At 55.9% G+C, this 84217-nt stretch carries 72 protein-coding genes and 1 tRNA gene; 57 read left to right on the top strand and 16 right to left on the bottom strand.

The genetic code is table 11. The features are described 5' to 3' along the window. Positions 1 to 340: 340 nt before the first annotated feature. On the bottom strand, positions 341 to 3457 hold the full coding sequence (locus RRB22_09795; protein MDT8384697.1) for a PKD domain-containing protein: 3117 nt from the start codon (positions 3455 to 3457) through the stop codon (positions 341 to 343). Positions 3458 to 4089: 632 nt separating this feature from the next. Between RRB22_09795 and RRB22_09790 the strand changes: the two genes are divergently transcribed. Further along, on the top strand, positions 4090 to 4932 hold the full coding sequence (locus tag RRB22_09790; GenBank protein ID MDT8384696.1) for a phosphatase PAP2 family protein: 843 nt from the start codon (positions 4090 to 4092) through the stop codon (positions 4930 to 4932). A 79-nt stretch (positions 4933 to 5011) separates the two neighbouring features. Here RRB22_09790 and RRB22_09785 read toward each other — a convergent pair whose 3' ends face one another. From RRB22_09785 to RRB22_09775, 3 genes are all read right to left on the bottom strand, one after another. Then, entirely contained in the window at positions 5012 to 6637 is a 1626-nt protein-coding gene (locus RRB22_09785; protein MDT8384695.1) for an ATP-binding protein, read from the bottom strand. Between the two features lie 99 nt (positions 6638 to 6736). Further along, positions 6737 to 7570, bottom strand: a complete 834-nt coding sequence (locus RRB22_09780) for an HDOD domain-containing protein (GenBank protein ID MDT8384694.1) — start codon at positions 7568 to 7570, stop codon at positions 6737 to 6739. Between the two features lie 55 nt (positions 7571 to 7625). Continuing rightward, on the bottom strand, positions 7626 to 8705 hold the full coding sequence (locus RRB22_09775) for a folate-binding protein (GenBank protein MDT8384693.1): 1080 nt from the start codon (positions 8703 to 8705) through the stop codon (positions 7626 to 7628). Between the two features lie 177 nt (positions 8706 to 8882). On the opposite strand from RRB22_09775, the gene sdhC reads away from it, so the two are divergent. From sdhC to RRB22_09730, 9 genes are all read left to right on the top strand, one after another. Next, the gene (sdhC, locus tag RRB22_09770) at positions 8883 to 9263 is read left to right on the top strand and encodes a succinate dehydrogenase, cytochrome b556 subunit (protein MDT8384692.1); all 381 of its coding nucleotides are present in this window, start codon (positions 8883 to 8885) and stop codon (positions 9261 to 9263) included. Beyond that, complete coding sequence (sdhD, locus tag RRB22_09765; protein ID MDT8384691.1) at positions 9260 to 9601, top strand: succinate dehydrogenase, hydrophobic membrane anchor protein; 342 nt, start codon at positions 9260 to 9262, stop codon at positions 9599 to 9601. The genes sdhC and sdhD overlap by 4 nt, the downstream gene beginning before the upstream one ends. A gap of 28 nt (positions 9602 to 9629) precedes the next feature. Beyond that, positions 9630 to 11390: a succinate dehydrogenase flavoprotein subunit gene (sdhA, locus tag RRB22_09760; protein ID MDT8384690.1), complete on the top strand. Its 1761-nt coding sequence runs from the start codon at positions 9630 to 9632 to the stop codon at positions 11388 to 11390. Positions 11391 to 11495: 105 nt separating this feature from the next. Further along, on the top strand, positions 11496 to 12191 hold the full coding sequence (locus tag RRB22_09755; GenBank protein ID MDT8384689.1) for a succinate dehydrogenase iron-sulfur subunit: 696 nt from the start codon (positions 11496 to 11498) through the stop codon (positions 12189 to 12191). Between the two features lie 14 nt (positions 12192 to 12205). Continuing rightward, on the top strand, positions 12206 to 12493 hold the full coding sequence (locus RRB22_09750; protein ID MDT8384688.1) for a succinate dehydrogenase assembly factor 2: 288 nt from the start codon (positions 12206 to 12208) through the stop codon (positions 12491 to 12493). Further along, positions 12450 to 12902: a protein YgfX gene (locus RRB22_09745; GenBank protein MDT8384687.1), complete on the top strand. Its 453-nt coding sequence runs from the start codon at positions 12450 to 12452 to the stop codon at positions 12900 to 12902. The genes RRB22_09750 and RRB22_09745 overlap by 44 nt, the downstream gene beginning before the upstream one ends. Positions 12903 to 13063: 161 nt before the next feature. Beyond that, positions 13064 to 13426: a hypothetical protein gene (locus RRB22_09740; protein MDT8384686.1), complete on the top strand. Its 363-nt coding sequence runs from the start codon at positions 13064 to 13066 to the stop codon at positions 13424 to 13426. Positions 13427 to 13516: 90 nt separating this feature from the next. Beyond that, positions 13517 to 14182 carry a DUF1614 domain-containing protein gene (locus tag RRB22_09735; GenBank protein MDT8384685.1) on the top strand — a complete coding sequence of 222 codons (666 nt, stop codon included), beginning with the start codon at positions 13517 to 13519 and terminating at the stop codon, positions 14180 to 14182. A gap of 85 nt (positions 14183 to 14267) precedes the next feature. After that, a complete protein-coding gene (locus RRB22_09730) occupies positions 14268 to 16667 on the top strand; it encodes an ATP-binding protein (protein ID MDT8384684.1) in 2400 nt (799 codons plus the stop codon). A gap of 310 nt (positions 16668 to 16977) precedes the next feature. Here the strand turns inward: RRB22_09730 and RRB22_09725 are convergent, their stop codons facing one another. Continuing rightward, a complete protein-coding gene (locus RRB22_09725; GenBank protein ID MDT8384683.1) occupies positions 16978 to 17214 on the bottom strand; it encodes a hypothetical protein in 237 nt (78 codons plus the stop codon). A 259-nt stretch (positions 17215 to 17473) separates the two neighbouring features. On the opposite strand from RRB22_09725, the gene RRB22_09720 reads away from it, so the two are divergent. After that, on the top strand, positions 17474 to 18124 hold the full coding sequence (locus tag RRB22_09720; protein MDT8384682.1) for a protein-L-isoaspartate(D-aspartate) O-methyltransferase: 651 nt from the start codon (positions 17474 to 17476) through the stop codon (positions 18122 to 18124). Between the two features lie 102 nt (positions 18125 to 18226). Here RRB22_09720 and RRB22_09715 read toward each other — a convergent pair whose 3' ends face one another. Continuing rightward, positions 18227 to 18727 carry a Mut7-C RNAse domain-containing protein gene (locus RRB22_09715; protein ID MDT8384681.1) on the bottom strand — a complete coding sequence of 167 codons (501 nt, stop codon included), beginning with the start codon at positions 18725 to 18727 and terminating at the stop codon, positions 18227 to 18229. Between the two features lie 317 nt (positions 18728 to 19044). Between RRB22_09715 and RRB22_09710 the strand changes: the two genes are divergently transcribed. Genes RRB22_09710 through RRB22_09700 form a run of 3 tightly spaced genes read left to right on the top strand, consistent with a single transcriptional unit; the run spans position 19045 to position 20983 of the window. Further along, entirely contained in the window at positions 19045 to 19467 is a 423-nt protein-coding gene (locus RRB22_09710) for a cytochrome c3 family protein (protein MDT8384680.1), read from the top strand. A gap of 7 nt (positions 19468 to 19474) precedes the next feature. Next, positions 19475 to 20068 (top strand): cytochrome c3 family protein, encoded by a 594-nt coding sequence (locus tag RRB22_09705; protein ID MDT8384679.1) that lies wholly within the window; start codon positions 19475 to 19477, stop codon positions 20066 to 20068. A 6-nt stretch (positions 20069 to 20074) separates the two neighbouring features. Then, positions 20075 to 20983, top strand: a complete 909-nt coding sequence (locus RRB22_09700; protein MDT8384678.1) for a hypothetical protein — start codon at positions 20075 to 20077, stop codon at positions 20981 to 20983. On the opposite strand, the gene nadB is transcribed toward RRB22_09700, so the two are convergent. Then, positions 20984 to 22654, bottom strand: a complete 1671-nt coding sequence (nadB, locus tag RRB22_09695; GenBank protein ID MDT8384677.1) for an L-aspartate oxidase — start codon at positions 22652 to 22654, stop codon at positions 20984 to 20986. 326 nt (positions 22655 to 22980) lie between these two features. Between nadB and rpoE the strand changes: the two genes are divergently transcribed. The 22 genes from rpoE to galU all read left to right on the top strand — a co-directional run bounded on the left by rpoE (position 22981) and on the right by galU (position 45076). After that, positions 22981 to 23562 carry an RNA polymerase sigma factor RpoE gene (gene rpoE / locus RRB22_09690; GenBank protein MDT8384676.1) on the top strand — a complete coding sequence of 194 codons (582 nt, stop codon included), beginning with the start codon at positions 22981 to 22983 and terminating at the stop codon, positions 23560 to 23562. A 113-nt stretch (positions 23563 to 23675) separates the two neighbouring features. Continuing rightward, positions 23676 to 24335: a sigma-E factor negative regulatory protein gene (locus RRB22_09685; GenBank protein ID MDT8384675.1), complete on the top strand. Its 660-nt coding sequence runs from the start codon at positions 23676 to 23678 to the stop codon at positions 24333 to 24335. Positions 24336 to 24401: 66 nt separating this feature from the next. Beyond that, the gene (locus tag RRB22_09680; GenBank protein MDT8384674.1) at positions 24402 to 25352 is read left to right on the top strand and encodes a MucB/RseB C-terminal domain-containing protein; all 951 of its coding nucleotides are present in this window, start codon (positions 24402 to 24404) and stop codon (positions 25350 to 25352) included. Positions 25353 to 25361: 9 nt separating this feature from the next. Then, on the top strand, positions 25362 to 25832 hold the full coding sequence (locus RRB22_09675; GenBank protein MDT8384673.1) for a SoxR reducing system RseC family protein: 471 nt from the start codon (positions 25362 to 25364) through the stop codon (positions 25830 to 25832). A gap of 124 nt (positions 25833 to 25956) precedes the next feature. Then, entirely contained in the window at positions 25957 to 27405 is a 1449-nt protein-coding gene (locus tag RRB22_09670) for a DegQ family serine endoprotease (protein MDT8384672.1), read from the top strand. A 178-nt stretch (positions 27406 to 27583) separates the two neighbouring features. Continuing rightward, entirely contained in the window at positions 27584 to 29380 is a 1797-nt protein-coding gene (lepA, locus tag RRB22_09665) for a translation elongation factor 4 (GenBank protein ID MDT8384671.1), read from the top strand. A 32-nt stretch (positions 29381 to 29412) separates the two neighbouring features. Then, the gene (gene lepB / locus RRB22_09660) at positions 29413 to 30249 is read left to right on the top strand and encodes a signal peptidase I (protein ID MDT8384670.1); all 837 of its coding nucleotides are present in this window, start codon (positions 29413 to 29415) and stop codon (positions 30247 to 30249) included. 42 nt (positions 30250 to 30291) lie between these two features. Next, positions 30292 to 30795: a DUF4845 domain-containing protein gene (locus RRB22_09655; GenBank protein ID MDT8384669.1), complete on the top strand. Its 504-nt coding sequence runs from the start codon at positions 30292 to 30294 to the stop codon at positions 30793 to 30795. A gap of 5 nt (positions 30796 to 30800) precedes the next feature. Next, positions 30801 to 31520: a ribonuclease III gene (gene rnc / locus RRB22_09650; GenBank protein ID MDT8384668.1), complete on the top strand. Its 720-nt coding sequence runs from the start codon at positions 30801 to 30803 to the stop codon at positions 31518 to 31520. A 61-nt stretch (positions 31521 to 31581) separates the two neighbouring features. Next, positions 31582 to 32484, top strand: coding sequence for a GTPase Era (gene era / locus RRB22_09645; GenBank protein MDT8384667.1), 903 nt, complete (start codon positions 31582 to 31584; stop codon positions 32482 to 32484). A gap of 3 nt (positions 32485 to 32487) precedes the next feature. Next, entirely contained in the window at positions 32488 to 33267 is a 780-nt protein-coding gene (recO, locus tag RRB22_09640) for a DNA repair protein RecO (GenBank protein MDT8384666.1), read from the top strand. 99 nt (positions 33268 to 33366) lie between these two features. Continuing rightward, positions 33367 to 34122, top strand: coding sequence for a pyridoxine 5'-phosphate synthase (pdxJ, locus tag RRB22_09635; GenBank protein ID MDT8384665.1), 756 nt, complete (start codon positions 33367 to 33369; stop codon positions 34120 to 34122). Continuing rightward, entirely contained in the window at positions 34119 to 34520 is a 402-nt protein-coding gene (gene acpS / locus RRB22_09630; GenBank protein MDT8384664.1) for a holo-ACP synthase, read from the top strand. Before pdxJ ends, acpS begins: the two co-directional genes overlap by 4 nt. 57 nt (positions 34521 to 34577) lie before the next feature. Further along, positions 34578 to 34654 (top strand) — tRNA-Met (locus RRB22_09625). Positions 34655 to 35087: 433 nt separating this feature from the next. Continuing rightward, entirely contained in the window at positions 35088 to 35543 is a 456-nt protein-coding gene (rimP, locus tag RRB22_09620) for a ribosome maturation factor RimP (protein MDT8384663.1), read from the top strand. Between the two features lie 145 nt (positions 35544 to 35688). After that, on the top strand, positions 35689 to 37200 hold the full coding sequence (gene nusA / locus RRB22_09615; GenBank protein ID MDT8384662.1) for a transcription termination factor NusA: 1512 nt from the start codon (positions 35689 to 35691) through the stop codon (positions 37198 to 37200). A 26-nt stretch (positions 37201 to 37226) separates the two neighbouring features. Continuing rightward, positions 37227 to 39728 carry a translation initiation factor IF-2 gene (infB, locus tag RRB22_09610; GenBank protein MDT8384661.1) on the top strand — a complete coding sequence of 834 codons (2502 nt, stop codon included), beginning with the start codon at positions 37227 to 37229 and terminating at the stop codon, positions 39726 to 39728. 165 nt (positions 39729 to 39893) lie between these two features. Then, entirely contained in the window at positions 39894 to 40322 is a 429-nt protein-coding gene (gene rbfA, locus RRB22_09605; protein MDT8384660.1) for a 30S ribosome-binding factor RbfA, read from the top strand. A 116-nt stretch (positions 40323 to 40438) separates the two neighbouring features. Beyond that, positions 40439 to 41359, top strand: a complete 921-nt coding sequence (gene truB, locus RRB22_09600) for a tRNA pseudouridine(55) synthase TruB (GenBank protein MDT8384659.1) — start codon at positions 40439 to 40441, stop codon at positions 41357 to 41359. A gap of 158 nt (positions 41360 to 41517) precedes the next feature. Next, positions 41518 to 41787 carry a 30S ribosomal protein S15 gene (gene rpsO, locus RRB22_09595; protein ID MDT8384658.1) on the top strand — a complete coding sequence of 90 codons (270 nt, stop codon included), beginning with the start codon at positions 41518 to 41520 and terminating at the stop codon, positions 41785 to 41787. A gap of 143 nt (positions 41788 to 41930) precedes the next feature. Further along, the gene (gene pnp, locus RRB22_09590; protein MDT8384657.1) at positions 41931 to 44018 is read left to right on the top strand and encodes a polyribonucleotide nucleotidyltransferase; all 2088 of its coding nucleotides are present in this window, start codon (positions 41931 to 41933) and stop codon (positions 44016 to 44018) included. Positions 44019 to 44191: 173 nt separating this feature from the next. After that, complete coding sequence (galU, locus tag RRB22_09585) at positions 44192 to 45076, top strand: UTP--glucose-1-phosphate uridylyltransferase GalU (GenBank protein MDT8384656.1); 885 nt, start codon at positions 44192 to 44194, stop codon at positions 45074 to 45076. A 14-nt stretch (positions 45077 to 45090) separates the two neighbouring features. Here galU and RRB22_09580 read toward each other — a convergent pair whose 3' ends face one another. Genes RRB22_09580 through RRB22_09570 form a run of 3 tightly spaced genes read right to left on the bottom strand, consistent with a single transcriptional unit; the run spans position 45091 to position 50920 of the window. Beyond that, a complete protein-coding gene (locus RRB22_09580; GenBank protein MDT8384655.1) occupies positions 45091 to 47823 on the bottom strand; it encodes an ATP-binding protein in 2733 nt (910 codons plus the stop codon). Next, on the bottom strand, positions 47820 to 48821 hold the full coding sequence (locus tag RRB22_09575; protein ID MDT8384654.1) for an ABC transporter substrate binding protein: 1002 nt from the start codon (positions 48819 to 48821) through the stop codon (positions 47820 to 47822). The genes RRB22_09580 and RRB22_09575 overlap by 4 nt, the downstream gene beginning before the upstream one ends. Positions 48822 to 48877: 56 nt before the next feature. Continuing rightward, complete coding sequence (locus RRB22_09570) at positions 48878 to 50920, bottom strand: TonB-dependent receptor (protein ID MDT8384653.1); 2043 nt, start codon at positions 50918 to 50920, stop codon at positions 48878 to 48880. A 249-nt stretch (positions 50921 to 51169) separates the two neighbouring features. Between RRB22_09570 and cysM the strand changes: the two genes are divergently transcribed. Both cysM and rlmD read left to right on the top strand, forming a co-directional pair. Continuing rightward, positions 51170 to 52060, top strand: coding sequence for a cysteine synthase CysM (gene cysM, locus RRB22_09565; GenBank protein ID MDT8384652.1), 891 nt, complete (start codon positions 51170 to 51172; stop codon positions 52058 to 52060). A 99-nt stretch (positions 52061 to 52159) separates the two neighbouring features. Further along, complete coding sequence (gene rlmD / locus RRB22_09560) at positions 52160 to 53509, top strand: 23S rRNA (uracil(1939)-C(5))-methyltransferase RlmD (GenBank protein ID MDT8384651.1); 1350 nt, start codon at positions 52160 to 52162, stop codon at positions 53507 to 53509. 224 nt (positions 53510 to 53733) lie between these two features. Here rlmD and RRB22_09555 read toward each other — a convergent pair whose 3' ends face one another. The 3 genes from RRB22_09555 to ettA form a co-directional block, all read right to left on the bottom strand. Further along, entirely contained in the window at positions 53734 to 54096 is a 363-nt protein-coding gene (locus RRB22_09555; protein MDT8384650.1) for a HopJ type III effector protein, read from the bottom strand. A gap of 111 nt (positions 54097 to 54207) precedes the next feature. Continuing rightward, positions 54208 to 54945 carry a hypothetical protein gene (locus tag RRB22_09550; protein ID MDT8384649.1) on the bottom strand — a complete coding sequence of 246 codons (738 nt, stop codon included), beginning with the start codon at positions 54943 to 54945 and terminating at the stop codon, positions 54208 to 54210. Between the two features lie 51 nt (positions 54946 to 54996). Beyond that, the gene (gene ettA / locus RRB22_09545; protein MDT8384648.1) at positions 54997 to 56664 is read right to left on the bottom strand and encodes an energy-dependent translational throttle protein EttA; all 1668 of its coding nucleotides are present in this window, start codon (positions 56662 to 56664) and stop codon (positions 54997 to 54999) included. 198 nt (positions 56665 to 56862) lie between these two features. Here ettA and prmB point away from each other — a divergent pair, with 198 nt between their 5' ends. Next, the gene (prmB, locus tag RRB22_09540) at positions 56863 to 57792 is read left to right on the top strand and encodes a 50S ribosomal protein L3 N(5)-glutamine methyltransferase (protein ID MDT8384647.1); all 930 of its coding nucleotides are present in this window, start codon (positions 56863 to 56865) and stop codon (positions 57790 to 57792) included. Between the two features lie 98 nt (positions 57793 to 57890). After that, positions 57891 to 59336 (top strand): oxygen-independent coproporphyrinogen III oxidase, encoded by a 1446-nt coding sequence (gene hemN / locus RRB22_09535; GenBank protein ID MDT8384646.1) that lies wholly within the window; start codon positions 57891 to 57893, stop codon positions 59334 to 59336. A gap of 24 nt (positions 59337 to 59360) precedes the next feature. On the opposite strand, the gene RRB22_09530 is transcribed toward hemN, so the two are convergent. Further along, a complete protein-coding gene (locus tag RRB22_09530) occupies positions 59361 to 59801 on the bottom strand; it encodes a CBS domain-containing protein (GenBank protein MDT8384645.1) in 441 nt (146 codons plus the stop codon). A 257-nt stretch (positions 59802 to 60058) separates the two neighbouring features. Here RRB22_09530 and RRB22_09525 point away from each other — a divergent pair, with 257 nt between their 5' ends. Continuing rightward, a complete protein-coding gene (locus tag RRB22_09525; protein ID MDT8384644.1) occupies positions 60059 to 60733 on the top strand; it encodes a TIGR00730 family Rossman fold protein in 675 nt (224 codons plus the stop codon). A 44-nt stretch (positions 60734 to 60777) separates the two neighbouring features. Here the strand turns inward: RRB22_09525 and RRB22_09520 are convergent, their stop codons facing one another. Continuing rightward, positions 60778 to 61620, bottom strand: a complete 843-nt coding sequence (locus tag RRB22_09520) for an HDOD domain-containing protein (GenBank protein MDT8384643.1) — start codon at positions 61618 to 61620, stop codon at positions 60778 to 60780. 425 nt (positions 61621 to 62045) lie between these two features. Here RRB22_09520 and nirB point away from each other — a divergent pair, with 425 nt between their 5' ends. The 10 genes from nirB to RRB22_09470 all read left to right on the top strand — a co-directional run bounded on the left by nirB (position 62046) and on the right by RRB22_09470 (position 76684). After that, entirely contained in the window at positions 62046 to 64484 is a 2439-nt protein-coding gene (gene nirB / locus RRB22_09515; protein MDT8384642.1) for a nitrite reductase large subunit NirB, read from the top strand. Positions 64485 to 64491: 7 nt separating this feature from the next. Then, the gene (nirD, locus tag RRB22_09510) at positions 64492 to 64821 is read left to right on the top strand and encodes a nitrite reductase small subunit NirD (GenBank protein ID MDT8384641.1); all 330 of its coding nucleotides are present in this window, start codon (positions 64492 to 64494) and stop codon (positions 64819 to 64821) included. Between the two features lie 45 nt (positions 64822 to 64866). Further along, positions 64867 to 67530 carry a molybdopterin-dependent oxidoreductase gene (locus RRB22_09505; GenBank protein ID MDT8384640.1) on the top strand — a complete coding sequence of 888 codons (2664 nt, stop codon included), beginning with the start codon at positions 64867 to 64869 and terminating at the stop codon, positions 67528 to 67530. Positions 67531 to 67886: 356 nt separating this feature from the next. Next, a complete protein-coding gene (locus RRB22_09500; protein ID MDT8384639.1) occupies positions 67887 to 69884 on the top strand; it encodes a methyl-accepting chemotaxis protein in 1998 nt (665 codons plus the stop codon). A 17-nt stretch (positions 69885 to 69901) separates the two neighbouring features. Next, the gene (locus RRB22_09495; GenBank protein MDT8384638.1) at positions 69902 to 70372 is read left to right on the top strand and encodes a chemotaxis protein CheW; all 471 of its coding nucleotides are present in this window, start codon (positions 69902 to 69904) and stop codon (positions 70370 to 70372) included. Beyond that, positions 70347 to 71654, top strand: a complete 1308-nt coding sequence (locus tag RRB22_09490; protein MDT8384637.1) for a CheR family methyltransferase — start codon at positions 70347 to 70349, stop codon at positions 71652 to 71654. Before RRB22_09495 ends, RRB22_09490 begins: the two co-directional genes overlap by 26 nt. Continuing rightward, positions 71651 to 72355 (top strand): chemotaxis protein CheW, encoded by a 705-nt coding sequence (locus tag RRB22_09485; protein ID MDT8384636.1) that lies wholly within the window; start codon positions 71651 to 71653, stop codon positions 72353 to 72355. The genes RRB22_09490 and RRB22_09485 overlap by 4 nt, the downstream gene beginning before the upstream one ends. Further along, a complete protein-coding gene (locus RRB22_09480) occupies positions 72352 to 74616 on the top strand; it encodes a hybrid sensor histidine kinase/response regulator (protein ID MDT8384635.1) in 2265 nt (754 codons plus the stop codon). Before RRB22_09485 ends, RRB22_09480 begins: the two co-directional genes overlap by 4 nt. Continuing rightward, entirely contained in the window at positions 74613 to 75671 is a 1059-nt protein-coding gene (locus RRB22_09475; protein MDT8384634.1) for a chemotaxis response regulator protein-glutamate methylesterase, read from the top strand. The genes RRB22_09480 and RRB22_09475 overlap by 4 nt, the downstream gene beginning before the upstream one ends. Continuing rightward, a complete protein-coding gene (locus RRB22_09470; protein ID MDT8384633.1) occupies positions 75668 to 76684 on the top strand; it encodes a diguanylate cyclase in 1017 nt (338 codons plus the stop codon). The genes RRB22_09475 and RRB22_09470 overlap by 4 nt, the downstream gene beginning before the upstream one ends. A gap of 138 nt (positions 76685 to 76822) precedes the next feature. On the opposite strand, the gene RRB22_09465 is transcribed toward RRB22_09470, so the two are convergent. Beyond that, positions 76823 to 77449 carry a hypothetical protein gene (locus RRB22_09465; protein MDT8384632.1) on the bottom strand — a complete coding sequence of 209 codons (627 nt, stop codon included), beginning with the start codon at positions 77447 to 77449 and terminating at the stop codon, positions 76823 to 76825. Between the two features lie 322 nt (positions 77450 to 77771). Between RRB22_09465 and RRB22_09460 the strand changes: the two genes are divergently transcribed. The 6 genes from RRB22_09460 (at position 77772) to RRB22_09435 (ending at position 83939) form a co-directional block, all read left to right on the top strand. After that, positions 77772 to 78518: a Crp/Fnr family transcriptional regulator gene (locus RRB22_09460; protein ID MDT8384631.1), complete on the top strand. Its 747-nt coding sequence runs from the start codon at positions 77772 to 77774 to the stop codon at positions 78516 to 78518. A gap of 72 nt (positions 78519 to 78590) precedes the next feature. Further along, positions 78591 to 80753 carry a GTP diphosphokinase gene (gene relA / locus RRB22_09455; GenBank protein ID MDT8384630.1) on the top strand — a complete coding sequence of 721 codons (2163 nt, stop codon included), beginning with the start codon at positions 78591 to 78593 and terminating at the stop codon, positions 80751 to 80753. Positions 80754 to 80783: 30 nt separating this feature from the next. Next, on the top strand, positions 80784 to 81362 hold the full coding sequence (locus tag RRB22_09450; GenBank protein MDT8384629.1) for a hypothetical protein: 579 nt from the start codon (positions 80784 to 80786) through the stop codon (positions 81360 to 81362). 283 nt (positions 81363 to 81645) lie between these two features. Further along, on the top strand, positions 81646 to 82161 hold the full coding sequence (gene fabA, locus RRB22_09445; GenBank protein ID MDT8384628.1) for a 3-hydroxyacyl-[acyl-carrier-protein] dehydratase FabA: 516 nt from the start codon (positions 81646 to 81648) through the stop codon (positions 82159 to 82161). Positions 82162 to 82194: 33 nt separating this feature from the next. Then, positions 82195 to 83412, top strand: a complete 1218-nt coding sequence (gene fabB / locus RRB22_09440) for a beta-ketoacyl-ACP synthase I (GenBank protein ID MDT8384627.1) — start codon at positions 82195 to 82197, stop codon at positions 83410 to 83412. Between the two features lie 113 nt (positions 83413 to 83525). Continuing rightward, a complete protein-coding gene (locus tag RRB22_09435) occupies positions 83526 to 83939 on the top strand; it encodes a polymer-forming cytoskeletal protein (GenBank protein MDT8384626.1) in 414 nt (137 codons plus the stop codon). Positions 83940 to 84217 lie beyond the last annotated feature (278 nt).

Raw genomic sequence — 84217 nt, 5'->3', positions numbered from 1 at the left:
CTTGCTGTCTTGCTGTCTTGCTGTCTTGCTGTCTTGCTGTCTTGCTGTCTTGCTGTCTTGCTGAGAGTTCCTACTAATAGTTCTTGCCGATCGGTTTATTAACGCGCCTGCAAGCATCGTTAGTGGATGGATGGAGCGCATTCACAGGGGTGAATGCGGTCTGGTAGCTCCCGATTTAATGTCGCCGACAATCGCCGTGTCGATGGCTTATCGAAACCATGAGAGAGGGCTAACAATAGCGAGGGATTGTTAGGCTGAAGCCGCTATGTATCGCGGCTCTGCCCTCACTATTGTGTCCTGCATTTCGATGTTCTCCATCCACCCCGCTGAATGCGCCCGATCAATCCCATTGCCGATCACTGACTCTATGGCAGCCTGATTCGGCGCAGTTCTTGTTTTGCGCCACGGTGCCGGCCCTTCCACCGTTGTGATCCGATTTGGGTTCGAAATCCCTCTCATGGCAGGCGGCGCAGAAGGGCGCGTAGGTTTGTGAGGGGTAGCGAATGTTCTCATCATTGTCGGTATGACAGGAGCGACAGGTCAGCCCCAGGCGTGAGTTGTGGTCGCCCGGGTAGTCACCGTTGCGCAGATGCGTGTAGTTATTCGCCGGCGCCCAGCCGTTGGTGGAGTGACAGACGTTACAGTCCTCGGCGGTGACGAAGTGGTTGCCTGGCTGTCCGTTGGCGGTATTGCCGTCGTGACAGGAGGCGCAGTTGCCGGTGATGCCCTGGTGGTCGAACACGCCGCCCACGAAGGTCGCGGTGGTATGGCAGTTGGAGCAGTCCAGGCTGGTGTCGACGTGGTCCACCGTCTTGCCGGTGGCGATGGTGCCGTCGTGACAGTCGGCGCAATTGTCGACGATGCCGGTGTGATCGAAGGTGGCGGGAATGAAGCCGGTGGTGTTGTGGCACACCCCGCAGTCCTGGTTGGTGACGACGTGGGTAGTCGTTTTGCCGGTGGCCAGGTTGCCGTCATGACACTCGCCACAGTTATCCACGATGCCGGTGTGATCGAAGGTAGCCGGGATAAAACCGGTGGTCTGGTGACACTGGTTGCACTCACTGTTGGTGGGCACATGGTTGGCGATCTTGCCGGTGGCCGTGGTGCCGTTGTGACAGTCGCTACAGGCGCCCACGACGCCGCTGTGGTCATAGGTGGCGCCGGCAAAGGCCGTGGTGTTGTGGCACACGGAGCAGTCCTGGGTGCGACCCTGGCCATCGAGAATCGAGATGTGATCCACCGTCAGACCCGTGGCACTGGTGCCGTCGTGGCAGGAGGCGCAGTTATCGACGATGCCGTCGTGATTGAACACCGCCGTGGTAAAGGTGCCGGGGACGTGACAGACGTTGCAGTCCTCGGTGGTGGGAAGGTGGCCGGCGTTCTTGCCCGTCGCCGAGACACCATGGCAGTTGTCGCATCGTTGGTTCAATACTTCAGGGCTGGTGTGATCGACATACGCATCGTGGAAATCGGTGGTGTTATGACACGCGCCACAATCCTCGGTCGTTAGTGGGTGGGGGGCTGGCGCATCGGCCTTGCCACGGGCCCCCATCGTTACAAAGCTACCATCGTGACAGGAGCTGCAGTTCGCCGTGATGCCGGTGTGGGCAAAAGTCGTGGCACCGGTGAACACATCGGTGGTATGGCACAGATAGCAGTCCTGCCCGGTCGGCACATGGGGGTCGGCCTTGGCGGGTGCGGAGGGGAAGTTGCCGTTGTGGCAACCTTCGCAGCCGCGGGTGATGCCGTCGTGAGTAAACGTGGAGGTGATAAATCCACCCGTGGTGGTGTCGGCGTGACACACACTGCAATCCTCCACGGTGGGGATGTGGTCGACTGTCTTGCCGGTGCTGATCACGCCGTCATGACAGGACACGCAATTCCCGGTTACTCCCGCGTGGTCATAGCTTGCGCCTACGAAGCTGTCCGTGCTGAGGTGACAGACCGAGCAATCGTCGGTGGTCGGCAGGTGATTCGCATCCTTGCCGGTGCTGATCACGCCGTCATGGCAGCTGGCGCAGCCGTTGACGATGCCGGTGTGATCAAAGATGGCGTCGGCAAAGGCCGTGGTGTTGTGGCAGAGGATGCAATCCTGATCGGTGGGCAGGTGATCGATGAGCTTGCCGATGCTGTTCACATTATTGTGGCAGGAGTCACAGCGAGTCACGACAGCGGCATGATCAAAGGTGCCGCTGGTGAAGGTGCCCGGGGTATGGCACGCCGCGCAATCATCTCCGTTGGTGGGGATGTGATTGAGGGACAGGCCGACGGCGGTGATGCCGTGACAGGAGTCGCAGCGGTTGCCCACCACATCCGGCCCGGAATGATCAACGAACGCGCCGGTGAAGCTGACGGTGTTATGACACATCGCGCAATCGGTAGTGGTAGCAAGATGTCCCGGTGCCGGTGCCGCGTCTTTACCCGTTGCATTGGTGCCGTTATGGCAGGACTCACAGGCCTGCGTCACCGAGTCGATGACGGCGTGATTGAATGTACCGCCGAGATCGAAGCTGAGCGTGTTATGGCAGATGACACAATCGACGGTGGTCACGGCATGGGTCGGCACGGCATCGTCTTTACCGGTGTTCATGCTGCTGCCATCAATGTGGCAACTGTCACAGCGCACATCCGGCGCGAGAGTGCTGTGGTCGAAGATGGCCGGTAAAAAGCCGTTCACGGTGTGACAGTAGGAACACTCCTTGTCGGTCGCGATGTGGTCGGCATCCTTGCCCGTGGCGATAGTGCCGTAGTGACAGGTGCTACAGACCCTGGTAATACCGGTATGGTCAAAGCTGCCGTCCGGCTCCAGTTCCAGGAAGGCGGTGGTGGTATGGCAGTCATCGCACTCGGCGTCCGTTGGGGTGTGCCAGATCGACTTGCCGGTGGCAATAGTGCCGTTATGGCATTCGCTACAGCTGCCGAACACCTCCTGATGGTCGACAAAGGGCACGATGGCAAAACCGTTACGCAGCGTGGAGTGACAGGCCTGGCACACATTGCCGGTGGCGATGTGGTCCGCCGCTTTGTCGGCAATCGGGCTGGTCTGGCTATTTACGTCGTTATGGCAGCCCACACAGTTGAGTGACAGGCCGCCGTGGTAAGGCCCGCTCACGCGACCGGCCTCGACAATCGCGATGACCCGCTGACTGGAAATGCCGCTGGCAGTGACCACCAGTTGCACCCGGTAGGTGCCGGTGACGTCGGGTGTAAAGCTGGGGTTGGCGGTGGTGGCGCCCTGCAGCTGCGCCGTGCTGCCGGCGGGGCTGGCGGTGAAGGACCAGGCGAAGCTCAGCGGATCGGCGGATGAGGTGCTGGAGCGGCTGCCATCCAGGGTGACCGGTTGGCCCGCGCCGATCTCAATAACTTTACCTGCATCCGCGATCACCACGGCAGTGGCATTGACAGGGGTTCTGGGTACGGAGGGGATGACCGGTGTGGGAGTGGGTGCGGGTGTCACCTCGGGCAAGGGTGTTGTGGTGCCGTCATCCGTGCCGGATGAACAGCTCGTGGTTGTAGCGAAAACAACCAGCAGTAATATCAATAAGCAGTTATACAACCGCTGGCTGTTTGGCGCTCTGCACCTTCCGTGAATAATCATTGCGTACACCCCCTAACTTTAACCTGGATCCGCGGTTAAGCCACGGATTCAGGTTTAATAGCCTCAAGACTAGGCCTGCAATTTTTGGATGTCTAGAACTAAATCATCAATAGTAAGAACTAAATCACAAATATATAAATACCACTACAATTAAGGGGTAAATGCATATCCGTTGCGCCTATATCAGTGTGATTTGTATAACGAAAAGTATGACGAAAAGTATCCCGAAAACGGAAAATATTGTGAGGGCTGTTGACACGCAAAACCTTGCGGCAGCACACAGTTCGGTACATTTTCTTGCCGACGCGTTTGCACTTTTGTCTCGTCGCAACACTGTCGTCGCAACATAATGGATGACCGGGCAGATACCTGCTGACAGGGACGTTGTCATGGATTGGCCTGGCAGGTGCTGCCGATATTCGTCACATTTTTCAGTGATAGCCGAAGGTAATCATGGCATTGCACACAGGATGCGGGTCTGGGTGGAAAATATGAAAGTATATTCAGAATCCATTTTTCGATGGCCGCCCAGACTGCTGTGGGCGGTGATGGCCTGTGCCGCACTCGGCGGTTGTGCCGGCTCGCCCAGTCAGCCCGTGCAGGGCCAGCCGGCCTGGGGGTCGCAGGCGACCCTGTTCCCGTCCTGGCAACGCATCGGCCGCGCCGCGGCAACGGCCGCGCGTGATCCGCAGACCTGGGCCCCGGCCGCCGGTGCGATTGTGTTCAGTGCCACCGACTGGGACAAAACGGTCAGTGACTGGGCTCAGGATCATCACCCTGTCTTCGGTAGTCAGGACGCCGCGTTGGAGGCCAGTGACGATCTGCGTGACGGCGCCAAATACGGGGCCATCGCCACCGCGTTGTTGACGCCCAATGGCCCTGATGCCACCACGGCCGTGACCGGCAAGCTCAAGGGTATGGGATTGCAGTTGGGTGCCTACTTTGCCACCGAGAGTGTGACCACGGTGTTCAAGCGCAGCGTGGAACGTCGTCGCCCTAATGGGGCCAATAACCGCAGTTTCCCTTCGGGCCACACCTCGGCGGCATTTGCGGCAGGCACGCTGGCGCGCCGCAATGTGGCGGTGTCCGGATTCGGCCCCATGACGACGCGCGTACTGGATGTGGGCTTTGTGTCACTGGGCGTGGGTACCAGCTGGGCGCGCGTGGAGGCGGGGATGCACTATCCCTCCGATGTGTTGGCCGGCGCCGCCCTGGGGCATTTTATTGCGGCCGTCGTCAATGACGCCTTTGTGGAGGGTCAGGGCCCGTTGCCACAGATGTCGTTGCAGGCATGGCGGGGCGGGATGGAGGTGGGGCTGGAGTGGGCCTTTTAGTGGAATAAGGTGTGCGGTTGCGGATCGGCCGGTTTGTTGGTGGGTCACCATCCGCGGTGGCAGGCGCGTCCTTCTTAATCTACGCGCCCCTCCTGTCCAACAGTTGGCGTATGCGTACCAGCAGTGTCCGCCCGGCATAGGGTTTGTAGAGCATGTTACGCAGTAGTGATTCGTCTTTGACGCTGTCCTGGCGATCGCCTGAGAAGCCGCTGACCATCTGTATCTTCAGCTCGGGAAACTCTTGCTGGGCCCGGGCGGCTAGCTGATAGCCGTCCATGTTGGGCATGATGACATCGCTGATCAATAGATCGATGTGTGTCTGTTTCAGCACCGCTAACGCCTGGATGCCATCGCAGGCCGTCAATACACGGTAACCCTGTTCGCTGAGGATCTGTGCGGTAATCCGCTGCAATTCGGGTTCGTCATCCACCACCAGAATGGTTTCGGTGCCGCGCAGGTCCAGATCTCTGCTGCTCGCCGCTGCCTGGGACGGGCTGGCCTGTTGTTGGCTTTGCGGAAAGTAAAAGGTAAAGCGTGTGCCGTGCCCCGGTTCCGATGAGACCTTGATCGTGCCGAGGCTGCGTTCGACAAATCCGTACACCTGGCTCAGCCCCAGACCGGTGCCTTTGGTCCCCTTGGTGGTGTAGAAGGGGTCGAATATTTTTGCCTGCGTGGCCTTATCCATGCCGCAACCGGTATCGGTGAGGCTGAGCGATACATATCGTCCCGGGAAAATCCCCAGCGACTCGGCCTCTTCCGAATCACATTGCAGGTTTCGGGTCTGGATGGTCAGTTTTCCACCCTTACCCATGGCGTGCATGGCGTTGATGCTGAGATTGATGATGGCGTCTTCGAGCTCGCCGCTGTCCAGCGCCACCGGCCATAAACCCTGCTCCAGGTCGTATTTAAGCTGGATGCGAATAGTGAGGATTTTCTCCAGCATCAGTTGATGGTTGCGCAACAGGGTGTTGATATCCAGCACCGTGGTGTCGGCGTTTTTCTGCCGTGAAAAGTCCAGTAATTTGTTGGTGAGGGATGCACCACGCTGGGCGGCGTGGCGTATATGTTTGATGTACTCTTCCACCGTTGGCTTCTTGTCGGCAACGGTCTCCAGCAGATCCGTGTAGCCCAGAATAATGCCCAGCATGTTGTTGTAGTCGTGCGCAATGCCGCCGGTGAGTGTGCCCAGGGCGTCCATTTTTTGATGGCGCTGGAGTTGTTCGTCATGCTGTTTCATGCGACTCAAATCGGCGCAGGTGGCAATGAGGCGCTGTTTACAGTTAGTGTCTGCGTTGAATCCCGGTAACTCCGCTACCGAGAGATTGAGGGGAAAGCGGTTTTCATTCTTACGTTTGCCTTCTACCTCCCGGCCTATGCCCAGCACGTGTTGTATGCCGGATTGCAGATAGCATTGCAGAAAATCATCGTGCCGGCTTGTGCAGATGGTGGGAATCAACTGGCGGATATCCCAGCCAGTCACCTCTTCCGCGGTGTAGCCAAACATGGTTTCGGCGGCGTGATTAAAACTGAGTATCGTTCCGTTCGCCTCAATGATGACAACGCCGTAGGCGATAGTGTTCAGCGCGCTGGCGAGATAGGCCTCGTGCTCATCAACTGACTGCGCGATCGTCGCATCAGTATCGGTGGAGACAGGCGCAAGCGCCTTGCTATCATCCCTGGCAGGTGTGTGGATTTTTTTCGACACTATCTTATGACCGGAGGATGTACGGTATGCGGTTTATTCGATCCCTGCCCTGACTCACATGCGGTGATACGGTTGGTTGATCCATCGTCTGTTCTGCCGTCAGCCGGTCAGCAGTTTGATGATCTCGGCAATCTCGTCGCGCGCCTCTTCGAGGGTGGCGATACTGTCCTCCGGGCTGATGCCGAGCTTTTTGAAGGCGGGCACGGTGGTCCAGTCGACGCGGGTTACGTGGTGGCTTTTTCCGGCGTAACTCAATAGATTGGCGATGGTGACCACGTCGGCGATATCCACTTGCGCACTGTCCCGGGTGAGGTTTTCGTGTTCGGCGACGGCGGTGATCAGCTCAGGGGCAAAGTGCCAGGTTTGCACGATCACCTTGCCGAGCACGGTGTGCAGTTTGCTATCGAGGATATCCAGTGCCGCGGCGTCGTTGGCCAGCTCGGGGTCGTTTTCCGCCTTGGTGATCAGCGGGAGTTTGCCGATGTCGTGAATCAGGCCGGCGAGCATGGCGTCGTCGGGCTTGAGCTGGGTGAAGCGGTTGGCGAGGACGTGGCTGATGGCGGCCACATGAGCGCTGTGATTCCATAATGTGGCGATGCGTTTCTTGAGTGCATCGTGTTTGCTGTGGAACAGCTGGTTCACCATGAAGGAGGTGACGATATTTCGCACCACGCTGATGCCCATGCGGGTGATGGCGGCCTGGACGTTTTCGACCGGCGAGGCCGCCCGCACCAGGGGGCTGTTGGCCACCTGTATCATGCGCGCCGAGAGCGCGGCATCGGTGCTGATGACCTTGGCGATGGTTTTGGCGGTGGCATTGGGGCTGTCGATGACATCATTAATTTTCAACGCGACCTGGGGCAGGGTGGGCAGCCTCAGTCGATTGGCCCGCAGATCGGCCAGTATATCTGCAATCAATTGCTCCGCGCTCATCTTTTAGCCTTTCCTGTGACGATGCCCCCTGCGTCTCAGGATGGGGAGATCGTGGTTATTGTTTTTCCTCCAACATATACGGCAGCTCGAGCAATTTCAGTAGGGGGCCGTCGACATTTTTTAGCCGCAATTGTCGCTGCTCGGCGCTGCTGATTTCGATGACCGCCAGCAAATCCGTGCCGCCATCGGGGTTGCTCTGGGCGCGAACCACCTTGCCCACCCCCTGGCCGGAGTCCGAGCCTTCGGCAAACAGGGTCTCGCCGGGGGCGATCGTGGCCTCATCATCCGTGTGGGCGAGGTACATGCGGCGTTTCAGTTTGCCTAGATAGTGCATGCGGGCGACGATCTCCTGCCCGGGATAACAGCCCTTCTTGAAACTCAGCGCGTTGATGCCTTGCAGGTTGATCATCTGCGGCACGAAGGCCTCCTGGGTCTCGCTGACGATCTCGGGTATGGCGGCGTGAATGTCCTGTAGCGTCCAGCTCCTCTCGCCGACGGGCATTGCCCCGGCGGACAGTTGCGTCCACAGCGCGCTGAGCGCCGGAAACTCGCCGACGATCTCATAGCGGGTGCCGGCCTGAACACAGATGATCGTGAGCCCATCGCTCTGGGTCACCGCATCGGTGGCGGCGGGCACGGTCGCGACACGGCTGGCCAGCCGCCGGGCCGCCTGCGGGCCGGCAAAACCGATGCGCAGCAATGTGTCGCTGGCATCCTCCAGGGTGACCTTGCTCATCATCACAAACATGCGCAGCCGCTTGAGGGTGGGTTCAAGAATTTCCCGGGGTAACCGCAAGTAATAACAATCATCACGCTGGAACAGACGGAAAAAGGCCAGGATGCGCCCCTTGGGCGTGCAATAGGCGTTGAGTTGGCTTTGTAACGGTGAGACTTTCCGGACATCATTGCAGAACTGGTTTTGCAGAAAACCGCTGGCATCGGCGCCATGGGCGCTGAGCAGGGCATAGTGGGAAAGGTCGCACAGGATGTGCGTGTCGCCCTCACCCAGGGCGGCCAGGGCTGCACGTTTTTCAGCGCACGCATTGTCCGGGGTATCGCCAAAATGTGTTACGTGTGCGTCATCCCAATGGGCGCCCTGGGCAGTGAGAAAGGCTTTCCAGTCTGCGTGAGTCATAATTTTTCATCGACCTTGAGTGAAGTATGCGGAGTAAAAACAATCTGTTAATGATAGCCAATATTGATTAAGGTAGTAATATCGAATGGTGGATAGTGTTAACGGCTAGCTGCCTGTGCGGGGCCTGGCGAATGCCGTTTTAACGTGGTGTATGAGTGGTGAGTTGAGTGGTGAGTAATGAGTGCCCTGGATAACAGACCGATTTACCTGAATCTGTTGAAAATACGTCAGCCCGTTACCGCGGTATTGTCGATTTTCCACCGCCTGTCCGGTATCGCCATGGTGCTCCTGTTGCCTGGCCTCGTCTATCTATTGAATTTATCGCTGCGTGACCAGGCCGGTTTTGACCAGGTGGCGGGTCTGCTCAACAGTATCCCTGCAAAATTAGTGGCTGTTGGCCTGTGCTGGATCTTCGCGCACCATCTGCTGGCCGGACTGCGGTTTTTGATTCTGGACTTTGACATCGGCGTGGAACGGGCGGTGGCCCGCCAGACGGCCTGGCTGGTGCATATGGCGGCGGCGCTGATCGCCGCGTTCAGTGCAGGGCTGCTATTTTGAGTTGGCGCGCTTCTTCCGGTTTGCGCTCCTGGCTGACCCAGCGACTGACGGCGTTGTATATCGTTTTTTTCCTGGTCGTGTTTGCCGTGCTCTGGGGTGGCGAGCCGATCAACTTCGAGGCCTGGCGGCGGTGGGTGTCACACCCGGCGGCCAATATTGCCTTGCTGTTATTCATTCTCTCGCTACTGATGCACGGCTGGATCGGCGGCCGTGATGTGGTGATGGATTACGTGAAATCGGTCGGGCTGCGGTACGTGCTATTAATCGGCTTCGCCTTGAGTTTGATGATCCTCGGGCTGTGGACCTTGCGCATTTTATTGGCCGTGGGGAACAGTTAGTGGGCGCTATGAGAGGGGAACAGGCAGCATGAATATCGAACGGCGCAAGTTTGATACCCTGGTGATCGGTGCGGGGGGGGGTGGCCTGCGTGCGGCGCTGCAGATGGCCGAGGCCGAGAGTAAGGTGGCGGTGGTGTCGAAGGTGTTTCCCACCCGCTCGCACACCGTGGCGGCCCAAGGCGGCATGAATGCCGCGCTGGGCAATGTGATGCCGGACAACTGGCATTGGCATATGTACGACACGGTGAAGGGCAGTGATTATCTCGGTGATCAGGATGCCATCGAATACATGTGTCGCGCCGCCTCGCATCTGGTGATTGAGCTGGAACACGCCGGCGTACCATTTTCCCGTCTGGCCAATGGCAAAATCTATCAGCGGCCGTTTGGTGGCCAGAGCCAGAATTTTGGTGGTGAACAGGCGGCGCGCACCTGTGCCGCCGCAGACCGTACCGGGCACGCGATTCTGCACAGCCTGTATCAGCAGAACATCCGCGCGAAAACCCATTTCTTCGATGAATATTTTGCCATCGACCTGCTCAAGGACGAGGCCGGTTATATCCTCGGCGCCATGGTGCTGTGCATCGAAACCGGTGAGCCGCTGATCATCGAGGCAAAGACCACCCTGCTGGCGACCGGCGGGGTGGGCCAGCTGTTTCGCAACAATACCAATGCGCGCATCAATACCGGTGATGGCATTGCCATGGCGTTACGCGCGGGTATCCCGGTGCAGGACATGGAGTTTTTTCAGTTTCATCCCACCGGCATCGCCGGCAAGGGCATGTTGATCACCGAAGGCGTGCGTGGCGAGGGCGGTTATCTGGTGAACAACACCGGTGAGCGTTTTATGGAACGCTACGCGCCCCATGCCAAAGACCTGGCCAGCCGTGATGTGGTGAGTCGCGCCATCGCCATTGAGGTGCGGGAAGGACGCGGCTGTGGGCCTCGTGCCGACCACGTGCTGCTCAAGCTGGACCATCTCGGTGAAGAGGTTATCAAAAAACGCCTGCCGGGCATTCGGGATATGGCGATGACTTTCGCGCACGTGGACCCCATTGATTCGGCGATACCGGTTTTCCCTACCGCCCATTACACCATGGGCGGTATTCCCACTAACCGTTATGGGCAGGTGGTGGTGCCGATGGCGCAGAGCGCCGAGGAGCCCATTCCCGGACTCTATGCGGTGGGTGAGTGCGCCTGTGTCTCGGTGCATGGCGCCAATCGCCTGGGCGGTAATTCACTGCTGGATATCGTGGTATTTGGCCGCGCGGCCGGGAATCATATCATCGACTACCTCAAGGAAAACCGTTATCACCGACCGCTGGATGAGACCAGTGTCGACAAGGCCATCAGCCGTATTGCCCGCTGGGCACAGGAAGGTGAGGGTGAGTCCGTCGACAAGCTGCGCGGTGAACTGCAGGCAGAGATGGAAAAGTATTGCGGTGTGTTCCGCACCGAGGAGGTGCTCGTCGAGGGTGTGGAAAAAATCAGGGCGCTGGTGGCGCGGGTAGAGGATGCGCGGCTGCGGGACCAGAGCAAGGTGTTTAACACCGCCCGCATCGAGGCGCTGGAGCTGGAAAATCTCATGGCGCTGGGCCTTGCCACCATAGAGTGCGCACTGGCGCGCCAGGAAAGTCGCGGCGCGCATTCGCGGGTGGACTACCCGGAGCGGGATGACGAGCGCTGGATGAAACACAGCCTGTATCACAGCGACGGCCATATTGACTATAAGCCGGTGCGCACCAAACCGATGACGGTCGATTCCTTCCCACCCAAGCCGCGCGTGTACTGAATACGTCGTATTGGGTAGTGGAGAATTTTATGGGGTTTTTTATCGTGTTTTGTAGAGCAAAAAGCTACAGCAAAGAGCTATAGGAAAGGGGAATAGGAAAAGGCTATGCGATTTCTGATCCACCGTTACAACCCTGAGGTCGACAAAAAACCGCGTATGCAGGAATACACGGTGGAAGGTTTTGAGTCCGGCGCGATGTTGCTGGATGCGCTGTTTCGCATCAAGGAAGTGGATGACAGTTTGAGTTTCCGCCGTTCCTGCGGCGAGGGGGTGTGTGGGTCGGATGCGATGAATATTAACGGTCGCAACGGACTGGCCTGCATCACGCCACTGAAGTCGCTGAAGGAACCCGTTGAGGTGCGGCCGGTGCCCGGCCTGCCGGTGATTCGTGACCTGGTGGTGGACATGCGGCAGTTCTATCACCAGTACCGCGCCGTCAAGCCGTGGCTGACGGTGCATGATCCCGAACCGGAAACGGAGTATCTACAAACGCCGGAGCAGCGCGATCGGCTGGACGGGCTGTACGAGTGCATCTTGTGCGGCGCCTGCTCGACCTCGTGCCCCTCGTTCTGGTGGAATCCGGACAAATTCCGCGGCCCGGCCGCCCTGTTGCAGGCCTGGCGTTTTCTGGCCGACAACCGGGATCAGGCCACGGCCGAGCGCCTGGAAGAACTTGAAGGCCCTTATCGCCTGTTCCGTTGTCATGGCATTATGAATTGCGTAGATGTCTGTCCCAAGGGATTGAATCCGACCAAGGCCATCGGCAATATCAAAAAAATGATGCTCAAGCATTTAATCTGATCACCGCGACCGTCATGCCGGCATCTCACCACACGACACCTTCCGAGCGGCTGCGGCAGGAAAGAAATCGCATCCACTGGCAATGCCGGCGGGGCATGCTGGAACTGGATGATCTGTTGCAGGGCTTTCTGCATCAGGCCTTCGATGGACTGGACAGCCGCGAGCGTAGCCAGTTTGAGAATCTGCTAAAGTGTCATGACAATCTGCTACTCGAATATCTGATGGGGCGCACCGTGCCAGCAGATCCGGACACTGCTCATGTCGTCAACAAAATCCGCGCCGCCGCTCAGGCTCAGCCCTAAACCCTCCCGCATCCTCATTGCATTGCTAACCGTGGGGCATCTTGGCGCTATCGCCATACTGTTGCCGCTGGATATTCACCTCATCATCAAACTGGGCATTGCGATCGTACTTGCCGTTAGCCTGGTCATTGCGGTGCGTAAACAACCGGGCAGAACCGGCGAGGGCGGTGTGCAGACGCTGATTTGGCAGGCCGATGGTGACTGGCTGCTGGAGACGGCCGACGGCGAAACCCTGGATGCGCGCCTGCATGAATCGACCTACGTGCATCCCTGGCTGGTAGTGCTGAATTTTCGGCTCACAGACCGACCGGGCCTGTTGTCGTTTACGCTGGCCCCGGATGCATTGGACAAGGAGACCTTCAGGGCGCTGCGTGTGCGCCTGAAAGTCGAGGGCGATTCGCAGCAGTAGAGACAGCAACAGGGCCTGCAACAGCGGGCCGGCTGTTGAGCCAGGCCGACACACGAACCGGCAATTGCCGCGTTATGGCCGATGCCCGGCTACCACTCTGGCCAATGGGGTCTATCATTACCAAAGAGAGTAAGAGAGATTCTATAAATAGAGGAGGGGTTATGCACCCAGTGCTTGCGGTTGAGTTCATTGCCAGGGCCGGTGACGCAGAATTCAAAGAGGAAAGTATCACCTTTCACGATCCTGAGGCGTTCTTCGAGTTCATTGCCCCGGGCGGTGGGTGTGAAAGAATTCCTGATGAGGTCGGCGAGATCCGGGTCATATTTCTCCCCGCGGAACACCCCAATGTGCAGAATCCGGTCGCCGATGTGAACGCGATGCTCCAGCTGCATCGGGTGATATTCACCGGTCCGCTCGCGGAAATCCTGCAAACCGGTGAACAGATTCTGGATCGCGTCGGGCGGGGCGAGCTGTCGCCCTCATTTCTTGCGGTGAGCGGCATCCTTATTCATGCACCTTGTTAGTAGTAATCTGCATTTGGCTACTGCCAGTTAGAATGCCGGTCAGAGAATTGAATAGAATGTCGACGTGTGTGTCGGCAATGGACGAGTAATATGTGGCAACGTTTTTCCCCGATCCCACTGTTCCTGTTTTTGTTTGTGCTGGCTTTTTTGCTGGCGTTTATTCAGCTGGGTATCCTGAGTATCGTATTTGATAAGTTGGGTCTGTCCATGTCGGGCGCCTATCTGTTACTGCTCTGCTCCCTGTTCGGCAGCGCCATCAATATACCGCTGGTGACGATCCATTCCGAAGCGCCCCAGCGGGAAATGCCGCTGAGCGTATGGCAACTGCTGCGCATGAATCATCTTGTGTTTGAGAACAAGACCGTGATCGCGGTTAACGTGGGCGGTGGCATTATCCCGTTCGGATTCAGCCTCTATCTTCTCGCCAATACGGACGTCAGTTTCCTGCATGCCTTGCTGGGGATCGGTCTGGTCGCCGTTGTCAGTTATATCGCCAGCCGGCCCATTCATGGGCTGGGGATTGGCATGCCGATACTCATTGCACCGATCAGCGCGGCCCTGGCCGCCCTGCTGATAGACCCGGCGCACAGCGCTCCGTTGGCCTATATTGCCGGGACGCTGGGGGTGATTATCGGCGCCGATCTCCTGCGCCTCAGGGACATACGCCATATGGGAACCCCTATTGCCTCGATCGGCGGCGCGGGTACCTTCGATGGCATCTTTATTACCGGCATTGTGGCGGTGCTGCTGGCCTGATCTGACGCTGCATCATTTATCCGATGCATCCTTCGCCAGGCTGGAATATAGTTTCACATCAACAAAAATAATCATGGACGGAATAATGAAAGCACTTGATCCAGCATCACTGTACACCGCTTGTGATTTCGCCGCGCTCGAATTTGAGACCAGCGACGATCTGGAGGCATTGGAGGAAATCGCCGGGCAGGACCGCGCGCTGGAGGCGCTGCGCTTTGGTGTCGGGGTTCGTCACGAAGGCTATAACCTGTTTGTGATGGGCCCTTCCGGTATGGGGAAATCCTCTGCCACCCGTCAATACCTTGAGCAGCAGGCGAGCGGCAAAACCCCGCCCGATGACTGGTGCTACGTCAATAATTTTGAACACCCCCAGAAGCCGAAACTGCTCAGGCTCCCCGCCGGTACGGGCAAGGCGCTGCGCAAGGATATCCATGACCTGATCGAGGATCTGCTGAGCGTCATGCCCTCGACCTTCGAGTCGGATCAATACCGCATTCGTAATGAAGAGATTGAATCGGACGTTGACGAACGACGTGAACAGGCCCTGCAGGCACTGACAGATGAGGCGGAGGCGCATGCGGTGCGACTGGTGAGAACGCCGCGAGGTTTTTCGTTTCAGCCGATGAAGGACGGCGAGGTGATTACGCCGGACGACTACATGAAGTTGGCAGATGATGAGCGTAAGAAGATCGAGGAGATCGTCTCGGTTCTGCAGGAAAAGCTGGAACACATTATCCGTCAGTTCCATCAATGGAAGCGGGACTCCAGGCAAAAAATTCGTGAGCTGAATCGTGAAGTGGCGAAATCCGTGGTGGCAATGATCATTGATGAACTGAAAATAAAATACCAGGAATTTCCTGCGGTCTGCCAGCATCTCGATGCCTTTGAGAAAGATGTCATCGAACACACCTATGATTTTCTCAATGTGGATGCAACCGCGCTCGGGGAGGGCAGTGAAGCCGTCGATGTGGAAGCCTTTGGTCGTTATGAGATTAATATTCTGGTGGATAATAGCGAGCAAAAGGGATTGCCGGTGATCTACGAGGATAACCCAACCCTCGATAGACTGTTGGGGCGGGTTGAGCATATCGCCCAGATGGGCACCCTGATTACCGATTTCCGGCTGATCAAGGCCGGTGCCCTGCATTGCGCCAATGGCGGCTTTCTGATTCTGGATGTTGTGAAATTGCTGACCCAGCCTTATGCCTGGGCGGGTTTAAAACGGGCGCTTTCGACGCATGAAATAAAGATCCAGTCCCTGGGGCAGATGTTGAGCATCATCAGCACGGTGTCCATTGAGCCTGAGTCTATCCCGCTGGACATCAAGGTGGTGCTGCTGGGAGAACGGCAGCTGTTCTATCTGTTGCTGGAATATGATCCGGAATTTTCCGGCCTGTTCAAGGTCGCGGCCGATTTTGAAAGCAGCATGCCCCGCTCGATTGAAAATCAGGCTGTCTATGCCCGCATGATCGCCACCATTGTGCACCGCAAAAGACTGCGGCCTTTTGAGCGTGCGGCAATGGCAAGGATTATTGAACACAGTGCGCGCCTGGTCAGCGACGCGGAAAGGCTCTCCAGTCACTTGTTGAGTGTCAGCAACCTCATGTGCGAGGCCGACCATCTGGCGAACGAGGTTGAGGACCCGCATGTCACGCAGCAGCATGTACAGCAGGCGATCAATGGCCAGATTCGCCGTGCGGACCGCTTGCGCGACAGGATCTACGAGGAGATAAAGCGCGGCACCTTTCTGATCGATACCGATGGCGAGAAGGTCGGGCAGGTGAACGGCCTGTCGGTTGCCGACCTGGGCAATTTCAGTTTCTCGCAACCGTTTCGTATTACCGCCACGGCGCGCTTGGGGCACGGCGAGGTGGTTGATATCGAGCGCGAGGTGGAACTGGGTGGCGCTATCCATTCCAAGGGCGTGATGATTGTGGCGTCCTTTCTGGGCGAGCGCTATGCCAAAAATCAACCGCTGTCGCTGACCGCAAGCCTGGTGTTTGAACAATCCTATGGTGGCGTGGAGGGGGACAGCGCCTCGGTGGCGGAACTCTGTGCGCTGTTAAGTGCGCTGGCCGAGGCCCCCATACGACAATGGATGGCGGTCACCGGGTCGGTGAACCAGCATGGGCAGGTGCAGGCGATCGGCGGCGTTAACGAAAAGATAGAAGGCTTCTTTGATGTGTGTGTCTTGAAAGGGCTCACGGGCCAGCAGGGCGTGGTGATCCCGGCATCGAACGTCAAGCATTTAATGTTGCGCGCCGATGTGGTGGCCGCCGCGACCGAAGGGCGGTTTCAGATCTTCGCGATCAGCACGATCGATGAGGCCATTGAGCTATTGACGGGGATTACTGCCGGGGGGCTGGACGAACAAGGCCTTTATCCGGCAGGCAGTATCAACTTTCGTGTGCAGACGCGCCTGGCGGAACTGTCAACATTGCGCCGGGAATTTGGTGACTCGGGCAAGGATTCCGATGAGGACTAGTGTGGTGTTTCATATAAAACGCACACTTAGACGAGATAGACTTGATGTGGGCCCTAAAGATTCTATCTCGCCCTACGGGAAGCCACTCAAGGCACGATTGCCGCGTTGCAGACCTTGGAAAGGTAGCCGACATTCCCGGCGGTCTGCGCCTTGCACTCGCGCCTTGAGTGGCTTTCTAAATGCACGTTTTATATGAAACACCACACTAGCACCGTTTCACAGCGCTATTGATGACTATCTCGCTGCCTGTTTGACAGCACCGGCTGTGGCCAACAATGGCGGTTATGCCAGGGTGGCGTGTGCGGGCGGACTATTCGGCGGTTTCGCTTAATTTGGCCAGGCGCTGCTCGATCTGCTCCAGCTCCTCTGCCGCGGCCTTGGCAATGCCCTCGAGTACCTCGGCATTCTCCAGTTGAATGGCCTGTTCTTCCGAGTCAGCCGAGAGGCCTTTTCGGTAGTCTGCGTTAATCGCCTCGAGTCGCTCGCGCAGGGCCTCGCGCTGTAGCAGTAATTCCGCCCGTTGGGTCGATATTGTGTCTTTGCTCATGCTGTCTCACCGTTGCGTGGTTAGTGGGGTTCGGGATTGATTACCGGGACACATACAAGGGCTAACCGTTCGATGTGCTCGTTAGTCTCTCATCTTTCGTTGTGCTGTTTATCGCGCCATTACTCACGTCATTCACGACGATTCAGGCTATGTGCCGCGGCCCCATTCTGGCATGCCGGTTTGTGTGTGTCGATTAATGGGCTATTACTTGTTTACATCGCGAATTATAGTCGTCGGGAAATAGCCAGCCTGAAATCACATGACCGATATCGATAAAATGATTGCCGACATTGACTCGGAAGTCCTTTATACCCGAAAGATGATCGGCCGCGATGCCCTCGATGGGCGCGTGATGGCCGCCATGCGAAGAGTGCCCAGGGATAAATTCGTGCCGCAAGAGATGCGCCCCTATGCCTTTACCAATGGTCCCGTGCCCATCGGTCACTCGCAAACCATCTCCCAGCCTTACATTGTCGCGCTGATGACGGATCTGCTGGCACCCGATCGTGATGATGTGATTCTTGAAATCGGTACCGGCTCGGGCTACCAGACCGCTGTGCTCTCCCAGCTGGTCAAAAAGGTGTACAGCATGGAGGTGATCCGGGCATTAAGCGAGGCCGCCACCGCACGGTTGAAACGCCTCGGTTATCACAATATCGAGACCTGTATCGGCAACGGCCACAACGGCTGGCCCGAACATGCCCCCTACGATGGGATCATTGTGACGGCGGCGGCGACCCATATACCGGAGGCGTTGGTGGAGCAGTTAAAGCCGGGTGGCCGGCTGGTGATCCCCGTGGGCCTGACCGGATTTCATCAGCAGCTGATATTGGTGGAGAAGGATCAGAACGGGGAGACCAGGGTGTCTGATATCCTGGCCGTGGCCTTTGTGCCGCTGGTGGATGAGTAGCTCGCCAACCGGCACGCAGCTGCACACGGCCTTCAGTCATGGGGGGTTGTGGCAGATGCAGGGGCCGGCGAAGGCAGGCAGGGTCTGCTATTGGTCGGTCGCTCAAGAGCCCATCCAGTGCCTAAACTTGTTACGTAATCGGCGTACATGGCTACCCTCCCAATAGAGCTTGTCGCAGTGGCGACAATAAAAAGCCTGTTTTATGGTTGCACGGCTCTGTGGTGGGATCTTTTCAAGGCGGGCGGGGTCGGCCATAGTCAGTGGTGTGTTGCATAACAGGCAGCGGCTAAACGGTTTCATAAACCAGTTGATCGACAGTTTCGCCTGTAATTCCTTTGCGCAGTCCTGCATGTCATTGCTGTGTAACAGGATTACATGTTCTGCGGCGTGCCGATATTCGGTCAATTTTCGATCGCGGGTAATCAGCCGGCGTTTCTCTCTGGCGGCCTCTTCCAGTAGGGAGCGGTCTGTGTCACCGGCAGAGGCGATCTCGGTGTCGTATCCCGCAGCACGTAACCAATGACCCAGTTTTCTCAGCATTTCATCGCAAAGGAATCGGTAATGCTTTTCAGTCAGCCGCTCTGCCGGTTTTGAATTTCTCATGGTGCCAATAGTATAGCGATTAGGTTTGTCAGGTCAGTATGGCCGCGGTTTGACCGGGCGCTTTCAGGCGGCGTCTTCCATCGGCAGGCCGCAGCGTAGTATTTTATTATTTATTATTGTTTGCCTTGCGTTCTGGCCTTTGACAGTCTAAAACTATAAATAGATTGTCGGTACCATTTTCAGGTTGCTAAACTCAGGTCGCTCAGCAAGGAAATCTGAAGTCACTTAATAAGCATCGGGAAAAAAGTGAATCGCTGGTCCACTTGCGCAGCCAATGGATCCTGCGTCCGGCAGACTCTTTCATAAGGCATGGTAACATGAGTAGCAGACTCTCTCTTTTTGCAGGATTGTATCGGTACAGGGGCGCGATATTTTTCCCTGCTGTGATGCTGTTGGTTATATTGTTAATCACAGGATTTTCGGGTTCAGAGGCCCGCGCCGAATACGGCGATGTGGTCCTCAATAATTCCTCTGACGAGAATGGCATTCGGCCGGTGATTTTTCCGCACTGGTTTCATCGTATACGTTACGCCTGCAAGTCCTGTCACAGCGATATCGGCTTTCCCTTCAAGGCGGGTGGCAGCAATGTTAATATGCTCACGATAATCAGCGGCGAATACTGCGGCGCCTGCCATAATGGCCAAATTGCCTGGTCGGTGGAGAATTGCGATCTGTGCCACTCCGCCTTACCCAATACACCTACCCAGGTGCACAAGAGCGTGTTAAGAGCACCGAAATAATTCCATCATGGCGGCCATGCTGAATATGAACAGACGACACTTCACGGTCATTTTTATCACCGCCCTTGGCTTCGGCGTCCTGACGGGTGCGACGAGTGCGGCAGATAATCCCAATACCTTTCATCGATTGTTTGTGCCGCCCGCAGAACGTGGTACGGCCTTGAAGGATGATGGCATTCATGATCCTGCTGTGCCAGGGCTCACGCTGTTGCAACAACCTCAGGAGGCCTTTGTTCCGTTACCGAGCAGTACCGGCGGCAACTATGTAAACTGGACGAAGGCTCGCGATAAGGGCCTCATCAAGCCTCGTTTCGACCACCTTGATCCCACCAAGGAGGCGCTACCCATGGATCTGGTGATAGTGATGGAGGTGAAGGGTAGCATGCCGAATGTGGCGTTCCCCCATCAGCAACACACCGTCTGGCTGGAGTGCGCCAATTGTCACGATGCGATTTTTAAACCCTTGAAAGGTGCCAATCCCATGAGCATGGCGGAAATCATGCTGGGGCAGAAGTGCGGAGTGTGTCATGGTTCTGTGGCCTTTCCGGTCACCGAATGCCGCCGTTGCCATACGGAATCCAAAAAAGTCGCGAAAAAGTAAATCGCTGTGCCTTTTCCCCGCCTGTGTTGTTACAGTCTGTTGCTAGGGCTGTTGATCCTTCCCCCACCGCTTGTTGCCGACGAACCTCGCCGTATACTGGTGACGGATGCCCGTGAAAACGGCGTGGGTCAGGATATCGGTTTTGTGGAAAAACTCGTCCAGCAATCGGCCGCAGCCCGGCAAATCCTGCACAGCGATAATCCCCAGGCACATGCCTTACGTGACCAGGCCATTGCATACCTGGATGAGGCCAGGGCGGCTGAGGTTAAGGGTGATGCAGCGGCGGTGACCGAGGCCCTGGATCAGGCAAAGGCGGCCATTTTTATGGCCATGCGGCTTGTGGGCACCAAGGCGGTCAATGACAAACGGCAGGAGAACTACAACAAAAAACGTCAAAGCCTGGAATCGCTACTCGCGGCCCACCAACGCGTGCGTGAGGAACAGGCCCAGACGGCCGATTCATTCTCCCTCGAGGCGCTGCTCAACACCGAGCGCCACATCCAGGAGCGCCTGCAGGCGGCGCAGGCCCATTATGAACGCGAGCAGTTGGTTGAGGCCATGGAGGTGCTCAATGACGCCTATCTCAGTCTTAAACTTTCCTTAACCCGCTTGCGGGATGGGAAAACCCTGGTGCGCAGCCTGCACTTTGAAACGAAGCAGGATGAATACCAGTATGAACTGCGGCGCAATAATACTCACAGCCTGCTCATCAATACGGTGTTAAAGGAAAAGCGGGCGGATCCCCGGTTGGGCCGGCTGATGGATATTCCCTTGGCGGAGGCCGAAAAACTCCGTGCACAGGCGGAGCAACAGGCACGGAATGGTGACTTTGAGGCCGCCATTAAGACCCTGGAAACCTCCACCAGCTTCATCATTCGCGCGATACGCCTGGCAGGGGTGTTTATTCCGGGCTGATTATGCGCTTTCCCGTTGCCGGGATGGGGGAGGGTTTCGGCGACCTGCCGGCCGCGTGGAAAAATTCGGAGGCACCAGGATGGTGTTTTCCGGGGGGTGTGTCTCGTCCAGCTCCGGGTAATCCAGCGTGTAGTGGAGGCCGCGACTTTCGTGGCGCAGCATGGCGCTGCGAATAATCAGCGTGGCGGCCTGCACCAGATTGCGCAATTCGATGAGATCATCGGTGATGCGGAAGTGGCTGTAATATTCCTCAATCTCTCTGACCAGTACATCGGTGCGGCGCAGGGCGCGTTGCAGGCGTTTGTTGGTGCGTACGATGCCGACGTAGTCCCACATGAAGCGCCGCAGTTCATCCCAGTTGTGCGACACCACCACCTCTTCGTCCGAGTCGGTGACGCGGCTTTCGTCCCAGTCCGGGATCTGTTCGGCGAGCTGCCAGTGGTCGATGTTGTGATTGATATCCTGGGCGGCGGACTCGCCGAACACCAGGCACTCCAGTAGCGAATTGCTTGCCAGCCGGTTGGCGCCATGCAGGCCGGTGAAGGCCGTTTCGCCCACGGCGTAGAGGCCATCGATATCGGTCCTTCCGTGCAGGTCGCTCATCACCCCGCCGCAGGTGTAGTGGGCGGCGGGCACCACGGGCAGGGGCTGTTGGGTCATGTCGAAGCCATATTTGAGGCAACGCTTGTGGATGTTGGGAAAGTGGCTGGTGATGAACTCGGCAGGCTTGAAGCTGATGTCGAGGTACAGGCAGTCGGCGCCGAGGCGTTTCATTTCGTGATCGATGGCGCGGGCGACGATATCGCGTGGCGCCAGCTCGGCCCGGGGGTCGAAGTTGTGCATAAAGCGGCTGCCATCGGGCAGCAGCAGGTGGGCGCCTTCGCCCCGCAATGCCTCGGAGACCAGAAAGGACTTGGCCTGGGGATGATACAGGCAGGTGGGGTGGAACTGGATGAACTCCATGTTGGCCACCCGGCAGCCGGCGCGCCAGGCCATGGCGATGCCATCCCCGGTCGAGGTGTCCGGGTTGCTGGTGTAAAGGTAGACCTTGCTGGCGCCCCCAGTCGCCAGCACCACGCAGCGGGCGTGGAAGACCTCGATGTGGTCGGTGTTGCGATTGAGTACATAGGCGCCCAGCACCCGCTGCGGTTCGTGGCCGAGTTTGTTGGCGGTGATCAGGTCCACCGCGATATGTTGTTCAAACAGCTCGACATTGGGGTGGGCTTTCAGCGCATCGACCATGGAATAGGTCATGGCCCGACCGGTGGCGTCGGCGGCGTGTACCACCCGGCGCTGGCTGTGGCCCCCCTCGCGGGTAAGGTGCAGTGGGGGTTTGTCACCGCTGGCCGTGCTGTCGGCCGGCGAAAAGGTGGTCCCCAGCTGGCTGAGCCAACGAATCTGATCGGCCCCGCGTTCGGCGACAAACTGTACGGCCTGCGGGTCACACAGGTCCGCCCCGGCGGTGAGGGTGTCCTGCACGTGTGAGGCGATGGAGTCCTCCGGGGCCAGCACCGCCGCAATACCGCCCTGCGCATATTTGCTACTGCCCTCGTCCAGCGGTCCCTTGGAGATGACCGCAACCCGCAATGCGGGATCCAGCCGCAGGACGAGGCTGAGCCCCGCGGCACCGCTGCCGATCACCAGCACATCATGGCTAAAATGTTCACTCATGCCGCGAGCTTACTTGATTCTGCGGTTGTCGCCCATATCTTGTGATCGCAATCGCAAATATTGCGCATGGGGTGGAAAGCGCGTCAGAATGGGCCGGAAATCCGGGATGGCTGGCCGAATGCTCTACCAAACGATCTACCAAACGATCTACCAAACTATCTACCAAACTATCTACCAAACTATCTACCAAACTATCTACCAAACTATCTACTGAACTATCTATTGCGGGTGCGGTCTTTTGAAGAGTAGCTTGTCGAGAGAGACTTCACTCGCTGATAAAATAACAAAGGCATTGACCCTGGCCGGGGTCAATCGTTATATAAATAATGAGTGAACAAAAGGTAGACCAGCTACTCGTTGAAAGGGTGCAGCGGGGTGATAAATCCGCGTTCGATACCCTTGTGCTGAAGTATCAGCTCAGGATCATGAAGCTGATCTCGCGTTATATTCGCGACCATAGCGAAGTGCAGGACGTGGCCCAGGAGGCGTTTATCAAGGCGTATCGGGCCCTGCCGCGGTTTCGTGGTGACAGCGCGTTTTACACCTGGTTGTATCGTATTGCGATCAATACGGCGAAAAATTACCTGGTCGCGCGCGGCCGCCGTATGCCGACGATGGATATTGATGCGCAGGACGCTGAACAATTTGAGGGTGCCGAGGGTCTCAAGGAATACGCAACACCGGAGCAGCTGGCATTGAAGGAAGAGATCGAAAAGACGATTTTTTCCGCCATGGGGCAATTGCCGGATGATCTACGTACCGCCATCACCCTGCGGGAGATTGATGGGCTGAGTTACGAGGAGATCGCCGAAACCATGGATTGCCCGATTGGTACGGTGCGTTCCCGCATTTTCCGGGCGCGCGAGGCGGTCGATAACAAACTCAGGCCACTGATCGAGCGTGAATGAGGGGTGATTGGCCCCAGGCCGTGACTAATGATGCGGCAAAGAAATGGATGAAGGTTGACGACTCTAATTGACGACATTGATGAAGAAGTAATAATGAAAAACAGGTGGCAGGTATGACAAACTCATCGGATGAACGAATTTCGGCATTGATGGATGGCGAGCTGGATGACGTAACGCAGCGTGCCACCACGGATGAACTGCTGAATAAGGGCGAGGCACGCAATATCTGGGCCCGCTATCATTTAATCAGCGATACCCTCCGGCAGAATCTGCCGGCCGGTATGGATAACGGTTTTTCCTCACGGGTAATGGCGGCCCTGGCCGATGAGCCCACGGTACTGGCGCCACCCGCCCCCCGGGCAGCACCGCTGGCACGGCGTCTGGCCGGACTGGCCGTTGCCGCCTCGGTTGCCGCGGTTGCGGTGATGGGGGTGCAGTTTATGTACCAGCAGGAGGGCCAGATGCCGGCCGCGCAGCTGGCGCAGGGCACGTCATCTCCTAATGCTCATGCTACCAACCAGACCCTCGCCGGCGTCACGATTCCACCGAATATTCAAACCGTCACCCAGACGCTGGGTTCCTCCGCAATCCATCTCCAGTCTGATCCGCAACGGCCATCACCGCTGACACAGCGGTTCCATCCCAACCTGAATCAGTATCTGATTGATCACAATCAACAGGCGGCGCGCGCAGCCGTGCAGGGGGTGATGCCCTATGCGCGTATTGTGGCGCATCCCAATGCCTACCAGATCGTTATCCCTGTGCAGAAATAGCGGAATCAAATAGTGTCTGAGCTTTGTTCATTCCGTCGGATTGTTCGTAGTCTATCGAATTCCTTGTTGTTGGCCACCTGTGTTTTTGGCGGCGCGGCGATGGCGGCCGAGCCATCGGTGCTGGATATGTTGATGCGCATGCAATCGGCGGCCCAAACGCTCAACTACCAGGGCACCCTGGTGTATTTGCAGGATGGGCAGATGCAATCCATGCGTGTGGTGCACCGGGCGGATCAGGACGGCGAAGCGGAGCGGCTGATTAGTCTCAATGGTGTGGCCCGAGAGATCGTCAGAAAAAATGATGTGGTCACCTGCTACATGCCGGATCGAAAGGCGGTGACAGTGGGGCAGCAGCCTCAGTTCAGGGGCAACCTGTTGTCGCAATTGGCCGAAAATGATTTTGCTCATCTGCAGGATTATTATCTATTCGAGCTCGAGGCGCTCGAGCGTGTGGCCGGGCAGACAGCGCAACGTATCTGGATCAGACCCAGGGATAGCGCGCGTTATGGCTATCGTCTCTGGCTCGATGAACAGACCGCCATTTTATTAAAGTCCGACCTGCTGGATGAACAGGGCAGGGTGCTGGAGCAGACCATGTTTGCCGACATCCGCATCGGCGACGATATTCCCGATGTGATGCTGGCCCCCGTATCCCGCAGTGATAATTTTACGTGGTTTGAACATGAGCGCGTGAAGGACGAACAAAAGCTCGTGGACAGCCGCTGGACGATCGCCGATTTACCGCAGGGCTTTAGTGTCACCACCCGTTTTAATCAGCAGATGCCGAACTCGAAGGGGCCGGCCGAGCACTGGGTGATCTCGGACGGGCTGGCCAACGTGTCGATCTATATTGAACCTGTACCTGACGGCCAGTCCGCTTTTGAGGGCGCGTCTTCCATGGGCGCGACCAATGCCTTTGGAGTGGCGAAGGAGGCGCATCAAATTACCGTGATCGGTGAAGTGCCTGCCATTACCGTAGAAAAACTGGCGCGCGCCCTGCTGTTGAAGACGCAATAGGCGGGCCGGATGATCGAAGAACATGCACAGGTGGTCGCTGTCAATACAGACGGCATCTGGGTGGAGACCCAGCGCCGCAGCGCCTGTGGGCAGTGTGCGGTGAACAAGGGCTGCGGCACCGCCACCCTGGCGAAGGTGCTGGGTAATAAACGCAGCCGTGTGCGGGCGCTCAACCCCCACGCCACCCCGGTGACGGTGGGCGATGAGGTGGTTATCGGCATCGATGAGCAGGCCCTGATCAAGGGTTCGCTGGCGGTGTATACCCTGCCATTACTGACGATGTTTTTATTCGCGCTGCTGGGCGATGTGCTGGGAACTCAATTATTGTTGGAGAGCTCAGAGCTGGTGGCCATCGGTTTTGGTATTTTTGGACTGCTGCTGGGATATGTCTGGGTGGGACGATTCACCGCCAGTATTGCCAGCGATGAACGTTATCAGCCGATTTTGCTGCGACAGGTTTTGCCTGTAATTTCTCGTTAGTGTTATCGCTAATAAATGATGTTGTGAACGGATAGGAGTGAGCATGAATTTTGATAATGGCCAATTGCGCGTGTGTAAAAAACATGGCGGCACCCGTTACTCGCGTACGATCATCAGCGCCTTGATGATGTCACTTGTGTTGGCGATCTCAGCCGCCAGTGTTCAGGCAGGCTCCCTGCCGGAGTTCACCGAGCTGGTGGAAAGACACAGTGCGGCGGTGGTGAACATCAGTACCACCCAGATTACCCAGCACCCCAAGGTGACACGCATGCCGCGCGGCATGCCCGAACAGATTCCCGAAGGGCCATTTGGCGATCTGTTCCGTCATTTTTTCGGTGATCCCCGCGGCGGTTTTGGGGGTCCCGAGGGCCAGATGCCTGAAGGGCATGGCGCCCCTGGCGGCCCGGACGGTGGGCCCATCGAGGCCAAATCGCTGGGTTCCGGCTTTATCATTTCCAAAGACGGCTATGTGATGACCAATCATCACGTGGTGAAGGACGCCTCTGAAATTCTGGTGCGCCTATCGGATCGGCGTGAGCTGGTGGCCGAGGTGATCGGCAGTGACGAGCGCAGCGATATCGCCCTGTTGAAGGTCGATGCCAGCGATCTGCCGGTGGTGGAGATCGGTGATTCCGGCAAGCTCAAGGTCGGCGCATGGGTGCTGGCGATCGGTTCGCCGTTCGGCTTTGACCACTCCGTCACCGCCGGGATTGTGAGCGCCAAGGGGCGTTCCCTGCCGCGTGAGAATTATGTGCCGTTTATCCAGACCGATGTGGCGATCAATCCGGGTAATTCCGGTGGCCCGCTGTTTGACCTGGACGGCAAGGTGATTGGTATCAATTCTCAGATCTATAGCCGCACCGGCGGATTTATGGGCCTGTCCTTCGCCATTCCGATCGATATGGCGATGAATGTGGTCGCGCAGCTGAAGGCCAGCGGCCACGTCGCCCGCGGTTGGCTGGGCGTGCTGATCCAGGATGTGACCCGTGAACTGGCCGAGTCCTTCGGCATGGATAAGCCCAGCGGCGCCCTGGTGGCCAAGGTGCTGAAGGATAGCCCGGCCGAGGCGGCGGGGCTGGAGGTAGGGGATATCGTGACCCGCTTTAATGGCCGCGATGTGGTGCATTCCTCGGATCTTCCGCCGCTGGTGGGCATCAGCCCCGTGGGTGACAAGGTCAAGGTCGAGATTTTGCGCAAGGGCAAGCTCAAGGTGATGCACGTCAAGCTGGGCGAGCTGCCGGAGGATGAGATCAAGGTGGCGGAGGCCAGCCCGCGTTCGGCGAACGAGACACGGCTCAGTGTCGCGGTGATCGATCTGACCGCCGAACAGCGCGAGAAGCTGGAGATCAAGGACGGCGGGGTAATCGTCCAGCAGGTGCAGGCCGGGCCGGCGCGTAAGGCCGGCGTACGTCGCGGCGATGTGATCCTGATGATCAACAACATCGACGTCAAGGACAGCCAGCATTTTGCCGAGATCTCGGCGGACCTGCCCGTCGATAAATCCGTGCCGCTGCTGGTGCAGCGCCGCGGTGGCCCGGTATTCCTGGCACTCAAAATCACGGCCGACGAATAGGCTTCGGGTCGGTCTTTAGGTACGCCACCCCCGCTCGGGCCTAGTCCGGGGCGGGGGTTTGGTTCCAGCAGGGAGCCAGATAGATTACAATGCCCGCCGGTTGTTCACCCTGAACCCGCTTGCCTGAGAATCAGGCAAATAACTCCCAAGCGCCAGGCGGTATCTTTACATGTCCCAGATGGAAAACATCCGCAATTTTTCCATTATTGCCCATATCGATCACGGAAAATCCACCCTCGCTGACCGCTTCATCCAGATGTGCGGCGGCTTGACCGAGCGCGAAATGTCGGCCCAGGTGCTCGATTCCATGGATATCGAGAAGGAGCGGGGCATCACCATCAAGGCACAGAGCGTCACGCTCTATTACACCGCCCTCAATGGCGAGACCTATCAGCTGAACTTTATCGACACCCCCGGACACGTGGACTTTTCCTATGAGGTCTCGCGCTCTCTGGCGGCCTGTGAGGGCGCGTTGTTGGTGGTGGATGCCTCACAGGGCGTGGAGGCCCAGAGTGTCGCCAACTGTTACACCGCGCTGGAACAGGGTGTGGAAGTGGTGCCGGTGCTGAACAAGATCGACCTGCCCGCGGCCGATCCCGAGCGGGTGATCCACGAGATCGAGGACATCATCGGTGTTGAGGCCAGCAATGCCATCCGGGTCAGCGCCAAGACCGGCCTGGGGGTGGATGAATTACTGGAAGATCTGGTGAAAAGGATTCCCCCGCCGGTGGGGGACCGAAATGCACCCTTGCAGGCACTGATCATCGACTCCTGGTTTGATAATTATCTGGGCGTGGTGTCGCTGGTGCGCATCAAACAGGGGACACTCAAAAAGCGTCAGAAGATACTGGTGATGAGCACGGGCCGTACCCACCTCGTCGATCATGTCGGCGTCTTCAATCCCAAGCGCCAGGAGACGGAAGAATTGCTGGCCGGCGAAGTGGGTTATGTGATCGCGGGCATCAAGGAGATCGCCGGTGCACCGGTGGGCGATACGCTCACCCTGACCGATAATCCCGCGGCGGCCCCGTTGCCGGGCTTCAAGGCGGTGCAGCCGCAGGTGTATGCCGGGCTTTTTCCCATCAGCGCCGAGGATTATGAAGACCTGCGCGATGCGCTGGGCAAACTGAACCTGAACGATGCGGCCCTGTTTTACGAGCCGGAAACCTCGCAGGCCCTGGGGCTGGGCTTTCGCTGCGGCTTCCTCGGCATGTTGCACATGGAGATCGTCCAGGAACGGCTGGAGCGGGAATACGACCTTGAATTGATCAGCACCTCGCCCACGGTGGTCTACGAGGTACTCACTACCAACGGTGAAATCATCAAGGTCGACAATCCCTCAAAGCTGCCTGAACTGGGCAGGATTGCCGAGATTCGCGAGCCCATTATCGTCGCCAATATTCTGGTGCCGCAGGATTACATCGGCAACGTCATCGGCCTGTGTATCGAAAAGCGCGGCGTACAGCGTAAGATGCTGTACATCGGCAGGCAGGTGTCGCTGGAATATGAGATGCCGATGAACGAAGTAGTGATGGATTTTTTCGATCGCCTGAAATCGGTGAGTCGTGGTTATGCCTCGCTGGATTATCATTTCATACGCTTCCAGGCGGCGGACCTGGTGCGCCTGGATTTGCTGATCAACAGTGAGCGGGTGGATGCGCTATCGGTAATCGTGCACCGGGATCAGGCCCAGTATCGCGGCCGGGAGCTGGCCGAGAAGCTGCGGGAGATCATTCCCCGGCAGATGTTTGACGTGGCGATACAGGCCGCAATTGGCGCGCACATCGTGGCGCGATCCAATGTCAAGGCGCTGCGAAAGAACGTCACCGCAAAATGTTATGGCGGCGACGTCTCGCGCAAACGCAAGCTGTTGGAGAAGCAGAAGGCGGGTAAAAAGCGCATGAAGCAGGTCGGCTCGGTGGAGATTCCGCAGGAGGCCTTTATGGCGATCCTGCAGGTGGGCAAAAGCAAGTAGCGAGACATTAATCGAATGGGAAACAAAAACTGATGGATTTTAACTTTCCGGCCATTATGGTCAGTGCGGTATTTATTACGGGCCTTATCTGGCTGCTGGATGTCTATGTTTTGGCGCCGAAGCGGCGGGCGGCCGCCAATGCCCTGTCGGCACAGGGCGAGGGCGGCACTCATGCGCTGTCCGATGTCAGGGAGAAGCTGCTCAAAGAGCCGGTGCTGGTGGAGTATGCGCGCTCACTATTTCCGGTGATCCTTGCGGTTCTGGTGCTGCGCTCCTTCCTGGTGGAGCCGTTCCGGATTCCATCCGGCTCGATGATGCCAACCCTGCTGGTCGGCGATTTCATCCTGGTCAATAAATTTGCCTATGGCGTTCGTTTGCCGGTGATCAACCGCAAGATCATCGATGTTGGCGAACCCGAGCGTGGCGATGTGATGGTGTTTCGTTACCCCAAAGAGCCGTCCATTGATTACATTAAACGCGTCATCGGCCTGCCCGGCGACAGGGTCGCCTATTACAAAAAGCAGCTCTTCATTAATGGCCAGCCGGCAACGCAACAGCGGCAGGAGAGTTATGCGGGAGTGGGCGCCGGTGTCTCCATGTCAGGTACCCAGTTGCTGAAAGAAGACCTGCTGGGCGTGCAACACGATATCCTGGTTGACGATGGCAAGGGTTCGCTGGAAGGCGAGTTTACTGTGCCGCAAGGGCAGTACTTCGTCATGGGTGACAACCGCGACAACAGTAATGACAGCCGCTACTGGGGTTTTGTCCCGGAAGAGAATCTGGTGGGTAAGGCCTTTTTGGTGTGGATGAACTGGGATTCACAGGCGGATGGTATTGCCTGGGAGCGTCTGGGCAACAGTATTCATTAGCCTTGCTGCGGATGCCCGGGTGGTTTTCGCCTAATCCGCTCTATGTCAGCATTAAAATCTTGTGAATATGTGGAATTTGCAGGGCAGGACGCATATTCTTGTGGTCAGTTAACCGTACGTGGTGGAGCCATGAAAATGAAAAATATGATTCGACAGTCCCGGCAAAATCTTCAGGGCCAGAGCCGCCGCCATCAACAGGGTATGACCGGTATCTCCCTGGCGCTGATCCTGGTTATGGTCGCCTTTATTGCGATGTTACTTATCCGCCTGTTCCCTATTTACATTGAACACTTCAGCGTAACCTCGCACCTGAAGAGTCTATCGAATGAAAGCGGCGCCGCCGCGAAGACAAATGCAGAGATTATCACCACGCTGCGCAAACGGTTTGAAATTGATGATGTTAAAAACGTCACTGACGAGCATATTTTTATTGAGCGGGAAAAGGGTGGTCTGGTTACCGTGGTGGTGGAATATGAGGTGCGTACTCCCGCGATATCCAATGTCGACATGGTGGTCAGCTTTAGCGATGAGATTGAATTGAAGTGAGACTAATGGGGTTTCCGTCACGTGAAAAAAATGATGGCCAGCTTGATCAATTGCAGCGAGCGCTGGCTTATCAATTCAGGGATGTCTCACTTTTAGCTCAGGCCCTTACGCATCGCAGTAAGGGCTCGATAAATAATGAACGGCTGGAATTTCTGGGCGATTCGATCCTGGGTTTTGTCGCCGCCGATCTGCTGTATTCCCGGTTCCAGGAGTCGCCCGAAGGGCATCTGAGCCGTTTTCGCGCATCCCTGGTCAAGAAAGAGACGCTGGCGGAACTGGCGCGTGAGTTTGCGCTGGGGGATTATTTGCGCCTGGGCTCGGGCGAATTGAAGAGCGGCGGTTTCCGCAGAGATTCGATCCTGGCCGACGCAATGGAAGCCATTTTCGGTGCGATGTATCTCGATGGCGGCCTGGAAGACGTGCGCATACTTATCGAGCGCTGTCTGTCAACGCGACTGGAAAACCTCTCGGCGGAGGCGGATCTGAAAGACCCCAAGACACGTCTGCAGGAATATCTACAATCCCGGCGTCTGGATCTGCCGGAATACACGGTGACCGAAACCCACGGCGATGCGCACGAGCAGGAATTTGAAGTGCAGTGTACCGTCAGCGGGCTGAAGCAGCCGGTCAAAGGTGAAGGTTCCAGCCGCCGCAAGGCAGAGCAGACCGCCGCACAATTGGCGCTGAAGCTTTTGCTGAAGGGTAAGGGCGATTCTACGAATTAGTCGCGCTGCTACCGATGCCGCGCGCACAGAAGAAAGCATTCACATAATGACTGAAAATACTATGACGGAAGAATCCACCCACCACAGCGGTTATGTCGCCATTGTCGGTCGCCCCAATGTGGGCAAATCGACCCTGTTGAACCGTATCCTGGGTCAGAAGATCAGCATCACGGCGAATCGGCCACAGACCACCCGGCATCGTATTCTGGGGGTGAAAACCACTGCCGATAATCAGGTGGTTTATGTGGATACGCCGGGCTTGCATCTCGGCGGCAAACGGGCGATCAATCGTTACATGAATCGCACCGCATCCGGCAGCATGATGGATGTGGATGCGATCATCTTTGTGGTCGATCGCACCGTGTGGACCGAGGAAGATGAGCATGTGCTGGAAAAACTGAAGCAGGCCACCGTGCCCATTTTTCTGGTCATTAACAAGGTCGATACGGTAAAGGAAAAAGATGTCCTGTTGCCGCATTTGACCATGCTGTCCGAAAAACACCGGTTTTATCAGATGATTCCTGTTTCCGCAAAGCTGGGTGATGGGGTACAGCAGCTGGAAACCGAAATCGAACATGTGTTGCCGGTGTCCGAGCGGTTCTTTCCGGTCGATCAGGTGACGGATCGTAGCGAACGGTTCATGGCATCGGAATTTGTGCGTGAAAAACTGGTGCGTTCCCTGACCCAGGAATTGCCCTATTCCACCACGGTCGAAATCGAGAAGTTCATCCTGGAACAGGGCGTGCGGCATATTCACGCCATCATCTGGGTGGAGCGTGAGGGACAAAAAGGCATCATCATTGGCAAGCAGGGGCAACAGCTCAAACGCATCGGTGAATTGGCGCGCAAGGATATGGAGCGCGCCTTCGATGGAAAGGTCTTTTTGCAGTTATGGGTGAAAGTGCGTACTGGCTGGGCGGATGATGAGCGTGCCCTGCGCAGCCTCGGTTATCAGGACGAGTAAAAGATGACGCGGCAACGGGTCTTGTTGCAGCCCGCCTATGTTTTACATCAGCGTGCCTACCGCGACACCAGCGCCATACTTGAACTGTTTACCCCCGAGCACGGGCGGGTGGGTGTTATCGCCAGAGGCGTGCGAGGTAAAAAACCGCGCTGGCCGGCGCTGTTGCAGGGTTTTCAGCCCCTGCTGGTATCGTGGCTTCCGGGCGGTGAGCTCGGTTTGTTAATCACCGCGGAGGCGCAGGGGGCGGCGTTGACCATTAGCCCGCCGTTTATCGCCAGCGGTTTTTACCTCAACGAGATTCTTTTACGCTTGTTACAGCGCCACGATGCCCAGCTGGAATTGTTTGGCTGCTATGACGCGGCCCTGCGCGAGCTGGCCGCGCTGGGGACGACTGCCGAGTCGTCGGCCGTGGAAATATGCCTGCGACGCTTTGAGATGCGCCTGCTGGCGGCCCTGGGCTACGGCCTGGTGCTTGACCAGGATGTCCACAGCGCAGTGCCGGTGCAGGCGCAACAGCAGTATCGCTATTACCTGGAGCAGGGGCCGGTGTTGGCGGAGACTGATGACGGCAATCTGGATCCGTTCGGGATCCCCGTTTCCGGCCAGGCCCTGTTGGCCATGCAGGCGGATGACTGGTCGGCTGATACGACTCGCCGGGCGGCAAAACACCTGTTGCGCGCCGTGCTGGGGCATTATCTTGGCTCAAAGCCCCTGGCGAGCCGTCAGCTGATGCGGCAGAGCGCGCAGCTGACGCAGCGGGCGCAGCAGCGTAAAGATCTGTAACGAGAGCCTGGGGCCGCACGAGAGCGCACTGAAAGGCCGCCCGCGCAGCCGCCGATGGATTAATTGACCGAAGACGTGATTCACAGAGGAACCTGTCCCATGACGCCCCCATCATCGCCGACGCCCCCCATCTTGCTGGGCGTCAATATCGACCACATCGCCACCCTGCGACAGGCGCGCGGCACCCGCTATCCCGACCCGATTCAGGCGGCCATTGAGGCCGAACAGGCCGGCGCCGATGCCATCACCCTGCACCTGCGTGAAGATCGTCGTCACATCCAGGATCGCGATGTGGAGCTGCTGAGCGAGATTCTACAGACCCGCATGAACCTGGAAATGGCGGTCACCGACGAAATGCTGGCCATCGCCGCCCGTATCCGGCCGGCGGAGTGCTGTCTGGTGCCGGAGCGGCGCGAGGAGCTCACCACCGAGGGCGGCCTGGATGTGATCGGACAACCGGGGCGCATACGCGACGCCTGCACCCGGCTGGCCGAGGCGCAGGTGCGGGTTTCGCTGTTTATCGACGCCGATCCGGCCCAGATCGATGCCGCTGCCGACGCGGGCGCGCCGGTCATCGAGATCCATACCGGGCATTTTGCCGATGCCGGGACCGAGGCACAGCGTGCGATCGAACTCGCCAGGGTGGCGCGTGCGGTGGCGCACGGCATCGGTCTGGGCCTGCAGGTCAATGCCGGCCACGGGCTGCACTATCACAATGTGCAGGCGCTGGCCGCGATAGCGGGCATTCGTGAGCTGAATATCGGCCACGCGATCATCGCGCGGGCGCTGTTTACGGGCCTGCAACCGGCGGTGCGCGAAATGAAACAGCTGATGCGGGCGGCGCAAGGCCGGTGATTTTCGGCATCGGCACCGATATCGTGCGCATTCCGCGCATGGCCGAGAGCCTCGACCGGTACGGAGAGCGCTTTGCCGCGCGCATTCTCATGGCGGCCGAAATGGCGGGGTTTCGGGAGGCGGCACAGCCGGCCCCGTTTCTCGCCAAACGGTTTGCGGCCAAGGAGGCCGCCGCCAAGGCCCTGGGAACGGGGTTTCGGGACGGGCTCAGGCTGCGGGATATTGGCGTGCACAGTGACGCCCTGGGCAAGCCGGGGCTGGTGTTTTCCGACCGGGCAGAGCAGCTGCTGCGCAATCGGGGGGTCGGGGCCGCGCACCTGAGCCTGGCGGACGAATCGGAATACGCCATCGCCTATGTGGTATTCGAGAGAGCGGCCTCGGGTGATGGGCATCGGTAACTATTTGCCGAAGGGCTTGTATTTTTTGCCAAATTGCGTAGAATGCGCTGCCTCGGGTGCGGGGTGGAGCAGTCCGGTAGCTCGTCGGGCTCATAACCCGAAGGTCGCAGGTTCAAATCCTGTCCCCGCTACCAATCCGTGAACGCTGGCAGTGAGTTTGCAGCGAATAGGTTGAGTGATTCCGCAAGGAGTCAGCAATTTTGACTAACGTGCGTGACTGAGGTTTTCGGTCCAGCATACAAAGGCCACGGTATTCGTGGTTTTTTTTTAACTTTTTTTGGCCAATTCTGCGATCAAGGCTCGTGTCATATTCCGCTAGTGGGAGTGCACGCAGTGCAGTTGAGGCAACGGAGCATCCTGGTATACAGGCCGTCGGGCGCGATCATTGCGCTTAAAAGTGGTTGATGAGACGGTGGGCCTTGGGCCCTTTTTTTGTTTCTGGGAAAAGTGTTTCTGGGAAAGCTGGATGCTGGATGGATGTCGTCGGGCCTCGCGTGGTGCGATTGACGATCGGTTCAGACAGATGAATTTTTGGGAAGGCCGTGTTTGCCTTTCGTGGAGCAGAACGTGCGACAGGTACCGGGTCATATACAGGCAGTTATCGCGCCGGTGGTTGAATCACTGGGGTGTGAGTTGGTCGGTATCGAATATGGACGGCAGGGCAGAAATGGCCTGCTGCGTATCTATATCGATAAAGAGGGTGGCGTCGGCGTGCAGGATTGCCAGCGCGTCAGCCACCAGTTAAGCGGTGTGCTGGATGTGGAAGACGTGATCAAGGAGCAATACCAGCTGGAGGTATCCTCTCCCGGCCTTGATCGACCGCTGTTTACGCTGCAGCATTTTGAACGTTTTGCCGGCCACAAGGTCCGCTTGACCCTGGTGTCGCCCATCAACGGCCAGCGTAAATTTAAAGGTACTATCGAAGGTGTTGAAGAGGGTCAGGTCATCGTGAATATCGGTGAGAACGAGCTGGTGCTGGCCCTGAATGCCATCGATAAGGCGAATTTAATCGCCGATTTGTAGCAGGTTTTTGAATCACCGCTGGTTGCGCTTAATCGCTAACTGGCAAAAATAGTAATTGAACGAAACAATATAAATAAACGAAACATTAGAGACAGTAACTGAAACACCCAGGGCGTATTGCCACGGGTCTGTGAGGCAGACAGCGATGAACAGCAAAGAAATCTTGATGGTTGTAGACGCCGTGTCGAACGAGAAGGGACTCGACAGGGAAACGATATTTACTGCCATTGAAGCAGCATTGGCCACCGCCAGCAAAAAGCTCAACGACAGAGACATTGATGTGCGCGTCGCGATTGATCGCAAGACCGGGGAATACACCGCCTTTCGCATCTGGGAAGTTCTTGATGATGATTCCGAGGAGTTCGAAGATCCCGATACGCAGATCAAACTGAGCTACGCGCGCAAAATAAACCCTGAGATCCAGGTGGGTGAGTTCATCGAAGAACCGATGGAAGCGGCAGCCTTTGGCCGTATCGCAGCCCAGGCCGCAAAGCAGGTGATCGTACAGAAGGTACGGGATGCCGAGCGCGCGCGCGTGGTGGATAACTTCCGTGATCGTATCGGCGAGCTGGTGATGGGCGTGGTCAAGCGCCTGGACAAGGGCAATCTTATTCTTGATCTTGGCGAAAATGTCGAGGCCCTGGTGACCCGTGACATGATGATCCCCCGCGAGGCGGTCCGCCCCGGTGATCGTCTGCGCGGCTATCTGCAGGATGTGCGTGCAGAAATGCGCGGCCCGCAATTGTTTGTGAGCCGCACCGCGCCGCAATTGTTGATTGAACTGTTTAAACTGGAAATTCCCGAGGTGGGTGAGGGCCTGATCGATATCGTTGGCGCGGCGCGGGATCCGGGTTCGCGCGCCAAGATCGCCGTTAAATCCAATGACCCACGTATCGACCCTGTGGGTGCCTGCGTGGGTATGCGTGGATCACGTGTGCGTGCGGTCTCCAATGAGCTTGCCGATGAGCGCGTTGATATTATCCTTTGGGATGAAAATCCGGCCCAGTTTGTGATCAATGCCATGTCGCCTGCGGAAGTCGTATCCGTTGTGGTTGATGAAGAAAAGCACGTGATGGACATCGCCGTGGATGAAGAGCAGCTGTCACAGGCGATCGGTCGCGGTGGACAAAATGTGCGCCTGGCGAGCGAATTGACCGGTTGGACGATCAACGTGATGTCCGATGTGCAGTTGTCTGAAAAGAATGAACAGGAAGGCCAGGCCGCACAGCAGCTGTTTATGGCGCAGCTGGATGTGGACGAAGAATTTGCAAATATCCTGGTACAGGAAGGTTTTACCAGTATCGAAGAGATTGCCTATGTGCCGCTGGAAGAAATGATGGCCATCGAAGAGTTTGACGAAGATACCGTCATGGAGCTGCGCAACCGATCCAAGGATGTGTTGCTGACCAAGGCGCTGGTGCAGGAAGAGGCGCTGGATGAAAAGAAACCGGCGGATGATTTGCTGAATATGGAAGGCATGGATCAGCATCTGGCCTTTGTATTGGCGAGTCGCGATGTCATCACCATGGAAGACCTGGCTGAGCAGTCGGTTGATGAGTTGATGGATATTGAAGGAATGGATGAAGAGCGGGCAGGTAAGCTGATCATGACTGCGCGTGAACCCTGGTTCGCGGATGATGCGGCCACAGGCGAGTAACGGGATTCAAGGCATTGGGGGAAGTTATGTCAGGCGTAAGCGTAAAACAATTAGCCGAAGTTCTTAACGTCACAGTAGAGCGTCTACTGAGTCAGTTGGATAAGGCCGGCATGTCCTTCGAAACTGGTGACCAGACCGTTAGCGATGAAGAAAAAATGAAGCTGCTGGATTTTCTTCGTGATACACACGGCGGTGAAGCAAAATCCGATGAGCCGAAGAAAATCACCCTTCGGCGCAAGACCGTTTCCGAGCTGAAACAGCCTGGTGGTTCTGGACGTACGGCCACTCGTGGCAAGACTGTTAATGTGGAAGTGCGAAAAAAACGCACCTACATGAAACGCAGCGAGGTGGTTTCTGAAGAAGCCGATCGCCTCAAGGCGGAAACCGACAAGATCGCGCAGACCCGGGTCGATGAAGAAAAGCTTGCGGAGGCAGAACGCAAACGACGCGCCGATGCCCTGGAAGCCAAAGAGCGTGAAGAGCTTGAGCGCAAGGCAGAAGCAGAAGCCAAGAAACAACAGGAAGAGGCGCGTCTGAAAGAGGTGGCTATTGCTGCTGTTGCCCCTCCAGCCGAGGAGAAGGCGGCGGACAAGCGCGGCGCGAAACGTGAGCGGCCGGAAAAAGTTAAGGATGAAAAGCCGACCAAGTACGGTCGCAAAGAACTGCATGTTACGGCCGGAAAAACGGGGCGGCGTAAGAAAAAGACACGAACCGCCTATGGCGCAGTGTCTTCTGCGCCGACCGAGCATGGGTTTGAAAAACCGATGGCTCCCGTTGTGCGTGATGTCTCTCTGCCCGAGACGATTACTGTCGGCGAGCTGGCGCAGAAGATGGCAGTCAAGGCCGCCGAAGTCATCAAGGTGATGATGGGCATGGGCACCATGGTGACCATTAACCAGGTACTGGATCAGGAAACCGCGAGCATCGTGGTGGAAGAGATGGGGCATCGGGCGATATTGGTGAGTGATAATGCCCTCGAGCAAAGCCTGGCCAAACCAGAGCATGAGGAAGGTGAGCAGATTACCCGCGCGCCCGCCGTGACCATTATGGGTCACGTTGATCATGGTAAAACCTCGCTGCTCGACTATATCCGCAAGGCCAAAGTGGCGGCGGGCGAGGCCGGTGGTATCACCCAGCACATCGGCGCCTATCACGTTGAAACCGGACGCGGCCCGATTACCTTCCTCGATACGCCCGGACATGCGGCATTTACCGCGATGCGTGCGCGTGGTGCGAAAGCGACCGACATTGTGGTGCTGGTGGTTGCCGCGGACGATGGTGTGATGCCGCAAACCAAAGAGGCAATCATGCATGCCAAGGCTGCTGAAGTGCCGATGATCGTTGCGATCAACAAAATTGATAAAGAGCAGGCCCAGCCGGATCGTGTCAAACAGGAATTAGTGGCTGCCGAAGTGGTGCCCGAAGACTGGGGTGGTGATACCCAGTTTATTCATGTTTCTGCGCACACCGGTGAAGGCGTTGACGAGTTGCTGGAGGCGATTATCCTGCAGGCGGAAGTGCTTGAGCTTAAGGCGGTGACTGATGCGCCGGCACGGGGCGTGGTGATTGAATCACGGCTTGATAAAGGACGCGGTGTGGTGGCTACGGTATTGGTGCAGAGCGGTACCTTGCGCAAGGGCGACATTGTGCTTGCCGGCCAGGAGTATGGTCGTGTGCGAGCCTTGATGGATGAAAACGGCAAGGTGACAACCGAAGCGGGTCCGTCCATTCCGGTGGAGATTCTGGGTCTGTCCGGTACCCCAAGTGCCGGTGATGAGGTGATGGTGATCGCTGATGAACGCAAGGCGCGTGAAGTGGCGCTGTTCCGTCAAGGCAAGTTCCGCGATGTGAAGCTTGCGCGCCAGCAAAAGGCCAAGCTGGAAAACATGTTCTCCCAGATGGAAGAAGGCGAAGTCAACACCCTTAACCTGGTGGTGAAGGCGGATGTGCAGGGTTCTGTTGAGGCCTTGAGTGATGCGCTGACCAGTTTGTCGACCGATGAGGTGCGCGTGAAGATTGTCGCCAGCGGCGTGGGCGGCATTAACGAATCTGACGTCAATCTGGCGGTCGCATCGTCGGCGGTGATGATCGGTTTCAACGTGCGTGCGGATGCCTCCTCAAAACGCCTGATCGAAGAGGAAGGTATCGATCTTCATTATTACAGCGTGATTTATGACGCGATCGATGAGGTGAGAAACTCCCTCACTGGCATGCTGGCGCCACAGTTCAAGGAACAGATCGTTGGTCTGGCCGAGGTGCGTGATGTATTCCGCTCACCCAAACTGGGCGCGATTGCCGGTTGTATGGTCACTGAAGGTGTAGTGAAGCGTAACAACCCGATCCGCGTGTTGCGTGACAATGTTGTGATCTACGAAGGCGAGCTCGAATCACTGCGTCGCTTCAAGGATGACGTGAACGAGGTACGTTCGGGCACGGAGTGTGGTATCGGCGTGAAGAACTACAATGACGTGAAGCCTGGCGATCAGATTGAAGTCTTCGAGCAGGTGCAGGTTAAACGGACCTTGTGATGCAAGCGTACCGCGCCTGTTCGCGGTACGTATTCATAGGCCTTCAGAGATCGTGGTAGGGCGTACTGTTGGTGGGCCATTGTTGTGCCGCAGCGGCGCAACACCTGCTGGCCAATAAAAGTTGAGAAACTCTGGTTGAGGAATAATCGTTGAGAAGGTACGAGCATGGCAAAAGAGTTTAGCCGTACCCGCAGGGTGGCGGATCAGATTCAGCGCCATATGGCCGAGCTCATTCAGATGGAGCTGGGCGATCCGCGTGTCGGTATGGTGACCATCACCGGCGTGGATGTGACCCACGAATTTGAACGTGCCCGTGTCTATTTCACCGTGCTGGGCAGCTCTCTGGGTGAAAAGGCGCATCCGGATAAGCCGGCGGTTGAAAATGAGCAGGCCAGGATAACCGCCGATGTGCTCAACAAGGCCGCGGGGTATCTGCGCACGGCGCTGGCCCGCCGCCTAAAATTGCGCACCACTCCGCAGCTAGTTTTCATCTACGATTCTTCAATGGAACATGGCAACCGCTTGACCGATCTGATTAACAGCGCTGCGGCGAGCGATTCCGCCAACAGTGATGCGGATGATTCCGGTCAATAGCTCCGACTGCTTTCCTGGCCATTCATCGGCCGTCATCCCGCACCATCGTAGTCATCCTTGGTCTTTTATTCTGATCGTGCGCACCGGCGCATATCAATCAGTAGTGGAGTTTTAACGTGGCACGAAGACGTAACCGTGGCCGGCAGGTGGATGGCGTACTGCTATTGGATAAACCCACCGGCATCACTTCCAATGCGGCCCTGCAGAGGGTCAAGCGACTCTTTAATGCCAACAAGGCCGGCCACACCGGTAGCCTCGATCCCTTGGCCTCCGGCATGTTGCCGATCTGTCTGGGTGAGGCGACCAAGATTTCCGGCTTTCTGTTGTCGGCGGACAAGGAATATCGGGCCAGCCTGAGGCTGGGCGTTACCACCGACAGTGCCGATGCCGATGGCGTCGTGGTACAGACCCGGCCCGTGGAGGCCTTTGCGGACTCGCGGCTGCGTGAGGTGCTGGAGAGCTTTCTCGGCCCGATCTCGCAAATCCCCCCCATGCACTCGGCCATCAAGCAGAATGGGCAGCCCCTCTATAAGCTGGCCCATCAGGGCATCGAGGTCGCGCGCGAGCCGCGTGAGGTGACAATCCATTCCCTGGAATTGCTGCGCCACGAAGATGACGCGCTGGATATCGCAGTGCGCTCCTCCAAGGGCACCTATATCCGCACCCTGGCCGCGGATATCGGCGAAATGCTGGGCTGCGGCGCGCATATCACCCTGCTGCGTCGTACCGGTGTAGGCGCCCTGGATGGCCACAAAATGCACAGCCTTGAGTCCCTGGAGGCCCTGGTCGAGCAGTCCGGTGTCAGCGCCCTGGACGCGCTGCTGCTGAGCATGGACGCGACCCTGCCGGACTGGCCGGAGGTGTGCCTCTCTGCCGACGCCAGTTTTTATCTGTGTCAGGGGCAGCCGGTGTTTGTGCCCCAGCTTCAGGCGCGCGGCAGCGTTCGTCTGTACGCGCCTGAGCGGCGTTTCCTCGGACTGGGCACGGTGCTGGATGACGGCAGGGTGGCGCCGAAACGGCTGCTGAAAACCGCCTGACCGGCCGCTGCCGGACGCAGGAAAAGGGCCCATTGGCGTGGTGAATTGACACGGAATAGGGTAAAATCCCGCTCGCTCGGCAGGCTGGACCTAGTAACCGGCTGGCGAGAAAAGCATTTTTTTAAATTTCACTATTTATATTTCACTAGGAGACAATCATGTCTTTAGATGCTGCACAGAAACAGGAAATCACCAAGCAATATGCCCGTGGCGAAGCCGATACCGGTTCCCCTGAAGTTCAGGTCGCGTTGTTGAGCGCGCGTATCAATGATCTGTCGGATCATTTCAAAAGCCACATTCATGACCATCATTCACGCCAGGGCCTGCTGCGCATGGTGAGCCGTCGTCGTAAATTGTTGGACTATCTCAAGAAAAAGAATGTTGAGCGTTATCGCGAGCTGATTGCAAGTCTTGGTTTGCGTCGTTAATTGATGTAACGCTTCGGCTGTCGCGGAGCCCTTGCATACCTGCCAGGGCTCCGATTTCAGGACGCGCCTACTCTATAAAAACAGACAAAAATTCAACGCAATAATTCTTAACGCTGTAATTCCTAAGGAGAACCCATTCAAAAATGGCTATCAAGAAAGTCGTACAATTTGGTGATCACACGGTAACGCTTGAAACGGGTGAGATCGCTCGTCAGGCCGGCGGTGCGGTGATGGTGAGCATGGGTGATACCAGCGTGTTTGTGACCTGTGTCGCTCGCAAGACCGCGGAACCGGGTCGGGACTTTTTTCCGTTAACGGTCAATTACCAGGAACGGACGTATGCCGCGGGCAAGATCCCGGGTGGCTTCTTTAAGCGTGAAGGGCGTCCCAGCGAAAAGGAGACTCTGACCAGCCGTCTGATCGATCGTCCGCTGCGGCCATTGTTCCCCAAAGGTTTTGTGAATGAGGTTCAGGTTATTGCCACGGTAATGTCGCTGGATCCCGAAATCGATCCCGATATGGCTGCGATGATTGGTGCCTCCGCCGCCGTCAGTCTGTCCGGTGTGCCCTTTTCCGGTCCGATCGGTTGCGCCCGTGTGGGTTATGCCGATGGCCAGTATTTATTGAATCCCTCCGCCACCGCCTTGCGCACCTCAGCGCTGGATCTGGTGGTTGCCGGCACCGCGGACGCCGTGCTGATGGTAGAGTCCGAGGCACGTGAGTTATCCGAAGAAGTGATGCTGGGTGCCGTGACCTACGGACACGAACAGATGCAGGCCGTGATCACTGCGATACGTGAACTGACTGCTGAGGCCGGTATGGTTGCCTGGGACTGGACGGCGCCCGAAAGCAACGACGCCCTGGCCGCTGCGGTCAAGGCCGCGGGTGAAGCGCCATTAACCAGCGCCTACCAGATCAGCGACAAACAGGCACGCTATGACGAGTTGAACGGTATTCGTTCCAGTATCGTCGATCAGGTTTGCCCGCAGGGCGAGGAATCGACCTACGCCATTGCCGATGTCAAAGAGGCCATTGGCAAGCTGGAAAAATCCATTGTGCGTAGCCGTGTGCTGGCCGGCGAGCCGCGTATCGACGGACGTGACACGCGCACCGTGCGTCCGATCACGGTGAAAACCGGTATCCTGCCGCGGACTCATGGCTCGGCGCTGTTTACCCGCGGTGAAACCCAGGCCATCGTGGTGACCACGTTGGGTACCGCACGCGATGCCCAGTTGATCGACGCGATTGAAGGTGAGCGTAAAGAACACTTTATGCTGCATTACAACTTCCCCCCTTACTGTGTTGGTGAAACCGGTTTTGTGGGCAGTCCCAAGCGTCGTGAAATCGGCCATGGCCGACTGGCGAAGCGCGGTGTGGCGGCGGTTATGCCCAGTGTTGAGGAGTTTCCGTACTCGATTCGCGTCGTCTCCGAGATTACTGAGTCGAACGGTTCCAGCTCCATGGCCTCGGTCTGTGGTTCCAGCCTGTCGATGATGGATGCCGGTGTTCCATTGAAGGCGCCGGTGGCGGGTATTGCCATGGGCCTGATCAAAGACGACGGAAAATTTGCGGTGCTATCCGACATCCTGGGTGATGAAGATCACCTCGGCGACATGGATTTCAAGGTGGCCGGTACCGAAAACGGTGTGACTGCCTTGCAGATGGATATCAAAATCACCGGCATTACTCACGAGATTATGAAACAGGCCCTGAGCCAGGCCACCGAGGGACGTTTGTTTATCCTGGGTGAAATGAACAAGGTCATTTCCGAAACCCGCGTAGAGATGTCCAGGTTTGCACCCCGTTATATCACCATCAAGATTCACCCGGACAAAATCCGTGACGTGATCGGTAAAGGTGGCGCGACGATTCGTTCCATCACCGAGCAGACGGGTGCTGGCGTGGATATTGAAGACGACGGAACCATCAAGATTTCCTCGGTTGACAGTGCGGCAGGCGAGCAGGCACTGAAGCTTATCGAACAGATCACGGCGGATGTTGAAGTCGGCGTGGTCTATGAAGGTAAGGTTGCCAAGCTGATGGATTTCGGCGCCTTCGTCACCATCCTGCCGGGCAAGGACGGGCTGGTGCACATCTCGCAGATATCGGAAGAGCGTGTTGAAAACGTCAGCGATAAACTATCGGAAGGCGATATCATCAAGGTCAAGGTGCTGGAGATCGACAAGCAGGGCCGCATTCGCCTGAGCATGAAAGCCGTCGAAGAGGCCTGAACGACACAATGCTGTGCCGTCTATAAAACGAAAGGGGCCGCTGGCCCCTTTTTTGTGGCGCCGAGATGAGTGCCGACGGTGGGTGTTTTTCTCAAAATGAAAATGGACTAAAATCGCGCCAACACTATATGGTGCTTACGGTAAGGAAATTCCGCGCAAAGGGATGAGGTATTATGACAAAAGCAATTAAAACGGCCGTTTTTCCGGTCGCCGGTCTGGGTACACGCTTTCTGCCTGCCACCAAGGCAAATCCAAAAGAGATGCTGCCCATCGTGGATAAACCGCTGATCCAGTATGCAGCAGAAGAGGCTATTGCTGCGGGAATCACCGAGCTGGTGTTTGTCACCAGTAGCAGTAAGCGCGCGATTGAGGATCATTTTGATCGGAACTTTGAACTTGAAAGTGTGTTGGAGGCCCGTGCAAAAGACGACCTGCTGGCGGTGGTGAGAGGTGTCCTGCCCAAGGGCGTTAGCTGCGTCTACATTCGTCAACCGGAAGCATTAGGGCTTGGCCACGCGGTGCTGTGTGCAAAGAATGTGGTGGGTGATAATCCATTCGCAGTCATTTTGGCCGATGACCTTATTGATGATGGCGGCAAGGGGTGTTTGTCGCAAATGACGGCCATCCACAACGATCGTCAGTGCAGTCTGCTGGGCGTGGAAAGGGTTAATAAGGAAGATACGGATAAATACGGTGTTGTGAGGGCGGATATGAGCGAAGGCCGCACCGGCAGGATTGAGGAAATTGTCGAAAAGCCAAAGCCGGACGTCGCGCCATCCAATCTCGCCGTGGTCGGGCGTTATATCCTGTCACCCAGAATATTCGAGATCCTGGAAATCACCGGGCAGGGTGCCGGCGGGGAGATTCAGCTGACCGATGCCATTGCTGAACTGTTGAAGGAAGAGGACGTGCTGGCGTATGAATTTGAGGGGAAACGATATGACTGTGGCAGTAAGCTCGGTTATCTGACAGCGACAGTTGAATATGCCCTCAAGCATCCAGAGTTGCGCGAGGATTTCTTGCAGTATCTGCGAAGCTACTGTTTCCCGTCAGAATAGCTTGAGGTGGAAAATCAGGTTTCGTCGCGGAGTGAGGGGTTGATGAGTGAGTCAATCTCGGTGATCAAGGCCCCGAAACCTCCGCTCAAATCACCGTCTTCTGTCTGCAGGCTTTTTTGAAAGTCGATCGTCAAACGATACAGTTTTGGTACATCGCAGTAACTCATTCCGCCAATGAATCGGTGCACCTCGTTGCGCAGTGAATCCCGGTCTTTTGTTGCATATGCGCTAACAAGCGCCTGCCGGGTGCCGGGTAGTTCGGCCAGCAACATTTCATTCATGGCGGCAGAGAGGTTCTTGTCGAGGCCCAGACGATCCACACTGGCCAGCCTGTCTGAGGTAGTGATTTTTGGCGGCTGAATCGTGGCTGGCAGCTGCCTGGAATGAATCCGATACACAATTTCGTGCAGTAGTTCATCAACCGCGATGGGCTTTTCCAACACATCATCCAGACCGGCTTCCCGGTACTTCAGGTCATTGTTATCTACGCTGATCGCGGTCAGGCCAAGTATCGGCGTGTGATGGTTTGCATCTTCCAGATTGCGGATTATGCGAGTCGCTTCGATGCCATTCATGATGGGCATGTTGATGTCCATTAATACCACGTCGAATTTTTTTTTGGTGAATTCATCGATCGCCATTTTACCGTTATTGACGATTACCGTTTCCGCGCCAGATCGCTGGAGGATGGTTGATATGAATTTTGCATTAATCATGTTGTCTTCAGCAACCAGTACGCTGAATCCATCGAGTCTGTTCAGGGCGGGTAATGTTGCGGATGCGGATGCGTCTGCGTCGGCGGGGCTGTCAACGGCCTTGTTTTTCGAGGTAATGCGGGCTAGCAGGGTAATTAAATCGGCTCTTCGAAAGGGCCGCAGTAGATGGTTGTGAATAGCATGCTCCCATAGTTTGGCCCGAGTATCCGTTTTTGACAGTTTGATAATCGCCACCGATTTTTCGTTCAGGTGCGGGTTGTGGCTGAAAATATCAGCAATATTGTCTATTTCGTCGGCCGATACATTAAAGGCATAGGCATCGGCTTCACTGCTGTTGCCTATTGAATCCGTTAGGTCATCAATGGTGTGATATTCAATGACAGAGAGGCCCAGCTTGCGCAAGCTATGCGTGATGCACAGCAGTGAAAGTTCATTACTGTCATACACGGCAACCGACCTTGCTTTGAAGGGCGGTATTTTTTCAACCAGGGTATTCTCCTGGGGATCAAGGCTGCATTCAAAGCTGAACCAGAATGTCGAGCCTTCATTGAGGCGGCTTTCAACCCCGATATCACCGTTCATTGCTTTGGCGAGGGATTTTGATATTGAGAGCCCCAGGCCAGCACCGCCATGTTTTCGGGTATCGCTTTCATCGAGCTGTGAAAATGAATGGAACAGCCGTTGCTGATTTTTTTCCGAAATACCAGGCCCCTGGTCGCTGACTGATATTTTGACAAGGGCGGTGTCCTTGTTGCGTGTTTCAATCATCGCCCGCACGATGATAATCCCCCGGTCGGAAAACTTTATCGCATTGCCTATCAGGTTGATGAGGATCTGTTTAATCCGCCCCTGAGGTCCGATGACGTTTTCAGGCGTGTCATCATAAAATAACGTCGCGAGTTCCAGACCTTTTTCACTCATTGATGGCGATAGCAGTATTTCGACATCTTCAATGCATTCGTGAAGATTGAAGGGGGCGTTGTCGAGAGATAGCTTTCCTGCCTCGAACTTTGCAAGATCTAGCACATCGTTAATGATGAAAAGCAGATTTTGCGAGGATTGCTCGATAGTGCCCAGATAGTCCAGCTGTTCATCCGTTAATCTTGTGTTTTTGAGCAGGCGAATAAATCCCAGTATGCCATTCATCGGTGTGCGAATTTCGTGGCTGATATTGGCGAGAAAGGATGACTTCGCCTGGCTGGCGGATAATGCCTCCTGTCTGGCGATAGTCAGATCGTAATTCTTGTGTTCGAGGAGTTCCAGCGATTCGCGTAATTTTCCGGTGGCTTTTTCAATCTGTTGCTGGGAGTCTCGATGGGACGTTTTTATGGAACGTAGCATGCCGCGGATTCCCTCTTCGAGAGACAGTAATTCGCCTGTCGAATAGGTGTTGATCGGTATGTTCAGGTTACCCTTTTCTATTTCTTTTACGGCATTGGTGAGTGTGATGATCGGCGCCGTAATGCGACGGCTGATCGTTGTACCTAGATAAATGCTGCTGGCGAGAATGATCAGGGTGATGAACAGGGTTTCTGTCGTGGCCTTTCGTTTGCGTTTCAGGGTGAGCTCATTGGACATCTCAATAACGACCCAGCCGATAACCGATGGGAGCGTTTCTTCGCCCTCATCGAAGTCGCTGATGGCTATGGTGTTCTGGATGATCGGTTTGCTGAAGACGCGGTTATTGGTGCTGGGGATTTTATTCTCGGTGGCTGTTGGTTTTGGCGATTGAGTGACTGGCCGCTGTATCAGCGGTGTGCCCTGATCGTCGGTGATGGTAATTGAAACCACATTGTCTTCTTTGTAGGCGCTATCCACCAGCGGGTTAAGCAGGCTGAGGTTACCGGAAAACAGGCTGTATTCACTGGCGGAAGCCAGGTGGCTGGCGATGTCGTCGCCCTTGTCCGTGAGGGCGGCCTCGATGTCATGGTTTTGCTTGCTGGCAAAATAGCTGAAAAATATGATGCATGCGGCTGTGGTCGGAATAATGGCCAGTAATAGCACGCGCGTCCGGATGCTGGGGAAGTTCATTGGGTTTTCTCCAGGATCTTCAATAACTGATCCTTTATCTCTGTCTCGCTGGATACCGGGATCACCAGTGATTTGGCGACATTTCGATTGATCGCGATCTCAAAATATTTCGGGTAGGAGCCTTGCTCCGGGAAGTTGAGACCGGAAGCAAGAATCCTCACCAGTGTGTCTGCGGTCTGCTCGGCGATCTGCTGCGCGGTTGAATAGACCGCCGCCAGGGCGCCGGCTTTTACATAAGAAGCCGAATAGGCAATGACAGGGGTCCGCTGTCGATAGGTGGTGAGCAGGATATTCTTGGCGGTGTCGCGGTTAAAAATCTGCGCATCCGGAAACGCCATAAACACATCCGTGTCACTGAGCACATACGATAGTTTACTGATGAGGTTGTCCGTTCGTTTGACGGTTTCAATATGGTAACTACTGCCCATCTTCTGCAGGGCCGATTCGATCTCTCCCTGTGGTGAGTTCTCGCCGATGAGGACGCCCAGTTTTTGGCTGTTGCCCAACAGTAGTCTTGCCAGGGCAATCTGCCGTTCAGGGGGATTGTCGATAAAGATGGCGGTGCTTTTTATATTGGCCTTGCGGAGGGCGGCGCGATAGTGATCGTAGGTCTGTTTGGGGATCAGGGTTGCTATGATCGGTAATGAGGGACTGATCTCTGCTGTCGTCGCGATCGCACCCTGACCAATGGTCAGCAGCAGATCCTGCTGTCTGGCCTTTTCCCGGAGTGGCACGGTTGCTGCTGTGCCATTTAAAAACTCGACCGTAAAGGCTACCTGGGTATTTGTCTCCCTCAGTACGGCACTGTTTGTGACGGCAGTCTGCAGGGTGTCGATCATATCCGTATAGATCGCGCTGCTGCCGCTGCTGACGATCAGAATGCGATAGGTTTTTGCCAGTGCATGCCCGGTGGATAGCAGGAACAGCAGCGCCACGACACTGATGTAGGTCAGTATCGATTTCTTCTTTCCCTGAAGAGCTGCCGGGTGATGTCTCATTATCTAGGCTTGTGTGCCTGTCTTGTCCTGGTTATGGGCATGTCTATCGATTATTTCTAATCAAGCTGGGCAGAAACCGTTACGTATTGCTGTGTCTCGGCCACATTCTCCGATCGCCAGTCGATATAGCCATCGCCGATGTTTTGTACGACAAAGGCCAGTTCACCGCTGACGCCCGATGCCCTGAAGGGAAAGCCGACGCGCACGTTGACGTGCTGATAGCCAGGCAGTGGGTCGCCCGAACCGAGTCCGTTGCTCTCACTGACGCGGTAATACAGCAGGCTGCTGCTGATGCCGCTGGGAAAGTGATGCAGGGCAAGGATGGAGGTGATGTGGCGGGGGGCGGTCTCGTCGAGTTTTTCAGAGGAAATGTTAGGGTTTTCACTTTTGATGTCCGTCAATGAGCGTGACAGAATCAGGCGACTAGCCGGTGTCGGTGAAAAATCCAGATTGGCCTCGGCGCCCCTGATGTGGGCATCGGTGAGGTTGTCATATCTCTCATACTCACCAAGCAGAGGATCGGCCGGATTGGGGATGCTGTTTTCGTCCAGCGAGATGAGGCCGTGCAGGTTTTCACGGAACAGCTTCAGGTCGAAGGAGAGTTTGTTGCGCGTGAGGTCGGCGTGATAACCCAGCTCATACGCGGTAATTTTCTCCGGGTTGAGATCTTCGTTACCCACCCAGATAGTGGTCGTAAAGTCGAAGGGTGGTGCCGGGTAATTTTCAATCGGGATGCGGAAGTTGGATCGCGCCTCGGTGAGGGTAGGAGTACGCGTGGCGCGGCTGGCGATGAGGCGGATCGACTGTTGCGGCGTAAAGGAATAGTTGAGGCCGAGGCGCGGCGAGAATTCATAATCGGCCAGATCGGAGCGCTCCAGCATCGCCCCCAGATTGAGGGTGAGATTGGGCTTTAGGCGCCACTCCACATTGCTGAAGCCGCGCGCCACCTGATTGTAGAAATATTTCCGGCTGCCGGTGTAGCCGGTCGCGGGGTCGGTGCCAAACAGGTGCGGGCCACTGGCCGCATCCTGACGCAGGCCCAGTCCCCACACCAGACGCGCCTTCTCCTCTAACTGCCTGGTATGTTGCAGTTCAAGGTCAAAGCGTTCCGCGCGTGTCGAGCTGTCGCGGATGATATGCACCGCCGGTGGCAGGACGACATCAAAGATCTCATTGATGTCCTCCAGGGTGTGGAAGAATTGCAGGCTGACGGCATCGTCATTGTCGATCTGTCGTTGCCAGCGGATCTGTTCAAAATTGATGTTGATGTCGCGGTCCTCGGTGGTCAGCAGGGTTTTGGAGTCGATCTCCCTGATGCCGCGCGTGGCGCCGGCCTGAAACAGCACGCTGTCCCTGGCGCTGGCCTGATAGTCGGCGCGAAAACGCGCGGTTTTCAGGTTGCGATCATCCTCGCGGGCCTCGAAGCCATCGTCCTTGTTGATGTTGGCGGTAATGCGGTAGTCGAAGCCACCCCCTGTATTGCCGTAGCGCACCGTGGCGTCTCGCGCGCCGTTGCTGCCGTGGGTGCCCCGCACAAAGGTGCCGCTGGTGGCGGAGGCGTGCTGGGTAATGATGTTGATCACACTGAGGAAGGCGTTACTGCCGTAACTGGCGGAGTTGGGACCGCGGATCACCTCGATGCGTTCAATGTCGTCCATCGCCAGGGGCAGGTTTGCCCAGTCCACACCGCCAAACACTGGCGAATAGACCGAGCGGCCATCAACCAGCACCTGCATGCGGGCGAGGTATTCGGTAGAAAGGCCGTGGTAGGTGACGATGGGGGAGTGGCCGCTGTCCCGGCTCACCACGAAGCCGGGCACCATGCGAAACAGGTCGACGATTTCCCGCGCGCCTGAGGCGCGGATCATCTCCCGGTCGATGATGGAGATCGCCGCCGGGGCCTCGGTGATCGGTTGCGCCAGTCGGGTGGCCGTCAACACCATGGGGATGTCCGCCAGGAAGTCTTCTTCCGACAGCGCGGCGAGGGTGACGGGTTCCAGCGCATAGGCCGGGGATAGACAGGCGAGGGCAAGCGTGGCGGCGAAAAGACAGTGTAGGGAGAGGCGTTGAGGCTCTGGCGCTGGTGTGATTATTTTCATTATCAAGCGATCTCTTTTGTGTGCCGCCCAGTGGTTCTGATCCGTATCTCTACGAGGCGATATCAACGGGAGGTTGGCTGTCCTGCAACCTGGGTTCATTCTATCAGCCCTGACGGTACGATTCCGCCATTTGGCTGCACATTTGGGGCGCTGAGCTCATTCAACAACACGCTTTGTCCCCAGCTCCCCTTGATTAAATAGACGAGATCAGTACATTAGGCGTCTCTTTTTCACCGCCGGTTATACAACATGACATTTCCCACCATCGAGTCCTTTGTTGGCAACACCCCCCTGGTGCGCCTGCAACGCCTGCCCGGCGAGACCAGCAATAGCATCCTGGTCAAGCTTGAAGGCAATAATCCTGCGGGTTCGGTCAAAGACCGCCCGGCACTGAGCATGATCCAGCACGCCGAGGCGCGGGGAGAGATCTGCCCCGGCGATACGCTGATTGAGGCCACCAGCGGCAACACCGGCATCGCCCTGGCCATGGCGGCCGCCATCAAGGGGTACCGCATGGTGTTGATCATGCCCGAGCACATGAGCGTCGAGCGGCGCGGGGTGATGAAGGCCTTTGGCGCCGAGATCGTGCTGGTCAGCCAGCAACAGAGCATGGAGGGTGCGCGTGATCTGGCGCAACAGATGCAGGCCGAGGGCAGGGGGCGGGTGCTGGATCAGTTTGCCAATCCCGATAACCCGCGGGCCCACTATGAGGGCACGGCGCCGGAGATCATGCGGGATACCGCCAACCGCATCACCCACTTTGTGAGCGCGATGGGCACCACGGGCACGATCATGGGCTGCTCGCGGTATTTCAAAGAGGTGAAGCCGAGCATCGAGATCGTCGGCGTGCAGCCGACCGAGGGCGCCTCCATCCCCGGCATTCGCCGCTGGCCCAGGGAATACCTGCCGACGATCTATGATGAGACCCGGGTCGATCGCATCCTCGATATCTCCCAGCAGGACGCCGAAAACACCACCCGGGCACTGGCCGCCCGGGAGGGCATATTTGCCGGCATCTCCTCCGGGGGCGCGGTCGCCGCGGCCCTGGAGCTGTCGGCGCAGGTGGAAAACGCGGTGATTGTGGCCATCATCTGCGATCGCGGTGACCGCTATCTTTCGACGGACGTGTTTCCGGCCTAGAGCGCAGCCCTGTTTGTCTCTCACGGCCGCTACGCCGGTGTGACGAACAATCCCTATTCCTATTCCTATTAATTAATGCACTAGAAACCCGAGTCCCCCATGTCCCGACGTCGCCATAAAAAACTTCCCACCGAACCGGTGCGCGCCACCATTACGGCCATGGCCCATGATGGGCGTGGCATCAGCCATATCGACGGCAAGGTCATCTTTATCGCGCGCGCCCTGCCGGGTGAAGAGGTGATGTTCCGTTACACCCGGAAACACGGCAAGTTTGACGAGGGCGATGTGGTCGAGGTGCTGACGCCATCCCCCCAGCGGATTGCGCCGCGTTGTCCGCACTTTGGCGTCTGCGGTGGCTGTAGCCTGCAACACCTGAGCCCGGAAGATCAGATTCGCGCCAAGCAGGACCGCCTGCTGGAAAATCTGCAGCACCTCGGCAAGGTCACACCCGGCGAAATCCTGCCGCCGCTCACGGCGGCGCCGTGGGGTTATCGCCGAAAGGCGCGCCTGGGGGTGAAGTTCATGCGCCGCGAGGCCGTGGTGCGGGTCGGCTTTCGTGAGAGGCACAGCGCCTTTCTGACCGATGCCAAACAGTGTGATGTGTTGCACGAGGCCATTGGTTCGCGCCTGGGCCAGTTTGGCGAACTGGTGAATCAGTTGTCGGTGCGTGACAAGATTCCACAGATCGAGGTGGCCGTCGGCGACCAGCAGGTCGCCCTGGTATTTCGTCATTTGGAACCCCTGAGCGACGAGGATGAACAGCGATTACGCGCCTATGGCGAGCGCGAAAAACTCGGCATCTTTGTGCAGCCCAAGGGGCCAACCACGATCCGGCGCCTGTGGCCGGCCGTGTCCGCAGACCGGCCCGACGACTTCGTCCTGAGTTATGCGCTGCCGGCCTATGATGTGACCCTGCAGTTTCTGCCCACCGACTTTACCCAGGTCAACGCCGAGCTCAATATCCAGATGATCGACCGCGCGGTCGCCCTACTCGAACTGACCCCGCAGGATCGGGTGCTGGACCTGTTCTGTGGACTGGGCAATTTTTCCCTGCCCATGGCCCGCAGGGCCGGGCGGGTGGTGGGGGTGGAGGGTGAGCAGAGCCTGGTGGAAAGGGCGCGTGAAAATGCGCAACGTAACCGGATCCAGAATGTCGAGTTCCACATGGCCGATCTCAATGGCGATCTCGCGGCCGAGCCCTGGTATGGCGAGGGGTTCAATAAGCTGTTGCTCGACCCGCCACGCAGCGGCGCGCCGGTGGTAGTGGAAAAGCTGCTGAAACCCCTGCCGCAACGGATCGTCTATGTCTCCTGCGATCCGGCCACCCTGGCGCGGGATGCCGGTGTGCTGGTGAATCAGCACGGCTACACCCTGGTCAGCACCGGGGTGATGGACATGTTTCCGCACACCGCGCACGTGGAATCGATCGCCTTGTTTATCAGGGACTAATACGGCTAAGTGCTGAGTAACTACCACCTGTAGGGCGCAATAACCGAAGGGCATTGCGCCATATCCCCTAAGATAGTGCCGAGTAAAAGCCATCGCTCTTAGCACTTAGACATGCGGCGCAATGCCCTTCGGTTATTGCGCCCTACGGACTATATTATTTCGGTCAGGTTGGGTGAGTGTAAAAATGTACTTGGCTAACACCGGCGCAGTGCGCAAGCTGCCCGTTATTCCTTGTGTCGAACCAGGGCCGAGTGCTCAAACTGAATCCCATGCCAGCCATGACGCATGAAGGTGCGGATATTGGCGTGGTCATTGGCCTGCGGATGCTGTAACACGTCTTCTCGATAGTATTTCCCAAAACAGGCCAGCGTCTCTTCTTCATTCAGACCTTCCAGGGTGGCGAAGGCAAAAATCTTGCACGAACCTTCATTGCTGCCGGGCTGGTTTATCACCATGTCATGTCCCTGGCCGTTGGTGAAATGGGTCGGCGTGTAATCGTAGTAGTCATCGATACAGTCAATCACCTCCTCGAACTCCACCGTCTCGGGCCGGGTCTTGATGCGCGTAAGCAGTTCTTCGATCGTCATGGTTAATTATCGTCGTTGATTGTTGGTGTCAATTGTTGGTGTCAATTGTTGGAGAAAAGTGTTGTCGTTGATTTTGGGCATGCAGGATGGCCATGAACGCCCATGCAGAAATTATTTTCCCAGCGTGCGTATCTGGAACTCGAGATTTTTTTGATTCAGCGCCGGTGCGAGGGCCAGATTTTCCCGCAGCATCTTGCTGCTGCTAGGCGCACCAATAAACACCCCGATGGCATTCTCATAGGCCGGCAGGCTCAGCTGGAAACTGGATCTGAAGTGGCGCGCGATGCCGGGTTCCGCCACACAGGCACTCTGTTTCAGCGCCTTGCTGCCAATGAAATTGATTACCAGGGTGCCGTTTTTATTGAGATGGCTTAACAGTGTATTGCACCAGGGCGTATCAATGGCGACGGCACGCTCCACATCATCCTCGTTGCCGAACAGGTCATCAATGATGAGGTCAAACGGCGGACCGTCATAGTCCCGTAACCACTGCACGGCATCCGCATGGTGCAGGGTCGCCATGTGTTTTTTGATACCAAAAAACTGTCGCGCAATCTGTAGATGGATCTCGCTGAGTTCAACGCCGATGATCTCAGCCGGCCCCACAAAACGCCGTAGCAGATGAATGGCCGAACCCCCGCCGACGCCGAGCAGCAATACCCGGCGGATACGTCCCGGCGGCCGGAAGAAGGCCGGCACCACCAGCAAATCCCAGATCCCGCCACTGTTCGGCCGGTCCGGGTGATATTGGCTGTGAAACACGCCATTGCTGTACAGGCGCCGGGTCTTGCCGGCGGTGCGTACTTCATAGCAGGTATCTTTGGTCTGTTTTTGCCAGAGTATGGCCATCGGTCACTGTTTGCAGGGTTGTCTAAAAATGCGTGAATTTAATGTGTGAGATTAGCGCATGAGTTTTTTGTATTTGATGCGGTGCGGCTGATCCGCATCCGCGCCGAGACGACGTTTGCGATCGGCCTCGTAGTCGGCGTAGTTGCCTTCAAACCAGACCACTTCGCTGTCGCTTTCAAAGGCCAGGATGTGGGTGGCGACACGATCGAGGAACCAGCGGTCATGGGAGATCACCACCGCACAGCCGGGGAATTCCAGCAGGGCCTCTTCCAGTGCGCGCAGGGTTTCCACGTCCAGATCGTTGGTGGGTTCATCGAGTAACAGCAAGTTGCCGCCGGAGGCGAGCAGCTTGGCGAGATGTACGCGATTGCGTTCACCACCGGAAAGGTCGCCGACCCGTTTTTGCTGATCGGTGCCCTTGAAATTAAAGCGGCTGACATAGGCGCGGGAATTGATCTCCATGCTGCCGACCATCATGTTGTCGTGACTGCCGGAGATCTCCTGCCATACGGTGTTGTCATCCTTGAGGGTATCGCGTGACTGGTCGACGCAGGCGATCTTGACCGTCTCGCCGATTTTCAGTTCACCCCCATCGGGTTTTTCTTCACCGTTAATCATGCGGAACAGGGTGGTTTTACCCGCGCCGTTGGGGCCGATGATGCCGACGATGCCGCCGCGCGGCAGATTAAAACTGAGGTTGTCGTACAACAGGCGGTCGCCGAATCCCTTTTTCAGGTTAGTCGCCTCGATCACCACATCGCCAAGACGTGGGCCGGGGGGAATGAACAGTTCGTTGGTGGCATTGCGCGCGGTAAAGTCCTGATTGCTTAACTCTTCAAAGCGGGCGATGCGGGATTTACTCTTGGCGTGACGGCCCTTGGGCGCGGTGCGCACCCATTCCAGCTCGGCCTTCATCGCTTTGATGCGGGCGCCTTCGGCGCGCTCTTCCTGTTCCAGGCGGGCCTCTTTCTGCTCCAGCCAGGAGGAGTAGTTGCCCTCCCAGGGGATGCCGTGGCCGCGATCCAGTTCCAGAATCCAGCCGGCGACGTTGTCGAGGAAGTAACGGTCATGGGTCACGGCGACCACGGTGCCAGGGTAGTCGTGCAGGAAGCGTTCGAGCCAGGCAACGGACTCGGCATCCAGATGGTTGGTCGGTTCATCGAGCAGCAGCATGTCGGGCTTGGACAGCAGCAGCTTGCACAGCGCGACCCGGCGCCGTTCACCGCCGGAGAGCTTGCTCACATCGGCATCCCAGGGCGGCAGGCGCAGGGCGTCGGCGGCGATCTCCAGGGTGCGTTCCATGTTGTGGCCGTCATTGGCCTGCAGCAGGGCCTCCAGCTCGGCCTGTTTTTTGGCCAGCGCATCGAAGTCGGCATCGGGCTCGGCATAGGCGGCGTAAACGGCGTCCAGCTCCTCCTGCGCGGAGGCAAGATCACCCAGGGCCTCTTCGACGTTGCCGCGCACGTCCTTGCTGTCGTCCAGCTCCGGTTCCTGGGACAGGTAGCCGATCTTGATCCCGGTCTGTGGCCGGGCCTCGCCGATGATGTCGGTATCCAGGCCGGCCATGATGCGCAGCAGGGTGGATTTACCGGAACCGTTGAGACCCAACACGCCGATTTTCGCGCCGGGAAAAAATGACAGGTGGATATTGCGAAGGATCTCGCGTTTGGGCGGGACGACCTTGCCCACACCATTCATTGTGAAAACGTATTGCGCCATGGGAGTTTTTTCTCGATGTTAGGGTGGAACGGCAATTGAAACAGGTTTATCGGATCCAGGTTGAACAATATCAGCTGCCCGACGTGTGCGTGCGGCGCGCCATCATCGGATATTTGCCGTAATATACGACGTTCTGGCGCGTACTTTACCACAGCGCATTCTTGCCGTAACAGGCATCTTGTAACGGAGCAGGACACAGTGAGCGGCAACAACGATCTTCTCGACAGCGGCATTCTCGATGCGCTGCACAGCCTGGGTGATTATGTGCGCTGGGGCGCCAGCCGTTTTCGTGAGGCCCAGCTGTATTTCGGTCACGGCACGGATAATGCTCTCGACGAGGCCCTGTATCTGGTCACCCATGCCCTGCATCTGCCGCCGCAGATCCCGCCCTATATGCTGGCCACGCGCCTGACCCTGGCCGAACGCGACACAGTGCTGGAGCTACTGCGGCGGCGGCTCGATACCCGCCTGCCCGCCGCCTATCTTACCCGCGAGGCCTGGTTTGCCGGTCTGCCGTTTTATGTGGATGAGCGGGTGCTGATACCGCGCTCGCCCATCGCCGAACTGATCGAGGCGGGTTTTGAACCCTGGGTGGAGCCGTCGCAGGTCACGCGCATTCTGGACCTGTGTACCGGCGGCGGCTGCATCGCCATCGCCTGCGCCCTGGCCTTTCCCTTCGCCCAGGTGGATGCCACCGATCTGTCGGCCGATGCGCTGGCGGTGGCCGAGCAGAATGTGCAACGCCATCAGGTGGGTGATCACCTCCACCTGCATCAGGGGGACCTGTTTGCCGCCGTGGCGGGTCAGCGCTATGACCTGATCGTCAGCAACCCCCCCTATGTGGATGCCGAGGACATGGCCGCCCTGCCGCAGGAGTACCGTCACGAACCGGCGCTGGCCCTGGCCTCGGGGCAGGATGGGCTGGATATCACCCGCCGCATCCTCCAGCAGGCGGCGGATTTTCTGACCCCGGAAGGGGTATTGATTGTGGAGGTCGGTAACAGCGCCGCGGCCCTGGTGGAGGCCTATCCCCAGCTGCCGTTCACCTGGCTGGAATTTGAACGGGGGGGCACCCACGTGTTCCTGCTGACCGCCGAACAGCTGTCGGCGTCGACCTCGGCGGACTAGCCCGCCGTCGCATCAGGGGCAATGGCCATCGCCTCGCTGGCGGGCTATAATTCCCCGTCATTCACGGGGGTAAAACCCCAGCGATCTGGTGAGAATCTATGTCCGTCCCCGCCCACCCGTCTGAGTCCTCCGCCGAACAGAAACTGGTCTTCGATCTGGAGCTGATCCGTCGTTACGATCGTTCCGGGCCACGCTATACCTCCTATCCCACCGCGGTAAAATTTGACGAGGCCTTTGGGGAGACCGCCTATCGGGCGATGGCGGAGCGCACCAATGAGCAGAGCAGGGCGCAGCTCCGGGAAGGGGGGCGGCCGACACCGCTATCGCTGTACTTCCACATCCCCTTTTGTGACACCGTGTGTTTTTACTGCGGCTGCAACAAGATCGCCACCAAGGACCGCAGCAAATCCCAGCCCTATCTGGAGCGTGTGTACAAAGAGCTGGCCATGCAGGCGGCCCTGTTTGATGATGACCGCGTAGTCGATCAATTGCACTGGGGTGGTGGTACGCCGACCTTTATCAGCCATCAGCAGATGCGCGAGCTGATGGCAACCACCCGTCAATACTTCCCGTTACACGAGGACGACAGCGGCGAGTATTCCATTGAGATCGACCCGCGTGAGGTGACGCCGGAATCTGTCGCCCTGCTGCGGGAGATCGGTTTTAATCGCATGAGCCTCGGGGTGCAGGATTTCGATCCGCGTGTGCAGAAATCAGTGAACCGCATCCAGAGCGAAGAGCAGACCTTCGCCACTCTCAATGCCGCCAAGGCGGAGGGTTTCAAGTCCGTCAGCATTGACCTGATCTATGGTCTGCCACACCAGAGCGTCGCGAGTTTCGGTGCTACGGTGGACAAGATTATCGCCGCCAGTCCGGACCGCCTGTCGGTGTTTAATTACGCGCACTTGCCGGAGATGTTCAAGCCGCAGCGCCGCATCAATGAAGATGAGCTGCCTTCCGCCACTGAAAAGCTGGATATCCTGCAAGACACCAATGAGCGACTGATCAAGGCCGGCTATGTCTATATCGGCATGGATCACTTCGCCAAACCGGATGACGAGCTGGCCGTGGCGCAGCGCGAGCACACCCTGTACCGGAATTTCCAGGGTTATTCGACCCATGCGGATTGTGATCTGATCGGGCTGGGCGTGACCTCCATCGGCAAGGTCGGCACTGCCTTCAGCCAGAACCAGAAAACACTCGACGCCTATTATGAAGATATTGATGCCGGCCGCCTGGCCGTGTATCGCGGCCTGGAGCTGGATGCGGATGATGTGCTGCGCAGCGAGGTCATCACCCGTTTGATCTGTCATTTCTCACTGCGCCCGGCGGAGATCGAGCAGCGTTTCGGGATCAGCTTCGCGGACTATTTTGCGCCGGAACTGGAAGAGCTTCGGTCCATGGCGGCAGACGGATTACTGGTGATCACCGACGATGCCATTGATGTCGCCCCGGCCGGTCGCCTGCTGATTCGCAACGTCTGCATGGTGTTCGACAAGTATCTGCAGAAATCCTCGCAGCAGCAGTTTTCCAAAGTCATCTAGCCGCAACTAGCCCGCAAGGGATTATCAATACGACTCCGCCCAGGAGAGGTGATTCTCCAGCTGCTCGATGGTGTACTTCTGTTCCGCGATGATTTCTTTCACCACATCGCCCACCGAGATCATGCCGATCAGGCTGTCATTGTCCATCACGGGCAGGTGTCGAATCCGCCGTTGATTGATGATCACCAGGCACTCGTCGACGGTTTGATCCGGGTAGGTGTAGTAAATATGCCGGGTCATGATCTCCTTGACCGGGGTCTGTTTTGAGGTGCGGTCCTTGAGGATCACCTGGCGGGCATAGTCGCGCTCGGAGATGATGCCGATGAGCGTGTCGTCCTGCATGACCGCGAGCGCGCCCACCCGTTTTTCATCCATCATCGCGATGGCATCAAACACGCTGTCTTCCGGGCCCACCGACCAGACATCATGGCCCTTGTTATCCAGTAGTTTTCCGACGCTAATCATTGCATATCTCCTTATCGAAGGTGATGAGGCTCCCTGATAAGGGTTATCGGCCCATAGTTCGGTTTTATGAGTGTGCGCTCAGGGTCTGTGATCCGTTTCCTGTTCCTGTTGACGGCCATCAGTATGCGGGCAGTCTGCCGATAATAGGCCTGTGGGATGGTTACAGCACTCAGAGCCTGTGAAAAATCGACGTCCGCAGTAGGCCGATGGTTTTTTTCACAGGCTCTCAGCTAACGAAGAGATCAAAGGGCATTATGATGATTGAAGATCTGAAGGGTGATGAATCCTGGCGCATGTTCAGGATTATCAGCGAATTTACCGAGGGTTTTGACCGGCTTTCCAATCTGGGATATGCGATATCCATCTTCGGGTCTGCCCGGCTGAAGGAGGCAGACCCGTATTATCAACAATCCATTGAGATCGCCCAGCGCCTCGCCCGCGAACGGTTCGCGATTATCACCGGCGGCGGCCCCGGCGTGATGGAGGCGGCCAACAAGGGCGCCTTTGCCTCCGAGGCAAAATCGGTGGGGCTGAATATTCGGCTGCCGCATGAGCAGTCACCCAACCCCTATCAGGATGTGGTGTTAAATTATCGCTATTTTTTCGTGCGCAAGGTGATGTTCGTGAAGCATTCCATGGGCTATGTCTGTATGCCCGGCGGCTTCGGCACCCTGGACGAGTTTTTTGAATCACTGAACCTGATGCAGACCGCGAAGATCTATCCCATGCCGATGATCCTGTTTGGCGTGAAATACTGGCAGGGGCTGATTGACTGGATGAAGGCCACTATGATTCCGGCCGGCACCGTGGCGGAAGAGGATTTTCGTTACATCACGCTGACCGATGATATGGATGAGGTCGTCTCGATCATGGTCAAACATCGTCAGTGGAAGGAGCAGATGCGCCAGCGGGCCGATGGGCCCGGGAAATAGTCGGTTTAGCTTCGCGGCCTTGTATAGTTCATCATTAATTACTCCTAAACACGTAACGCCGCCTGCACCTCGCGGATCGACTCACCCGTACCTTCCATATCAATAATACTGACCTCGGTGTCCAGTCCCAGTTTCTTAAAGGCGGGCACGGTGCTCCAGGCCACGATGGCCAGGGGGTGGTCCTTTTCGATATAGCTTTGCAGGTTGGCAACCGTCACCACATCGACCATGTCGGCCGGCCCATCATGCTCACGGCCCAGATCCTCGTGTTTCGCCGCGACGTTGATGATGTCCTGCGGAAACTCCCATTTGCTCAGCAGTGCCACGCCGATGGTGGTATGCAGTTCACTAATGATCTCGTCAAGTACCTCCGGATGATCCAGTAGCTGGGGAATATCCTCGGCGTATTTGATGATCGGTAGTGCGCCGATGTCGTGTACCAGGCCGGCGAACATCGCCTGGTCGGCTTTTAATCGGGCCATGCCGGCCAATGCCTGGCTGATGGCCGCGACTTCGGTGCTGTGTTCCCAGAAGGCGCGGAACAGCCTGTCCGTCACCTCCGTGGTGGGCTGGAAGATCTGCTGCACGATCAGGCTGTTGACGGTATTCCGCACCGTGGTATTGCCCATCCGGGTCACCGCCATGTCGACACTGTCGATATGCGTTGTGCCGCGCAGCAGGGGGCTGTTGGCGACCTGAATGAGTTTGGCGGACAGGGCCGCATCGGTACTGATCACCTGCGCCACCGCCTTGGTGTTGGCATTCTCGTCATCCAGGGTATCACGGACCTTTAGCGCGACCTCAGGCAGGCTGGGTAGCACCAGTTTGTCGTTTTCCAGCTCATCAATGAGCTCGGTGAGAATTCGGTTTTTTAGTCCGTTAGGCATAACGTCTCCGCAGTATGTGAACCTTGAGATGCGCCGCCATTCAGGCATCTCTCTAGCCGCTATTGGGTTTCTCTGCCTATTAGCGGGCAGACTGACGGAAAATTTAGTGCACTGTAGCGGACATTCTGGTGCGGACGGGGGTGAAAAAGTGAAGGGCATAGGGTAGTGACACTTACCAAAATGCCCACACCAGGCAGACCTGGTCACCGCTGTGCCACATAATTGGGCATGCGTGAAACAGCGGCCGAGGCGCCCGCACAGAACTGGTGCGCCCTTGGCACGGGAATCCTGCCAGGATTCAGGACTGACAATAATTTTCTTCATATATCAGTCTCTTACAAATACAAATAGTGCTGGCATAGTGTGTGCAAAAGGCCAGAGGTAAGGCGCCTTGCGCCATCGTCTATTTGTATTGGGGAGGTCTGATGCGAGAAAAACTCGTCCTGATTGGCAACGGTATGGCGGGTATGAGGGCCATTGAGGAGTTGCTCGACATTGCGCCGGAGATGTACGACATCGTCGTGTTCGGCTCCGAGCCGTATGGCAACTACAACCGTATTCTGCTCTCGCCGGTGTTGGCCGGTGAAAAGACCATCGATGACATCATGCTCAATCGTCTGGACTGGTACGCAGACAGGGGCATTACGCTGCACCGTGGTAAAACCATCGTCGATATCGACCGCCATCATCACCGGGTGATCGCCGATGATGGCAGCGAAGAGACCTATGACCGGCTGCTGCTGGCAACGGGTTCAACGCCTTTCATCATTCCCGTGCCGGGCCACGAGCTGCCGGGGGTGATCAGTTTCCGTGATATTCACGATGTGGACCTTATGCTGGAGGCCGCCGGCAAACATAAACACGCGGTGGTTATCGGTGGCGGCCTGCTGGGTCTGGAAGCGGCCAATGGGTTGATGCAACAGGGCATGAAGGTCACCGTGGTGCATCTGTCGGAGACCTTAATGGATCGCCAGATGGATGCGGCCTCTGGCGAGATGCTGAAAAAGGCGTTGCAGGCGCGCGGCCTGAATTTTCTCATGTCCACCAGCACCGAAGCGATTGTGGGCGATGATCGTGTGCGGGCGGTGCGTTTCAAGGGTGGCCATGAACTCGCGACGGATCTGGTGGTGATGGCGGTGGGAATCAGGCCTAACATCGAATTAGCAAAAAAGGTCGGCCTGCACTGTGAACGTGGCATAGTCGTTAACGATACAATGCAGACCTTTGATCCGCGCGTGTATGCCGTGGGCGAATGTGTCCAGCATCGGGGACAGGCGTATGGTCTGGTTGCGCCGCTGTTTGAACAGGCAAGAGTCTGCGCCAACCATCTGGCGAAAATGGGTATCGCGAAGTACGAGGGTTCCGTGACCTCCACCAAGCTTAAGGTGACCGGTATCGACCTGTTCTCTGCGGGCGATTTTATGGGTGACGACACCACCGAAGCTATCGTCATGCAGGATGCGGCTCGAGGTATCTACAAAAAGTTAGTGCTGAAGGAAAACAGGATTCAGGGTGCTGTCATGTACGGTGATACTGTCGATGGCGCCTGGTATTTCCAGTTAATGCGCGATGCGACAGATGTCAGCGATATTCGCGAACACCTCATGTTTGGTCAGGCCCACCTGGGTGACTCAGGACACGGCGGCCAAAATGCCGCGGCGACCATGACGGATGCCATGGAAGTCTGTGGTTGTAATGGTGTTTGTAAGGGTGACATCGTCAAGGCGATAACCGTCAAGGGTTTATTCACCCTGGATGACGTGCGTGCCCATACCAAGGCCTCCAGTTCCTGTGGTTCCTGTACGGGGCTGGTGGAACAGATTCTGGCCAACACCCTGGGTGGTGATTACTCTGCAGCAACGAACACCAAACCTGTGTGTAAGTGTACCGATCACCCACATGATGATGTGATTCAGGCGATTCGTGAAGAACATCTCACCAGTATTCGCAGCGTGATGGATGTCATGAACTGGAAAACACCCGATGGCTGTGCTTCCTGTCGTCCCGCCTTAAACTATTATCTACTGGCTGCGTGGCCTGCCGAGACACAGGATGATGCGCAATCGCGCTTCATCAATGAGCGTGTTCATGCCAATATACAGAAAGATGGCACCTACTCCGTGATACCGCGCATGTGGGGTGGCCAGACCACACCGAAAGAGTTGCGTGCGATTGCCGATGTGGTCGATAAATTCAAGCTGCCGGAAGTCAAACTCACAGGCGGCCAGCGCATTGATATTCTGGGTGTCAAAAAAGAAGAGCTGCCGGCAGTCTGGGCAGACCTTAATGCGGCCGGCATGGTATCTGGTCATGCCTACGGTAAGGCGCTGCGTACGGTAAAGACCTGTGTCGGAAAAACCTGGTGTCGCTTTGGTACGCAAGATTCGACTTCGTTAGGAATGGAACTGGAGAGGCTGACCTGGGGTTCCTGGATGCCACATAAATTCAAGATTGCGGTGTCAGGTTGTCCGCGAAACTGTGCCGAGGCCACGATTAAGGACATTGGTGTGGTGTGTGTGGACTCTGGTTACGAATTGCATGTCGGTGGTAATGGCGGCATCAAGGTGCGAGTGACGGATTTGTTGTGCAAGGTGGAAACAGAAGAACAGGTACACGAATTCACACAGGCCTATATCCAAATGTACCGTGAAGAGGCACATTACCTGGAACGTACCGCACCGTGGATAGAGCGAGTAGGATTGTCGCATGTAAAACAGCACCTTGTTGACGATGAAGAAAATCGTAAGGCGCTGGCGGCGCGTTTTGTGGAGTCGCAAAAATATGCTCAAATTGATCCCTGGACTGAGCGTGCCAGCCAGGGTGTGGCTGAACATGAATTCGTTCCAATGAAAAAAATAGGTTGAGGCCAATATGTCTGAGTGGATTGAAGTAGGTAGTGTTGAAGATATTCCGCAACTCGGTGCGCGGGTGATTAAAACCCCTGAAGGAAATATTGGTATTTTTCGTACAGCAGCGGACGAGGTGTTTGCCCTGCGCGATGCCTGCCCCCATAAGGGTGGTCCTTTATCGCAGGGCATCGTACATGGCCGTTCCGTCACCTGTCCGTTGCATAACTGGCGCATTGAATTTGAGACAGGCGAAGCGGTGGCGCCCGATGAAGGCTGTGCGGCTCGTTATCCTGTTCGCGTAGAAGACGGCAAGGTGAGCATTTCACTGCACGTGATTGACGACAAACCATAGACGACAAGCAATAGACGTCAGCTAAAACAGCAAACGATTGAAACAATGACACAATCCGTAACAACGACCTGCCCCTATTGCGGGGTAGGCTGTGGCGTAGTGGCGACGAAAGAGGCCGATGGCTTCTTTAGTGTGCGCGGCGACAAACAGCATCCCGCCAATCAGGGGCGACTGTGCTCCAAAGGTGCGGCACTGGCCGAGACGCTGGATCACGAAGGACGGCTGCTGTATCCGGCAATTCAGGGTCGCCGTGTTGATTGGGATGCCGCACTGGATGCGGTTGCGGATGGTTTCTCCCGTGTTATTCGTGAACACGGTGTGGATGCGGTGGCATTTTATGTTTCCGGACAGTTGTTGACGGAAGACTATTATGTGGCCAATAAACTGATGAAGGGTTTCATTGGCAGCGCCAATATCGATACCAACTCACGTCTGTGTATGTCCTCTAGTGTCGCAGGACACAAACGCGCCTTTGGTTCCGATACCGTGCCTTGCCAATACGAAGATCTGGAGCAGGCAAACCTGGTGGTGCTGGTGGGTTCCAATGCTGCCTGGTGTCATCCGGTGTTGTATCAACGCATCGTCAAGGCAAAAAAACAAAATCCGGGTTTTCGCGTGGTAGTGATTGACCCACGGCGCACCACCTCTTGCGATGTGGCGGATTTACACTTGCCATTAGCTTCCGGAACGGATGGCGTGTTGTTCAACGGCCTGCTGCATTATCTGCACGAGCATGATTTTTCCAGCCCCTGGTTTGTGAATGCGCATACCGAAGGGGCAGAGGCTGCCGTGGAAGCGGCACGGGAAACAGCAGGCTCGCCGGAAATTGTTGCGCAAGCTTGTGGTATTGCGCTCAGCCTGGTTGAAGCATTTTATCGCCTGTTCGCACAGACGGAACGCGTGGTGACGGTGTATTCGCAGGGCATCAATCAATCATCAAGCGGCACCGATAAAGTTAACTCCATCATTAACTGTCATCTCTTAACGGGCCGTATCGGCCGTGCCGGTATGGGCCCGTTTTCCTTTACCGGACAACCCAATGCCATGGGCGGGCGTGAGGTGGGTGGGCTGTCCAATCAACTGGCGGCGCACATGGAGATTGACAATCCAATGCATCGTGATTGTGTGCAACGCTTCTGGCAATCACCCACGATGGTCACTGAACCGGGGCTCAAGGCGGTTGACCTGTTCCAGGCGGTGGCCGAAGGTAAGATCAAGGCGCTGTGGGTGATGGCAAGCAATCCCGCGGTGAGCCTGCCCGAGGCGGATACCGTGCGCGCGGCGCTGCAGGCCTGTGAATTTGTGGTGGTCTCCGACTGCGTGCAACAGACAGACACGACCGCCACGGCCGATGTGCTGTTACCGGCGCTGACCTGGGGAGAGAAGGATGGCACGGTCACAAACTCCGAACGTCGTATTTCACGCCAGCGTGCTTTTTTAGCGCCGCCGGGTGAGGCGCGTGCCGATTGGTGGATCGTCAATCGGGTTGCGCAACGTATGGGTTTTTCCGCGGGTTTTCAATTTACTTGTGCTGCGGAGATTTTCCGCGAGCATGCCGCACTGTCAGGTTTTGAAAACAACGGTCAACGTGACTTTGATATCAGTACCCTGGCCGTGCTGACGAATGATCACTACGAGCAGTTAGCGCCCATACAGTGGCCGGTGACCGCACAAAGTCCTCTTGGTACCGCGCGCATGTTTAGCGACGGACGCTTTTTTACCGCGAATCAAAAGGCGAAAATGCTGCCGATTGTGCCGAGACCAGCCGTCGTGGAATGCGATGCCGACTTTCCCTATGTGCTGAACACGGGGCGGGTGCGGGATCAATGGCATACCATGACGCGCACCGCCAAGTCGCCACGGTTGACCGAGCACAGCCCCGAACCCTATGCGGAGATTCATCCACAGGACGCGCAAGCGCGCGGTGTTGAAGATGAATCCCTGGTACGCGTGTTCAGCCGTTGGGGGGAGGTGATCGTGCGGGCGCGTCTGAGTGATGATCAGCGACCCGGTAATGTCTTTGTGCCCATGCACTGGAATGCCCAATATGCCAGTCATGGTCGTGTGGATGCGGTGGTCAAGTCTGCGGTGGATCCCGTGTCAGGGCAACCTGAGTCGAAAAACACGCCGGTCAATTTTGCGCCCTATACGCCTGCCTGGCATGGCTTCCTGTTATCGCGTCGCCAGCTGCAATTGAGTGGCGCCCGTTATTGGGTGCAGGCGACGGGCCAGGGCTTTTATCGTTATGAACTGGCGGGTGAGCAGGCTCCCAGGGATTGGTCAGCCTGGTCGCGGGGGATGTTGTGTCAGTCGGATGCCGACGTCAATTGGGTGGAATACCTGGACGAAGCGGCCCGTTACTATCGTGGTGTGCGTTTAGTGGGAGAGCGCATCGAAAGTTGTATTTTTATTGCTCCAGGCCATAAATTGCCCTCGCGGAATTGGCTGGCAGGCCTGTTTTCCAAACAGGCCTTGTCCGAGGGTGAGCGCTCGGCATTATTACTGGGGCGCGCCGCAACAGGGCAGAAGGACGTTGGCCCCACGGTATGTGCCTGTTTTGGTGTCGGGCGTAACACCATCCTCGAGGCCATTGAACAGCAAGGGCTGAGTACCGCCGAAGAGATTGGCCGCTGCCTCAAAGCCGGCACCAATTGTGGTTCTTGCCTCCCTGAACTGAAGTCGTTGCTTGCCCTGGCTCAACGGGCGTAATTGCGGCTTTTTGACGGTCACGAAAATGTTGCGTCGATGATATTTCATCCTGCCGGCGCATGCCATTCGAATAAAGTTCCCTTCTATCGTTTAATCTCCTGATTAAATATCATTGTCTGATTGCCAAGCCAACTTGTTGGGATTGCTAAAGTTTCCGGCGATTCATCCGCCATTCTAGACAGCATAATTCGCCACCAAGATAGACATGATGCCATAAGGTTATACAGCATATTCTCTTAAAAAACAGAGGGATAGCCTGGTCGTGTGACAGCCATAGAGGCCGCCAATGGGCGCGTGGGTGCGCCGGGCGGCCCATTTTCAATGCATAAAACAAAAATCCACACAGGAAATCGGTAATGAAAAAAGACAAATCAATGTCACTGGCTGGCCACTTCTCGCTGCGGGCAAAGGTCAATCTGACGGTCAGCATGGTGTTTTTGTTGATGATGACATTGGTGACAATCGCCGCCGTGACCCATGAGCGGGCACGCCTGATGGAAGTGGCGGAGCATCAGGTAAAGGAGATGACCACCTTCTACTTTGACAGCCTCAATACGATGATGCTGACCGGCACGATGGATCAGCGCAGCATCCTGCGCAACAAGATGCTGGCACGCAAATATATTCTTGAGGCACGGGTGATTCGCGGCGCGCCAGTCTCGTCACAGTTCGGCCCCGGCTCACCGGATGAGGCGGCACTGGATGATCTCGACAACGAGGCCCTGGGTGGTGAGCAAATTATTCGCATTGATGAACAGGCAGGTCAGCGCATGATGACCGTGATCACCCCTTTTCGGGCGACGGAGAATACCCGAGGGGTCAACTGTCTACAGTGCCATAACGTGCCGACCGGTGCAGTGAATGGCGCGATCCGAATTGGCTATTCACTGGCCGAGATTGATCAGGCCGTTGATAGAGAGTTCTGGTTGACGCTGTGGTTTAACGTCGGCTTTTTTCTCATTGGGCTGCTGTTGATCAATGCCTTGCTGAAAATCTGGATCGTCAAACCCCTGTCGACATTGAATGAGGTCTTGCTGCTGCGCGCCAATGGCGACACTAAGATTCGCGCGGTCGTGGATAGAGAGGACGAGATTGGCGAACTTGCCACCGCCTTTAATACCATGGCGGATAATGTGAATACCGCTGTAGAGCGGGAGCATGAAGTTGCGGAAGACCTTCGCGAAAAGGTCGATCAGTTATTGCTGGCAGTGAACAAGGTCGCCGAAGGTGATTTCGATGTAAGAATTGAGATGAAAGGCGGTGGGGCGATTGGCGAATTGGCGGAGAGCCTGCAGATCATGATCAATTATATTGCGAGCTCCACGGAACAAAAAAGGGAAGCCGTAGAGACACTCGAAAAGAAGGTCAATGAAATTTTGCGTGTTGTCAGTCAGGCCGAGAAGGGGGATCTTACGGGGGTCATCAATATTGCAGGCAATGATGCAATTGATCATTTGGCATCCGGCGTACAGAGCATGCTGACGAGCCTGAATACTCTGGTGGCTCAGGTGCAGCGCTCCGGTATTCAGGTGACATCGTCAGCCACCGAGATTGCGGCAACCGCGAAACAACAGCAGGCAACGATTGCAGAACAGGCTGCAACCACCAATGAAATAGCGGCAACCGCGACGGAAATATCGGCAACCACTAAGGAGCTGACCAATACCATGGATGAGGTGGCCGAAGTGGCAGACCGCACGCGCGTTTCCGCGGCCAGGGGCCATGAAAACCTTGGGCACATGGAATCGACAATGCAACAGATTGTCGAGGCCTCCAGGGCGATCGCACTAAAGTTCGAGACCCTCAATGAAAAGGCAAGAAATATAAACAGCGTAGTGACAACCATCACCAAGGTGGCTGACCAGACCAATTTATTATCGCTGAATGCCGCGATAGAGGCAGAGAAGGCGGGTGAATATGGTCTTGGCTTTGCGGTGGTGGCCACCGAGGTCAGGCGTCTGGCGGATCAGACGGCTGTCTCGACACTCGATATAGAGCAGATGGTGAAGGAGATGCAGACCGCCGTGTCATCCGGTGTGTTGAGTATGGAAAAATTTACCGACCAGGTGCGCAGGAGTGTGGAGGATGTCAATAATGTCTCTTCACACCTGGCAGTGATCATCGAAGAGGTGCAGGAGTTCACGCCACGGTTTGAGAATGTGCAGCAGGGGATGCATTTTCAGACGCAGGGGGCTGAGCAGATTACGCAGGCGATGATCCAGCTGAGTGAGTCCGCGCAGCAGTCAGTAGAATCGATACGGCATTCGTCTTCTGCCATTGATTCTCTCAAGGATGCCGCACAGTCCTTGCAGAGTGGTGTGTCGAAGTTCCGCGTCAGTAATAGTGACCGCTAGTAGAGAGTTATAGAGGCGTGCTGTATTCGAGATTTTACATAGGAAAGGAGCGCTATGTCATCGCAATCAGCAAGATTACCGTGATTGTTCCCTATGTGAACCTGCGCACAGTGCCGGCTCTGCCAGAATATGCCGCAGGAACACTGAACTACCATGGTGCTTCTGTTCCGGTAATTGACTTGTGTCAATTATTGATTGCCCGTCCCTGCGCCAGGAAGTTGAGCACCAGAATCATTCTCAGCACAATAAAATCGAATAATGGTGAAAATATAACCATCGGCTTTCTGGTCGAATCTGCGACAGAAACCTTTTCGGCGAATGAGAGTGATTTCATGCCTCCTGGCCTGCACAACCCGGAGATGCCATTTATTGGTCCAGTGGCGAGTGACAGTGAGGGGGTGCTGACAAGAATCGACCCGCAGGATATCTTTAAACGCATCGATGAAGGACTGTTGTTCCTGAATGGCGATGGCGCCAGGGGTATCTGAGCATATGGCGGTCGACAAGATTCAAGACCTGCTGAAGAATAAGATCGGCTTGCACGCCGATACGGTGGGGTTGTCGAGTATCGAAAGGGCGATCAGTCATCGAATGTCGCACCTTCGGTTGGCATCAATAAGTAGTTATTATTCGTTAATCAAGAATAACGGTGACGAATTTGATGAGTTGGTAGAAGAGGTCGTTGTGCCGGAGACCTGGTTCTTCCGCAATAAATACCCGTTTGAAGCGTTAAACGTGTGTGTGTCGGCAATAGCCGGTCAGCAAGATGGATCTGCTGAACGTGAACCGTTAAAGATACTGAGCTTACCCTGCGCAACAGGAGAGGAGCCATATTCTATCGCTATGGCGCTGATGATGGCCGGTCTTGACAAAGATGATTTTCATATTGATGGGATAGATGTCAGCAAGCGCGCTATCGCGAAGGCGAGAAGGTCCATCTATGGGAAACATTCGTTTCGTGAAAATGACATTGATATTCAGAGTAGATTTTTTAACAAGATCAGTTCCGGTTACCAGATTTTACCCGAAGTGCAGGCCCTTGTGTCCTTTGACAGGGCAAATGTGATTACCGATACGATCAGTCCGGCAAATGACTACTACGACGTCATTTTCTGCCGAAATCTGCTGATCTATTTCAACAAGGATACTCAGTGCATGGTTCTGGATAAGCTTCGGCAGATGTTAAAGCCGGGGGGTTATCTGTTTGTCGGGCATGCGGAGGGGACCCAGGTCAGCAAGCAGCATTTCGATAATGTCGATATTCCGAAGTCTTTCGCTTACCGGAAGATTTCGGACAGTAATACGAATATGGCGGCTAATAACATTGGGCCGGTTAATAAATTAAAGGCGATATATGACCAGTTAGTCGCGGTTACCAAAAAGGATTCCCTGCTATCAAACCGTCTTATTAGGGCGACGGCTGCCAGAAAATCTCCGCAAGGTGATAAGGTGTCCGCCACTCATGCATGGAAAAAGGTGGAGAAGTTGATTGAGGGTGGCCATTATGATGATGCCGCCGCGGTATGTGAAGGCGTGCTGGAAAGTGACCCAGAAAATGCAGATGGATATTATTTTCTGGGTTTGATCAGCAACTTATGCGGTAGTCATGGCGGCGCAGAGTCCCTGCTTAAAAAGGCGATCTATCTGTCTCCCAATCATCAGAAGGCGCTGGGGCTTTCGGTGTTGCTGGCGGAGAAAAGAGGTGATGTTGACAGCGCAGAATTTTACCGGCGGCGAGAAATTAAGGCGCGGGAAAGAAACAAGCGGTGAAAGATCAGTTTATGAAGAAGACCATAAGAATTAACAAGCCGGTTGACCGCTGCTGGTACGAGCGTGGCGTATGGAGTGCGGTCAGTGATAAATGTGAAAAACTGGAAGAGTATATTCATTGCCGTAACTGTCCCGTCTTCTCAAGCGAAGGTAAGCGGGTACTGGACAGGGCAGCGCCTGCGGGTTATCTGAAGGAATGGCGAAAGGGTCTGGCGGCGAACAAGCCGATCATTAAAAAAGATAGCAGGTCGATACTTGTATTTCGGGTGGTTGAGGAATGGTTTGCGATTCCCTCCAGGTGCTTGCATGAAATTACCGAAAAAAAGACGATTCATAAGATCCCTGGAAATAACAACCCAGGCATTGTCGGGGTGGTTAATGTCGGCGGCGAAATAAGAGTCTGTTATTCACTGGAGAGTGTCCTGGGTGTCAGATGCCAGGATAGTAAGAACAGGAAAGGCGGCAGCAGTGAAATAACGCGGTTTATTGTTGCTTTTATAGGTGGAAATTATTATGTGTTTGTTGTCCAGCACATTTCTGGAATGGCCTTGTATCATGATGATGAGTTATACCCCATACCTTCCACGCTTGCTTATGATGGTGCAAACCTTCTGCTGGGCGTTATTAATCACGCTACCAATAAGGTTGCTGTTTTAGATGTTGACAAATTTCAGTCGACTCTAGAAGGAATTCTGTTGTGAGTCCTTCCTCTGGCGGATTGGGGGACTTGTCGATGTTCGACTTGTTCCGTATGGAGGTCGAGTCACAGGTTGCTATACTCAGTGAGGAGCTTCTCTCGCTGGAAGATAACGCCTCTTCGGATCAAAAGCTCGAAATCTTAATGAGAGCCGCTCACTCCCTCAAAGGGGCGGCTCGCATGGTATCAATTGAGCCGATTGTAAAAATATCACATGTCATGGAGGATGTGTTTGTCGCGGCTCAACAGGGTGGGGTATTGATCGCATCCTCCGATGTTGATGTATTACTGGCGGCTGTCGATGCGATCGTCCATATCTCCAGGATTCCCGAGAAGGAACTCAACGTCTGGGGTGAAGAAAATGCGGCGGTATATTTGCCGGTAGTGGAATCGTTGAAGGATATTTTGTCTGCGGCTCCTAAGGTACATACGGCTGACAGGGTCAACTCGGATCTGGATGTTTCGCCGCCACCAGTCACCACACCAGTGGTGGGTATGTCTGTCGATAATGGGCAGGGCACTGATGAACGATCACTAAAGATCGGCGCTGAAAGGATGTCGAGGATATTGGGGCTCTCGAGTGAGATTCTGGTTGAGGCAAAACGTCTAAGCCATTTTAAAGATTCCTTGCAGAGTATAAAACGTAAGCAGGATGGTCTGGTGAGCTTGTTGGAAGGTTGGCAAGACCTGATGCTGAGCAACAGCATGATCGATGCGGATGCCCATAACCATGCCTTGCTCCAATTTGATTCGTGTCGGCGATCGCTTTCTGAGCAAATTAACCGGCTTGATGAATACGATAGAACAAGCATTAATCTGACAACCAAACTCTTTAATGAGGTTGCAGGGAGTCGGATGCGTCCCTTTGAGGACGCTGTCGTTGGCTTGAAACGGATGGTGCGTGATCTTGCTCGTTCGCTGGATAAAAGGGTCTCGCTTGAGATAAATGGAGGGCATTGTGCAGTCGACCGGGATGTTCTTGAAAAGATCAAGTCGCCAATCAACCATTTATTACGTAATTCCATTGATCACGGTATAGAAAATAGTGAACAGCGTAAAACCATCGGTAAACCTGAGACTGCGACCATCAAACTGACGGCTGTTCACTCATCAGGGATGCTAAGAATATCCATTGGAGATGATGGTGCAGGTATTGATGTTGGGCGTATTAAGAACAAAGTGCTTACAAAAAACCTGATTGGCCCGGAAATGATGGGCAGCTTGTCGGATGAGGAATTGCTTGAATTCCTGTTCCTGCCGGATTTCTCGACCCGCGATGTTATTTCGGAGATTTCCGGTCGTGGTGTAGGTCTGGATGTGGTTAGAGATAGTGTTAAAGAGCTGGGCGGTGTCGTGACAGTGAATAACAGGCCCGGGGTTGGTGCAGAGTTTGTCATGACCCTGCCCATAACCTTGTCGGTTATGCCAGCATTACTGGTGGATATCGCAGACGAACCCTATGCCTTTCCTTTAAGCAGGGTTGACAGAATTCTAAAGATTTCAACGGAAGATGTGCTGGAAATGGAAGGCCGTCAATATGTCTGTATTGATAATAAAAATATTGGTCTTGTTTCAGGTGTTCAGGTTCTTGGTTTCGATAGTGGCCGTATCGATGGCGGGCAGCTAACTGTGGTCATCATTAGCGATCGACTCGACCAATATGGTCTGGTGGTCGATCGCTATGTAGATCAACGACAATTATCGGTACATGCGCTCGACCAGCGCCTGGGCAAGATCCCCAATGTTAGCTCTGCGGCATTGCTGGGCAATGGAGACCCGGTCCTTATCCTTGATGTTGATGATGTGGTGCGTAGTATTAACCATATTATTACGGGAGGTCGTCTTGGGGATGTTTACCAACTGGCAGAGGAAAAATTAAAAACCTCAAGGAAGCGTGTGTTGGTTGTTGATGATTCCCTGACTGTCCGCGAGGTTGAAAAAGATCTTCTTGAAGCCAGTGGCTATCTGGTAGATGTGGCAGTGGATGGGATGGATGGGTGGAATGCCATCAGACGCGTTGCTTATGATCTGATTATTACCGATGTGGATATGCCTCGCATGGACGGTATTGAATTAGTGAAGTCAATTAAGCAGGATTTACACCTGAGAAATATCCCGGTCATGATTGTATCTTATAAGGACAGAGTGGAGGAGCGCCGACGTGGACTGGATGCAGGCGCAGATTATTATCTAACCAAGGGTAGTTTTCATGATGACACCCTGGTTGAGGCAGTCGAAGATTTGATTGGAGAGGCAAACAAATGAGGATCGGTATCGTTAATGATATGCCGATGGCGATTGAGGGAATGCGGAGAGTGATTACAAGCTCCGCCGCGCATAGCGTTGCATGGGCTGCATTAAGTGGAAAAGAGGCGATTGAATATTGTGCAGCAGATCGCCCCGACCTGGTATTGATGGATATCATTATGCCAGAGATGAACGGGGTCGAAGCGACTCGGCAGATCATGCAGTTGACACCTTGCCCTATTTTGATAGTGACTTCTTCTGTGAACAAGAATTCTGCCCTGGTATTTGAGGCTATGGGGAATGGGGCGCTTGATGCGGTCAATACTCCGGTGCTCATGGGTGAAGCTGCCGTTGAGGCTCAGCAGGCACTGCTGCGCAAAATATCGATGCTGGATATTCTGACGAGATCCCGTATCCTTGATGATGCGCCTGTTTCTACGTACCCCATCGACAGGCGAGTGCCTACGAATGAGCTGAGCATTGTTGCGATTGGTGCTTCCTCGGGTGGTCCTCAGGCATTGGCCACAGTCTTGCAAAGACTGCCTGCGAACTTTAATTCCGCCATCATCATTGTGCAGCACGTTGATGCCCATTTTTCCCAGGGCTTGGCTGACTGGCTGGATCAGCAAACCACGTTGCCGGTGCGTTTGGCAAAGGAAGGTGATCGACCTGCAGCGGGTAAAGTGCTTTTGGCGGGATCTGATAATCACCTCGTTCTTACCGCTGGCGGCTACCTACAGTATGTTGAAGAGCCAAAATCAATCCCTTATCGTCCCTCTGTTGATGTATTCTGGGATTCATTGCGCAAGCATTGGGAGGGTGAGTTAACAGCAGTACTGCTCACCGGAATGGGGAGAGATGGTGCTCAATCGATGCTTGAACTCAGGCGTCATGGGGCACACACTATTGCCCAAGATGAAAAAAGTTGTGCTGTATTTGGAATGCCAAAGGCCGCAATAGCAATTGATGCCGCACATCAGGTCTGTGCGCTAGAGGATATTGCGGATATTTTAAAACGGAATGATAGCCTGCATTCTAGCCTTGCAGGCACATCAAAGGCTAATGCATTATGAGTATTGACGAAAAAACTGGAATTGCTGTGCCTCAACCCGGTAAGGCAGTGGTTTTGCTGGTTGATGATCAGATGATGGTGGCGGAAGGAATCCGACGCATGCTCGTCGATGAAGCCGATATCGAATTTCATTACTGTAATGATCCTGGGAAAGCCGTCCAGATGGCCGTCGATACTCGGCCAACGATTATATTGCAGGATCTTATCATGCCTGAGATTGATGGTTATGCTCTGGTCAAGGCTTATAAAGAAGATGCCAGGACGCACAATATTCCGATCATTGTGCTGTCAACCAAGGAAGATCCTCATGCAAAAAGCCTTGCCTTTGAACGGGGTGCCAATGATTATCTGGTGAAATTGCCTGATAAAATTGAACTGGTGGCTCGGATTCGAGCCCACTCCAAAAGCTACCTTACGCAATTGCAACGTGATGATGCATTCAAGGCATTGCGTGAACTCCAGGTAGAGCTTGAACATAGCAATGCCGAGTTACAGAAATTGACCTGTCTGGATGGCCTGACTGGTATTGCGAATCGACGGCGCTTTGACGAATTTGTTGTAAATGAATGCCTGCGTTCCGCGCGCGATAACACTGTTTTGTCGCTCATTTTGCTGGATATTGATTTTTTTAAACCCTATAACGACAATTATGGCCATCTGGCCGGTGATGGTTGCCTGCGCCAGGTTGCCTCTGCGCTGAGTGAAGTGGTGCACCGTCCCGCTGACCTTGTGGCCCGCTATGGTGGTGAAGAGTTCGTGGTAGTATTGCCGAACACGGACATTGATGGCGCGATTAAGCTCGCCGACGAATTGTGTAAAAAGATACGCTCGTTAAAGATTCCGCATGCCCATTCCGAGGTGGCAGAGTATTTGACGATAAGCTTAGGCATTACAAGCCGGGTTGCCTGTGAGAGTTCATCGCCTACCGATCTCATCGCCTTGGCCGATGAGGCGCTTTATCAGGCGAAGGAATCTGGACGTGATCGGTATATTGTTTCGAAGGCAGACGGTTAGTCGGTAGCTGCCGGTAACTGCATCGAGTATTTTCGGGTTTATTGTCCGCCCATACTCTTTTCAGATTGTGGGTAGGTCATTTGTCTGACCCTGGTGGATCTTATTATCGACTAATCACCTTCTCGCAGATTGTGTGCCTTAATCCAGGCTCGCTCCCGATATCTGTATTCGCAGCAAGATGCACTCTTTTGTGGTTGCCGTTAGCATTTCGGTGCTTTTCTGCAGTGACGAGATAAATACCGCAGCTTCATTTTTTAGAAATTCTTCATGCTTTGTCTGACGATATCGATCCCACCAGTGATTGCGTGCTGAGGTCGTGCTGTCCGGCCGGTAGAGCGATGGATTGCCGCGAATCGACAGATAGATTGCGTAGCTGCCAGGCTGTGATTTCAGTTGAATCGTGGTTCCCGATTGCAGGTTGATCAGTTCTGCGCGGAGATGATTGTCCTCAAAAATGCAATATGAGGCTGGTAGGCGATATCCGCCCATGCTATTGCTGGCATTTTTGAGAGACTGTATATAGGCCGGATCTCTTAAGAGTGAGCGGTGCAGTAATTGCAGGTTGGCCTTTGCGATTGCCCTGGGATTGGCGGCTGATCGCTGTGCATAATTCTGTAAAGCCTGCATTCCTGCCTGAAACGCTCGCCATGTCGCATGATCGGGCCGCATCGGTTTTTTTGTGATTGCGGCTTTGTCACGGTCCTGGGTGATGCGGGTGCTGATTAAATTGGGTAAATATTCAGCAAATTGTGTGGTGCTATCCATAAAAGGCATTCTGTGCCGACCTTCTTGATACTGCCTGGTTGCCGTATTGAATAATCTGTGTAACGATTTTGCTGTCGACGGGAGAGTACCGGGTAAACCTGCGCCCCTATCTGCGCCCCTATAGAGTGGGATGACGTCCGTGTCAATCGTGCCTCGTTTTCCCTTTCACGCCCCTACGATAAGTTGTTCTGAGGGGGAGGGCGGCGTATTTATGCGCACCTACCGTGTGACATATTCCCATTTTGGCGAGGACAGGCTGTCACTTTTGATCGACAGTGGGGCCAGGCGGGCAGGGGGGCGCTGATCTGACGCGCTTTGATTGATGGTCGCGGAGATATTGTGTGATTTTTCAGGGTTGGTTTCTTCACAATATCTTCTTTGTATAGACGCCGTATTCAACGGTAAACAAGGGAGTTGTAACGTGTCTTTGACTACTATTGCATTGTTTTCCGGGTTTTCCGCTGCTGATATGGCGGCAGTTTCTGGTCTAACGGTCACCCGTAGCTTTCCCAAAAATACATTGGTCATCTGTGAAGGTGATCGGTCGGACTCTTTGTATGTCATATTGTCGGGTAAGGTGAAGGTCTTTTTGTCTGATGAGGAGGGCAAGGAGGTCACCCTGAATATGCAGGGTAAGGGTGAGTATTTTGGTGAACTTGCGATTCTGGATGAGGCCCCGCGGTCGGCATCGGTGATGACCCTAGAGGAGACCAAGCTGGCCATTTTGTCAAAGGCCGCCTTTGACAGGTGCATGAATGAGCATCCGGAGATGGCCTTGGCAGTGATGCGGGGCCTGGCCCGCCGGTTACGTGAATTGACCGAAAACGTCCGCAGTTTGGCCTTGATGGATGTGTATGGCAGAGTCGCACGTCTATTGCTGGAGATGGCCGAGCAATCGGCTGATAAAAAGGTCATTCAGCAACGCCTGACTCAGCGTGAGATTGCCAGCATGGTGGGGGCTTCTCGGGAGATGGTCAGCCGTATTTTGCGTGACCTCTCTATAGGTGGTTATATCACGGTGGAAAACAAAGTCATCACTATTAATGAACGCCTGCCTGCCGCCTGGTAGTTTCCTTTTGATTCTTTACCTGAGCCATGTTTGAAGCCATTCAAACACGGTCATAGCTATATTCCCCTTAATATGAATGATCTTGCGACCATCCCCTGGATTCATAAAATCGATGAGCAGCTCCCGGAAGGTGCCCATGATGCGCTGCAGCGTGCGTATAAACTGGTCGAAGAACTGGCCACATCACAGGGTGTGTCAGTAAAACCCCTGTTGTCGCATGCAACGGGAATCGTAGAGATATTATTGGCATTGCGGGTGGATACCGAACCACTGGTCGCTGCATTTTTTTGCAGCATACCTCAGGCCATGTTGCCCACTGAGCAGCTCGAAACCCTGTTTAGTGCCGGCGTCGCCAGTCTGGTGGAGGGAGTCCATAAACTTAATATCGTTGATGAATACAAGTCGCAGGCCGACGGGTCGGCTGCCGACAAACGCTACCTGGAAGGATTAAGAAAACTCCTGCTGGGCATGGCGGAAGATGTGCGCGTGGTGTTAATAAAGTTGGCCGAGCGTGTGCAGATTATGCGCGAGCTAAAAAAAATGCCCGATGAAGCAAAACGCCGCATGGCAACGGAGACGATGGATATTTTTGCACCGCTCGCCAATCGCCTGGGGATCTGGCAGCTGAAGTGGGAGCTGGAGGACTTGAGTTTCCGTTTTCTTGAGCCGGATGATTATCAGCGCATTGCGGGCTTGCTCGATGAGCGCCGTGAAGATCGCGAAAACTATATTGCCGAGGTTGTGAAGACGTTGCGCCGGGAATTGCAGCTTGCCGGTGTTGACGGGGAGGTCATGGGCCGTCCAAAACACATCTACAGCATCTGGCGCAAGATGAAGGGAAAGTCCATGGACTTTCAGAACCTGTTTGATGTGCGCGCGGTGCGTGTCCTGGTCGATGATGTTGCGGCCTGTTATGCCGTGCTGGGACTGGTGCACACGCTGTGGCACCCGATCCGTAGCGAGTTTGATGATTATATTGCCTCACCCAAGGGCAATATGTATCAGTCGTTACACACTGCAGTAATGGGGCCCGCCGGAAAAACACTGGAAATCCAGATCCGCACCCATGAGATGCACCAGCATTCCGAACATGGTGTGGCAGCCCATTGGGGCTATAAAGAGGGGGGCCGGCAGGACAATGATTATCGTGAACGCATTTCCTGGTTGCGACAAATACTCGAGTGGAAAGACGAAGACCGGGATACGGAAGATTTTATCGATCGGTTCAAGTCGGAGGTTTTTCATGACCGGGTTTACGTCTTAACCCCACAGGGTGAGGTGGTGGATCTGGCCAAGGGCTCCACACCCCTGGATTTTGCCTATCATATTCATACCGATGTGGGGCATGGCTACCGGGGCGCAAAGGTCAACGGTAAAATTGTACCCATTGCCTATGTCTTGAAGAATGGCGAACAGGTCGAAATATTGACCTCGAAGAGGGGTACGCCCAGCCGGGACTGGCTGAACCCCCATCTCCATTACCTGACAAATCCACGCGCCCGCGCCAAGGTGCGCGGTTGGTTCCGTCAGCAAGACTATGCCAATAATGTCATTCATGGCCGGAGCTTTATTGAGAAAGAGTTTCATCGGCTGGGCGTGTCTGACATTGGACTCGATGTCCTGGCGAAACGCTTCAAATTTGCGTCAACCGATGATTTTCTGGCCGCAGCCGGTTGTGGTGACATCACCGGGTCGCAAATCGCCCATCGACTTGCCGAGTACATATTGCCGCCGACCTCGCCGCTGCCATCCGCGCGCAAAACGCAGGCAGCCGCTTCGGATACCGGAAATGTGTGCATTATGGGCGTGGGGGACCTGGTGACGCAGCTCGCCGGTTGTTGCAAGCCGCTGCCCTATGACGCTATCGTCGGTTACATCACCCGCGGTCATGGCGTGACCGTACATCGCAATGATTGCCGAAATGTCCTGCGTCTTAAGCGACAGGAGCCTGAACGCCTCATTGAGGTTGAATGGAGCCATGGACGCCCGCAAACCTACGAGGTGGATATTCATGTGCGCGCCTTTGATCGCCAGGGCCTGTTGCGCGATATTACCGAGGTGTTGAGCAATGCGGGGCTGAATGTGACCGCGGTGAATACCGCCACCCATCATGCCACTCATATTGCGACCATGACCCTGCGCATGGATGTGAGCGATGTCGAGCAGCTGAGTCAGGCATTGCTCAAGCTTGAGCAGCTCCCAAACGTGATGGAGGCATCGCGTAAGTATGTGTAATGCCATCCCTGTCATCGGGGCTAGCCGTTAATGTCGATAGCCTGTCTACAGCTGCTGTGCCGGGTCTGCCTGCTTTTCGCCGGTCTGGTCGCTGTAATCACCCCGGGCTGGGCCGACTCAGCCGCAATGCGCGATACGCTGGATTCGGATGGTGATGGCCTGACCGATCTTGAAGAGGCCCGCATTTATAAAACCGACTCCCAGTTTGCCGACACCGATACGGATGGCCTGGCCGATGGGCTGGAGGTCAATGAATACTGGACCCTGCCCCTGGTCGCGGATACCGATGGCGACGGTTATCTGGATGGTGTCGAGGTGCGGCTGGGCTCTGATCCGACCGAGGCAGGTAGCCGGCCGGATCCACAGGACCCCCGCTATAACGATCTGGACGGGGATGGGCTGACCAATCACGAGGAACGCGAGCTGGGCTCGGATCCGCAAAGAGTGGACAGTGACTTTGATGGCGTGGGCGATTTTGTGGAAGTACGCCGATATATGACCTCGCCCACACTGGTCGACAGCGATGGCGATGGCGCCTGGGATGGGGAGGAGGTCGCCGCCGGCACGGATCCTGCCAATCCCGACAGCCGCCCGACGGCCCCGCAATGAGTCGACCAGGGATTGGCTTTAGTCTAATTACTTGTTGATTAACAGATGCTTGCCCTTAGCCAGTTTCCGCACGGATAGTGTCCAAAAGCCGCAGTTGATGTGGTAGTCTAGCCGGTCATTTATTGCGGCATGGCTGACGTTGATACGCTTTTGTGTAAAATCGGCCTCGCAGCATCGTTGTTGGCGCTATCGGGACCGCCAGCCATCGCTGGAAATCAGGTATTAAATAACAAACGGTCCCGATAATCCTGGGAGGGGCCATATCGAATGGTGTTTAAAATATATGTCTAAGCAATCTCAGTTTACACGGGAAGAGTTATTGGCCTGCGGGCGTGGGGAAATGTACGGGCCAGGCAATGCACAGCTGCCGTTGCCGCCGATGTTGATGTTTGATCGGGTGATCCGGATCTCCGATGAAGGGGGTGAGTTCGGCAAGGGGGAGATCATCGCCGAGCTGGATATTACCCCTGATCTGTGGTTTTTCGGCTGTCATTTCCACAATGATCCGGTGATGCCGGGTTGCCTGGGTGTGGATGCCATGTGGCAGCTGATCGGCTTCTTCCTGGGCTGGATGGGTGGACCTGGGCGTGGCCGCGCGCTGGGCGCCGGCGAGGTGAAATTTTTTGGTCAGGTGACTCCCGAAAATAAAAAAGTCACCTATCGTATTAATATGAAACGCGTGATTTTGCGCAAACTGGTAATGGGAATTGGTAACGCGACAATGGAAGTTGACGGACGAGAGATCTACAGCGCCGCCGATTTACGTGTGGGGCTGTTCACTTCGACCGAAGATTTCTGAGAACGTGGGAATAACAGGCAAGAGGAAATAGCATTGAAACGTGTCGTCGTCACTGGACTGGGTATTGTCTCCAGCATCGGTAATAACAAGCAAGAGGTGTCCGCTTCCCTGCGCGAGGGACGCTCGGGGATCAGCTTTAGCCAGGAGTATGCCGATCTCGGTTTTCGCAGCCATGTGCATGGTGCGGTGAATCTGGATACCGAGGCATTGATCGATCGCAAGTTGCGGCGCTTTATGGGCGATGCGGCGGCCTTTAATTATATCGCCATGCAGGAGGCGGTCGCGGATGCCGGCCTCAGCGAAGAACATATCTCGAATCCGCGCACCGGGCTGATCGTTGGCTCGGGGGGCGCATCCACCGAAAATACCGTGTTGGCGGCAGACCTGCTGCGCTCCAAGGGCGTGCGCAAGGTGGGGCCATTTATGGTGCCGCGCACCATGGGCAGCACCACGTCGGCCTGTCTGGGCACCGCCTTCAAGGTGAAAGGCGTGAGCTATTCCATCAGTTCGGCCTGCTCCACCAGCGCGCACTGCATTGGCAATGCCATGGAGCTCATCCAGATGGGCAAGCAGGACATGGTCTTCGCCGGTGGTGGCGAAGAGCTGCATTGGACCCAAAGCGTGCTATTTGATGCCATGGGCGCGTTGTCTTCCAAATACAATGACACGCCCGAAAAGGCGTCACGCGCCTATGATGCGGACCGCGACGGATTCGTGATTTCCGGGGGCGGGGGTCTGTTGGTACTGGAAGAACTGGAGCACGCCAAACGGCGTGGCGCGAAGATCTACGCCGAGCTGGTGGGTTACGGGGCGACCTGCGATGGATACGACATGGTGCAACCCTCGGGTGAGGGCGCCGTCCGCTGCATGCAGCAGGCGCTGGCAAGCGTCGAGGGCAGTATCGATTACATTAACGCCCACGGCACCAGCACGCCGGTCGGTGATACCAAGGAACTGGCCGCGATCCGGGAGGTGTTTGCCGACACCATCCCTCATATCAGCTCCACCAAATCACTGACCGGGCACGCGCTCGGCGGGGCCGGTGTCAATGAGGCCATCTATTCCCTGCTGATGATGGAAGGGGATTTCGTCGCCGCCTCGGCCAATATTGAGAATTTGGACGCAGAGGCCAAAGGCATGCCGGTGGTGCAGACGCGGATTGACGATGTGAAGCTCAATACGGTGATGTCAAACAGCTTTGGTTTCGGCGGCACCAATGCCTGCCTGGTCTTTCAGCGCTTTAGTGGCTGAAGGCCTTGGTGATTGGGCGACAGCTATCTGTGAAACCGATGGTGAATTTATTAAAGGACCCCCTGTGAGTAAAGCACTCTGTGGGAATTGTCTGAGAAACCTGTGAGCATCCTGTGACCAAAGAACCGAAAATTAATCTGGCCAGCAGCAAGGGGCGTCGCAGTCTGGACAGTGTGAACGGATTCACCACCAGTGTCGGCCCCGGCAGTGTATTTACCGGCACCATCGGCGGGGAGGGCCACACCATTGTACTCGGTCGCGTCGAGGGCGACAGTCAGTTGAACGGTACCCTGGTGATCGGCGAGGGCGGTGCCTGGCTGGGGGATGTCACGGCCAAAAATGTGGTGATCGCCGGCCGGCTTGAGGGCACGGTCATCGCACAGGAAAAAATCGAGATCCTGTCCACGGCGCAGATTCGCGGCAGCCTGACCAGCCCGGTCATCGCCATCGCCGAAGGGGCGGTGCACGATGGTGAGATCCACATGGGCCAGGTGCAGCGCTTCACGGATCAGCGCGATGCCCTGTAGTGGGTGCCGGGCAAATCGCGCCCGGTGTTATCGACTCCGTCTCCAGCCTTTCCTTTAACGCTAAACCCTTCAGCCATCATCACCAGCCATCAATTGTCATTGCCCCATTCTTTTTGACCCATGCTGACCGCAAAACGCCTCTCCCAGCTTAAGGATATCCTGCGTCAGCCCGCGGCGCCGTTTCGTGAGCAACACGTGGTGCGCTGTGTCCGTCAACAGCTGGCTGCGGCCGGTGTGCCACATTTCCTTGACCCCTTTGGTAACCTGGTGGTCGGGGT

It is taken from the genome of Gammaproteobacteria bacterium (genome assembly GCA_032250735.1).
In the GTDB taxonomy this organism is placed as follows: Bacteria; Pseudomonadota; Gammaproteobacteria; order SZUA-152; family SZUA-152; genus SZUA-152.
This window is presented reverse-complemented; position numbering and strand designations above follow the sequence as displayed.

Bases quoted from the DNA above. Each gene is read 5' to 3' on its own strand.
- RRB22_09790 (MDT8384696.1), top strand. From the start codon at position 4,090: ATGAAAGTATATTCAGAATCCATTTTTCGATGGCCGCCCAGACTGCTG.
- RRB22_09525 (MDT8384644.1), top strand. From the start codon at position 60,059: ATGATTGAAGATCTGAAGGGTGATGAATCCTGGCGCATGTTCAGGATT.
- RRB22_09505 (MDT8384640.1), top strand. From the start codon at position 64,867: ATGACACAATCCGTAACAACGACCTGCCCCTATTGCGGGGTAGGCTGT.
- infB (MDT8384661.1), top strand. From the start codon at position 37,227: ATGTCAGGCGTAAGCGTAAAACAATTAGCCGAAGTTCTTAACGTCACA.
- recO (MDT8384666.1), top strand. From the start codon at position 32,488: ATGACGCGGCAACGGGTCTTGTTGCAGCCCGCCTATGTTTTACATCAG.
- nadB (MDT8384677.1), bottom strand. From the start codon at position 22,654: ATGAGTGAACATTTTAGCCATGATGTGCTGGTGATCGGCAGCGGTGCC.
- rpoE (MDT8384676.1), top strand. From the start codon at position 22,981: ATGAGTGAACAAAAGGTAGACCAGCTACTCGTTGAAAGGGTGCAGCGG.
- RRB22_09735 (MDT8384685.1), top strand. From the start codon at position 13,517: ATGTGGCAACGTTTTTCCCCGATCCCACTGTTCCTGTTTTTGTTTGTG.
- RRB22_09670 (MDT8384672.1), top strand. From the start codon at position 25,957: ATGATGTCACTTGTGTTGGCGATCTCAGCCGCCAGTGTTCAGGCAGGC.
- hemN (MDT8384646.1), top strand. From the start codon at position 57,891: ATGTCCGTCCCCGCCCACCCGTCTGAGTCCTCCGCCGAACAGAAACTG.
- rpsO (MDT8384658.1), top strand. From the start codon at position 41,518: ATGTCTTTAGATGCTGCACAGAAACAGGAAATCACCAAGCAATATGCC.
- RRB22_09745 (MDT8384687.1), top strand. From the start codon at position 12,450: ATGTCGTCAACAAAATCCGCGCCGCCGCTCAGGCTCAGCCCTAAACCC.
- RRB22_09710 (MDT8384680.1), top strand. From the start codon at position 19,045: ATGAGTAGCAGACTCTCTCTTTTTGCAGGATTGTATCGGTACAGGGGC.
- RRB22_09470 (MDT8384633.1), top strand. From the start codon at position 75,668: ATGAGTATTGACGAAAAAACTGGAATTGCTGTGCCTCAACCCGGTAAG.
- rlmD (MDT8384651.1), top strand. From the start codon at position 52,160: ATGTCCCGACGTCGCCATAAAAAACTTCCCACCGAACCGGTGCGCGCC.
- rnc (MDT8384668.1), top strand. From the start codon at position 30,801: ATGGGGTTTCCGTCACGTGAAAAAAATGATGGCCAGCTTGATCAATTG.
- RRB22_09775 (MDT8384693.1), bottom strand. From the start codon at position 8,705: ATGACTCACGCAGACTGGAAAGCCTTTCTCACTGCCCAGGGCGCCCAT.
- RRB22_09755 (MDT8384689.1), top strand. From the start codon at position 11,496: ATGCGATTTCTGATCCACCGTTACAACCCTGAGGTCGACAAAAAACCG.
- sdhC (MDT8384692.1), top strand. From the start codon at position 8,883: ATGAGTGCCCTGGATAACAGACCGATTTACCTGAATCTGTTGAAAATA.
- RRB22_09555 (MDT8384650.1), bottom strand. From the start codon at position 54,096: ATGACGATCGAAGAACTGCTTACGCGCATCAAGACCCGGCCCGAGACG.
- RRB22_09740 (MDT8384686.1), top strand. From the start codon at position 13,064: ATGCACCCAGTGCTTGCGGTTGAGTTCATTGCCAGGGCCGGTGACGCA.
- RRB22_09780 (MDT8384694.1), bottom strand. From the start codon at position 7,570: ATGAGCGCGGAGCAATTGATTGCAGATATACTGGCCGATCTGCGGGCC.
- RRB22_09490 (MDT8384637.1), top strand. From the start codon at position 70,347: ATGGCGATGGCGCCAGGGGTATCTGAGCATATGGCGGTCGACAAGATT.
- RRB22_09750 (MDT8384688.1), top strand. From the start codon at position 12,206: ATGCCGGCATCTCACCACACGACACCTTCCGAGCGGCTGCGGCAGGAA.
- rbfA (MDT8384660.1), top strand. From the start codon at position 39,894: ATGGCAAAAGAGTTTAGCCGTACCCGCAGGGTGGCGGATCAGATTCAG.
- nirB (MDT8384642.1), top strand. From the start codon at position 62,046: ATGCGAGAAAAACTCGTCCTGATTGGCAACGGTATGGCGGGTATGAGG.
- relA (MDT8384630.1), top strand. From the start codon at position 78,591: ATGAATGATCTTGCGACCATCCCCTGGATTCATAAAATCGATGAGCAG.
- RRB22_09705 (MDT8384679.1), top strand. From the start codon at position 19,475: ATGGCGGCCATGCTGAATATGAACAGACGACACTTCACGGTCATTTTT.
- RRB22_09530 (MDT8384645.1), bottom strand. From the start codon at position 59,801: ATGATTAGCGTCGGAAAACTACTGGATAACAAGGGCCATGATGTCTGG.
- RRB22_09465 (MDT8384632.1), bottom strand. From the start codon at position 77,449: ATGGATAGCACCACACAATTTGCTGAATATTTACCCAATTTAATCAGC.
- RRB22_09450 (MDT8384629.1), top strand. From the start codon at position 80,784: ATGTCGATAGCCTGTCTACAGCTGCTGTGCCGGGTCTGCCTGCTTTTC.
- RRB22_09520 (MDT8384643.1), bottom strand. From the start codon at position 61,620: ATGCCTAACGGACTAAAAAACCGAATTCTCACCGAGCTCATTGATGAG.
- nusA (MDT8384662.1), top strand. From the start codon at position 35,689: ATGAACAGCAAAGAAATCTTGATGGTTGTAGACGCCGTGTCGAACGAG.
- lepB (MDT8384670.1), top strand. From the start codon at position 29,413: ATGGATTTTAACTTTCCGGCCATTATGGTCAGTGCGGTATTTATTACG.
- RRB22_09580 (MDT8384655.1), bottom strand. From the start codon at position 47,823: ATGAACTTCCCCAGCATCCGGACGCGCGTGCTATTACTGGCCATTATT.
- RRB22_09730 (MDT8384684.1), top strand. From the start codon at position 14,268: ATGAAAGCACTTGATCCAGCATCACTGTACACCGCTTGTGATTTCGCC.
- galU (MDT8384656.1), top strand. From the start codon at position 44,192: ATGACAAAAGCAATTAAAACGGCCGTTTTTCCGGTCGCCGGTCTGGGT.
- fabA (MDT8384628.1), top strand. From the start codon at position 81,646: ATGTCTAAGCAATCTCAGTTTACACGGGAAGAGTTATTGGCCTGCGGG.
- pdxJ (MDT8384665.1), top strand. From the start codon at position 33,367: ATGACGCCCCCATCATCGCCGACGCCCCCCATCTTGCTGGGCGTCAAT.
- pnp (MDT8384657.1), top strand. From the start codon at position 41,931: ATGGCTATCAAGAAAGTCGTACAATTTGGTGATCACACGGTAACGCTT.
- RRB22_09715 (MDT8384681.1), bottom strand. From the start codon at position 18,727: ATGAGAAATTCAAAACCGGCAGAGCGGCTGACTGAAAAGCATTACCGA.
- RRB22_09725 (MDT8384683.1), bottom strand. From the start codon at position 17,214: ATGAGCAAAGACACAATATCGACCCAACGGGCGGAATTACTGCTACAG.
- RRB22_09460 (MDT8384631.1), top strand. From the start codon at position 77,772: ATGGTCGCGGAGATATTGTGTGATTTTTCAGGGTTGGTTTCTTCACAA.
- lepA (MDT8384671.1), top strand. From the start codon at position 27,584: ATGGAAAACATCCGCAATTTTTCCATTATTGCCCATATCGATCACGGA.
- RRB22_09500 (MDT8384639.1), top strand. From the start codon at position 67,887: ATGAAAAAAGACAAATCAATGTCACTGGCTGGCCACTTCTCGCTGCGG.
- RRB22_09720 (MDT8384682.1), top strand. From the start codon at position 17,474: ATGACCGATATCGATAAAATGATTGCCGACATTGACTCGGAAGTCCTT.
- RRB22_09570 (MDT8384653.1), bottom strand. From the start codon at position 50,920: ATGAAAATAATCACACCAGCGCCAGAGCCTCAACGCCTCTCCCTACAC.
- RRB22_09655 (MDT8384669.1), top strand. From the start codon at position 30,292: ATGTCAGCATTAAAATCTTGTGAATATGTGGAATTTGCAGGGCAGGAC.
- RRB22_09675 (MDT8384673.1), top strand. From the start codon at position 25,362: ATGATCGAAGAACATGCACAGGTGGTCGCTGTCAATACAGACGGCATC.
- RRB22_09575 (MDT8384654.1), bottom strand. From the start codon at position 48,821: ATGAGACATCACCCGGCAGCTCTTCAGGGAAAGAAGAAATCGATACTG.
- era (MDT8384667.1), top strand. From the start codon at position 31,582: ATGACGGAAGAATCCACCCACCACAGCGGTTATGTCGCCATTGTCGGT.
- ettA (MDT8384648.1), bottom strand. From the start codon at position 56,664: ATGGCGCAATACGTTTTCACAATGAATGGTGTGGGCAAGGTCGTCCCG.
- RRB22_09550 (MDT8384649.1), bottom strand. From the start codon at position 54,945: ATGGCCATACTCTGGCAAAAACAGACCAAAGATACCTGCTATGAAGTA.
- cysM (MDT8384652.1), top strand. From the start codon at position 51,170: ATGACATTTCCCACCATCGAGTCCTTTGTTGGCAACACCCCCCTGGTG.
- sdhA (MDT8384690.1), top strand. From the start codon at position 9,630: ATGAATATCGAACGGCGCAAGTTTGATACCCTGGTGATCGGTGCGGGG.
- RRB22_09475 (MDT8384634.1), top strand. From the start codon at position 74,613: ATGAGGATCGGTATCGTTAATGATATGCCGATGGCGATTGAGGGAATG.
- nirD (MDT8384641.1), top strand. From the start codon at position 64,492: ATGTCTGAGTGGATTGAAGTAGGTAGTGTTGAAGATATTCCGCAACTC.
- RRB22_09685 (MDT8384675.1), top strand. From the start codon at position 23,676: ATGACAAACTCATCGGATGAACGAATTTCGGCATTGATGGATGGCGAG.